Source organism: Mycobacterium sp. 852002-40037_SCH5390672 (assembly GCF_001665875.1).
Lineage (GTDB): Bacteria > Actinomycetota > Actinomycetes > Mycobacteriales > Mycobacteriaceae > Mycobacterium.
On the sequence record NZ_LZTA01000069.1, the window covers coordinates 57,672 to 169,589 of the forward strand.

The following is a 111,918-nucleotide window of genomic DNA, read 5'->3' on the forward strand; positions in this document are numbered from 1 at the left end:
CGCGACTGGCCAACCCGTCCACCCGGTCGATGACATCGATGACCAGGTGGAACCGGTCCAGATCGTTGAGCATCACCATGTCGAAGGGCGTGGTCGTGGTCCCGCGCTCCTTGAAGCCGCGCACGTGCAGGTGGGCGTGGTTGGTGCGGCTGTAGGTGAGCCGATGGATCAGCCAGGGATAGCCGTGGTAGGCGAAAATGACCGGCTTGTCCCGGGTGAACAGCGCGTCGAACTCGCGGTCCGGCAGGCCATGCGGGTGCTCGGAGTCCGGCTGCAGCCGCATCAGGTCGACGATATTGACCACCCGCACACCCAGCTCAGGCAGTTCGGAGCGCAGGATGTCGGCCGCGGCCAGCGTCTCCAGCGTGGGGATGTCGCCGGCGCAGGCCAGCACCACGTCGGGGTCGTCGGTGGCCGTACTCGCCCACGGCCAGATGCCCAGGCCGCGGGTGCAGTGCGCGATGGCGTCGTTCATGTCGAGGTAGGCCAGTGCGGGCTGCTTACCGGCGACGATGACGTTGATGTAGTCGCGGCTGCGCAGGCAGTGATCGGCCACCGAAAGCAGTGTGTTGCCGTCGGGCGGCAGGTAGACCCGGGTCAGCTCCGGCCGCTTGTTGGCGACGAGGTCGATGAAGCCCGGGTCCTGGTGTGACGCGCCGTTGTGGTCTTGGCGCCAGACGTGCGAACTGAGCAAGTAGTTCAGCGACGCGATGGGCCGCCGCCACGGCAATTCCCGGCTGGTGGCAAGCCATTTCGCGTGCTGGTTGAGCATCGAGTCGACGATGTGCACGAACGCCTCGTAGCAGTTGAACAGCCCGTGCCGCCCGGTCAGCAGGTAGCCCTCCAGCCAGCCCTGGCACAGGTGCTCGGAGAGCACCTCCATCACGCGTCCGTCGGGCGCGAGGTGCTCGTCGTCGGGTTCGACCTCCGAAAGCCACACCTTGTCCGTCGATCCGAAGACGGCGTCGAGCCGGTTGGACGCGGTCTCATCGGGTCCCATCAGCCGGAACCGGTCCCGGTTGCGGGCGATCACGTCGCGCAGAAACGTGCCCAGCACCCGGGTGGCCTCGTGCGTGGTAGCCGCCGGCCGCTCGAGGGCCACGGCGTAGTCACGAAAGTCCGGCAGGTCCAGATCGTGCAGCAACAGCCCGCCGTTGGCATGCGGATTGGCGCTCATCCGGCGATCGCCGGTGGGCGCCAACGCCCGCAATTCGTCACGTAGCCTGCCGTTTTCGTCGAAAAGCTGCTCCGGTGCGTAGCTGCGCAGCCATTCCTCGAGCTGGGCGCGGTGTTCGGGATTGTCGTGCGTCTCGGACAGCGGCACCTGATGCGAGCGCCAGGTGCCCTCGACCTTCTTGCCGTCCACCACCTTGGGCCCGGTCCACCCCTTGGGTGTGCGCAGCACGATCATCGGCCACACCGGCCGCTCGGTCCGACCGCCGCCGCGGGCTGCGCTCTGGATGGCCGCGATGTCGTCGAACGCGTCGTCGAGGGCGGCCGCCAGTTGCTGATGCACGGCGGCCGGGTCGTCGCCGGCAACCGTGATCGGCCGGTAGCCGTAGCCGCGCAGCAGAGATTCCAGCTCGTCGTGCGGGATGCGGGCCAGCACCGTCGGGTTTGCGATCTTGTAGCCGTTGAGCGCCAGGATGGGCAGCACCGCGCCGTCGGTCACCGGGTTGAGGAACTTGTTGGAGTGCCAGCTGGCGGCCAGCGGCCCGGTTTCGGCCTCGCCGTCGCCGACGACGCAGGCCACCACCAGGTACGGATTGTCCATGGCCGCGCCGTAGGCGTGCACCAGCGCGTAACCGAGCTCACCGCCCTCGTGAATGGATCCCGGCGTCTGGGCCGCGACGTGGCTGGGGATGCCGCCGGGGAAGGAGAACTGCCGGAACAGCTTGCGCAGCCCTTCGGTGTCCTCCTCGATGCCGGTGTACACCTCGCTGTAGGTGCCCTCGAGGTACGCGTTGGCGACCAGGCCGGGGCCGCCGTGGCCCGGCCCGGTCACGTAGATGACGTCGGCGTCGCGGTTGCGGATGATCCGGTTCAGGTGCGCGTAGACGAGGTTGAGCCCGGGCGTGGTGCCCCAATGCCCCAGCAACCGCGGTTTGACGTGCTCGGTGGACAGCGGTTCGTTGAGCAGCGGGTTGTCGAGGAGATAGATCTGGCCGACCGACAAATAGTTGGCGGCACGCCAGTACTTGTCGATCAGAGCCAGTTCGTCGTCGGAGAGCGGAGATTGCGCGGGCGCGGAGGTTCGGGTTTCTAGGCTCACTCGGCCGATTGTCCGCGCCTTCGGCGAACAATGCTCGTGCGCAATTACCCTTCGCCGCGGGCGCGCGCCTCGTACGCCTGGCGCTTCGCGACGTCGACGTCGTCGGTGAAGACGTGATCGCCGCCCAGTATCCGGTTGAGCCCCTCGGCGATTCGGCGCGGCCAGAACTTCTGGGACACCACCATCGCGCCCGCCGCCCTGGTGATCCGCACCCGCGGCTTGGGGTGGGCGACCAGGTTGACGATCGCGTCGGCGATCTCGGGGGGCTCGGCGTTGCGGAACCCCTTCATGCCGGGAGTCCCGGCAACCAGCTCGGTGTTGACGAACGTCGGCAACACGGCGGAAAACTTCACCCCGGCCGACCGGTACTCCAACCGGGCCGCGTCGGTGAACGCGACCACCGCGTGCTTGCTGGCGCAGTAGGTGGCCAAGCCGACGATGTAGAGCTCACCGGCCAGTGAGGCGACGTTGATGACGTGTCCCTGGCCGCGGGGGACCATGCGCTGCGCGGCCAGCTTGCTGCCCAGCATCACGCCGTAGACGTTGATGTCCAGGATCCGCCGGGTGACCGCGTCCGGTTCGTCGACGATCCGCCCGACGGGCATGATGCCGGCGTTGTTGATCAGCACGTCGATCGGGCCGAGCTGCCTCTCCGCCTCGTCCAGGAAGTCGGAGAACGAGTGCGGGTCGGTGACGTCGAGCTTTCCGTAGACCTCAAGTCCCAGGTCCGCACCGGATTCCTTCACCCGCACTTCGTCGACGTCACCGATGGCGACCTTGGCGCCCAGATTGTGCAGCGCGGTGGCGGTGGCCAACCCGATGCCCCGGGCGCCACCGGTGATCACGATGACCTTGCCGCGGACCCTGAGGCCGATCGAGGCCGTGTCTGCCATTTCCGGTCCCCTCCAGATTCTTGACGGGTGTCAACTCGGACAACTCGCTAAGCACAGCACTCGAAGTCGCCCCACGCAAGAAACCTCGGTGACCGGCGCTCGGTCACCGGCCGGTTCAGCCCAGGGCAAACCAGACCAGGCTGGCCCCGCCGGCGACGGCACAGTAAATGGCGAACGGGGTCAGCGTGCGGGTTTGGAAGTATCGCGTCAGGAAGCGCACGGCGAGGTAGGCACAGACGAATGAGGCGACGCTGCCGGCCAGCACCTGGCCACCGATTCCGGCACCGAGCGGCCCGAAAAGTTCCGGGATCTTGTACACGCCCGCGGCCAAGATGATCGGCGTCGCGAGCAAGAAGGAAAACCGGGCGGCGTCCTCGTGCGACAAGCCCCGCCACAGGCCGGCCACGATGGTGATCCCCGAGCGGCTGATGCCAGGGAGCAGGGCCAGGATCTGCGCCGCACCGATCACCACGCCGCGGGGCAGCGGAAGCTGGGCGAGCCGATGATCCGACGCCTCGTCGCCGTGTTCGGGTTCCCCCCCGGGCGCCGCGGGCTGAGCCGGTGCGGGCGCGACGCGTCGGCGGAGCACTTCGCCCGCGTAGAGCGCGATCCCGTTGAGCAATAGGAAGGCCGCGGCGGGGACGGGCTTGCCGAGTGTGGTGCGGAACAGCTGTTCGGCCGCCAGCCCGGTCAGACCCACCGGGATGGTTCCCGCCACGATCAGCCACGCCAGGCGTTCGTCGGGCGTCTGGATCCGGCGATGGCGCAGCGAGGTGAAGAACCCGCTCAGGATGCGCACCCAGTCACGCCAGAAGAACACCAGCAGGGCCGCGGCGGTGGCCACATGCAGACCCACGATGAACGCGAGGTAGGGCGATTTGGGGGCCGAGACGTTGAGGTCCTGGGCCCATCGCCCGCCGACCAGCGCCGGCACCAGCACCGCGTGCCCCAGGCTGGAGACCGGGAACAGCTCGGTGACGCCCTGGAACGCGCCGACCACCACCGCCTCGACGTAGCTCAGGTGCGCGGTCATCGTGGCTGCCTCCATGAGACGACGGGTAGGGCCTGGCGGGTCGGCCTGTGACGATAGCCGACGCCGCGCCGGCGTAAAGCTTCGACCGAGCCTTGCGCCAGAGTCGATCGTCCTAGCACCGAATCAGGTTGCCCACCTGGAACTTTGGCCACCTGCACGGTGAACGGCGTACGGAACGCCCGCCGCGCAACGGCCTGACCAGGCAGGTACGGTGTCCAGATGGCCGACGGTTTGCTCGATGCCGTGCGCGTCCTCGACCTGTCGAGCGGCGTCGCCGACGCGGTCGCCCGGCTGTTCGCCGACCTGGGTGCCGACGTCCTCAAGGTGGAGCAGCCGGGAGGTTGCCTGGGACGCGATGCGCTGCCCACGCTGCGCGGGGCCAGCATTCCGTTCGCGGTGCACAACGCGAATAAGCGCAGTGCGGTGCTCGACCCGTTCGACGACGAGGACTGTGCCCGCTTCCTGGACCTGGCCGCCGACGCCGACATCGTCGTGGACACCGGCGCCGACGAGCGTGGCGCCATGTTCGGGACCTCCGGCGAGGAGCTGGCGGCCCGCTACCCGCACCTGGTGGTGCTGTCGATCACCGACTTCGGTGCGACGGGTTCTCGGTCGTCCTGGCGCGCCACCGATCCGGTGTTGTACGCGATGTGTGGCGCGCTGGCGCGGTCCGGCCCCACCACCGGCACCCCGGTGTTGCCGCCGGACGGTATCGCTTCGGCGACCGCCGCCGTTCAGGCGGCGTGGGCCGCGCTCGCGGCGTACTACAACCGATTACGCTGCGGCACTGGCGATTACATCGACTTCTCCTGGTTCGACGCCGTCGTGATGGCGCTCGATCCGGCCTTCGGCGCGCACGGGCAGGCCGCCGCCGGTGTCCGCCGCGGCGGGCGGTGGCGGGGCCGGCCGAAGAACCAGGACGCATACCCGATCTATACGTGCCAGGACGGGTACGTCCGGTTGTGCGTGATGGCACCGCGCCAGTGGCGCGGCCTGCGGCACTGGCTGGGGGAGCCGGAGGACTTCCAGGACCCGAAATACGACGCGATCGGCGAGCGTTTCGCGGCTTGGCCGCAGATCAGCGGGCTGATCCGGGAGCTGTTCGCCGGACAGACGATGAAGGATCTGGTGACCGCCGGACAGGCGAACGGGGTCCCGATCGCCGCGGTGCTGACGCCCGCCCGGATCCTGGGGTCCGAACACTTCCAGGCGGTGGGCGCCATCACCGAAGCCGAACTGGTCCCCGGCGTGCGCACCAGCGTGCCGACCGGATATTTCGTCGTCGACGGTGAGCGCGCGGGTTTTCGGACGCCGGTGCCGCCCGCGGGATACGACGAGCCGTATTGGCGTGGCAATCCGTCGGTGGTGCCGTCGTCATCGGGCCGGCTCGGCGACTATCCCTTTGCGGGGCTGCGGATTCTCGACCTGGGCATCATCGTCGCCGGTGGTGAGCTGAGCCGGTTGTTCGGCGACCTGGGTGCCGATGTCATCAAAGTCGAAAGTGTCGACTATCCGGACGGATTGCGGCAGGCCCGGATCGGCGACGCCATGAGCGAATCCTTCGCTTGGACGCACCGCAACAACCGGGGACTGGGACTGGATCTGCGCAGCGCCGAGGGCAAGAAGATCTTCGGCCGCCTGGTGGCCGAGGCCGACGCGGTCTTCGCCAACTTCAAGCCGGGAACCCTTACCGCACTGGGCTTTTCCTATGATGAGCTACGCGCCATCAACCCGCGCATTGTGCTGGCCGAAAGCAGCGCGTTCGGCGACACGGGGCCGTGGAGCGCGCGGTTGGGTTACGGCCCGCTGGTCCGCGCCACCACCGGGGTCACCCGACTCTGGACGTCAGACGGTGCGCAGGACGAAGCCGACACCGGCAGGCACGGGTTTTACGACGCGACGACCGTCTTCCCCGACCACGTGGTGGGGCGGATCACGGCGATCGGGGCGCTGGCTGCGCTGATCCATCGCGACCGGGTCGGCCGAGGAGCCCACGTCCACATTTCGCAGGCCGAGGTCGTGGTCAATCAGCTCGACACGCTGTATGTCACCGAGGCGGCGCTGGCCGCGGGCGTCGCGCAGATTCGCCAGGACACCAGCCTGCATGCGGTCTATCCCTGCGCGGGTGACGACGAATGGTGCGTCATCTCCATCCGGTCGGACGACGAATGGCGCCGTGCCACTTCGGTTTTCGACCACATAGGATGGGCTGATGACCCGCGCTTCGCGACCGGCGAAGGGCGGCTGGCCAATCGCGGCGAGCTGGTCGAACTGGTCTCCGCCTGGACCCGGACGCGCACCCCGCTGCGGGCCGCCGAACTGCTGCAGTCGGCCGGAGTTCCGGCCGGGCCGATGAACCGTCCGCCCGACGTCCTCGAGGACCCGCAGCTGATCGCGCGAAATGTGTACAGCCCCATGGTGCATCCGCTGATCGAGAATCCGTTGCCGGCCGAGACAGGGCCGGCGCCGTTTCGCCACATCCCGGCGGCGCGGCAGGCCCCGGCACCCCTGCCGGGTCAGGACACCATCGAGATCTGCCGAAGCCTGCTGGGAATGAACCCCGTTGAGATCCAGCGGCTGATCAACGACGGCGTCCTGTCCGTGCCGGCCGACAACGCCTAGCGGTCGAACCGACAGCACCGGCGAGGGCCGCCGATCAGGTCAGATTCATAGCCACGCTAAATTCGTTCCCATGACCGTCGACCCCAGCACCCCGGTGTTGATCGGCTATGGCCAGGTCAACCATCGCGACGAAATCGACCCCGAGACCCGCTCGGTCGAGCCGATGGACCTGATGGTGGCCGCGGTCGAGCACGCCGCCGACGCCGCGGTGATCGACGCCGTCGATTCCATCCGCATCGTGAACATCCTCTCGGCCCAGTACCGCGACCCGGGCCTGTTGCTGGGCCAGCGAATCGGAGCCAGTGACTTCACCACGCTGTACAGCCCCGTGGGCGGCAACGTGCCGCAGTCGCTGGTCAACCAGGCCTGCCTGGACATCCAGCGGGGCCGCGCCAGGATGGTGCTGCTGGCCGGCGCCGAAACCTGGCGCACCAGGCGGGGACTGCGGGCCAAGGGCGGCAAGCTGCTGTGGACCGAGCAGGACCAGTCCGTCCCGATGGCCGAAGTCAGCGGCGACGACGTCGCGATGGCCGGTGAGGCCGAGATCAGGATCTCCCTGGACCGGCCCGCCTACGTCTACCCGATGTTCGAGGAGGCGCTTCGGGTCGCGAACGGCGAGTCGATCGATGATCACCTCGAGCGCATCGGAGCGCTGTGGGCACGATTCAACGCCGTGGCAGTGGACAATCCGCACGCCTGGATTCGCAAACCGTCGAGCGCCGACGACATCGGCCGAGCGGGCCCGCGGAACCGGATGATCAGCTGGCCGTACACCAAGCTGATGAACTCCAACAACATGGTCGACCAGGGCGCAGCGCTGGTCCTGACCTCGGTTGGGGAGGCAACCCGGCTGAAGATCCCGGCGCAGCGGTGGGTTTTCCCGCACGCGGGCACCGACGCCCACGACACGCCATCCATCGCCGAGCGTCACGAGCTGCACCGCTCGACGGCGATCCGGATCGCCGGTGCGCGGGTGCTGGAACTGGCCGGTTTGGGCATCGACGACATCGACTACGTCGACCTGTACTCCTGCTTTCCCTCCGCGGTTCAGGTGGCGGCGGCCGAGCTCGGGTTGAGCGTCGACGATCCCGCCCGCCCGCTGACGGTGACCGGCGGTCTGACGTTCGCGGGCGGACCGTGGAGCAACTACGTGATGCATTCGATTGCGACCATGGCGGAGTTGCTGGTGGCCAATCCGGGCCGTCGCGGCCTGATCACTGCCAACGGCGGCTACCTGACCAAACACAGCTTCGGGGTCTACAGTACGGAGCCGCCTGCCGAATTCCGTTGGGAGGACACGCAATCGGAGGTCGATCGGGAGCCGACCAGCGCCGCTGTGGTGGAGTGGGAAGGCGTCGGCACCGTTGAAGCCTGGACGACGCCGTTCGACCGCGAGGGGCAACCCGAGAAGGCGTTTCTGGCCGTGCGCACACCCGACGGGTCGCGCGCCCTGGCGGTGGTCACCGATCGCGGCGAGGCGCAGGCATCGGTGCGTGAAGATATCGGGGGCGCCAAGGTTGCCGTCGCCGCGGACGGCAGCGCGACGCTGCAGTAGCCCTTGCCGACGGCATCACGCCAGGTCACCGAACCGTTACCGGAGTAACGGTCGCGTAGCCCATGCCTACTTGCCTATTGTTGAATGCTGAGGGTTGGGGGAGGTGAGCCCAGGTGCACATCCTGGTTACCGACGCCACCGGCGCACTCGGGCGGTTGGTCGCTGGGCAGCTCATCGCTGCCGGGCACACCGTCACCGGCATTGCTGAGCTTCCGCATCCGTGCCTGGACCGCAAAGTCGACCTGGTTTGCGCGCCGCTGAGCGACCGGGTGCTACGGGAGCTGACCGACGACGCCGACGCGGTGATCCACCTGGCCCCCATCGACCCGTCCGCTCCGGGCAGCGCGGACATGGACGGCCTTGCACGGGTGACCGACGCGGCCGCCCGCACCGGTTCCCGGTTGCTGTTCGTGTCGCAGGCCGCGGGCTCGCCAGAGCTGTACCGACCGGCTGAGGACCTGGTGTCCTCGAGCTGGGGCCCCACCGTGGTCGTCCGGATCGCACCACCGGTCGGTCGCCAACTCGACTGGATGGTGTGTCGCACCGTCGCCACCCTGATGCGCGCCAAGGTCTCGGCTCAGCCCATCCGGGTGCTGCATTTCGACGACCTGATGCGATTTTTGGTTTTGGCGCTCAACACCGACCGCACCGGCATCGTGGACCTCGCCAGCCCGGACACCGTCAATCTGATCACCGCGTGGCGGGTGTTGCGCGCCGCGGATCCGCGGTCGCGGCTACATCGGGTGCGCAGCTGGTCGGAGCTGATTCCGGAAATGAATCTTTCGGCGGCACAAGAAGACTGGTCGTTCCAGTTCGGCTGGCACGCGCTTGACGCGGTCGCCGACACCGCGCGCGGACTCGTTGGCCGTCGACTCGACGCCGCAGGCGCCATCAATCACAGTGGGCGGCTCGCGCTCCCGGTCGAGGTGCTGGCGCACGCCCGGCGGCCGGCCGCGGCGCACAGCGCGGCGCCAGAGGGCATCGAAGGCGAATTCGACGACCAGATCGATCCGCGGTTTCCGGTCTTCAGCGGCTCCGCCCTCAACGACGCGCTGCCCGGACCCCTCACCCCGATAACGCTGGACATCCAACTGAGCGGACTGCGCGCCGCGAGCCGGGTGATGGGCCAGGCGCTCGCGCTCGGCGGCGCGGTCGACCAGGAATGGGGCAGCAGGGCCATAGCGGTGTTCGGCCATCGTCCCTACATAGGGGTGTCGGTCAACATGGTCGCCGCCGCCCAGCTACCCGGTTGGGACCAGGAGGCGGTCGCCCGCAACGCCCTGGTCGGCCAGCCCCACGTGGGGGATCCGCTGCCGTTCGGTGAGCCGGCCCTGACGGGCGGAGCGCTCGGCTCGCTCGCCAAGGCGGTTGCCATGGGACGGTCGGTGGCTCTGCTGCGCCATCTGCGGGCCGACACGCGGGCCTACGGCGCCGCCGCGAACGCGGAGCACCTCGATGCCGGGCAACTGGCGTTGCTGCCCGAGGCCGCACTGGAAGTTCGGCTCCGGCTCTTGCGCGACCGCATTCATCAAGGCTGGATCCTCAACGCGCTGTGGCTGATCGACGCCGGTGTCAGCGCCGCGGCGCCGGTGTGGAGCCGGGCCGCCCCCAGTGTGACCGGGGTGGGCATGATCGCCGACAGCGACTTCGTCGCCGTCCAGATCGCCGAGTTGGCGGCCGCGCTACGGGCCGACCCGCCACTACGTGCGCTGGCCGAGGAGGGCAACCTCGCCAGCATTCGCGCGTTGTCGCCAAAGACCGCGGCCGCGGTGGATGCCGCCGTCGCGCGGATCGGGCACCGAGGCCCGGGGGAGGCCGAGCTGGCCAGCACGACATTCGCCGACGATCCGACGATGCTGCTGATCGCCGCCGCCTCCGCAGACCCCGCACCGCCGGTGGCGCTGGACGAACGGCTGGCCGCCAACGCGCGCGGTTCGCGGGAGCTGGCCCACGACACCACCATGCGGTTCACCCATGAGCTCCGGATGACGTTGCGCACCTTGGGTTCTCTGCGAGTCGAGGCAGACCTGATCGACGACGTCGACGACATGTACTACTTGACCTGCAACGAACTGGTTACCCTCCCGGGCGATGCCCGGCTGCGGATCAAACGCCGGCGCACCGAACGGGAGCGGTTGCAGGTGCAGTGCCCACCCGCGGTCATTGACGGGACGTGGACTCCAATCCGGCGCAGCGCTGACGACTCGGACGCCGAGCGCACCGCCGGCTGACGCTCAGGCGAGCAGCTCGGCCAGCGGTGACTGTGGATCGCCCAGCTTGTCGGCGTCCACCGGGGCCCGAGACCGGATTAGTGCTTTGACGTCGTCGAGCACGTCCCAGACATTGACGTTCATTCCGGCCAGCACCCGGTCATCACCGTCGAGCCAGAACGCCACGAATTCGCGGCCGGCGACGTCGCCGCGAAACACCACCCGTTCGAAGCTCGGGGCGTGACCGACGTATTCCATGCCGAGGTCGTATTGGTCGGTGAAGAAGTACGGCAGTTCGGCGTATTCCCCTGGTGTGCCCAGCATCCCGGCCACGGCGACCGCGGGCTGTTTGAGGGCATTGGCCCAGTGCTCGGTTCGGATTCGGGCGCCGAAGAGCGGGTGTTGTGCGGCGGCGATGTCGCCGACGGCGTAGATGTCGGGGGCGCTGGTGCGCAACGAGGCATCGACCAGTACCCCGCCGTCACCCATGGACAGCCCGGCCTGTTCGGCCAGTTCGGTGTTCGGCTGAGCACCGACGGCCACCAGTACGGCGTCGGCGGCGATCGTCGCCCCGTTGTGGGTTCGTAAACCGGTGGCCGATCCGTGCGCTCCGTCGGCCCGGGTGACCTCGTCGACCTGTGTCTCGAGCCGCAGATCCACCCCGTGCTCGCGATGCAAGGTGGCAAACACTTCGCCGACGGTTTCTCCCAGCGCGGCCACCAGCGGTTGTTTGGCGGTTTCCACAACGGTGACCTCGACGCCACGCTGACGGGCGCCGGCGGCTACCTCCAGCCCGATCCACCCGGCGCCCACGACGGCCAGCGAAGCACCTTGGTTCAGAACGGAATTCAAGACCACCGCGTCTTCATAGCTGCGTAGATAGTGGACGCCGCCGGCGTCCGACCCTGGAATCGGCGGATGCCGCGCGGCCGAACCCGTCGCGAGCAGCAGCTTGTCGTAACTGACAGTGGTGCCGTCGAGAAGGCCCACGGTGTGGCCGGCGGCGTCCAGGGTGGACACCCGGGTGCTGAGCCTTATGTCGACGTTGTTGTCGCGGTACCAACCGGAATTCTGCACGGTGAAATCGTTCAACGACTTTTTCCCGGCCAGATACTCCTTCGACAGTGGCGGCCGTTCATAGGGCAGATGCTCCTCGTCGGCGAACACCATGATGTGCCCATCGAAGTTGTTGTCGCGCAATGCTTCTACGGCTTTGGCTGCCGCGAGTCCGCCACCGATGATGACGAAGCTGGTCGAGCTGGCCATGATGGGTGCTCCGTTCGGTCGAAGGATTCCACCCTACTCGCGGGCGCTCAACTCAAAAGTTCGCGCAGTGCCAGCGCATTGCGGACCGCGTGGCCGCCCAGGTCGTTGTTGAAATACATCCATACGTCTCGTCCGTCGGCGTCCCACTGGGCGATTCGATCGGCCCAGCGCCGCAGGTCGTCGTCGGAGTAGGAGCCGGCATAGTTGGCCTCCGGGTCCGGGCCGTGCATCCGGATGTACACCACGTCGGTCGTGGCGCGGGGGATGCACTCCAGCCCGAGACCACTCATCACTACGTAGGCGGCGCGGTGGCGTTCCAATAATTCGAAGACGGCGGGGTCATTCCACGATGGGTGACGTAGTTCGACGGCGACGCGGATCGACTCGGGCACCAGCGCCAAGAAAGAATCCAGGCGCGCGTCGTCGCGCTGCTGCTCGGGGTGCAATTGCGCCAACAGCACCCCGTGGCGGTCACCCAGGAGACGCCAACAACGTTCGAACCGTTCGATCCACGGCTCGGGGGAGGCCAGCCGGCGGTAGTGCGTCAACCCGCGGTGCGCCTTGACTGACATGGTGAAGCCTTCCGGCAGCTGCCGGCGCCAGCCCGTGAAGGTCGAATCCTGCGGCCACCGATAAAAACTCGCGTTCAGCTCGACGGTGTCGAACACCTCGACGTAGCGGGCGAGCCGGCGTCCCGACGGCGTTCCCGTCGGATACAGCACATTGACCCAGTGGTTGTACGACCACCCCGAGGTACCGATGCGTATGGTCACCGCCCGCTCAGCCGATCACCCGCTGACGCAGATCGTCGTCCAGCGACGCCCTGACCAAGGAGGCGGCCAGCCTCGCATTATCGTGCGGCGCAAGTGATCCCAGCTTCGCCGGTTCGGCGGGCAAGCCCAGCCTCTTGGCGGCGCCGATGGTGCGGTCATCGAAGTACGGTCGCACCCACGTCCACACGTCTTGAACTTCGCGCAGGTAGATGTCGGCGCCCGTGTCACCGATTCCCTTGAATTGCTTGAGCATTCGTTTTGCCGCCGCCGTGTCATGCCGACTGCGATCGGCCAGTCGGCGCAGATCGCCGGAGTAGTCGTCACGAACGCGATCAGCCATATCGGCGAGCCGGGTCGCCGAACTCTCGTCGTAGCGCACATAGTGCGCGCGCCCGAACGCCTCGATCATGGCTTGGCGGTCCGCCGCCTGCACGGCTTTCGGCGTCCGCAGGCCGGCTTTGAACAGTTCACGCGCGGCCGCCATGGCGATGTCCGCGTCGATCGGCTTGCTCGCAAGCATGCACAGCACCAGCAACTGGAACAGCGGCATCGGCTTGTCGCTCATCTTGATGCGCGCCTGCGCCGCGTAGGTGGTACCGGCAACCTCGAGCAGTCGTCGTACCCGCTTGTCCATACGCACCCGCGTACCCGCGCCCTGCGCGAGCAAACCGCAGGCTATTTGGGTGGCAGGGTGCGTGCGTAACCGACTCCGCGGGTCACCCAGCCCTGCAACTGGCGTTTGGTGTGCACGCCGGCGGCCTCTACCCGCAGCCAGCCACGGGCTTCCCGGCCGGCCATCACCATCGGGCTGACATGGGCACGCTCGGTGAGCTTGTCGGTGTCCTCCCGTGGCACCCGCACTATCAGCCCGCCCTGACCACTGACGGCCACCGACATGTTGCCGTTGATCAGAAACGCCAGACCGCCGAACATCTGCTTCTCTTCGACGCCGGGCTCGGAGCCAAGGAGTTCCCGGATCCGGTGGGCCAGGTCCTCGTCATAGGCCATGCGCCGACCCTAATGCCGCGGGCCGACACGTGTGGCGGTGTCAGTCCAGATCGACGCGGACGGTCAGCAGGTCGCTGCCCATCAGGCGCACCACGGCGCTGTTCATTCGAGGGAGCTTGCCCAGCCGCTGCGCGGCGTCATCGTCGGGCAGCAGGTGGGCCGTCCCGTTACGCCAGCGTCCGCCCACCCGCACCCGGACAGCAGGATTGGCTTGGATGTTACGGACATAGTCCGAGTGCTCGCCGTGTTCGGAGACCATCCAGAACTGGTTGTCCACGACGCGCCCGCCCACCGCGGTGCGCCGCGGCTGCCCACTCTTGCGCCCAATGGTTTCGAGCATGGTCATCGGCAGCTGACGACCCACCGGATTGACCAGCAGCCGCTGAACACGATGAACCACTTCTCGTTTCAGATTCCCGAAGTCAGTCATACGGTGGATTCTGCCGCAAACGAGAACAGCCGCCACAGTGCGGCGGCTGTCTCGTACTCGTTATGCGGTTCTACGTCGCGTAGGCCACGAATTGACCACCGGGTAGGAAAACGCCCCACTGGTTTACATTCGGGTTAAATACCACCGGGTAATCGCCCGGTTGGCCCGGCGGCGTCCAGCGAGCCGGATATCCGTAACCGACCGGGTCGTTGAAGTGGCCCGGCGGCGGGAATCCGCGCTGCCCCGGCGGAAGCGGGGTGCCCGGACCGTTGCAGTTCACGCCCGGCCCCCCGACGCAACCGGGAACCGGAGGATTCGGCCCATGTGGATCGGCTTGCGCAAACCCGGCTCCAATCCCAACCGCACCGGACGTCAAAGCACCCGCAATCGCAGCGCTAGCAGCAATTCTGTTCAACCTCATGATGAACTCCTTATCCAGCCATTCGCCGCCAATGGCGGCGTCACAGCAGTGATTTGTTGTTCGTCACCCGCGTCCTTTGACGTCGGGTAGAGGTCATACCCCCCTCGGCTGGCTTTCCCTCTGCGCAACTACGTACCCGGCCCCGGGGGCGGGCAAAACCTCGTAGCCCCCCCGGGCACCGCATAGCTACCGACTGAACATGGGTTCAACGGTGCGCGCCGTCAGTTGATTTCGTGGCGTCAGGCCGCCACCGTGGCGGCCTCGGCCGCCGGTTCCAGGGCCTGGGCCACGATCTCGGCGACGTCGGTCATTGGCCGCACGTCCAGTGCGTCAAGCACCTCGGCCGGCACGTCATCCAGGTCGGGCTCGTTGCGCGCGGGGATGAATACCGTTGACAACCCGGCACGTTGGGCCGCCAACAGCTTCTGCTTGACGCCGCCGATGGGCAGCACCCGCCCGTTCAGCGTGACCTCGCCGGTCATGCCGACGTCGGAACGGACCTGGCGTCCGGTGGCCATCGACACCAGCGCGGTCACCATGGTGACACCGGCCGACGGGCCATCCTTGGGCACCGCACCCGCGGGCACGTGCACGTGGATGCGCCGGTCCAGCGCCTTGGGGTCGACACCCAGCAGGTGAGCGTGCGACCGCACGTAGGACAGCGCGATCTGCGCCGACTCCTTCATGACGTCACCCAGCTGGCCGGTCAGCTGTAGACCCGGCTCACCGTCGGTCGCGCCGGCCTCGATGTACAGCACGTCGCCACCCAGTCCGGTAACCGCCAGCCCGGTGGCCACGCCCGGCACCGCCGTGCGCTCGGCAGACTCCGGCATGAACCGCGGGCGGCCCAGGAAGTCAACCAGGTCCGGTTCGTCGATCCTCAGCGACGACGGATCCTCAACCAGCTTGGTGGTGGCCTTGCGCAACGCCTTGGCCAACAGCCGTTCGAACTGCCGAACTCCCGGCTCGCGGGTGTAGTCGGCGGCGATCTTGCGCAACGCGGCGTCGGTCACCGCGACCTCGTCCTCGGTCAGCGCCGCCCGGTCCCGCTGCCGGGGCAGCAGGTAGTCCCGAGCGATGGCGACCTTGTCGTCCTCGGTGTAGCCGTCGATCTGCACCAACTCCATCCGGTCCAGCAGGGCCGACGGGATGTTTTCGATGACGTTGGCGGTGGCCAAGAACAGCACGTCGGACAGATCCAGGTCCAGATCCAGGTAGTGGTCGCGGAAGGTGTGGTTCTGGGCCGGGTCGAGCACCTCGAGCAGCGCCGCGCTCGGGTCGCCGCGATAGTCGGAACCGACCTTGTCGATTTCGTCCAGCAGCACAACGGGATTCATCGATCCCGCCTCACCGATGGCGCGCACGATCCGGCCCGGCAACGCGCCCACATAGGTGCGACGGTGCCCGCGGATCTCGGCCTCGTCGCGCACGCCGCCCAGGGCGACGCGGACGAACTTGCGGCCCAGCGCCCTGGCCACGCTTTCACCCAGCGACGTCTTGCCGACACCGGGGGGACCGGCCAGCACCATCACCGCGCCGGAACCGCGGCCGCCGATCACCTGCAGCCCACGCTGGGCCCGGCGGGCCCGCACGGCCAGGTACTCGACGATGCGGTCCTTGACGTCGTCCAGCCCGTGATGATCGGCGTCCAGGACCTCGCGCGCGGCCTTCAGGTCGGTGGAGTCCTCGGTCCTGACGTTCCAGGGCAGGTCGAGCACGGTGTCCAGCCAGGTGCGAATCCAGCCGCTTTCCGGGCTCTGGTCGCTGGAGCGTTCCAGCTTGCCGACCTCGCGCAGCGCGGCCTCGCGCACCCTGTCCGGCAGCTCGGCAGCCTCGACGCGGGCCCGGTAATCATCCGAGCCGTCCGGTTCACCCTCGCCCAGTTCCTTGCGGATGGCCGCCAGCTGTTGGCGCAGCAGGAACTCCTTCTGCGTCTTCTCCATGCCTTCGCGCACGTCTTCGGCGATCTTGTCGCTCACCTCGACTTCGGCGAGGTGCTCACTGGTCCAATCGATCAGCACGCGCAACCGCTCGGCGACCTCGACGGTCTCCAGCAGTTGCCGCTTCTGCGCGTTGGTCAGGTAGGAGGCGTACCCGGAGGTGTCCGCCAGCGCCGACGGATCGGTCAGCCTGTTGACGTAATCGATGATCTCCCAGGCTTCCCGGCGTTGCAGCATGGCCAGCAACAGCTTCTTGTACTCCGCCGTCAGCGCCTTGATTTCGTCGGAAGTCTCGGTCTCGGGGACCTCGGTCACCTCGACCCACAGCGCCGCGCCGGGTCCCGAGGTTCCCGCCCCGATCTGGGCCCTGCGCTCACCGCGCACCACAGCGGCGGTGCCACCGCCAGCGATGCGTCCGACCTGCAGGATTTTCGCGATCACGCCGTGGGATGGATAGCGGTCCTCGAGGCGGGGGGCGATCAGCAACTGTCCCGATTCGCTCGCCTGAGCGGCGTCGATCGCCGCGCGCGCGGCGTCGTCCAGCGCGATCGGCACCACCATTCCGGGCAGCACGATGGTGTCAGTGACAAACAGCACCGGCACCGACTTGGCTTCAGCCATCAGATCCTCCAAAAGTTGAGTCTGATGCGCTTAACCCAGCCGGGCGCGGGTTTGTTCCCGTGGACCCCGGCCGTCACGAGGGTGCGGCCAGCCTCACATCGGACCCACGAGTGTGCGGCCGGCGTCACACCGGCGGCACGGGACCCAGCCGCGTGAGTTGCGTGACGTGCTGGGGCGACAGCTCTTCCAGGCAGGTGACGCCGAGCAGCGCCATGGTCCGCACGATGCCGCTCCGCAGGATGTCGATCGCGCGACATACCCCGGCCTCGCCGCCGGCCATCAGGCCGTACAAGTAGGCCCGCCCCACCAGCGTGCAGCGGGCGCCCAGCGCGATCGCGGCGACGATGTCGGCGCCCGACATGATGCCGGTGTCCACCAGGATCTCGGTGTGTTTCCCTAGCTCACGTGCGACGGTGGGCAGGAGGTGAAAGGGCACCGGGGCCCGGTCAAGTTGGCGCCCGCCATGATTGGACAACACGATGCCGTCGACGCCGCGGTCGACGACGGCGCGCGCGTCCTCGAGTGTCTGAATCCCTTTCACGACCAGCTTTCCGGGCCATTGCGCCTTGATCCACTCCAGATCATCGAAGGTGAGGCTGGGGTCGAACATCGTGCTCAGATACTCGGCGACGGTGCCCGGCCAGCGATCCAGCGAGGCGAACGCCAGTGGCTCCGTGGTCAGCAGGTCGAACCACCATTTCGGGTGCGGCACGGCATCGAGCACGGTGCGCAGCGTCAGCGTCGGCGGGATCGTCATGCCGTTGCGGTTATCCCGTAGCCGGGCACCGGAGACCGGAACGTCGACGGTCGCCAACAGGGTGTCGAAACCCGCGTCGGCGGCCCGCTGCACCAGCGCCATCGAACGCTCGCGATCGCGCCACATGTAGAGCTGGAACCACTTTCGGCCCTGGGGGACGGCGGTGACCAGATCTTCGATCGAGCAGGTGCCCAGCGTGGATAGGGAAAAGGGGATCCCCGCCGTGGCCGCCGCCCGCGCGCCGGCGATCTCGCCCTCGGTGTGCATCAATCGGGTGAAACCGGTGGGCGCAATCCCGAACGGCAGGACGACGGGCTGCCCCAGCACATCGCAGCCGGCGGTGACGTTGCTGACGTCACGCAGGATTGTTGGATGAAATTCGATGTCGCGGAACGCTTGTCGCGCCCGTCCGATGGACAGCTCGTCTTCGGCGGCGCCGTCGGTGTAGTCGAACGCCGCTTTGGGGGTGCGGCGTTTGGCGATGGATCGCAGATCCTCGATGGTGTAGGCGGCGTCGAGGCGGCGCTTGGTCGAGTTGAACCGCGGTCGCCTGAATTGCATCAGCGGTGCGAGATCGCGCACTTTGGGCACTCGTCGTTGGATTGCCTCCCGTCGTTTGAATTCCATGTGTGCAACCGTAGTCACATGGAATCGGCCGGCGACCCCTTCGATCTCAAACGTTTTGTGGACGCGCAGGAGCCGGTGTACGGCGATGTCGTCGACGAGCTTCGCGGCGGACGAAAACGCAGTCACTGGATGTGGTTCGTCTTCCCGCAGCTGCGCGGCCTGGGCGGCAGTGCCATGGCGGCCCGGTTCGGCATCGCCTCGCTCGACGAAGCGGGCGCGTACCTGCGCCATGAGCTGCTGGGGCCACGGTTGCACGAGTGCGCCCGGCTGGTCACCGCGGTGCAGGGCCGATCGATCGGACAGATCTTCGGCTCGCCGGACGACCTCAAGCTGTGCTCGTCGATGACGCTGTTCGCCCGCGCCACCGAGGACAACCACGACTTCCTCGCGGTGCTCGACAAGTATTACGACGGCCGCCAGGACGGGCTGACCTTGCAGCGGTTGGCGGGTTCCTAGACGAGGGGGGCGACCCGCCTCACCCGGCTACGCCGCGCTCGCGATCGCCCCTAGACCGGACGGGGGCGACCCGCTTCACCCGGCTACGCCGCGCTCGCGATCGCCCCGAGGCCGGACGGGGGCGACCCGCTTCACCCGGCTACGCCGCGCTCGCGATCGCCCCTAGACCCGATGGGGGCGACCCGCTTCACCCGGCTACGCCGCGCTCGCGATCGCCCCTAGACCCGATGGGGGCGACCCGCTTCACCCGGCTACGCCGCGCTCGCGATCGCCCCTAGGCCGGCCGCAGGATCCGCCAGCCCCTTGCCTCGACGGCAACGGTGTCGACGACCTCCTGCGGCGGCGCCGCCGATCCACCGATCACCTGTGCGCGCGGCGTGCCCAATTCCGGCAGCGACACGCGTAGCGGCTCGTCGTCGATGTTGAGCACCACCAGCAGGGCATCGTCGCCGTTGCGCGTCTCGTACACGTAGTGCCGGTTTTCCAGCAGCCGTGCGGTGGTGAATGCCCCATGCAGCCAGGGGTAGCGGCGACGAAGCCCGACCAGATACTGGTGCAACCGCCAGATCTCGACGCCGAAGTCATCGAGTTGCAGTGGGGGAGAGCCGAACTCGGGCCGCACCGCGTCGTCTCCGCCGTAGCGTTCTTCCTTGACGCCCCGCAACCCCAGTTCGTCGCCGGCATACACGCTGGGCACGCCGCCGACCGTCAGTAGCAGCACCAGTGCGTGGGCGACGTGTTCGGGGTTCTCCAGCCTGCTGGCAATGCGGGTGACGTCGTGGTTGCCGATGAACGTCAGCGGCGAGAAGCCGGTCAGAAACTCGTTGTGGCGCTGCAGCGCCCAATCCAGTTCGAAGAAGTTACCGTCGTTGAGGCCGCTCCAGATCGCCTTCCACAGCTCGTATTGCGTAGCCGAGTCGAAGGTGGCGGCCTGCACGACCGCGGTGTAGTCGCCGTGGATGAGTTCGCCGACGAACCAGGCATCCGGATAGCGCTCACGCACCCTGGGCAGGGTCGAGGCCCAGAAGTGTTGTGGCACGGCATAAGCCGCGTCAAGGCGCCAGCCGTCGGCTCCGCGCGCCAACCAGTGCGCCATCACGTCGACGGCGTAGTCGGCCACTTCGGGGTTGTCGTGGTTGAGCGTGATCAGCCCGTCGTGGCCTTCGAAGGTGTGGAAGCGACCGGGGCGTCCACGAAACCAGTGAGCGGCCGCGTCGTTATCGGCCGCCTCACGGTAGCGCGCGAAATCCTCGCCCACGTGGTTGAAAACCCCGTCGAGCAGTACGCGCAGTCCGCGGCGATGTGCCTCGGCGAGGAGGTAATCGAAGTCGGCGTCATCACCCAGCCGGGGATCGATGCGGTAGTGGTCGGTGGTGTCGTAACCGTGTGTGCGCGAGGCGAAGACGGGACCCAGCGCAATGCCCGATGCCCCGAGTTCGATGGCATGGTCGAGCCAGTCGACGAGCCGCCGCAACCGGTGCTCCTCCGGTTGCGGCGGCTCGTTTGACTGCGATACGGGGAATGCTCCCACGAACCCCAGGGGGTAGACCTGCCACCAGATCGCGTGCTGGACCCAGGTGGGCCCCGTCACGGCACTGGTCACGGCGGCGATCAGCCGACGCCGGCCAGCGTCTGGGAGGCGATGATCGCTTGTGCCACGCCGGAAACGATCGCTGCGGCCTTCAGCGCCTCCTGGATGGTTTCCCGGCTGACACCGGCTTCGCGCAGCGTGTGCTCATGAGCGGCCACGCAGTCCGGGCAGCCGTTGATCGACGAGACCGCGAAGGACCACAGCTCGAAGTTCACCTTCTCCACGCCGGGATTGGCGATGATGTTCATCCGCAACCCTGCGCGCAGATCGTCATACTTGCCGTCCAGGAAGCCACGGCCGCGGTAGAACACGTTGTTCATGCCCATGATCGACGCGGCTCCCAGCGCCGCGTTATATGCCTCGGCGGATAGGATGTTGGCCGCCTCGACCCCAATCTCGGTGAGCACCTGCGTGTTCCGGGTCGCAGCGGCGCTGGCCAGCAGGGTGCCCCACAGCTGCTCCTCGTTGAGCTCGGTAGTGCGGGTAATCGAGCCCAGGTTGAGCTTGAGGTCCTTGGCATACTCCGGCAGCGCTTCTTTGAGGTTTTCTACGCTCATCTCGCCTCCTCATCAGACCTTATGCGATCAGGGCCGAATCAGGCCGACTGCTTGAGCAGCTCGGTGGCGTCCAGCGTCGGGTCACCCTTGCGCCAGTTGCACGCGCACAGCTCATCGGATTGCAGTGCGTCCAGGACGCGCAGCACTTCTTCGACGTTGCGGCCCACGGAACCCGCGGTCACCGAGACGAATTGGATCTCGTTGTTCGGGTCGACGATGAATGTCGCCCGGTCAGCGACACCGTCGGCGTTGAGTACACCGGTGCCCAGGCTCAGTTCGCGCTTGATGTCCGAGAGCATCGGGAAGGGCAGCTTCTTCAGGTCCTCGTGCTGCGCACGCCAGTTGAAGTGCACGAACTCGCTGTCGATCGAGACGCCCAGCACCTGCGCGTCGCGGTCGGAGAATTCGTCGTTGAGTTTGCCGAACGCGGCAATCTCGGTGGGGCATACGAAGGTGAAGTCCTTCGGCCAGAAGAACACCACGCGCCACTTGCCGGCGTGGTCCTCGTTGGTGATGGTGGTGAAGTAGTCCTCAGGCTGCTTGGCGTCGACCTTGGACAGATCGCCCGCGATCAACGCAGTCAGCTCGTAGGCGGGGAACTGGTCGCCGATGGTCAGCAGAGGCATGTTGCTCCTTATCTGGATTAACTCAAGATTAGCGTTCCTTCACCATGTTGCCGCGTAGCCTTGTTGAAGTAAAGGTGATATTTCCCACTAGAGTTATAGGTATGTCCGATAAGAGTTATCAGCCCACGATTGCCGGCCTGCGTGCGTTTGTCGCGGTCGCCGAGAGGCGTCAATTCAGCAGTGCCGCAACGGCTCTCGGCTTAAGCCAGTCGACGTTGTCGCAGGCCCTGGCGGCGCTGGAGGCCGGGCTGGGCACCCAGCTGGTCGAGCGCTCTACCCGGCGCGTCTTCTTGACCCCGGAGGGCACGCAGCTGCTGGCGCGTGCCCAGGCCGTCGTGGAGGCGGCGGACGCCTTCAGCGCCGCGGCCGCCGGCTCGTCGGACCCGCTGCGGACCGGCATGCGACTGGGGCTGATACCCACGGTGGCGCCCTATGTGCTGCCGACCGTGCTGGCCGGGGTCGCCGAGCAACTTCCGGGCCTGACGCTGCGGGTAACCGAAGACCAGACCGAGCGACTGTTGGCGGTCCTGCGCGAAGGCGCATTGGATGCGGCCCTGATCGCCCTGCCCGCCGAGGGCGCCGGCGTTACCGCGATCCCGATCTACGACGAGGATTTCGTGCTCGCGCTACCACCCGGGCATCCGCTGGCGGGCAAGCGCCGGGTTCCCGCCACGGCACTGGCCGATCTGCCGCTGCTGTTGCTGGACGAGGGGCACTGTCTGCGCGATCAAGCACTCGAGGTCTGCCACAAGGCCGGTGTACGCGCGGAGCTGGCCAACACCCGGGCGGCGTCACTGGCGACCGCGGTGCAATGCGTGACCGGCGGTCTGGGGGTGACGCTCATTCCACAGAGCGCGGTGCCCGTCGAGGCGTCCAGAAGCCGGCTGGGCCTTGCGGAGTTCGCCGCGCCGCGGCCGGGACGGCGGATCGGTTTGGTTTTCCGCTCCTCGAGCGGTCGCGACGAGTCCTACCGCCAGCTGGCCGGGGTCATCGGCACATTGATCAGCAGCCAGCACCAGGTACGGCTGGTGAAGTAGGCCTGGCCGACGGTCCGCCCCAGGTAGGTTCTGCCTATGGAAAAAGTGATCGCCGTGCTCATGCGTGCCGATGCGGACGACGACTGGTGCGCCCGGCAGCGGGGTCACGTCGCTGACGCGCTGCTGCAACTGGGCGTCGCCGGGCTGCAACTGAACGTTCGTGACAGCGCCGTGCGTCACTCGCTGATGACATTGACGACCTTGGACCCGCCGGTCGCGGCGGTGGTGAGCATGTGGACCCAGCAGTGCTACGGCGACCAAATGACGACGGCACTCAAATTCCTCGACCAGGAATGTGAACAGCTTGCCGCGTACCTGGTGACCGAGTCCGTCCCACTGAGTGCACCTGCCGTCGAGTCCGGGACTCGCACACCGGGTTTGGCCAACATCGCGCTGCTGCGCCGGCCCGCCGAGATGGACCGGGCCACCTGGCTGACGCGTTGGCAACGCGACCACACGTCGGTAGCCATCCAAACGCAGTCGACGTTCGGCTACACCCAGAACTGGGTGGTGCGGACCCTGACCCCGGATGCGCCGGGAATCGCGGGCATCGTCGAGGAGTTGTTCCCTCAAGAGGCCATTACCGACCTCCACGCTTTCTTCGGAGCCGCCGACGACAGCGACTTACAGGACCGCCTGGGGCGAATGGTCGCCAGCACCAGCGCCTTTGGCGCCAACGAGAACATCGACACGGTGCCGACGAGTCGGTATGTCTTCGCCACACCGTTCAACGTTTGAGGGACGCACATGACAACACTGAGCGACGCGGTGGCATTGGCTGCGACGGAAAGCGGTCTGGCGGTGGTGTCCACCGTTCGTGCTGACGGAACCGTGCAGGCGTCACTGGTCAACGTGGGGCTGCTGACGCACCCGGCGGCTGGCCAACAAGTTCTCGGCTTCACCACCTACGGCAGGGTCAAGCTGGCCAACCTGCGGGCCCGGCCGCAGCTGGCCGTGACGTTCCGCAACGGTTGGCAGTGGGCGACCGTCGAGGGCCGCGCCGAACTCGTCGGCCCGGAAGACTCCCAGCCCTGGCTGACGCAGGCCGACCAGTTGCGGTTGTTGCTTCGCGACGTGTTCACCGCCGCGGGCGGGACTCACGACAACTGGGATGAGTACGACCGGGTGATGGCTTCCGAAGGGCGCGCCGTGGTGCTGATCGCCCCAACCCGCGTCTACAGCAACGGCTAGCCTCGTTAGGCTGCTGGCGTGACGCTGCAGATCGATGACGAAAACCGGGTACGCACCCTCACGCTCAACCGGCCCGAGGCGCTCAACGCGTTCAACGAAGCCCTATACGACGCCACGGCGGAGGCGCTGCTGGCCGCCGCCGAGGATCCCGAGGTTGCGGTCGTGCTGCTGACCGGGGCGGGGCGTGGCTTCAGCGCCGGTACCGACCTGGCCGAGATGCAGGCTCGTATCACCGATCCCGGCTTCACCCCGGGTAAGCATGGCTTCATCGGACTGATCAATGCGCTCAGCGCGTTTCCCAAGCCCCTGATCTGCGCGGTGAACGGCGTCGGCGTGGGAATCGGCGCCACCATCCTCGGCTACGCCGATCTGGCGTTCATGTCGTCGACCGCCCGCCTGAAATGCCCGTTCACCAGCCTGGGGGTGGCTCCCGAAGCGGCATCGTCATACCTGCTGCCCCAACTGGTGGGCCGGCAGAACGCAGCTTGGCTGCTGATGTCGTCGGAGTGGGTCGGTGCCGACGAGGCGTTGCGGATGGGCCTGGTCTGGCGGGTCTGCGAACCGGACGAGCTGTTGACGCAGGCCCGCGGGCATGCCGAAATCCTTGCCTCCCGGCCGATTTCGAGCTTGATGGCCGTCAAGCACACGATGACCGAACCCGTCCGCCCCGAAATCGTGGCGGCCACTGCCCGGGAAAACGCGCACTTCGCCGAACTCATGGGCGCACAAGCCAACGCGGCGGCCCTGGCCGACTTCAACAAACGCTAAGCGGTAGCTAGACCGACGGAGCTGTTTCCAACTTCGCCGAGTCGGCGAGAATGGCCCGCAGCGTGCGCCGGCACCGACCGCAGTCACCGCCTGCACCACAGGCGGCGGCGATCTCCTTGGAGGTCGATGCGCCTTGGGCGACGACGTCGCACACGGTCTGGTTGGTAGCCCCAACACAGAGGCACACGTACATCAGCGCACCTCCTGCACGTCCGCGTCCCCTTCGTCGAAAGCTCGGTCAAGCGTCTGCGATTCGTCCCCGACTCCGGCGTTCCCAGTCCTCGGGCACCATGGTGATGAGGCCGAATACCCATGCCGCGTATTAGTGGAGTCTAACCTAAGTCCGTTAGCCCAGTCTAACCTAACCAAGGGGTGACTTACTTCACTCCGGGGTCCACTGAGCGCAGCCAAACCTTGCTGGAACATTCCCAGCGGCCGTGGCAAAGTGCTGCTACAGCCCAGTTTCTGCGCTTCAACCAGCGCACCCGCTGCGGCCGCACACGACAGCCGCTCACACCATAGGAGTGACAATGCAAGGGGATCCGGAAGTTTTGCGTCTGCTCAACGAGCAGTTGACCAGCGAGCTCACCGCGATCAACCAATACTTCCTGCACTCCAAAATGCAGGACAACTGGGGTTTCACCGAGTTAGCTGGGCACACTCGCGCCGAGTCCTTCGACGAGATGCGACACGCCGAGGCGATCACCGACCGCATCCTGCTGCTGGACGGGTTGCCGAACTACCAGCGCCTCTTCTCGCTGCGCATCGGCCAGACGCTGCGCGAGCAGTTCGAGGCCGACCTCGCCATCGAATACGAGGTGATGGATCGGCTCAAGCCTGCGATCATCCTGTGCCGGGAGAAGCAGGATTCCACCACCGCGAACCTTTTCGAGAGCATCGTGGCCGACGAGGAAACCCACATCGACTACCTCGAGACCCAGCTCGAGTTGATGGACAAGCTGGGCGTGGAGCTGTACTCGGCCCAGTGCGTGTCGCGGCCACCCAGCTGACCCGACCGGCGCCGAAGTAGGTAACGTCGGCGAAGGTATGACGAGCTCGAGGGCAGTGGCCCAAACAAGGCCGGCTTCCGGTGCCGCATCCGGCGGCGAGCTGATCAGCCCGCAACGACGCAATCTGATCTTCATCGCGATCGTGCTCGGCATGCTGCTCGCGGCGCTGGATCAGACCATCGTCGCGACCGCACTGCCGACCATCGTCGCCAACCTGGGCGACGCGGGCCATCAGTCCTGGGTCGTCACCAGCTACCTGCTCGCGTCGACCATTGTCACCGCGCTGGTCGGCAAGCTCGGCGACGTGTTCGGCCGCAAACGCGTATTCCAAACCGCCGTAATCTTTTTCGTCGTCGGCTCGATATTGTGCGGACTGGCCCAGTCGATGGCCATGCTGGTGGGAGCGCGCGCCCTGCAAGGGATCGGCGGTGGCGCGATCACCGTCACGGCCAGTGCGCTGATCGGTGAGGTCGTTCCGCTGCGGGAACGGGGCCGATATCAGGGCATCCTCGGGGCGGTCTTCGGCGTCACCACCGTCATCGGTCCGCTGCTGGGTGGCTATTTCACCGACTACCTGACCTGGCGCTGGGCCTTCTGGGTCAACGTGCCGATCTCGGTGGTGGTCATCTTCGTTGCCGCAGCGGCGATTCCCGCACTGACCGCGTCCGCCAAGCCGGCCATCGACTACGCCGGGATAACGTTCGTGGGTCTTGGTGCCGCGGGCCTGACGCTGGCCACCAGTTGGGGCGGCACGCTCTACCCGTGGGGATCGCCGACGATCATCGGCCTGTTCGTCGGCGCCGTGGTGGCGCTGGGCGCGTTTGTGGTGGTGGAACGTCGCGCCACCGAACCGATCCTGCCGATTCGTTTATTCGGCAGCCCGGTGTTCACCGTGTGCTGCGTGCTGTCCTTCGTCGTGGGCTTCGCCATGCTGGGCGCAATGACCTTCCTGCCGACCTATATGCAGTACGTCAACGGTGTTTCGGCAACCACTTCGGGTCTGCGCACCCTGCCCATGGTGCTCGGAATGCTGGTCACCTCGACCGGCAGCGGCACGATCGTCGGCCGGACCGGCCGCTACAAGATCTTTCCGGTGGCCGGTACCGCGCTGATGGCGCTGGCCTTCTTGCTGATGTCGCGGATGGAGCCGTCCACCTCCGCCCTGATCCAGTCGCTGTACCTGGTGATCCTGGGCGCCGGCATCGGATTATCCATGCAGGTGCTGATTCTCATCGTGCAGAACACGTCCAACTTCGAAGACCTCGGTGTCGCCACATCGGGCGTGACGTTCTTCCGGACCATCGGAAGTTCGTTCGGCGCGGCCATTTTCGGCTCGTTGTTCGTGAACTTCCTCAACCGCCGAATCGGTCCGGCCCTCGCGGCCAGCGGCGCGCCGCCCAGCGCGGTCAGTTCGCCCGGCGCGCTGCATCGGCAACCTCATGACGTGGCCGCCCCCATTGTGGCGGCCTATGCCGAGTCGCTCACCCAGGTGTTCCTTTGGGCGGCGCCGGTCGCCCTGGTCGGATTCGTACTGGCACTGTTCCTGCGCGAGATCCCGCTGCGGGATATTCACGACAGCACAGTCGATCTCGGCGATGCGTTTGGAATGCCGACGACCGAGACGCCCGACCAGATGCTGGAGAACGCGATCGCGCGGATGTTGCGCGGCGAAACCGGTATGCGGCTGCGCAGCATCGCGATGCGACCCGATTGCCGGCTCGACGTCGCCGGGCTGTGGGGAGTCTTGCGGATCAACCGCTACACACAGATGTACGGGACCGCCCGGCTCACCGACATGGCCGACTATCTACGGGTACCGTTCGAGGTTCTCGAGCCCACCTTCGTGCGCCTGGTGTCCACCGGTTACGCGCAGCGCGACGGTGAGCAGATGTGGCTCACCCCGGCCGGGGCACAACAAGTCGGATACGTGCACTCGCTGCTGTTGGCCTGGCTCGTCGACAAGCTCGCCCGGTCACCGGGCTTCGAGGGCCGTCCGGACCGCCGCGCGGTGGAGGCCGCGCTGGAACGCGTCGCGCATCGAGTTCTGGCCCAACGTGATTGGCATGACGAGCAGCCAACCATGGCGATCCCGTCGGCGGCCCGCTAGCCGGTGCCGATACTCATTCGCCGGCATCGCCAACCCGGGTGATGACGCGGGCGTACCATCACGCCATGAGCCGAATCGGAACATTTGCTGACGACGACCTGGCCGGCTGGTTTGCGAAATCTCCGGACATCGGCGGCGCCCTGGGCGGTTTCAGCCAGGCGGTCTACTCGAAGAACCGACTGCCCTTGCGCACCCGCGAACTGGCCCGCGCCGTGATCGCCCACCACAACGAATGCGTCGTGTGCGTCAACACCCGCGATGAAGACGGACCCGCCGCAGGTGTCGACGAGGAGTTGTACGACCACGTCCACGAGTGGCGCACCTGGCCGGGTTACAGCGAACAGGAGCGCCTGGCCGCCGAGTTCGCCGATCGCTTCGCTACCGAGCACACCGCACTGCGCGACGACGAAAACTTCTGGAGCCGGTGCGCCGAACACTTCTCCGATGAGTTGCTGGCCGACCTGGCCCTGTCCTGCGCGCTGTGGGTCGGCATGGGTCGAGTGCTGCGGACGCTGGACATCGGCCAAGCCTGCAAACTCACCATTCCCAGCCGCGCCTAGTTTTTCCCACCCCGGGCAACCGGCGATGACGCGCGTCCCGGGCACAAATGGTGGCGCGGTGATGTTGCGGTAGGAGTGAGAGGACGCAGAGGGAGGCGCCAGTGAAGATTCGCTTCGGCGTCGGCCTGGGTGCGGATACCGCGCCGGAGCAACTGGCCGGCATCGTCGATCACCTCGAGGCCAACGGGGTCGACTCGCTGTGGTTTTCCGAACTGGTGTATTCCCCGGCGGTCGATCCGGTGGTCGGCATGGCATATGCACTGGCGCGGACGACCCGGTTGAAGGTGGGCACGTCGGTGGCCGTGCTCCCGGGCCGGCATCCGGTGTTGGTGGCAAAGCAGTTGGCGTCCTTGGCGGCCGTCGCGCCCAAGCGCGTCCTTCCCGTCTTCGGTTTGCGCTCGGCGATACCGGCCGAACGCGAGGTGTTCGTGGTCCCCGACGGCGAGCGCGCGGCTGTGTTCGACGAGTCGCTGCGGCTGCTGCGCGCGGCACTGGTCGAGGAGTCGGCCACGTTCACCGGGCGGTATTTCAGCGTCACCGATGTGGCCGTAGCCCCGAGACCGACGCCGCCACTGGACATCTGGGTGGGTGGTTCGGCGCCGGCGGCGTTTCGGCGGATCGGCACGCTGGGCGACGGCTGGCTGGGCAGTTTCCTCACCCCGGCGGAGGCGCGGGCGGGGCGCGAAGCGATCGAGCGGGCCGCGACGCGAGCCGGCCGCAGCATTGAGCCGGACCACTTCGGCATCTCATTGGCCGTGGGGGAAGGGGCCGACGGCGAATTGCCCTCCGAGTTGGCCGCGGCGGTGCGCCGGCGTCGGCCGGACCGTGACCCCGGCGAGCTGATCGCCGCCGGGTGGGATCAGCTGCACCGACAACTGGATGCCTACATCGAGGCGGGATTGACGAAGTTCGTCATCCGGCCGGTGGGTACAGCACCGGTGGACACCTTCCTCGATCGATTCGTCACCGAACTCGTAGGCCGGCAGAACTGAGGGTACGGGTGACGCCGTTTGCCGTACGGGGGCAGCTCGAGGTCAGGAGAATGGCTGCCATGACCGGCACACCGCCTGCCGCCGCGGCGATTACCCAGCTGGAGGCAGAGGGCGTCGACACGGTCATCGGCACCGTGGTGAATCCCGCCGGGCTCACCCTGGCCAAGACCGTTCCGATCCGGCGCACCGACACGTTCGCCGATCCCGGTCTAGGGGCCGGCCCGTCCTGGCACGCGTTCGCCATCGATCAGACCGGCATCGCCTTCACCGGGGATGTGGGCGTCGTGGGGGACCAACGTCTTCGTATCGATCTGTCCGCGTTGCGCATCGTCGGTGACGGTCTGGCGTGGGCACCCGCCGCATTTTTCTCTCAGGACGGCACACCGGTGCCCGCCTGCAGCCGGGGAACGCTGGGGCGGATCGAGACCGCGCTCACCGAAGCCGGCATCGACGCCGCGATCGGGCACGAAATCGAATTCCTTCTGGTGGGCCCGTACGGGGGCCGGCTGCCGTCGACGTTGTGGGCGCAGTACGGCCTGGCCGGCGTGCTGGAGCACGAAGCCTTCGTGCGCGATGTGATCGGGTCGGCGACGGGAGCCGGCATCGCGATCGAGCAGTTCCACCCCGAGTACGGCGCCAACCAGTTCGAGATCTCGCTGTCACCGCAACCCCCGGTGGCCGCCGCCGATCAGCTGATACTGATGCGGCTCATCATCGGCCGCACCGCGCGTCGTCACGGACTACGCATCAGCTTGTCGCCCGCACCCTTTGCCGACGGCGTCGGATCCGGCGCGCACCAACACTTTTCGCTGGCGACGCCAGAAGGTCCGCTGTTCTCCGACGGCGCCGGGACCCAGGGCATGACGGCGGACGGGGCGAGCGCGGTAGCGGGCGTGGTTCACGGGCTACCGGAAGCCCAAGGCATACTGTGCGGGTCGATCGTCTCCGGTTTGCGGATGCGACCCGGCAATTGGGCGGGCGCCTATGCGTGCTGGGGCACCGAAAATCGCGAGGCGGCAGTGCGATTCGTCACCGGCGGGCCCGCAAATCCGCGCGGCGGCAATGTCGAAGTGAAAATCGTTGACCCTTCCGCGAACCCGTACCTGGCATCGGCGGCCATCCTCGGCCTGGCCCTGGACGGAATCAAGTGCCAGGCAAAGCTGCCGCCGGAGATCACGATCGACCCGGCGGTGCTGTCCGATTCCGACCGTGAGCGCGACGGTGTCGTGCGCCTGACCGATTCACAGGCTGAAGTGATTGCGGCACTCGACGCTTCGGAGGCGATGCGCCGCCTCCTGGGTGATCCGACGGTCGACATGGTGGTCGCGGTTCGCCGCCTGGAGCAGGAGCGCTACGGCGACCTGGCGCCCGAGCAGCTGGCGGACAAATTCCGCATGGCCTGGAGTCTGTGACGGGCTGGTTATGGTCTCCGACACTCGCGTCCTGGCCCGGCACATCGGTGAAGTGGCGCTGATCGATCAGCATGTCCACGGTTGCTGGTTGACGCCCGGAGACCGGCATCGATTCGAGAACGCCCTCAATGAGGCCAACAGCGACCCCATAACCCATTCGGGTTTCGACTCGCAACTCGGGTTCGCCGTGCGCGCTCATTGTGCCCCCGTCCTCGGGCTGCCCAAACACGCTGGCCCACAAGACTATTGGGAGCGCCGTGGCCAGTTCAACGAGGACGAATTGGCGCGACTGTTCCTGACGGCCGCGGGCGTGAGCGACTGGCTGGTGGACACCGGGATCGGAGGTGGCGGGATCGCCGGAGTCGCGGATATGGGTCGGTTGTCCGGCGCTCATGCGCGCGAGGTCGTTCGCCTCGAGGAGGTGGCCGAGCAGGCCGCGCAGGCGCCCGGTGACTATGCGACGGCTTTCGCGGAGATCCTGCACCGGCGGTCGGGCGGCGCCGTCGGCACCAAATCGATTCTGGCGTACCGGGGCGGGTTCGACGGCGACCTGAGCGAACCGTCGACGGCGGAGGTCGCCGAGGCCGCGAGCCGCTGGCGCGAGCGCGGCGGTGCCCGGTTGCGGGATCGCGTCCTGCTGCGTTTCGGTTTGTACCAGGCGCTGCGGCTGGGCAAGCCACTGCAGTTCCACGTCGGATTCGGCGACCGCGATTGTGATCTGCACAAGGCGAATCCGCTGCTGCTGCTCGATTTTCTACGCAAAGCGGCAGACGTCCCGATCGTGTTGTTGCACTGCTATCCCTACGAGCGTGAGGCCGGTTATCTGGCCCAAGCGTTCAACAACGTCTATGTCGACGGCGGTTTGAGCGTCAACCACTTGGGGGCGCGGTCACCGGCCTTCCTTGCGCGATTGCTGGAGATGGCGCCTTTTTCCAAGATCCTCTATTCATCCGATGGGTTCGGTCCGGCTGAACTGCACTTCCTCGGCGCGGTGTTGTGGCGCAGGGGTATTCACGGCGTATTGCGCGAATTTGTCGACAACGGCGACTGGAGCGAGCTGGAAGCCATCCGGGTGGTCGATCTGATCGCACGCGAGAACGCCACGCGCATCTACAAGCTCGGATGAACCGGCTCAGCGGACAATTTTCACAAATTCGGCTGTGGCTAATCGTCGGGGCGCATAGGCTTCGATCGACGAATCGGGCAGCGTCACCAAACTGAGAGAACAAGGAGGTTTGGGCAGATGTTGTCCCGTGCTGCGTTCGTCATCGCGGCCATCGTCACCGCCGCCTGCGCCTTGATGCCTTCGGCCTACTCGTCAAAGGGTTGCTACACCGCCAGTTCTGGTGACTGCGTGCCGTATCCGCAAAAGGGTGGCTCACAGCCGCAGGGAGCCACGGCCCAGTGCTCGGATGGAAGTTGGTCTTTCAGCGAGCACCCGCATGCCAGTGGGACCTGCCACGGTCACGGCGGCGTCCAGCAGTACTTGTAGCCAAGACCTGTTGCAGTTTGTGCCGAGGGATCGCCGGAATGGTCTAAGAGGGGTGGCCATTCCGGGATTCCACGGCACCACGTCGAACCACTGGGTGACGTTGCGCAGCAAAGCAATCCGTGAGCGCTAGGTCCAGAGCACTAATGGTTCATGGTTCACTCCGAATCGACGACCCGGTGGGTTTTCTCACGTCGTTGAGAGGGAGTACAGATCTCGGGTCGTTCTGGCGCCGCGCACACTGAGCCGTGCCCTAGCCGGCGCGGATCAAGCGGCCGTGCGATATCAATGAGCCGACCTGTTTGAGCCGCTTACTGCGTACGCTGACGTCGTAGGCCTGGATATGGTCGACGGCGGCCAGGCGCTCGGCAAGATAGCTATAGAGGTGTCCGGCGTCGCGGCAGATCACCACGACCATCAGGTTGGTGGGACCGCTGACCGCGGCGACTGAGGCGACCTCAGCGTGCTGCGCGATCTGCTCGGCCACCGACGCGAGGTGGCGCGGCATGGTCGATATCCAGATCATCGCGTTCAGCATGAATCCGAGCCGCTCCGGCAGTACGTCGAGGTCGTAGGCGATGGTGTCGGAAGCCTGCAGCGCGGCCAGCCGGCGCTTGACGCGTGCCGGTGACCACCCGGTGAGCCCGGCCAATGCGCTGTCGGAGACGCGGCCGTCGTCGGCCAGCGCATCCAGCAGCGGCTGATCATCGGCCGTCGGCGCGCCGGGCCGATCGGGACGCGAATCCGTGGGCGGTTGCAGCGCGGTGATCTGGTCCCGATCCAGGACGTGTCCGTGGCCGGTCCAGTGCGCACCGGCCAATGAGCCGAATACATTGAGTACCAGGTTGATCCGCATGTCGAGCACCACCGATGTGCGGGGTAGACGGTGCAGCAGCCCGCCGCCGGCCTCGCCGATCGGGGCGCGGATGACACACACCAGTTCGGTGCCGCCCGACAATACGTTGGCGTGGGTGACCTCGGGCCGGCGGACCAGCGCCTCGGCCAGCCGGGGGAGGTCGCCGGGTTTGGCGTGCACGCGGACGGTCCATTGAGATTCGCCGTACACGCGCGGGTTCACCACGCCGATCACGCGGAGCACACCGTCGCGGCGCAGGGCGCGGTAGCGACGCGCGACAGTTTGCTCACCGACGCCGATGACCTCGGCGATACGCCGGAACGACGCCCGCGGTGCGAGCTGCAGCGCGTGCAGAATATGACCATCTAGCGCTTCCATCCTGCGGAAAAAGCTACAGCCATCCCGGCCAGCTGTCCTGTTTTTGACGCCTAGAGGGGATTTCCTGGCCTAAATCATCGACACGACGGACGCTGGACACATCGTTTTCAGCATTGGAGGCAGACCGTGCGACTGACCGGCAACACTGTCCTTGTCACCGGTGGCGGCACCGGAATCGGACGGGCCCTGGCGATCGCGTTGCACCGACGCGGCAACCGAGTGGTGATCACCGGCCGCAGAGCCGCCGCGTTACGAGCCGTGGCCGAGGCGTATCCCGGTATCGAGTGGCATCCTTTGGACGTCGCCGAGACCGAGTCAGTTCGGCAGTTCGTCGCGACGGTCGGGCGCCGTTGGCCCGATGTCAACGTGCTGATCAACAACGCGGGCGTGATGGCTCTCGAAAGCCCCTACGCGCCCGACCCGGCGATATCGACAGCTGTCGTCGCGACCAATCTGCTCGGCCCCATCGTGCTGACATCACTGCTGCTGCCGACCCTGTGCAACCACCCCGACGCCGCCATCGTCAACATCACCTCGGCACTGGCCTTCGTGCCGCTGGCGATCGCCCCGACCTACAGCGCCACCAAGGCGGCCCTGCACTCTTATACCGAGTCGCTACGTATCTTGTTGCAGGAAAGCGGCATTCATGTCATCGAGATCCCGCCACCGCGGATACGCACGGAGATGGACGGTCCCGGCAGCGCCGATTCGGTCGACGTCGATGAATTCGTCGCCGAGATCATGTCGACGCTGTCGGCCCAGCCGCACGTAACCGAAGTCGTGGTCGAGGCCGCCCGCGCGTTGCGCTACGCCGAACGCGAGGGCGACTACGACGGGGTGCTGGCCGCACTCAACACCGATATCAAAGCAGAGGATGTGCTGTGAAACTGGGAATTGGTCTGCCGAACCATGTCGTCGGCGTCCCCGGCGCTGCCGTCGCCCAATGGGCGCGCCGCGCCGAACGGCGCGGGTTCGAATCGATCACGACGATCGACCGGCTGATCTACCCCAGCCTCGACTCGCTGATCGCGCTGGCCGCCGCGGCCGGGGCCACCAACGACCTGACCCTGGTGACCAATGTGCTACTGGCCCCGGTGTATCCAGTCGCTCCGCTCGCCAAGTACCTCGCCAGCCTGGCCCAGATATCCGGCGGGCGACTGGTCGTCGGTCTGGGCGTGGGCAACCGGCGCGATGACTACGCCAGCACCGGCGCGGATTTCGATAGGCGGGGCCGGGTCCTCGACGAGCAGGTGGAGCGCATGCGCCGGCTGTGGGCGGGCGAGCCGATTGTCGATGACACGGCGTTATGCGCTGCGACCGTGCAAATTCCGCTGCTGTTCGGCGGACGGTCCGCGGCCACGGTGCGCCGGGTGATCACCACCGGCGACGGTTGGGCGGCCGGTGCCGTGCGCCACTATGACGAACAGGCGAAGTTGGCCGAGCGCATCCGCACCGGCTGGCAGGCCGCGGGCCGGCCCGGGCGCCCCTACCTCCAGGCATCGGTGAACTTTGGGCTCGGGTCGACCCAGGCCGTCGCGGCGGGAAGGGACCATCTGGCGCGCTACTACGGGTTCATTCCGGAATATGCGCAAGTGAACGTCGCCGACATGGTCAGCTCGGCAAACGACGCGCGCGACACCGTCCGCCGATATCGGGCGCTGGGCTTCGACCGGCTGCTGTTCCATCCGACCGGCGCGGCGGTCGAGCAAGTCGACCGCCTCGCCGATGCGATCCTCTAGCAAGCCCCGTCCACTCTCCCTCGAAAGGGAACTGTCAGACCAGAGCTGACGCGTCGAACACCCAGCTGGTGTCCCCGCTCGCCAAGCCCTCGAAGTGGTTAGGGGGAGCGAAGGTCACCAGACTGTTGAAGTCCCAATAGTCTTTCCACACAGTCACTTTGCCGTCAACGACCTTGTGAACCGTCACGAATCGCAGCACGCCCTGCTCGCCGGTGGCGAACGTCCATGTCTCGGAGTGCTCGTAGAGCACGTCGGAGCCGTTGGACACCAGCACGCCGGTGTGGTTCTCGTAGCCGGCCAACTGCTCGAGACCCATTCTCAGGCGTTTGACGATGTCATCCGGACCGCGCGCCGACAACGCAGGGACCGGCATGTCGACATAGAGGCAATCGTCGGACAGGAAGGTCTTGACCGCTTCCCAATCTCGCCGCGAAAGGGCCTGCCACAGCCCACGTACGACATCCTCGACCGCGATCATAGACACCTCTGTCATAGCGGCAAATAAACTCTGTTGCCGCCCCGGTGTCAATAAGTAGGGTCATATTCGCGCACGCGAGGCGCCAGGGTCACCGGCAACGACGACCATCCCCGCAGCACCCGGGTTTCGCGCCGGCTTCCCGCACCCGCCGCGCGCACCTCGGGGAAGCGGTCGAAGAATGTGCGCAGTCCGACTTCGCCCTCGGCACGGGCAAGGGCCGCACCCAGGCAGAAGTGCCGGCCGCCGGAGAAGGCGAGATGCCTTCCGGCGTTTTCCCTTTCGATGTCGAAGCGGTGCGGGTCGGGGAACACGGCGGGATCCCGGTTGGCAGCGGCCAGATACACCAGCACCAAGTCGTCACGTTCGAGCCGGCGACCCGCGATCTCGACATCGTTGAGCGCTATCCGCGCGGTCAGCTGCACCGGCGATTCCAGCCGCAGGACCTCTTCAACGGCGTTGGGCCACAATTCAGGGCGTCGTCGCAGGGTGTCGAGATGCTCGGGGGCGTCCAACAGCATGCGAATTCCGTTGCCGAGCAGATTCACCGTGGTCTCGAAACCGGCGGCCAACACCAGTCCGGCGATCGCCTGAAGCTCCTTCTCGTTGAGATATGTTTCTGCAGAACCGCTTTCGGCGGTCTGGATCAGCTGACTCATCAGATTGTCGCTGGGGTCCAGGCGCAACTGCTGCAAGTGCTCGGCGAGCCAAGCGCTGAAGCAGGCAATCCCGTCCTGCACACTGCGGTACTGCCGCCATGGCAGTCCGATGTCAAGGCTCGGCGCGGCCAGTTCGCCGAATTCCAGGACGCGCGATCGCTCCGACTCAGGCACACCGAGGATGTCGCTGATGATCGACACCGGAAGTTGCGCGCAGTATCGCCCGACGATGTCCACGACCCCCGACTCGCCGGCCAGCCCATCCAACAGCTCGGCCGCGGTCCGCTCGACGCGATCACGGAGCGCGGCAACGGCCCTGGGCGTGAACACCGCCGACACCGTCTTGCGATAGCGGGTGTGGTCGGGCGGTTCGACGGCCAGCAGCGAGGGTGCACGCAGGGGATGCAGAAGATCGTCGCGGGTGCGCCGCTCCAGCCACCGCAACGGCGCCGGCAGATTCGATCCGAAGATCAGGACCCGGAAATCATCGGACCGCAGTAACTCATGGGCGAGTGCGTGATCGGCCGTCAAGTAGGCGACGCGGCCTTTCACCAGCTTGCCCCGGGCCCGGACTTCGTCGTAGTAGCGGACCGGGTTGGCGGCCACCGCCGGATCGGCGATCAGCCTGGCCTGGACATCACCCCGCCGGGCGCCCAGCGCCGCGGCGCCCCGGATGAAGCCATGCATCGCGAACCAGTGCAACCGTTCCTTCACTGGCACTCCCTCGATCAGGTGTCGTTTCGAGCCTAGGCGCCGACCACCTGGAGAGTCAGCACTGCGCGACGATTTTGAAGTCGGTGGTCGCCACTTTGTTGGGGTTGCTGCTGTTGATGCCGTAGGCGCTGCCCGTGATGGTGTACGCATCGTTGGTGAGATCGACGTGCGCGTTTCCCACCCCGCCTTGCCAGAAGCTGCCGCTGAAGCCGTCGACATTGCGAATCTTCACCCACTGGGGCATCACCCGGTAACCGCTGAGCAGCACCACCGCTTCGACTCCGCCATCGCGGTCCGGGATGTTGATGGTCCGATACATCTGGTCTTGCCGGCACGCCGGGGGCCGCGTCGTGTGAGTGGCGCCGTCGATGGTCAGACGGGCGGCCCGACGAGGTGTCGTCTGCACCGCGCTGCACCCCGCGACGCTGACGACGACCGTCGCCAGGACCAAAGCGACTGTGAGCAACCGGTGTTGCACCAGCCGACCTCCTTACTGCCGCTTCGGCATCAGCGCGGGTAGAGACTTGACGATGCTGCGTCGCACGAACTCGGGGCTCAGGCCCTTGAACAAGTCAATCAAGCGAATGCTCTTGGGTACATACCAATGCAACCGCTTTTGGTTGTGGTAGGCCTGCCACGCCGTCTCCGCCACGCTGCTTGCCGGCATCAACCGGAGCATGCCCTTCTTGGGCGCGGTGGCCCGCAATTGCTCAGCCGTCATGGGCGCGCCGCCGTCGTCGGAGTGGTTGGTCGTCGTCGTGAGGATCGCGGTGTCGATCAGACCGGGCAGCACATCGGCGACGCGCACGCCGTGCCGCTGCCACTCCACACTCAGTGCCTCGGTCAGACCTTTGACCGCGTGCTTGGTCGACGAGTAGACGGCCAGGCGGGGCATGCCATAGGTCCCCGAGGACGACGACGTCGAGAACATCAGACTGCCCGGGGTCTTCTTGAGGTAGGGCAGTGCAGCGTATGCGCCGGTCAGTACCGCCTTGAAGTTCACGTCGACGACGCGCATCGCGGCGTCATAGGGCACATCCTCGAACCAGCCGGATTCGCCGATGCCGGCGTTGTTCCACATCATGTCGAGTCCGCCACCGCTATTGCCGGCGCAGAAATCGGCCAGGGCACCCTCAAGGGCCGCCTTGTCCGTCACATCGACGGCGCGGGTCCACAGCCGATCACCACCGAGTTCTTCGTTCAGTGTCGCCAGGCCTTCGTCGTTGCGGTCAATCGCGCCAACGCGCCAGCCCTTGGCGTGGAAGAGCTTTGCTCCCTCGCGGCCCATGCCGCTGCCCGCACCGGTGATCAAGATCGATTTCACCAGCGTCAGCCCGCCTCGACCACGTCTTTGATGCGGTTGAGCGTCTTGGTCATGTCGCGGACGTTGCGGCGTTTGCGCAGAAAGCCGCCGAACAACCAGTACACGCCGAGCCATGGGGCGGGGTTGAGCCGAAACGATTCGGTGACGTCGGTCCCGCCGCCGCCGCTCGGCGCCAAGCGGTAATGCCAGTTGTTGACCGCCCTGTCACCGAGGAGCACCGTAAAACCGAACTCGCGACCCGGTTCGCACGCGGTGACCTTGCACGTCGTCCAATAGACCGGCCCCATCTCATTGCGCCGAACATGACCACGGAATTTTGCACCCAGGGCCGGGCCCGTCGCATCGCCCAGCCACTCGGCTTCAAAAACTTCCGGCGAAAACTTTCCGGTGTTGCGGACATCTGCGATGAGATCCCAGATCTTGGCCGCGGGCGCCGCCATATGAACAGTCGCCGAACCTTCCATGGGCTGATCCAAACACAGCCGGGCGCCGGGTCATAGACCGCAGGTGCGTTTTCATCAGTGCGGGACGGCCGCCTGGATCAGCCCGTTGATGATCTGCTTGATGCCCTGAGCGGGGTGCGAGTACCAACCGATCGGAAGGCCAGATTGCGCGCCGCACTTTGGCCAGGCCTCCACGCCCTCTTCGGCGAAAACCCGGTTGGCCACGGCGATTTGCTGCTCTCTGGATGCGGCCGCGGGGTTGCCGACACCGCCGTAGCGCGCCCAGGTGCCCGGTTTGAATTGCAGTCCACCGTATTCGCCGTTCCCGGTGTTGGCGTGCCAGTTACCACCGGATTCGCACTGGGCGATCGCGTCCCAGTTGGGAGCGGTGTCCGCGCTCACCACACCAGTGGACGAAGCCATCGATGCTGCAACGAACCCGCCGACCACTACGGACTTGACGAGAAGCTTGCAGAGACATTTCATGTCCAGCATTTCGGCTCGTGTAGCCAAAGCGTTACCTATTCGAAAATGGTGCGAGATATGCCATCTATCTGCGGAAATCGCCTTATCGGCAGGCCGAATGGGACCGTTAGAAATTCGTGAGGAAAAGTTAAATTATTGCTGGCAGTATGACTGCGTCGCTGATGACAAGGCTTGCTGGTAAAGGTTGTCGAGCTGACGATCCCGGATGACGCCGCTTCTCGCGGCGTCGAGCTGCGCGGCACATTCCGGCGAGTGCAGCACGCCCCAGTTGGCCGATATCTGAGTCAGCATCGTCTGATTGAGCGCGTCGATCGTCGAACGCGACGCCGACAGATCCGGCGCGTCGGCCGGGGCACTCACCGGATTCAATTTCCAGTCGGCGAACCGGGTGTATTCGATGGCCTCCGTGGCACTGATTTGGTCATCGAAAACCCGAGCGACGTAGTCGCGGTCGATGTGTTCGGCGACGGCCTCATCGCCCAGCTTGGCCAGCTCTTGCTGGACGCGGGCCGGGTCTTCAATGGCGCCATGCTTATTCCATTTATAGGCGGCGACCGGCTCGGCAACCTGCAGCCGTTGCGCGGCGGCGTCGAGCAGGGGCGCTAAAGGACTCGCCGTGTCGGCGCGAGCCGGCGCTACCAGGAGCAGGCCGGCGACCACGACACCACAGCGCACAGCCACGGCCCGGCGGGGCGGGTGCAGGCTGCTGTGCATGACGACAATTCTTGCCTGGTTGTGGTCGCGCATCGGCCAAGACGCTCGGACGAGACGCCATCACAGTGATCGTTCGCCGCGAAACGGCAGGCTGGTCACCCCTTAACGCACTACTGCGCCTGACGGAGTCGTCAGGCGCAGTAGTGACCGAGCGGGCGAGGGTTATCCGCCGCCGCCCGGGGAAGCGCCCAGAGTGCCCTGCAAGTCGGGCTTCATGGCGTTGAGCTGGGCTCCCCAGTACTCCCAGCTGTGCGTGCCGTTGGCGTTGAAATTGAACGTGGCGTTGTGACCACCGGCCGCGTTGTACGCGTCCTGGAACTTCAGGTTGCTGCTGCGCACGAAGTTCTCCAGGAACTCGGCCGGCATGTTCGCCCCACCGAGCTCGGACGGCGTGCCGTTACCGCAGTACACCCAGAGCCGGGTGTTGTTGCCGACCAGCTTCGGGATCTGGATGCTCGGGTCGTTGCGCTGCCACGCCGGGTCGCTCGAGGGCCCCCACATGTCGTTGGCCTTGTAGCCACCCGCGTCGCCCATCGCCAAACCGATCAGGCTCGGCCCCATGCCCTGGGACGGGTCCATCAGGGCCGACAGCGAGCCGGCGTAGATGAACTGCGCCGGGTGATAGGCGGCCAGGATCATGGCCGAGGAACCGGCCATCGAGATGCCGACCGCGGCGCTTCCGTTGGGCTTCACACTCTTGTTGGACTGCAGGTACTGCGGCAGCTCGCTGGTCAGGAAGGTCTCCCACTTGTAGGTCGAGCAGCCGGCCTTGCCGCAGGCCTGGTTGTACCAGTCGCTGTAGAAGCTGGATTGCCCACCGACCGGCATGACGACCGACAAGCCCGACTGGTAGTACCACTCGAACGCCGGTGTGTTGATGTCCCAGCCGTTGTAGTCGTCTTGAGCCCGCAGGCCGTCCAGTAGATACACCGCGGGAGAGCCGTTGCCGCCGCTCTGGAACTGGACCTTGATGTTGCGGCCCATGCCGGCGGACGGCACCTGCAGGTACTCGACTGGCAGGCCCGGCCGCGAAAACGCATTCGCGTTGGGCGCGCCGCCGGCAAGACCGATCAGGCCCGGCAGGGTGGCTGCCGCCGCTGTGCCGACCAAAAGCCGGCGCCCCCAGGCCCGGACCTTCTCGCTCAGATCTGTCATACCTGCCCCTTGTCGATGTGGTCAGTGTGATCGTGGTCTCACAGGAATTTACCGTGTAAGTCCGTGAAATGTCGATTGGGACGCGAACGCGTCTCGTTTCTGCATCGCATTTCGCTTCAGAATTTCGCCACCCGATACAACCGGGCGGCGACAAGCCCCACATACCCGCTCTACAGCCGGTCAACCCGTCGTGATGGGAAGCACCAGGCAGCAGGGCTTTCAGGTGAGGCCTGCGCCGCGAGCCCCCGCGACCCGCCGCCGTTACGAAAAGCGCCCGAAATGAACCCACACCGGATTTCGGCGGGATCGCCGCCCGGGCCGCCACGCGTCGCGTGTCGACCGATTGACGGCACCATCGGCGCAACGCGACACCGGCAATTATCGTCGTGGCCGATAAAACGATGTGGTTTTCCCCGCCGAGGGAACCATCGCCCGAATCGGCCGTAACTCATGGCGGTCGATCGCCCGCGGGACCGGCGCCGGGCGGACTGGCGGGGCAGACCGGCCCGCAGCCTCGCCGCAATTCCCCGCGCCGCCCATTTCATCTGGCGATTCCGAGGGCGATGGCGAACCGGGGCAGCCGGACTTGCGCCGACCGCGTAGGCTCTCTCGAAGCAAGCCGATGAAGACCGCGCTATCCCGCGTCTGTTCCGGCTCTCACGAATCACCGCGCCTGCGGCTTAATGGTGCGCGTCGGTGCGGCTGAGGGCGTCGGACGCGGGACCGATTGGGGCATACATTTGGATACGGTTCTTGGCCTATCAGTGACGCCGACCGCCGTCGGTTGGGTCCTCGCTGAAGGACACGGCGCAGACGGCACCATTCTGGATCACCAGGAGCTGGCGCTGCGCGCAGGCCACGGCGTGCGCGCCGTGGGTACCGCAGAGCAAGTAGTAGATGAGGTGTTGCGGGTCGACACCGCGGCGGCCGCCGGCGATCGGCGCCTGCGTGTCATCGGAGTGACCTGGACCGACGAAGCATCCGCGCAGGCGGCGCTGGTGTTGGAAGCGTTGACCGACGCGGGGTTCGACAATGTCGTGCCGGTGCGGTTCCTCGAGGCCATCGAGACGTTGGCCCAGGCCATCGCGCCCGTCATCGGATACGAGCAGACGGCGGTCTGCATCCTCGACAATGACTCGACGATCGTCGTCATGGTCGACACGCACGACGGGGAGACCCAGACGGCGACCAAGCACGTGCGCGGCGGCTTCGACGGTCTGACCCGCTGGCTGACCGGTATGTTCGACCGCAGCGGATGGCAGCCGGGCGGCGTCCTCGTGGTAGGCGCCCACACTGACATCGAGGGGCTCTCGTGGCAACTCGAAAAAACTTTGCCGGTACCGGTTTTCGTGCAATCGATGGCCCAGGTGACCATCGCGCGCGGTGCCGCGCTGTCCGCGGCTCGCAGCACCGAGTTCACCGACGAGCAGCTGGTGAAGCAGATCAGCAAGCCCATTCCGGCACCCGCACGGCAGCGGCAGTTGTCCCACACCGGAGCCGTGACCGCGTTGGCGGCCGGCGTGATCACCTTCGTCGGTTCGGTGTCGCTCGCGGTGGGGATTCACGTTGGCCCGGCCAGCGCGATCGCCGCGCCAAGGCACACTACGCACCCGCCCACGCCCCAAATCGCCGAGGCGGTCACGGCCGTCGCGCCGCTTCCGGCGGCCCCGCAGACCAAGCCGCCGGCCCCGCAGGCCAAACCGTTTGCCGGGGAACCGGTTTCGGAGCCCAGCGGTCCGGATGAGTTACCGGGTGCCGGTGGCGAAGGACAGTCGGACGGCGGCAGCCGACAGCCCTACTTGACCCGGGTGCTCGAACACATACCCGGTGACGCCGGCGATGCCGCGGTGGATTCAGCCCCGCGTGCGACGACTGAACCGCAGCCCTGATTCTCCCGGGCGCCACCAGTCGGTAGCACTCAACTGCCTTGGGCCCGAACCGCGGAGAAACACAACCTCACGTCATCTGCGACGTGGACCGAACCCATCAACAACGAATAGGGCTTGATGCCGTAGTCGGACTGACGAATGGTGGATTCCACTGACATCCGCCACGAGTCCCCGAGATCTTCTGTGTGCACGTCGATTACGTGTTCTCTCGACGTTCCCCGGATGTCGAGCGAGCCGGTCAGGCGATACCCGTCGCCGGTCTTCTCGATGGCATCTGCGGTATAGCGAATCTCGGGGGATCGACTGGCAGACAACGACTTCAACGCGTTGGACCGCACCAGCGCTCTTTCTGCCCCCGATAGTCCTTTGACACCGCCGTCCCCGCGCAGCACCTCGAAGGAATCGGTCTCGACCGCAAGGCCTGCGCTGACGGGTTGGGAGTCGGCCCAACTTACGGTCGCGCGCCAGCGCGTCATCGCGATGGTGAGACGATGGCCCATCCGTGCCGCCCTGCCGGCAACACCGGTGTGCAGCAACAACTCACCGTCTGCCGGGCCGATCGTCCACAACGAGCATTTGTCGGAGGTCACGAATCGACTGTGTCACATGGTCAAAATGGTGCGGTAGTGCGCCCGACCCTCTTGCAGGGCCGCATAGCCCTCCGCGGCTTGCGACAGGGGTAGTTCCTCGATCCACGCGCGCACGCCGGACAAGACCGCGAAATGCATTGTGTCCTCGACGTCCTTCGCGGTCCCGGAGGGGTGGCCCACGATGCTGATGCCGGGCGTTATCAGCTGCACCGGGCTGATCGGTAACGGCTCGGGCGTGACCCCGATGGTGACCAGCTCGCCCTGGGGGAGGATGCCGCCGACCGTGGCGGCCATCGCCTTCGAATTGCCCGCGGTGGCCAGGACGACGGTCGCGCCGCCCAAGTCCTTCAGCGCTTCGGCCGGGTCATTGGCAGTGGAGTCGATGTAGTGATGGGCGCCCAGTTTTCGGGCATCGTCGGCTTTGCCGCTTCCGCGGTTGATCGCGACGGTCTCGAAACCCATCGCCCGCGCGAACTGGACCCCGAGGTGACCCAAACCGCCGACGCCGAGTATCGCCACCCGGTCGCCGGGCAGTGCCTTGGTGTGGCGCAATGCGTTGTAGGTGGTCACGCCGGCGCATCCCATCGGGGCGGCTTCGGCGTCGGAGAGCTCGGCCGGTATCCGGGCCAGCGCGCTGGCCGGCACGGTCACCGACTCCGCGTATCCGCCGGGATACTGCCAACTCGGCACCTTGCCGTTCTCGCAATGAATGAACTGACCCTTGCGGCATTGATCGCAGCGGTAGCAACAGCCGCCGAACCAGCCGACCGCGACGCGATCGCCGATAGCGAAATCCTGGACGCGGTCACCGATTTCGGCGACCTTGCCGGCGATTTCATGCCCGGGAGTCAGCGGCCACGACATGCCGGGAAAGCCGCCGTTGACGAAGTGCGCGTCGGTGCCGCAGATGCCGCACGCGGCGACCGTCAGCCGTACCTGATCGCGGCCCGGCGGTGTGGTTTCGGCGTCGACCAGCTCCAAAGCTGCACCTGCGGACGGGACATGGACGGCTCGATGAGTGGGCATGCCTTAGCTTGTCACCCCTGCGCGTGATGCGCGACAGGACATTTCTGTGCACCGTTGGTGTGGTAGTCGACCTGCCAGTGCTTGATTCCGTTGAGCCAGCCCGACCGCAGCCTTTCGGGCTTGCCGACCGATTCCAGATCGGGCATGGCATCGGCGATCGCATTGAACATCAGGTCGATGGTCATCCGCGCCAGGTTGGCTCCGATGCAGTAGTGCGCGCCGGTGCCACCAAATCCCACGTGGGGGTTTGGGTCACGCAGGATGTTGAAGGTGAACGGGTCGTCGAACACTTCCTCATCGAAATTGGCTGAGCGGTAGACCATTACGACGCGCTGACCTTTTTTGATTTGGACACCGGATAGCTCGTAGTCTTCCAGGGCGGTCCGCTGGAACGACGTGACCGGGGTGGCCCACCGGACGATCTCGTCGGCCGTGGTGACGGGACGCTCCCGCTTGTACAGCTCCCACTGGTCAGGGAAGTCGGTGAAAGCCATCATGCCCTGCGTGATGGAATTGCGGGTGGTCTCGTTGCCGGCCACGGCCAGCAGGATGACGAAGAAACCGAACTCGTCGTCGGAGAGCTTGTGCCCGTCGACGTCGGCTTCGATCAACTTCGTGACGATGTCTTCCCCAGGATTCTGCGCCCGGTCGGCGGCCATCTGCATGGCGTAGGTGATCAGTTCGACCGAGGCCCCCATCGCGTCGTTGCGAGCGAATTCCGGATCCTGGTCGCCCACCATTTCATTCGACCAGTGGAAGAGCTTCATCCGGTCCTCCTGGGGCACTCCCAGCAGTCCGGCAATGGCCTGCAGCGGAAGCTCGCAGGAAACCTGCTGAACGAAGTCGCCAGAACCCTCGGCGGCGGCTTTCTCGACGATATGCCGGGCGCGCTCGTTCAGGTCGTCGCGCAACCGCTCGACGGCGCGAGGGGTGAACCCACGAGAGATGATTTTGCGAAGGTGCGTGTGCTGCGGGGCGTCCATGTTGAGCAGCACGAACTTGCCGGTGTCGCGCTGCTCGCGCACCGTGCCCTCTTTGTAGCGGGGCAGGGCGGTGTTCTGCAGGCTGGAGAACACGTCACTGCGCCGCGAAATCTCTTTGACGTCCTTGTGCTTGGACACGACCCAGAAACCACCGTCATCGAATCCACCCACCCCGTCCGGCTGTTCGTTCCACCAGATCGGCACGGTCCGGCGCAGCTCGGCCAGCTCTTCCACCGGCAGTCGCTCGGCGTGGATGTCCGGGTCGGTGAAGTCGAAGCCGGGAGGCAGATTGGGGACCGGCTTGGCAGTTGGCTCGACGGTTGGCATGGCCCGCTCCTCGATGACGAAGTGGTCTAGTCGTCCTTGTGCAAGGAAACCACTGCCGCACCTTGGTTGGGAAGCATTGCCCCAAGATCTGCGGGACCGAATTGGAACGTGTTCCTCACCGGGGGTTCGCACCGCGCAGCGGGTCCACGCCGGTGATCGCGCGACACTCTTGTGGCTGACGGGACGACAGATATGCTTTGGTGCAGGTCACTGGCGACGACAGGCGGGGTAGAACATGATTCGGCAACTGCTCAGCGCCGCTTCGATAGCGGGCATCACGATCGGCTTGGCACCGTGCGCGGCCGCCGGCTACGACGGCGACGTGCCGGGGATGAACTATCAGGCTTCGCTGGGTGCGCCGTGCGACAACTACGAGCGCTTCATCTTCGGACGAGGGCCCAGCGGGCAGGCCGAGGCTTGTCACTTCCCGCCGCCCAATCAGTTCCCCGCCGCCACCATCGGGTATTGGGTGGCGTCTTACCCGCTCTACGGCGTCCAGCAGACCGGCGCGAAATGCCCGGGCTCGCAGGCGGCGGCGCAGACTCCGGACGGACTTCCGATGTTGTGCCTGGGAGCTCAGGGATGGCAGCCCGGATGGTTCACCGGGGCAGGATTTTTCCCGCCCGCCGGATGATCGGTGCAGCCATGAACCGTAGTGAGCCCGGCGAACTACCGGTGCCCCGCTGGCTGCGTTTCGTGCTGGCCTCGGACCGCGCCGGATCGGCGTGGTATATCGGCACAGGCTTTTTCTTTGCGCCGGTGCTCGCCGTGCTCTCGCCCTGGCCCACAGTCACGGCCCTGCTGTGGGGTGTCATCGCACTCGCCGGGTTTTGGCTGGGACTGTTGGGCATTGCGATGGCCATCGGGCTGGCCCGAATAATGCGCTCCGGGGCCGAGATTCCCGAAGACTACTGGCGCTCGTTGGTGCACTACTAGGGTGCAACGCCGGCGAGAAATGATGCCTGGTCCCGTCTAGAGTCGGAGCAACCGTCCTGCAACAAAAGGAGACTCTAGATGGCCTTCAATCCCAAGGATGCAGTCGACGCGGCGAGGGACATCGCGACCAACGCCGTCGAGAAAGCCTCCGACATCGTCGAACACGCCAGCGACATCATCCGTGGTGACCTCGCCGGCGGTGCCAGCGGCATCGTTCAGAATTCGATCGACATCGGCACGTACGCGGTGGACCGGACGAAGGAAGTATTCACCGGGCGCGACGAAGTCGACGAAGTCGACGACGTCTAGGCGCGACGCCTCCGCCTTAAACGGAGGCAGCCTCGTTGAGCTCGTCGAGCCGGTTGGTGGCTTCCAGGTACTCCTGCACCCAGCGCTCGATGACCGTTGAGGTCTTCTCCACCTTGGTGAACTGCCCGACCACCTGCCCGACAGGGTTGAATGCCACGTCGACGGATTCGTTGGGGTACCTGTTGGTGGCGCGTACGGCCATGCCGGACACCATGTACTGCAACGGCATTCCGAGCGGCTTCGGGTTGTCCGGCGCCTCCCATGCCTCGGTCCAGTCGTTGCGCAGCATGCGGGCCGGCTTGCCGGTGAACGAGCGGCTTCGGACGGTGTCGCGGCTGCCGGCCTTGACGTAGGCCTCCTGCTGCACCGGGGTGTTCGAGGACTCTTCGACCATCAACCACTGCGATCCGGTCCACGCGCCTTGCGCGCCGAGCGCCAGTGCGGCCGCGATCTGCTCACCGCTGCCGATGCCGCCCGCGGCCAGCACCGGCACCGGGGCGACCTCCTTGACGACCTGCGGCCACAGCACGATCGAGCCCACCTCGCCGCAGTGGCCGCCGGCCTCGCCACCCTGGGCGATGATGATGTCGACGCCCGCGTCGGCGTGCTTGCGAGCCTGCGAGGGGGAGCCGCACAGCGCGGCCACCTTGAGCCCGGCGTCGTGGATGTGCTTGATCATCTCGGCCGGCGGGGTGCCGAGCGCGTTGGCGATCATCTTCACTTTCGGGTGCTTGAGCGCCACCTCGACCTGAGGCGTGGCCGTTGCCTCGGTCCAGCCGAGGAGCTGCAGGCTGTCGCCGTCGCTGTCCTCGACCGGCACACCGTGATCGGCGAGGATTTTCTTTCCGAAGTCGAGGTGCTCCTGCGGCACCATCTTGCGCAGCGTGTCGGCGAGCTCCTCCGCGGACAGGTGGGAGTCCATGCCTTCGTACTTGTTCGGGATCACGATGTCGACGCCGTACGGGTGGTCGCCGATGTTCTCGTCAATCCAGTTGAGTTCGATCTCCAGCTGCTCGGGCGTGAAGCCGACCGCTCCGAGCACGCCGAACCCCCCGGCCTTGCTGACCGCCACGACGACATCGCGGCAGTGGGTGAAGGCGAAAATCGGGAACTCGATACCGAGTTCGTCGCAGATAGGGGTGTGCATTACAACTCCTGGGAGCTCGCCGAATTGGAACGTGTTCTAGTTTAGTACGTAGTGCACTGACGTGGCCAGCGGGTCCTGACCTGCGCGTTGTTACTACGATCCGTCGTGCAAGTCAGATCGCGGCGCTGTTCGCCACCCACAGGATGAGAAACGCGAGCATGCAGGCGGCACAGAGCAGATGGTCACGGCAGACCGATCGCGCCAGGCGCGTCTGCTCGGGCGGACTGTCCTCGCGATGCCCGAGTTGTACCGCATCGGGAACCGTGTGCGTCAACGCCAACATGGCCGGAAGGCCGGCAAGCGCGGCCGAGGTCACCAGTAACCAGCCGGGGTCGTGTCCCCGTGCGGCCTGCAGCACAAGCGTTCCCAACAAGGTGAGCATGACGAGCGAGATCAAACGGCTCATTGGCCGCGACGTGGTCGTTGCGCGGTGGTAGTACGCCGCGATGGAAGCAAGGACGGCCTCGGGCAGTTCGGCCGTGGAGTTTCGGTAGCGAAAGACTTGGACGTCGAAGATCAAGTCCATCCACAAGACGGCGAACAGGAACCCGCCGCAGGCCGTGAGCAACGAGGCCATGACACTCACCCACCTCTGATCATCCTGGGCACCGCGCCGCAGCGCGTTGGCGCCGCTTGGACTCATTGTTCTCGGCGACGCAAGAGGAGGCGGGCCCGTCGATAACCTCGACCTCTCGCGCCGCGGCTTGGGGGCTGAAATCACTTGTGCCACTTTTGTTTCAGTGGTTTCAGCCGAGCGTTTCCTGTCGGTAGACGGGGATAGTATTCGAACATGCGTTCGATAGACGATCCGGAGGAAATCGCGGCGGATTACGCCGCGCTGCGCCGGACCGTCTCACGCATCGGACGGCACTCCTACGCCGCCTTGACCACCCCGGAGCACTTCACCTACCTCGAGCAACTCGAGTGCGACATGCGCCGGCTGCAGACTCCCGGCCACGCGTTGATCAATCGGATCGATCAGCAGGCCACCTCGGCCGAGATCGGCGGCAAGCTGGCCCACGTGCTGGCCGACCGTCTGCTCATCACCCGCGCCGAGGCGGGCCGGCGCATCCACGAGGCCCGCGACCTGGGCCCGCGCCAGGCACTGACCGGCGAGCCATTGCCTCCGCGCTATACCGCCACCGCCGCGGCCCAAGGCGCCGGACGCATCGGTGCGGCCCACGTGGCGGTCATCCGCGGTTTCTTCGACGCCCTCCCGTGCTGGGTCGACGCCCCCACCCGCGAAGCCGCCGAAACCGACCTGGCCCGCTGGGCCACCCAGCACCGCCCGGAAAACCTGCGCAAAGCCGCCGAGCGGCTGGCCTGCTACCTCAACCCCGGCGGGCAATTCCACGACCAGGACCGCGCCCGGCACCGCGGACTGACATTGGGCACCCAAGGCGCCGACGGCATGTCAGCGCTGCGCGGCTGGCTGACACCGGAAGCCCGAGCCACCCTGGAAGCCGTGCTGGCCAAGCTGGCCGCCCCGGGCATGTGCAACCCCGACCACGACAGGCCGGTCGTGGACGGCGCCCCGTCGGAAGAGGCGATGCACCGCGACACCCGCAGTGCCGCCCAGCGCAACCACGACGGTCTCAACGCCGCCCTGCGCGCCATCTTGGCCTCGGGAAACCTCGGTCAGCACAACGGCTTACCGGCATCCATCATCGTCACCACCACGCTCACCGAGCTCGAAGCCGCCGCCGGCAAGGGCTTGACCGGCGGCGGCACCCTGCTACCGATGTCCGACGTGATCCGCCTGGCCCGCCACGCACACCATTACTTGGCGATCTTCGACAAGGGCAAAGCGCTGGCGCTCTATCACACCAAGCGCCTGGCCTCACCGGGCCAGCGACTCGTCCTCTACGCCCAAGGACCGCGGCTGCACCGCGCCAGGCTGTGACGTCGCCGGCTACTACTGCGAGGTCCACCACGTAAAAGACTGGGTCCACACCCACCGCACCGACATTGACCAACTCACCCTGGCCTGCGGCCCCGACCACCGACTCCTCGAGAAAGGCTGGACCACCCGAAAACGCGTCAACGGCGACACCGAATGGATCCCGCCACCACACCTCGACCGCGGCCAACCCCGGACCAACACCTTCCACCACCCGGAGAAGCTATTGGCTGGTGAGGACGGCGACGACGAAGCCGACGATCCGTCGCGTCGAATGTCTTGATCGCGTGACGAGCAACCGGGTAGCGTAGTGCTGCCAATTACGAAACGATGCGTAGCGTAATTGACTTCCACACCACCGAGAGGATCGGCTTGATGCGCAGCCGCTACGCCGGCGATCCCTTCACCACATCCACACCCGAGATCGCTGCCGCGCTAGAGGATGTCAGCGTTCCCACGCTGTTGCTCTCGCTCGTCCACATCACCGGCGACCCGCGGTTCATCCGCGACTTCAAGCAGATGGGCGTCTTCCTCAACGAGGTCCAGGGGTTCATGTCGGAGGAGGACAAGGCGCGGGCCCGTGCCGAGGCCCTGTCGGTGATCACCGAGTACCGCGACCGCGGTTGCCCCGAACCACGGCCGCTGAACCCCGAACTCATCAGGGAAATGATGGACTGGGCGGCGTGTGAACACGTTCCCGACGACTACTTGTCGCTGGTTTCCGAAGAGCTCGACCTCGACGGCGTCGACCCACGGCGGCCCGCCGCGTTGCCCGCCGAGCGCACCACCCAGCTTCCGGTCCTGGTCATCGGATGCGGCGAATCGGGCGTCCTGGCCGGCGTCCGCCTCAAGCAGGCCAACATTCCATTCACCATTGTCGAGAAGAATGCGGGCCCGGGCGGAACATGGTGGGAGAACAGGTATCCCGGCGCCCGAGTGGATGTGGCAAACCATTTCTATTGCTACAGCTTCGAACCCAACAACGACTGGACGCATTTCTTTGCCGAGCAATACGAGCTGCAGGACTATTTCACCAAGGTCATCGACAAACACGACCTGGCGGAGCATGTGCGCTGGCGGACCGAGGTTCTCGCGGCCGAATGGAACGACGACGACGGCACGTGGAACGTCTCGCTGCGCTCGGCCGACGGCCAGACGTCCACCGTGCGCGCCCGTGCGCTCATCACCGCGGTGGGGCAACTGAACCGTCCGAACATTCCCGGCTTCCAGGGAGCGGACACCTTCGAAGGACCGTCGTTTCACTCGGCAGCCTGGGATCACTCGGTGGACCTAGCAGGCAAGCGGGTCGCGCTAGTCGGCGCCGGCGCCAGCGGCTTCCAGATCGCCCCCGCGATCGCCGAGGACGTCGGGCACCTCACCGTGTTTCAGCGGACGGCGCAGTGGATGTTCCCCAACCCGATGTATCACGACGAGGTAGGAGACGGTGTGCGCTGGGCGATGCGTCACCTTCCGTTCTACGGAAGGTGGTATCGCTTCCTGGTGCTCTGGCCGGGCGCGGACAAAGGCCTGGACGCGGCCGAAGGCGACCCGGACTACGCCGACCAGGATCACGCGGTCAGTGACATCAATGCCGCCGCACACATGATGTTCTCCCAATGGATCACCAGCCAGGTCAGCGAAGATTCCGCGTTGTTGGCCAAGGTGATGCCCGACTATCCCGCTTGCGGCAAACGCACCCTGCAGGACAATGGCAGTTGGCTACGAACACTGCAGCGCGACAACGTCGAATTGGTGCGCACGTCCATCGACAAGATCACACCGCACGGCATCGTCACCGACGACGGCGTGACTCATGATGTCGATGTCATCGTGTACGCCACCGGGTTTCGGCACACAGACGTGCTGTGGCCGCTGAAGGTCACCGGGCGAAACGGCACCGACCTACATGAGATGTGGGGGAGTCGGCCACACGCGTATCTCGGGATCACCGTCCCGGAGTTCCCGAACTTCTTCATCGTCTACGGGCCGGGAACTCACCTCGCCCACGGCGGCAGCCTCATCTTCCAGTCCGAACTGCAGATGCGCTACGTCGACCAGTGCCTGGCGCGACTGGCCGAAACCGACGTGCATTCCGTCGAACCGAAACCCGAAGCCGCCACCGATTGGCATCGGCGGACGCAGGCCCAAATCAAAAAGATGGTGTGGTCTCATCCGGCAGTCAAGCACTCGTATTTCAAGAACGCCGACGGGGAGATTCACACCGTGAGCCCATGGCGTCTCAACGAATACTGGTCGGCGGTCCGCGAGCCCGATTGGTCACAATTTGTCGTGCGAACGAAAGATTCAGCGCGACAGGGAAAGTGAGCACGTCTATATGCGCACCGTAGTCGTCGACGGGCCCCGAAGCATCCGGGTCGAGACCCACCCAGATCCCGCTCTTCCCGGCCCCGACGGCGCGATCGTCGAGGTGACCGCCGCCGGCATCTGCGGATCCGATCTGCACTTCTATGAGGCCGACTTTCCGATGCCCGACCCGATTGCGCTCGGCCACGAAGCCATCGGCACCGTCGTAGAAGCCGGGCCGCAGGTGCGCAACGTCAAGGTCGGCGATCAGGTCATGGTGTCCTCGGTCACCGGCTGCGGCGCGTGCGCGGGTTGCGCCACCCGCGATCCGGTGATGTGTCACTCCGGATTTCAGATCTTCGGGGGCGGTGTGCTCGGCGGTGCGCAGGCCGATCTGCTCGCGGTGCCCGCCGCGGATTTCCAGCTGCTGAAGATGCCCGAGGGCATCAGCACCGAGCAGGCGCTGTTGCTCACCGACAACCTGGCGACCGGCTGGGCCGCGGCACAGCGGGCTGATATTCCCTTCGGCGGCACGGTTGCGGTCATCGGCCTGGGCGCGGTTGGTTTGTGCTCGCTACGCAGCGCCCTGTTTCAGGGTGCGGCAACGGTTTTCGCGGTTGATCAGGTTGATGGCCGGTTGGAGCGCGCCGCCCAGTGGGGCACGACGCCCCTCAAAGCACCCGCGCTCGAGGCGATCCTCGCCGCCACCGGTGGCCGGGGTGCCGACGCGGTGATCGACGCCGTCGCCACGGACGCCTCCCTGACCGACGCGCTCAACGCCGTACGGCCTGGCGGCACCGTGTCCGTTGTGGGTGTGCACGACATGAATCCGTTTCCCCTCAACGCACTGGGCTGCCTCATTCGCAGCATCACGCTGCGGATGACCACCGCGCCGGTGCAGCGCACCTGGCCGGAATTGATCCCGCTGCTGCAGTCGGGCCGCCTCGACGTCGACGGCATCTTCACCACCACAATGCCATTGGACGAAGCGGCCAAAGGCTACGCGACCGCCGAGTCACGATCGGGCGACGACGTGAAGATCCTGCTGAAGCCTTAGGTCTTCACCGGGTCGCCGTGATGTATTGGGACCGCATGAAACTGTCGATCTTCACGTCGACGTCCGGCGGGGTCATGCCGTAACCGGCCTGTAGATCGAGCGTGTTGCGGACGGGTTCGACGGCCCACCCGTGGGCCGCGAGCCACTCCGCGGGGTCCGACTGGGGTTCATAGGTCAGGGCCGAAAAATCCACATTGCCGGACACATTGACGCCTGGGTGGTCCGTCTCCAGGGCGCTGAGCTGGTCGTGGTCCAGTCGCGATCCCAGCGCACCGATGGCGATCCGGCTGCCCGGCGCGCTGAGCCCGCTGATCCGGGTGAAGAGCGCGTGTTGCGCCTCGTCGGTCAGGTAGGGCAGTAGCCCCTCCACCGACCACGCGCTCGGACTCTCCACATCAAACCCGGCCGCTTCCAGCGGCCTCGACCAGTCGGTGCGCAGATCCGCGGCGACCTCGATCCGCACGGCCTTCGGGGTCGCGCCCTGGTCTCCGAGAACCTGGGCCTTGAATTCGAGGACTTTGGGCAGATCGACCTCGAAAACCCTTGTGCCTTGCGACCATTCGAGCCTATACGCCCGCGAATCCAGCCCGGCGGCGACGATTACCGACTGCCGGATGCCCGCCGCGCCGGCAGCGTCGAAGAAGTCGTCGAAGAACCGGGTCTGGACGCCGTACAGGCGCGGGAAGGCCATCTCGTCGTCGGAGGTACCCGGGTTGGCAAGCACTCCTGCCAAATATGGGTCCCGCGACGCGGCGATGAAGACTTTCGCGTATTCATCCCGCACCAACGGCTGCGGGCTCACGGCATGCAGCGCACGCCATCCCGCCACCAGCAGCGCGGTATAACCCACGCCGCTGACGATGTCCCAGTTGTCGTCGTCGGAACGGAGCGACCCGAATTCGGGTGTCGTGCTCATGGTTGCCCCTCACAGTCGGCATCGGCCATGACTTTCCTACGGTACCTGCCGAGGTGACCTCAGAGCTCCAAGAAGACCGTCACCGGACCCTCGTTCACCAACTCAACCTGCATGTTCGCGCCGAACACCCCGGTCTGCACCTCAGCCCCAAGCCGCCGCAACGCCTCGGCGAATTCCGCCACCAGGGGCTCGGCGACCGCACCTGGAGCGGCCGCATTCCACGACGGGCGACGGCCCTTGACGGTGTCGGCGTACAGGGTGAACTGACTGACGACCAGGATGGGCGCGTTGGCGTCGGCCGCGGAGCGCTCGTCGGCGAGAATCCTTAGGTTCCAGAGCTTCTCAGCGAGCCGCCGCGCCTTGTCGCCATCGTCGCTGTGGGTGACGCCGACGAATGCCAACAGGCCCTGGCCATCCGGGCGGATTGCACCGACCACCGCGCCCTCGACCGAGACCGTCGCCGACGAGACCCGTTGCACCAACACCCGCATGGGCCTCGATGGTGCCAGACCGGCCTCGCGGAGGTTGGGTACGCTCGATGAGTGTCTGTACTCGTGGCGTTTTCCGTTACCCCGATGGGGGTGGGCGAGGGTGTCGGCGAGATCGTCGCCGAAGCGGTTCGAGTGGTTCGCGATTCGGGGCTGCCCAACAAGACGGATTCGATGTTCACCGTCATCGAGGGCGAAACCTGGGAAGAAGTCATGGCCGTGGTGCAGCGGGCGGTCGAAGCCGTGGCCGCCCGGGCACCCAGGGTCAGCACGGTGATCAAGGCGGATTGGCGCACGGGGACCAGCGACGCGATGACGCAGAAGGTCGCCACGGTCGAGCGTTACCTTTCCGAGGGTTAGCCCCGCACCGCCAGCTGGAACGCCTTGTCGGCCGCGTCGCCGTGCACGGCGAACACGAGCTCGGTTGGTGCTGCCGAACGGCGTCGACCATCAGCCGCGCCGCCTCGTCGAGCGGGAACCCGCCGACTCCGGTGCCGAAGGCGACCAGCCCGAGCGAGCGGCAGCCGAGCTCGTCGGCTTTTCGCAGCGTCGAGATCGTGGCGGCCACGATGATGTCGGCCGAGGTCGGTCCGCCGAGCTCCATCGTCGCGGCGTGGATGACGTAACGCGCCGGCATGTCGCCGGCCGTGGTCTCGACCGCTTCGCCGAGCCCGATCGGCGCCTTCCCGTTCGATTCGCGCTGCACGTCGGGGCCGCCCGCGCGCGAGATCGCCGCGGCGACACCGCCACCGTGGCGCAGTTGCGTATTGGCCGCGTTGGTGATCGCGTCGACTTCGAGCTTCGTCACGTCGGCCTGAATCACCTCTAACTCGATCATCGGGCCATTGTCCTCTGAATGAACGTCCTCTGACCCCATGCGTAGGCTCGTGGCGGTGAGCGCACGCGCAGGAATCGTTGTCACCGGAACTGAGGTCCTGACCGGACGGGTCCAAGACGCGAACGGCCCCTGGATCGCCGATCGCCTCCTGGAGCTGGGCGTCGAGCTGGCACACATCACGATCTGCGGCGACCGACCGGCCGACATCGAAGCGCAGCTTCGGTTCCTCGCCGATCAGGGAGTGGACCTGATTGTCACCAGCGGCGGCCTGGGACCGACGGCCGACGATATGACGGTCGAGGTGGTAGCGCGGTTCTGCGAACGCGAGTTGGTGTTGGACGCCGAGGTCGAGGAGAAGATCGCCAACATCCTCAAGAAACTGATGGGGCGCAATCCCGCGTTCCAATCCGCGTTGGATCCCGGCACTTTCGAGTCGCTACGAGCCGCCAATCGCAAGCAGGCCATGGTGCCTACCGGGGCGCAGGTGCTCGACCCGGTCGGGACCGCGCCCGGCGTCGTCGTACCCGGCACGCCGACGGTGATCGTGCTACCGGGTCCGCCGCGCGAGCTTCAGCCCATGTGGCACACGGCTATCGAGACGCCGGCTGCACAGCGTGCGATCGCCGGCCGGACCATCTATCGGCAGGAGATGCTGCGCATGTTCGGGCTGCCCGAGTCGGGGCTGGCCGAAACGCTGCGCGACGCCGAGGACGCCGTATCGGGCTTCGAAAAACTCGAAATCACCACCTGCCTGCGGCGGGGCGAGATCGAAATGGTCACCCGTTACGAGCCGGAGGCCGCCGACGCATACGCCGAGCTGACCAAGCTGCTGCGAGAGAGGCACGGCCATCAGCTCTACTCCGAGGATGGATCGCGCGTCGACGATCTGGTCGCGCAGCTTCTGGCCGGCCACCGGATTGCGACGGCGGAGTCATGCACCGCGGGACTGCTGGCAGCGCGGCTGACCGACCGTCCCGGGTCGTCCGATTATGTGGCCGGCGGTGTCGTGTCCTATTCGAACGAGGCGAAGGCGCAGTTGCTCGGCGTCGACCCGGCGCTCATCGACGCCCACGGCGCGGTGTCCGAGCCGGTGGCCGAGGCGATGGCCGCGGGTGCGCTGCAGCGCTTCGAGGCCGACACCGCGGTCGCGATCACCGGAATCGCCGGCCCGGGTGGTGGTACTGAAGAAAAGCCGGTGGGCACAGTCTGTTTCAGCGTGAAGGTGGCCGACGGCCGAACCGATACCCGCACACTGCGGCTTCCCGGCAACCGCTCGGATATCCGGGAGCGTTCGACCACGGTAGCCATGCACCTGCTGCGGCGTCTACTGGACAACACCGAATAGCGTCACGTCACTTCGCTTGCAAGAAAGACACTTTCGGTTGTGCCGAACCGGATTCCGGTGGCGTCCTTCCCGATCAGCGTCAGCACCGCGACCGCGATCAGCACCGGCACGATCGTCGCTGCCAACGCGAACGGGTAGCCGTGTGATTCGGCGAGGCGTTCCTGGATGGGCAAGTTGAACGCGGCCAACAGGTTTCCGAGTTGGTAGGTCACGCCGGGATAGAGGCCGCGGATGGCATCCGGGGACATCTCGGTGAGGTGGGCGGGAATCACACCCCACGCGCCCTGCACGAAGAGCTGCATCAAAAACGAACCCAGGCAAAGCATCGCCGCGCTGCGCGAGTACGCGAACAACGGGACGATTGGCAGCGCCAGAATCGCACAGAAGACCACGGTGTAGCGGCGGCCGAACCGCTGCGACAGGGTGCCGAAGACGAGTCCCCCGATGATGGCACCGACGTTGTAGACCACCACGATCCACTTGACCGTCGTGCTGGACAGACTGGCGCCCTGGTTGCCGTGCGCCCCCAGGAAGGTGGGGTAGACGTCCTGCGTGCCGTGGCTCATCCAGTTGAATGCCGTCATCAGCAACACCAGGTAGATGAACCGTCGGATGATCGCCCCGTTGCGCAGCACGTCGCGGATTCGGGTGCTGGTGAGCTTCATCTGGTCCTGCGCTGCTTCCCAAACCTCGGACTCCTGCACCCGGTAGCGGATGACCAGGCTGATCAGGCCGGGAACGATGCTCAGACCGAACAACCACCGCCACGACAGGTCCAGCCAATCGATCACCACCAGCGAGGCGACGCTGGCCAGCAGGTAGCCGAATGCATAACCCTCCTGCAGCAGCCCCGAGAAGAATCCGCGTCGCTCCACCGGAACCTTCTCCATGGCGAGCGCGGCACCCAGGCCCCACTCACCGCCCATGCCGATGCCGTACAGCAGTCGCAGGATGACCAGCACGGTGAAGTTGGGCGCGAACGCGCACAGGAAGCCCACCACGGAATAGAACATGACGTCGACCATCAGCGGCAGTCGCCTGCCGACACGGTCGGCCCAGAGCCCGAAGAGCAGCGCGCCGACGGGCCGCATGATCAGGGTGGCGGTGGTGACGAACGCGACCTCGGCCTTGCTGTGGTGGAACGTCTTGGCGATGTCGGCGTACACGAGCACCACGATGAAGTAATCGAAGGCGTCCATCGTCCAGCCCAGTAGCGCCGCAATGAAGGAATTTCGCTGATCGGCGGTCAACCGTTGTGTGGTCACGTCAGCATCGTGGCCTACCCGGCGCGCTGGCGCGACTTGTTTCACCGCGCGCGCTCCGAGAGTAAGTTCCCGGTACATGCGAATCATCGACGCCGATGGGCACGTGGCCGAGAATTCTTCGCTGGCAATCGAAGCGATCAAGCGGTGGCCGCAGCACGTCAAGCCCAGCGCGGACGGGCGGCCGGGGTTGACGCTCGAGGGCCGCAACTACCCCGAGGACAAGGGCCCCGGTGCGGGCTGCCCACCCGAACATGGGATCAGTAAGGCGCCCGACATCAATTGCCGGTCGCCCGAGGGCGTGCTGGGGGACGCGGATCGCGATCACATCGACACGATGGTGCTGTACCCGAGCATGGGGCTGTGCGCGCCCAGCCTCGAGGACCCGGAGTTCGCCGCAGGATTCTCCCGCCTGTACAACCAGTGGATCGCGGACTACTGCTCCTCGTCGGGTGGCCGGTTGCGCGGCGTCGCGGTGACTCCGATTGAGCACGGTCGGGCGGCCCTCGACGTCATGACCGAGGCCAAAGAGCTTGGGCTGGTTGCGACTTTGGTGCCGCCGGCACTCAAGAGCCGCAACCTCGACCACCCCGACCTCGACCCGTTCTACGCCGCCGCCGTCGAGCTCGGCATGCCGTTGGGCGTGCACGGCGCCCCGGGGATTCACCTGCCCAAGATCGGAGTGGACCGCTTCACGAATTACATTCAGGTGCACTGCATCAGTTTTCCGTTCGACCAGATGACGGCGATGACAGCGATGGTCTCCGGCGGTGTCTTCGAGCGCCACCCAGAGTTGCGGGTCGCCTTCCTCGAAGCGGGCGCGGGCTGGGTCCCGTTTTTCATCGATCGGCTGCACGAGCATTACGAGAAGCGCGGCGACTGGGTGGAGCACGGGTGGCGTCGCGATCCGCACGACTATCTGGCCGCGGGCAACATCTGGGTGACGTGCGAGCCGGAGGAACCGATCCTGCCCGGCGTGATCGACGTGCTGGGCGACGATTTCATCATGTTCGCCAGCGACTATCCGCACTGGGACGGTGAATGGCCGGAGAGCACCAAGCACCTGCGCACGCGAACCGACCTCCGGGAGGACTCGCGGGAAAAGATCGGCGGCTTGAACGCGCAGCGCTTCTACAACCTGAACTGAGCGCGCCGAGTTCCCGCTTACTTCCCGGCCGGTCGGGTGGCAGGATTTCTGAGCATGGGCCCATTTCTGTTGCGCGCCGCATTGACCGGACTGGCGTTGTGGATCGTCACCCTCTTCGTGCACGGCCTGAGCTTCGTGGGCGGCGACACGAAGCTGGAACGGGTCGGCATCATTTTCGTCGTCGCTGTGATCTTCGGTTTGGTCAACGCGTTCATCAAGCCGATCGTGCAGATCTTGTCGATCCCGCTATACATCGTGACCCTCGGCCTGTTCCATGTCGTCGTCAATGCGCTGATGCTGTGGATCACCGCGCGGATCACCGAGCACACCACCCATTGGGGACTGCAGATAGACCATTTTTGGTGGACCGCCATCTGGGCCGCGATCGTGCTGTCGATCGTTAGTTGGTTGCTGTCCTTGGTGATTCGGCGCACCCGCGCCTGACGTCAGCGATCGTCGCCGGCCAGATGCGCCAGCTTCACCACGTCGCGTGCGCAACCCCACGACAACGTCACGCCGTTGCCGCCGTGCCCGTAATTGTGGATGCAGCGCGCCTGCCCCAGCGGCTCGACTTCCACACGCACCGACGGACGGTCGGGACGCAGCCCGGTGATCACCTCGATCACCTCGGCGTCGTGCAGGCGCGGCTCGACGGTGCGGCAGCGCTGCAGGATGCGCTCGGTCACGTCGGGATCCGCCGCGGTGTCCCAGCGCCCGGGAATGCTGATGCCGCCGCAAACCACCCGTTGCGGATGGGGGAAGTAGCAGGTCCATTCCGGGCCGCTGTTGATTTCCACAAACAGTTGCCGCAGACCGGGATTGGTGAGCACTACATGCTGGCCGAATAGCGGCCGCACGGTGTCGTCACCGGCCAGCGATCCCGCGGCCAGGCCGGCACAGTTGACGACGATCGCGGCGGTGTCGGCGACCTCGTCGAGGGACTGCACGGGATGCTCCTCGATTTCGCAGCCGGCCGCCGCCAGCCGCCGGGTCAGGTAGTCGAGGTAGTGCGGCATGTCGATCATCGGCGCGGTCGCGCGAAACCCGGTGCCGGAGCCCTCGGGGACATCGGCCGGGTCGGCCGGCCGCAGGTCGGGGATCAGCGCCGCCGCCGACGACGACATCGCCTCGCTTGCGGTCAGCCCACCGACGGCCAGCGCGGGCGCCAGCTGCACCCCGGAGTCGGGATCGCCGGCAAGGTCGGTGAACACTCGCAGCGAGTGCTCGGTCCAACCCAGCGTCTCTGCCGCGCGCTCGGCCGGTCGAGGGGGAAGCCAGACCGCGCCGGCCACCGCGGAGGTCGTCTGCTTCAGCGTCGCGGCCGCCCATACCCGTACCGGCCAGCCCGCCTCGGCCAGGCAGATGGCCGATGTCAATCCGCTGACGCCGGCACCAACCACGACAATCTGCTGTGTAGATGCCACGGCGCCACGCTAGCGAAAAGCGGCCGGCCGCGGGTCGCGACGGGTTCAGCGTCGGGCGCTCTTACGACCGATCAGGAATGCGCGGCTTGCGGGGCCGGCGAGGTCGCCGGAGCGGCCGGCGCCTGTGGGGCGGGAGATGCTGCCGGCGCCTGCGGAGCCGGGGAGGCTGCCGGCGCCTGCGGAGCCGGGGAGGCTGCCGGCGCCTGTGGGGCTGGCGAGGCCGGGTGCGCCTGCTGTCCGCCCAGCAGGCTGTTGAGGATGCCGAGGGTGCCCTGCACACCCGCGGGCGGTGCGCTCGACGGCGGAACGGCGTCCGGCGTCAGCTGCCAGGGCTGGCATCCCGAAGTCTTGAACGCTTTGTCGCCCGGATCGATCTGCACTACCTGTGGCTTCTTGGACATGGCGTTGTCGATGAGGGCGCCGTCGGGGTTGCCGGTCCGCTTCCAATAGCAGGTGCCGTTGTCGGCGGGGCCGCCGGAGCTGTAGATGCCCGGCACGATGTCAGTCCCCACCGCGTAGATGCCGTCCTTGTCGATGGACGTCTTCGGTCCCGCCGGCGCGGGCGAAGCCCCCGGCGACGCTTCGGGGGATGGCGACGCTGCCGGTGCCGGTGCCGGTGACGCCGCCGGCGCTGGCGACGCCGATGCCCCCGGTGCCGGACCCGGCGCCGGGCCCCGTGTCTCGTCCGGATCGGCGCTGGCGACGACCGTCGACGCGGCCCAGCCCGCGACCATCAGACTCGCAGCAGCCAACCTTGCCGCAGTAGGTACTCCACCCATAGACATCGAGGGTACCGGGGTCAAGAAGCTAATTCATATCGATGTGAAATCAGCCGAGCAGCAAAGAACGCCTAGACGAGCCGCCGCACGCGGCCCGCGTAACCGAGCGCGTGCTCGTAGGTCTCGAGGTTGTCGCGTGAAATCTTCGCGTGTACCGGGCGTTCGAGAAAGAAGCGCAGCACCGGGTTGTAGGCGTGATACGTCTCGTGAAATGTCAGGACGGTCGTGCCGTCCGGCTGCTCTTCGAGCTGGTGATACCCCTCGGCTCGCGACCACAGCGGGGCACCGACGGCCACGTAGCGCGACAGCTTGTTGAGTTCGGCCTCGGTGACGGTTTCCCAGGATCGCGCCCTGCCGCCGGTCAGCAGGTATTTGGGCACTTCGAAGGTGCAGGTGCGAACCAGACCCTCACCGGCTTCGTTGCCCTCGTTGAGGATTTCCATGCTGCCGGTGGGCCACTTGAGCACCCGCGGCCGCGGGGCGTTCGGCGGCGCCGGCGGATGCAGTACCCGCCAGACTTTCCGCGGCGGAGCTTCGATGTGGAATCGCACGGTGTAGGACTGCATCAGCTATCTCCAACAGGCCGTTCCCAGGCGTCCCAATAAGTGACGCTCTCCGCGGGTGGCCGCTTGGCCGGCCGGAAGTCCGTCCCGATCGTGTACGCGACGGGGAACAGCGCCGCCTGGGTGACGGTGGGCGGAATGCCGAGCAGCTCGGCCACCTCCTGCTCCTTGAACAGATGCATCGTCGTCCACACCGATCCCAGTCCACGCGAGCGGAGCGCCAGCAGAAAGCTCCAGCCCGCCGGGATGATCGATGCCCAAGCCGCAGCGGCGATGCCCGGTTCCGCGGTGTCGATGCGCTGGTCGAGACAGGGAATGACGTGCACGGGTACGTCCGCCAGCGTCTCGGTCAGGCTCATCGCGCTCTGGTACACGCGCTGCGTCTGTGCGTCGCTGGCATTGTCGGCGGCGTATGCCAGGTACTGCGCGCCGATGCTGCGGTAGATCTCGGCGATCGCGGCGCGCTTGTCGGCATCGGTGATCACCAGCCAGCGCCAGTTCTGCGTGTTGCTCGCGGTGGGCGCCTGCATCGCCAGCTGGATGCACTCCAGGATCACCTCGCGACCCACCGGGCGGGTCAGGTCGAGGCGCTTGCGCACCGACCGCGTGGTGCTCAGCAGTTCGTCGACGGTGGCGATGTCCATTGATTCCTTCCCGATGCGTGATCAGAGGGCGGCGGCAGCGCGTTCGGCGTACTCGATGCAAAGACGTTGGCGCCGTGTGCATTCCGGGTAGCTGGCGTATGCGTCGAAGTCGTTGATCATGGCGGCTTCGCCGCCGGGACCATCCGGCACGTCGAGACGGGCCATCACCGAACTCCTGCCCGCGGAAATGCGGTACCGAGCTGAGCAAACCAGACTCGCCGCTCGGCTGTCTAGGGCGTGGAGTCGCGATTGAGGATGCGCTTGGCAAGACCACCTGGCGAGCCGAACGATCGCTGCCGAGACCGGTGTCAGCGTGACGATCTCGTGGACCGGGTGCGTGTGCACCACCTGGTAGCGATCCCGCTCCGGAACACCGAACGCTTCGTTGATGGGGCCGCGGCAAGCGCGCAAAAGACCTGACAGCTCACACCCGGCGCACCACCGATTCCAGGAACGGCTCTGCCACGGCCAGAAAACCCTCGGGGTCCGACGAGAAGACCACGTGCCCGGTATCGAGGACCTCGAAGCGGGAGCCACGGATCGCTTCATGGGTGGCGCGTCCCGCGCGCAGCGGTATCACGATGTCCTTCTTGCCCCACACGATGAGAGTAGGCGCGGACAGCTCCGCCGCGCGGTCACGCAGATCGTGCCCGGGCGTGGCGAAGCTGCGCCAGAGACCGGTACCGACCCGGATGCCCTCTTTCGTCTTCGCCGCGGCGATCGCGCTCGCGGCGACGTCGCGGTCGCTATCCGTTTGAGCCTTCATGTAGCTGCGAACGAAGAGGGGAGCGGTCCACCGGAATACCGCCGGTATGCCCAACACCGCACACATCTTGCGGGACACCACGTTCCAGGGAACGAACCCGCCCGAGTTCACCAGGACCAAACCGGCGACGGCATCGGGACGATTGATCGCGAGCCGAGCAGCGGCGAATCCACCGACAGAGTTGCCAATCAGCACGACCCGCGACAGTCCCAAATCGTCCACGACGTCTTCGAGCACATCGGCGAAGAGCGGCGCGCTGGGCTCGACGTCGGGGCCAACCGGGTCGGAATCCCCGTGCCCCGGCCAGTCCAGCGCGATCGTTCGGTAGCGCCGTGCCACTGTGTCGATGATCGGGTCGAAGTCATGCCGGTCGTGCAGATTCGCGTGAAGCAGTAACACCGGTGGGCCACTGCCGATCTCGGCATAGGCAACGCGCCCTGCCCGAGTCTGGATGGTCGGCATGAGAACTCCCTCCACTCGCATGACCGACTGGTCGGTCATTCCGGTACGCTATAACCAATCGACAGCCGTGGCAAGGGGACGAGGAATAGCGATGATGCAGCACATCTGCGAACAGAGCGCGGATATTCTCGCGCGCCCCAGCCAGCGCAAGGCCGGGCCGCGATGAGGCCGCCCGAGCCCGGCCGCACCGCGCTGCTGGACGCGGGACAGCGCCTGCTGTCGACCGCCGACCTGGCCAGGATCTCGGTCAACGCGATCGTCGCCGAGGCCGGCATGGCGAAAGGCAGCTTCTACCAGCACTGGCCCAGCCGCAGCGAATATGTGCGCGCCCTGCATGCGCGGTTCCACGACCAGCTGGAAGAAACGATTACCGCCGCGATGGCTGATTTGCCGCCCGGACTCGATCGGCTGCGAGCCGGAGTGAACACCTATCTGGACGGGTGCCTGGCCGAGCCGGCAACTAAAGCGCTGCTGGTTCAATCGCGCACCGAGGCCAGGCTGAGCGATCTGGTGGCTGCACGTAACGAGACTGCGGCCGCCTTGATCATCCCCGATCTCAAGGCACTCGGATGGGTGCCGCCGGAACCGATCGCGGCGCTGCTGGTCGCCGCGGTCGCCGAGGTCGCGCTGGTCGAGCTGGCCGCCGGTACCCGCGACAAGCAGTTGCGCCGGGGGCTGCTTCGACTGGCCACCCGAACCCCTGCCGGTTAGGCAAGCGGCGCCAAACCTGAGCGCACCAGCTCCAGGCTCGCGGTCACGTCTTCGCCAAGGTCACCCGAACAACCTCTGCGGCCCCAATTCTCCACCGCCGCAACGAGGGCCGCGGCGATCGCGGAACCCGCAACCTCGGCTGCCAGGTCGATGTTCGCCAGCTCCGCATTCCGCGCCCGGACGAAGTCGGTGAGCACGCGGGCAAACGAGGACTGCACGACCCGCAGGTGGCCGGCAATGCGCTCGGCGCCGATCAACTCCGCGCGAGCGGTCGCGGCTTGGCGCACCACTTCGAGATCGTGCGGGAATGCGGCAACGCTGGCCAGCACCGCATCGAACAGAGATTCCGAGGGCGGGCGTTGGGCAAGCGCTTCGGCCAGCCATTCCAACTGGGTTTCGTAGTCCTGAAAGAGCACCGCCTCCTTGGTCGGAAAATGCCGAAAGAAGGTGCGTTCGGTGACACCGGCCTCGCGCGCCAGCTCGGTGACGGTGACGTTCGCAAAGCCCTTGTGGGCGAAGCTCTTCAACGCCGCTCGGCGCAGCGCTTCATGCGTCGAGCGGCGTCGTTGTTCATGACGGTTGCCCGGGGCGGTCATCTCAGCGGTGATCGTATCCCAGCCGAGTGGGTCACGACTGACATCTTCCTATCGTGTCAGTACTGACATATCCTTGGCACGCGACTACCCGACGGAGACGAGGCCCGCGACCATGCGCAATACCGATTACGACGCAATCGTGGTGGGCGCCGGGCACAACGGGCTGACCGCCGCGGCGATCCTGCAACGCGCGGGGCTGCGCACCGTGTGTTTGGAGGCCAACACCTACGCGGGCGGCATGGCGGCCACGGTCGAGTTGATCGACGGCTTCCGGTACGAGATCGCCGGTTCGGTGCAGTTTCCCATGGCAAGCCAACTGACCAAGGACCTCGGGCTGGACACGCTGCCGGCCGTGGAGCCCGACGTCATGTCGACCAACATTGGCGAACACGGTGAAGAGCCGATGATCTTCTACCGGGACCCGATGCGGCTGATGACGCACCTCAGCGAGAAACACGGGCTGGAGGCGGTCACCGGCATGGCCGAACTGATCGGCTGGAGTCAGGGACCGGCGAAGGCGCTGGGCCGCTTCGAGGTCCGCCAGCCACCCAAGACTCTCGACGAGATGTATGCCTGTGCGACCAACGACGACGAACGCCGGGCGATTCACGAAATGCTGTTCGGCTCGGCCATGGACGTGATCGACCGCTACCTGCCCGACAAACACAAGCACGCGGTCATGCGCGGGATGCTGGCATTCCTCGCCGTCAACTCGACCTACCGCGGCCCGTACACGCCCGGCAGCGCAACCTGTTTGGCGTTTGCCTTAGCGGTGCCCGACAACAGCACCGCGATGATGACCAAGCTGAAGGGCGGCATCGGTGCCCTCACCGAACACCTGCGTGAGCTTTTCATCGCCCACGGTGGCGAGATCCGGTTCCGCACCAAGACCGAAGAGATCCTCGTCGACCGAGGGCACGCGACTGGCGTGCGACTGCGAGACGGATCGACGATCTCGGCGCCGATCGTGGTGTCCAACCTGTCACCCGACATTACACTCACCGAGCTGATCGCACCCGAACACGTTGCCGCCCAGCTGGTCTCGCGCGTCTCCGGCCGTGACCACAGAGCCTCGTTCGTGCAGATCCACTTCGCCCTGGACGGGCTGCCCGAATTCGCCCCGCCCTATGAGTTCCTCAACGAGGAAGGCATGCAACAGTCGGTCGGAATCTTCGGGTCACCCGAGGAGCAACAGCTGCACTGGGAAAACTGCCGCCGGGGCATCGTTCCGGACAACCCGTCGATGGGAATGCAGATCCCCTCAGTGCACGACCCCAGCATGGCGCCGCCCGGCAAGCACGCGGCGAGCGCGTTCGCCTACGCCTTCCCGGTCGAAGTCAGCCGCGACCAGCATGGCCACCTCAAAAACGAAATGGCGCAACGGGTTATCGACAAGATCACCCGCCTGGCGCCCAACTTCAAGGACATCGTGATACGCCACATCACGTTCGCGCCCTACCACATGAACTCCATGTTCGGCGCACCCTCGGGCGACTTCTGCCACGGGCTGTTACACCCCGATCTGATGGGGCCCAACCGGCCGGGCCCGAAAGGCTTCCTGGACATGCCGATCGGAATCGACGGTCTCTACCTTGGCGGCGCCGGATGCCACGGCGGACCGGGCATCACCTTCACTCCTGGTTACAACGCCGCGTACCAGGTGCTCGACGACGCGTCGTGAATCGGCCGAATCAGCCGCCGAACATCCCGGTGAGCTGCGCCTGCGCGGTCGCGGCGCCGGCGATCGTCTGCTCGGCCTGAACGCCGGCCAGGCCGCCGGGCAGCTGGTAGTCGTTGGGCAGCTGATAGAGGGTGAACCGGTAATGATGTGTGCCGGTTCCCGCCGGGGGACAGGGACCCTTGTACGCCGGCTGGCCCGCCGTGTTCGGCAAGGCGGTCGCCCCGGCCGGAGTTTGACCGTCGGCGGTGCTCCCGGAACCCGGGGCGATGCCGATGACGACCCAGTGAACGTACAGCCCGTTGACGGCGTCGGGGTCGTCGACGACCAGGGCCGCGCCCAAGGGCGCCGACCACGCCAGCGGCGGTGCGATGTCGGCGCCTTTGCAGGTGTACTGCACCGGAATCGGCGCACCCTCGGTGAAAGCCGGGCTGCTGATCGTCAACGGTCGGTCCGCGGGCGCGTTCGGCGCCGTGCGGCCGAGGGTGGTGATCTTCGGCGTCGAGGACGTCGTCAGGTGGCTATTACCTTGGCCGCCGCAGCCGACCAGCGCCGGCGCGATCGCCAGCGCACCGATCATCGCCGTGATTCGGTGAAACGTCCCCGCCGGCATCGATTCCATGAATAACAGTCTGACTCGCATGCCCACAGTCGGGAAGGACCCGATTTCACCCGCGCACGCTGAAGTTACTTGCCGCGCTTCTCGACTTCGAGGACCCGCTTGCGCAGTCCCTCGGTGGCCGTGTCCATCAGGCTCTTGGCCCCCTTCTTGACCAGGAATCCGGGCACGGGCGCCACCAGGTCGACGGTGAGCTCGAAGCGGACCCGGGTGGAATCACCTTCGGGTGTCAGCGTGTACCGGCCCTCTTGAGCGCGTTGCTGTTTGGCGCTGACCAGGGTCCAGCCCACACCGTCGTCGTGAACGGTGTATTCGAGTTCCTGTTCGTCACTGACGCCGACGAGTTTGACGACCTGTCGGGACCTGGTCGGATGATTCTGGTCGTCGCGCTCGAGCACTTCGACCTCCTTGTGGGCCGACGACCACTCGGTCAACGACTCGATGTCGAACAGCACATCCATGATTTCGTCGGGCGTCGCTTCGATGACGACTTCGCGCGAATCGGTGATAGCCATGTCGGGGAGATAGCCCGAGCAGTGCGGCTCGAAACCAGATGCATGGCGCGTCAGGGACTTGATTGAGCACCGACCTCAGAGAGGCGGGGGAGGACGACGTCGCGCCATCCCGGTCCCATCCGCTCGAAGGCCTGAGCCATGCGGTTGTCATCGAGCTCAAATCCGCTGTATTCCAAGAACACTCGGGTTCCGCCGCCTTCGGCTTCCAGCCGCCAGGTCAGTGTCGGGTTCGGTCAGCAATCGCCACACCTTGGCCGGTGGAGCGGCCACGAATTGATCCACCCGGATCGTCGCGAACCGTGACGTTTCAGTCATTCCAGCTCCTCTGCTACCTCGGCGAGGTTGGCCAGGCGGGCACGCCAGAACTTCTCGAACGGATGCAGCCACTCACCGAGCTCCGCCAATGGCTCGGCGGTCAGTCGGTAGATGCGATGACGCCCGTGCGGCCGGTCGGCCACCAGCCCCGCGTCACGCAGCACCTTGAGGTGCTCGGCGATCGCGGGCCGGCTGAGCTCGAACCGTGCGCTGAGTTCCCCCGCCGAGAGCGGTTGGTCAAAGAGGATCTCCAGCAGTTCGCGTCGCACCGGGCTGGCCAAGGCGAGGAAGATGCGATCGACGCCAGGCACGGTCAGCACCATATGTCGGACATTCCCGACATGTCAACTATTTCCGACGTGATACTCGGCGGAAATGCACGGTCGCCGGAACCCGCGGCGGCTAGCTTCCTGGGTGTGCATTTCGCCTGGGAACGCCTGACTGACCGTGTGCATCGCTGCCGGCTCCCGTTCTGCGATGTGTCCGTCGGTCTGGTGTGCGGCCGCGCCGGGGCGCTGCTCGTCGACACCGGGACCACCCTCACCGAGGCGGCCGCGATCGATACCGACGTCAGGCTGCTTGCCGGGCGCCCGGTGAGGCATATCGTGTTGACGCACAAGCACTTTGATCACGTATTGGGCTCGTCGATGTTCAGCGGGGCGCAGGTTCACTGTGCGCCCGAGGTGGTCGACTACCTTGCATCGGCTACCGACCACCTTCGCCAAGACGCGCTGCGTCATGGTGCCGACGCCACCGAGGTGGACGCGGCGATCGACGCACTGCGCCCCCCGCACAGCGGCGGTTACGACGCCGTCGTCGACCTGGGGGATCGGACGGTGACGATCGCCTACCTCGGCCGTGGCCATACAGCGTCGGACCTGGTCGTAATCGTGCCCGGGACGGAGGATGGCGAGCGGGTCGTGGTGTTCACCGGTGACTTGGTGGAGGAGTCCGCAGACCCCGCGATCGACGCCGACTCCGATGTCGCGGCCTGGCCCGCGACCCTGGACCGCCTCCTGGCGGTCGGGGGCCCCCAGGCGATCTACGTCCCGGGCCATGGCAGGGCCGTCGACGCGGAGTTCGTCCGTCGCCAGCGGGACTGGTTGGCCCGTCGTGCAGCGGCGCCGTGATCGGTACTGTGTCGAAAGGTATTGTCTCCCAACGCGTTGGGGCCGCACGACGGAGCGGCGCCCCGCCAAACGCTCACCATGACCGGCCAACGGTCCGCGCCGATCACCGACCCGGCGCCGGAAACTGTCGCAAGTACAGGGTGTGGCAACAGTTTTGGCTCAAGTCGCTCGACCCCTGATTGAACTGCCGTTGACGGGGATAGACTCACGCTCAGTGGAATCGTGCAAAGAGGAGCGTGAAGACATGGCGATCATTGATAAGGACACGCAGGTCCGGCCGTCGTTTGGCGAAGAGATCGCTGCCACGCAGCAATACTTCGACGATCCGCGCTTTGCCCGCATCACGCGCCTCTTCACCGCCCGCCAGGTAGCAGAGCAGCGCGGCACCATCCCCACCGACTACACCGTCGCCCGCAACGCGGCGGCCGCTTTCTACGAGCGACTGCGCGAGCTGTTCGCCGACAAGAAGAGCATCACCACGTTCGGCCCGTACTCACCGGGTCAGGCGGTCGCGATGAAGCGGATGGGTATCGAGGGGATCTACTTGGGCGGTTGGGCGACGTCGGCCAAGGGCTCCACCACCGAAGACCCCGGTCCCGACCTCGCCAGCTACCCGCTGAGTCAGGTGCCCGACGACGCCGCGGTTCTGGTGCGCGCGCTGCTGACCGCCGACCGCAACCAGCAGTATCAGCGCCTGCGCATGAGTGAGCAACAGCGGGCCACCGCCACCGAATACGACTACCGGCCGTTCATCATCGCCGACGCGGACACCGGCCACGGGGGTGACCCGCACGTGCGCAACCTGATCCGGCGATTCGTCGAGGTCGGTGTGCCGGGATATCACATCGAGGACCAGCGTCCCGGCACCAAGAAGTGTGGTCACCAGGGCGGGAAAGTCCTGGTGCCATCCGACGAGCAGATCAAACGCCTCAACGCGGCGCGCTTCCAGCTCGACATCATGAAGGTGCCCGGCATCATCGTCGCCCGCACCGATGCGGAGGCGGCCAACCTGCTCGACAGCCGGGCCGACGAGCGCGACCAGCCGTTCCTGCTCGGCGCCACCAACCTCAACATCCCTTCGTACAAGTCGTGCTTCCTGGCGATGGTGCGCCGCTTCTACGAGCTGGGTGTCAAAGACCTCAACGGTCACCTTCTCTATGCGCTACCCGAAGGGGAGTACGCCGAGGCCGGGGCCTGGCTCGAGCGCCAAGGCATCCAGGGCGTGATCTCCGACGCCGTCAATGCCTGGCGCGAGAACGGGAAACAGTCGATCGATGACCTGTTCGACCAGGTCGAGTCGCGCTTCGTGGCGGCCTGGGAGGACGACGCCGGGTTGATGACCTACGGCGAGGCCGTGGCTGACGTGCTCGAATTCGATGCGAGCGAGGGCGAGCCCGCCGACATGAGCGCCGACGAGTGGCGGGCCTTCGCGGTGCGAGCGTCGCTGTACTCCGCGAAGACCAAGGCGAAGGAGTTGGGCGTCGACCCGGGTTGGGACTGCGAGCTGGCGAAGACCCCCGAGGGCTACTACCAGATCCGCGGCGGCATCCCGTACGCCATCGCGAAGTCACTGGCGGCCGCGCCGTTCGCCGACATCCTGTGGATGGAGACGAAGACCGCCGACCTGGCCGACGCCAAACAGTTCGCCGACGCCATCCACGCCGAGTTCCCCGACCAGATGTTGGCCTACAACCTGTCACCGTCGTTCAACTGGGACACCACCGGCATGACCGACGAGCAGATGAAGCAGTTCCCCGAGGAGCTGGGCAAGATGGGCTTCGTCTTCAACTTCATCACCTACGGCGGGCACCAGATCGACGGCGTGGCGGCCGAGGAGTTCGCCACCTCGTTGCAACAGGACGGCATGCTGGCGCTGGCCCGCTTGCAGCGCAAGATGCGCCTGGTCGAATCCCCTTACCGCACACCGCAAACGCTGGTCGGCGGGCCGCGCAGCGATGCGGCGCTGACCGCTTCCTCGGGTCGCACCGCAACCACCAAGGCGATGGGCGAGGGCTCGACCCAACACCAGCACCTCGTGCAGACCGAGGTGCCGAAGAAGCTGCTCGAGGAGTGGCTGGCGATGTGGAGCGAGAATTACAGCCTCGGTGAGAAACTCCGGGTGCAGCTGCGGCCCCGCCGGGCCGGCTCGGACGTGCTGGAACTCGGCATCTACGGCAACGACGACGAGCAGCTGGCCAACGTCGTGGTCGACCCAATCAAGGACCGGCACGGCCGCAGCATCCTTCAGGTGCGCGACCAGAACACCTTCGCCGAGAAGCTACGGCAGAAGCGGCTGATGACCCTGATCCACCTGTGGCTGGTGCATCGCTTCAAGGCCGACGCGGTGATCTACGTGACGCCGACCGAGGACAACCAATATCAGACCTCGAAGATGAAGTCGCATGGCATCTTCAGCGAGGTGTATCAAGAGGTCGGCGAGATCATCGTCGCCGAGGTGAACCGGCCCCGAATCGCCGAGCTGCTGCAGCCCGACCGGGTCGCGCTGCGCAAGCTGATTACCAAGGAAGATTAGCCAGCGGCTTGACCGCGGCCGCCTCATCGACCGATGCGGCGGCCGCTGAGTGATCGCGTCGTTCCACCGCCGACCTGCACCGGTGCGTCGTCAGCGTCCCGGGTGGCCACCCCGTCATACGCGTGTCCCCACTATCTAGGTTCGCCGGCCCCGTCGATGCCGAAAATTTACCTTGCGCACAGTTGCATAAGTGTAGGATTTAGCTTGTAACAAACGTGCGTTCAGATTTAACAAACGCGCCGGAACAGAGAGGAGCGCCTGATGAGGACCCCAATCAAGAAGGCGATCGCGGTGTTCGGTGGTGCGGCAGCGGTTGTTGTGACGGTCGGATTCGGCGCCGCAGGCATTAGCCCGATGGGCAGTGCCTCGACGCCGACGACGCACCCGCCATCCAGCGTCACGACGATGCAGCCCGGCACAGCCGCGCCCGGCGTGCACCTCGCCACGCTCACCGGCTGCATTCCGGGAGCGAACTGCTAGCAACCCACTGTTTGCGATGGCCCATCACACCGGCGTGATGGGCCATCTTCGTCCGGTGCAATCTCGGGGCCAGGATCTGTTTGCGCAGCCACGCCCCGGGGTAAGAAAAAGTGGGCGGCGCGAAGTGGCGCGAGTGGAGATTGGGGGATCCGATGAGATCTGGACCGAGGACGACGGTCGCACTGTTCGGCGGTGCGGCGATGCTCGTGCTGTCGGTCGCCTGCGGCGGCGGTCATAAAGGCGGTCCCAGCAGCACCACCACAACGACGACCACGCCGTCGTCCAGCGTCGCGCCCTCCACTGCACCCGGTGGCGGCGGCGGTGAGCCGGGCGGCCCGACCGGCGGTGGCGGTCCCGGTGGCGGTGGCGGCGGTGTGCCCGGCGGCCCGACCGGTGGCGGCGGTCCCGGTGGCGGTGGCGGCGGTGTGCCCGGCGGCCCGACCGGTGGCGGCGGTCCCGGCGGAGGCGGCGGCAGCATTCCGGGCGTCGGCGGTGGCGGCGGCGGACCGGGCGGTGGCGGCGGTTGCGTCGGCAACGTCTGCGGCGGCTACTGATCACCGAGTCACGTTGAGCTAGCACTAAAACGCAACCACAAAGACTTGCTCCCTAGCCGGTGGGGCCGGGATCACCTGGCCCCATCGGCTAAACCCTGGTCGGGACCTAGGGCCGAACCCGCAATCCGAGTTATGGTTCTCCGCAACTCGGATGCAAGGGGACTTCAATGTCGAAGCTCAGGTTCGGATACTTCATCGCCCCATTCCACCGGGCGGGCACCAATCCGACGCTGGCCTTGCAACGCGATCTACGGTTCGTCGAGCACCTCGATGCCCTGGGCTTCGACGAAGTCTGGTTGGGCGAACACCACTCGGCCGGCAGCGAAATCATCAGTTCCCCAGAGATTTTCATCGCGGCCGCGGCCGAGCGGGCGAAGCGAATCCGGTTCGGCACCGGGGTCATTTCGCTGTCGTATCACAACCCGCTGTGGGTCGCCGACCGGCTGATGCTGCTGGATCACCTGACGCACGGCCGCATCATCGGCGGCGTGGGACCCGGCTCGCTGCCCAGCGACTCGTCGATGATCGGACTCACCCCCACCGACACCCGAGAGCTGCTGGAAACCAATCTCGACATCGTCGTCCGGCTGCTGGCGGGGGAGACGGTCAGCGCCAAGACAGCGACGCATCAGCTGTTCGACGCCAAGCTGCAGCTTGCCCCCTACTCCGACGGCGGGATCCCGCTGTCCGTCGCTGCGGTCGCGTCGCCGACGGGCGCGCGGCTGGCCGGCAAGCACGGCATCGGCCTGCTGTCCATCGGGGCGACGCTGACCGTCGAGGGTTTCAACGCGCTGTCCTACCACTGGGGCATCGTCGAGGAGCGTGCGGCGACTTTCGGCACGCAGGTCGACCGGAAGAACTGGAGCCTGGTCGGTTTGTTCCATCTCGCCGAGACCGAGCAGCAGGCCCGCGAAGAGGTCAAGTTCGGCATCGAGCCGTGGTTCCGGTACTTCCAGAAGGTGGCCGCGTTCCCGCAGATGACGATGCCGGGGGAGCAGCTCGACGAAATGATCGACGTCATCAACGAGAACGGGGCGGGCGTGATCGGCACGCCCGAGCGGGCGCGCGAGCAGGTGCAGCGGCTGTGGGATCAGTCCGGCGGGTTCGGCTGCATGCTGCAGATGGGTCACGAATGGGCCAACCCGGCCGCCACCAGACGGTCCGCCGAATTGTTCGCCGCCGAAGTGATGCCGCACTTCCAGGGACAGGCGCAGCCGACGCTGGATGCTGCCCAGCGCGCCGGCCAGGCCCGCGAGAACCTCGCGCAGTCGCAGTTGGACGCCGTCGCGCACATGACGAAGAAATATCAGGACGAGGTCGACGCGAAATAGCGGATGCCGAACCATCGCGCGAGTTAGCCGTATCGGTAATCGTCACCGTCGACGCGGACATCGCCTGATCAGCTACCTGCGCGATCTCACACTCGAGCGCTAACCGCTACCCAGCTCATTGCTAGTGACGAGGCGCAATCTCAAGTATGACCACCACCGCGTCCCAGATCCACAGGTTGGATGCAGCCGGCAGACGACATCGGCAATCACGAACAATGCGAATACTGTTCGCCGGGGCCGCGGCCATCGCAATGCTCATGCTGTTCGACGCCGCGCGAGCCGATGCAACGCAGACCGGACAGTCTTCGGGGCCGGTGCGCCTCCTGGACCAGGCCGCCGACTTGCCGTTGCCGGCTAACGGTCCCTTCGGTCCGCAATTTCCGCAGACCCCACCCGACGTGATCGGCAACGGTGGCTTTTCCGCAGATGATGGCGACGACGAAGCCCAACTGCAAGAACAGCTGGCTCAGCAGGAGATGCAACAAGCCCAGCAGCAGGCCGAACAACAGAACGAACAGGCCCAACAGCAGGCTCAGCAAGCTGAGCAACAGGGTCAATGGGTCGAGCAAAACCCCGGCCCCTAGTCATGTATCGCGGGGCGGCGCCTATAGCGGAGCGAAACCCCGTAGCCCGGCAAACACGTATGCCCCGAGGAAAAAGCTATCGGTCGCGCGATTCGCGCTCGGCCGCCTTCACCAGCCGGCCCGCGAAGAACCGGACCGCTCCACCCATGGCGGCGCGCATCAGCGGACCCGTCCCGCGAACGCCTTCGGTGAATGAGCCGGTCCAGCGGATATCGGTCCCGCCCGCGGCATTCGGCGTGAGGACCACCTCGCCGGCGTAGTCCTTGGCCGGGGTGGGCGGGCCCACCAGCTTGTAGGCGTGGCGGCGGTCCTGCTCGTACTCGACGGTTTCTTCCTGCACGTAGACGGGCCACATGCCCACCTTGCGGATGGCCCCGATGCCACCCGGCGCGGGGTTGCCCTGACGCGCCCAACTCGAGTGCACGACGATCGGCTTGGCCCATTGCGACCAGTTGGCGCCGTCAGCGACCAGCCGGAACAGCGTCGCGGCGGGCGCACTGCTGGTGCGGGTGACTTCGAAGGAATAGTTCCGGCCCGGCATGACGACTCCTGGTGGTAGCAAACGGACGGCCCTGGACGCCGCTCGCCGGTAGGCTACCGCCCGCGCCGGTCGTCGGCCGGATCGGGTTGATCGTCGCGGTTCACCGGTTGATCGAACGTCTGCCCGAAGGAGCGAATGCGCCCGCGGCGGTGCCGAGGTTCCGCTGCGTCCCGGCATCCTCGAGGCACTGGCGGCACCGGCGATTTCGCCGGGCCGGGGCGTGCGCGATAAGGTGATGCACCTGGATGTGGCGTATTCACTCGGTTTCTGTAAGCCGGTCCCGCGCTTCGCGTTCGGCTCGTCGGACAAAGCCTTCGGCACCCCGGGCTTCGGGGGATCCTTCGGATGCGCCGGCCCGGATACCGGTATCGGGTTCGCCTACATGATGACCCGGCTCGGGTTTCACCTCTGGAGCGATCCGCGTGAGCTGGCGTTGCGGCAGGCTTTGTTTCGCGACGTGCTCGGGGTGCGACCGCAGAGTTGACGCAACGCCGGCGGTGCCTGGTGGCATCCTGGCCATGTGGGTTTGGTATTCCGGTTGGCGGAGCTGCTGATCGTGATCCTGCCGCTGACGGGTGCGATCGTCGCCGCCGTGCGCGCCTTCGGCGCCTACCGACGACGCACGGACGAGCAGTCGCAGGATTTCGACCGGACACAATTACCCGACGCGCCCGCCACCGATGGCGCCGGTAGGAGTTCAGCGGCCCGGTGGCGCTCCATCCGCCGCGTCCTCGATGAACATGGCCGCACGGATGCGCGCTGGCTCGAGTACGAACTCGACGTCGCCAAACTGCTGGATTTCCCGCTGATGACGGACATGCGCGACGCCAACACGATCGCGTTCCACAAAGCCAAGCTGCGGGCCGATTTCCTGCGCCCCGCCAAGGCCGAGGATCTGCTCGACGACCGGGAAGGCGCCGCGCGGTACATGGCCGCCGTCGAGGACTACGTCACGGCATTCAACGCCGCCGAGGCCGAAGCGATTCGCAGGCGCCGCAACGATTTCTCCCGGGCGGATCAGCAGCGAATTACTCGGGCGCAGAGCCTGTTACGCGTCGCGGCCGACCCCTCGGCGGCCGCACACGAACGTCAACGTGCCTACGACGTGGCCCGCAACGAACTCGACGGCCTGCTGGTGTTGCCCACCACGACACAGGCGAACCTCGAGCGCGGCATCTCCGGCGAGCTGGAGCGGTAGAGGACTGACCGCGAGCTCTACGGGCAGGTGTATCCGCCGTCGATCACGACGTCCGAACCCGTCATATAGCTGGAAGCCTCGCTCGCCAGATAGACGTAGAGGCCGGTGAGTTCTTCGGGGCGCCCGATGCGGCGGAGCGGTATTTTCGGCTCCCACTGGCGGTGATACTCGGTATACGGCTCGACGAGCTCGGTGAGGATATAGCCCGGGCTGACGCTGTTGACCCGAATGTTGTGGGGCGCGAATTCGACTGCCATGGCCTTGGTCAGCTGGATGACCGCCGCCTTGGAGGCGCAGTAGTGGCCCACCTGCTGCGGGACGTTGATGATGGTGCCCGACATCGAGGCGGTGTTGATGATGACGCCGCCGCGTCCCTGCCGAACCATCGCCCGGGCCGCCGCCTGCGCGGTCAGGAAGACTCCGGTCACATTGGTGTCTTGGATGCGCTGAAATTCCTCCGGCGACATCTCCAGCATCGGGATGACCGCGATGATGCCGGCGTTGCAGACCGCGACGTCGATGCCGCCCAGCTCCGCGGTCATCTGATCCACCATGCCGGTCACCTGGTCGGGTTGAGTCACGTCGCATCGGATCGGCACGATCTTGCCTTGGGAATCATTGCCGTCCGCCGCGAGCTCGGCGGCGATGTCTTGCAAGGCTTCGAAATTCCGCGCCGCGATGGCCACATGGGCGCCGGCTTGCACGTAGGCCTGTGCCACTTTCCTGCCGATACCGCTGGACGCCCCGGTCACCAACGCCCTCTTGCCGGCCAGGCTGAACAAGTCCAACACGTTCATTCGATATCCCCATTCATACGAGCGACCCAAAACCGGAACACGTTCTAGTGTGTCCGCTATGGGCAAATTCACGAGGTCAGAAATCAATAACGCCGTCGAGAACTACACGAAGGTCGTCGAAGGGTGCAGCGCTTCGGGCGACTGGCGGCCGTTCGCGGATCTCTTCACCGAGGACGTCGTCTACACCGAGCATCACTACGGCGTCTTCCACGGGCGCGAGGCGGTCCGCGACTGGATCGTCGCGGTGATGGCGCCGTTCCCGCACATGCGTTTTCCCAGCGACTGGAGTGCTCACGACGAGGACAACGACGCCGTCGTCGTCATGATCAAGAACCTGCTCGACCACCCGACGGATCCGAACGGTGAACCGTTCTGGTTCCCGAACTGGACCCGGCTGGTCTACGCCGGCGGCGGGCTGTTCTCGAGCGAAGAGGACATCTACAACCCCGACCGTGACGCTCCCGGCGTCGTTGCGGCGTGGATGCAGGCCGGCGGCCAGCTGGCCACGACCGAGATCCTGCAGCCCAACGCCTAGCCCGTAGTGCCTGTGTCTGGGCTGGATAGTGCTTGCGCGCAAAGCGCTGTCACCGGCGCTGACGCTCCTGACTCACGTCATCCTCTCCAACGGCCGCCTGCGCCGCCGGGCCCGGACCATGCCCAGCGCCTGGTCCCAGGCGAGCAAGCTCGTGGCTTTCACGTTGGCGGGCGTCACGCTGTCGCGGGTCAGCAATGCCGCCGCCGCGGCCTTCGTGGTCGCCGACGCCTTCGAGATGTGACCCGAGTCGAACGGGGGTTGCGGGTCGTATTCGAGCGCGAGTTGGATTGCCTTTGCGCGGGATTCGCCACCGATCTGTGCGGCCAGCCACAACGCGAGGTCGAGCCCGGCGGACACGCCCGCACTGGTGACGATGTCGTCCTGATGCACAATCCGTTCGTCGGCCACGGGAACCGCCCCGAATGCCTTGAGCGCGTGGATGGTCAGCCAGTGCGATGTCGCCCGTCGGCCGTCGAGCAGCCCGGCGGCCCCAAAATCACCGACCCCGAGCACACCGACGTCGTCCAGTTCGCGGTGTGGTGGGCCCGGCGCAGCCAGTCGAGCAGCGCGTCGTCACGGGCATGAACCGGAGTCGACGGACCCCCGGGAACGAGAATGACGTCGGGGGAGGGTGTTTCGGCCAGCGAGTGGGTGGCACCGATGACCAGTACACCGGAGTCTGCGGTGATCGGTCCGACCTCGTGCCACACGAAGCGCACCTCGGCGCCCGCCAAGTTGCGCAGCACCTCGTACGGACCGATCATGTCCAGTGCGGTGAATCCCGGATAGGCCACGATGGCGATTTGGGTCATCAGTGTCGTCCTTTCGGTGTCAGGCAAAGGCATTGCGGTATTGGTCGGGCGAAATACCCACGCGGCGAAGGAAATTGCGGCGCATGGTTTCCGCCGTGCCGAAGCCGCACCGGGCGGCGATCGCCACGACGGTGTCGTCGGTCTCCTCCAACTGCCGGCGCGCGGCTTCGGTGCGGATGCGTTCCACGTATTGGCCGGGCGCCTCGCCGATTTCGGCGGTGAACACCCGGGTGAAATGGCGTGGGCTCATGGCGGCCCGGCGTGCCAGATCATCGACGCTGTGCGGGCCGCCCGGCTCGGCCTCGATCCGCTCTTGCACCTCGCGGATCGAGTCCCGTCTGGCCCGCGGCATCCACACCGGCGCCGCGAACTGCGTCTGCCCGCCCGGGCGGCGCAGATACAGCACGAGCCAGCGGGCGACCGTCTGCGCGACCTCGGTGCCGTGATCGTCCTCGATCAGCGCGAGCGCGAGGTCGATGCCCGCCGTCACGCCCGCGGCGGTCCACACGGTGTCCGAGCTCCGCACGAAGATCGGGTCGGCATCGACCTCGATGGCCGGGAATTCGGCCGCCAACCGGTCGGCGAAGGCCCAGTGTGTGGTCACCCGCTGCCCGTCGAGCAGACCCGCCTCGGCCGCGAGGAACGCGCCGGTGCACACCGTCACGATGCGTCGGGCATGTGCGGCGACGGTCTTGATCCAGGCGACGAGTTCAGCGTCGGATCGCGCAGCATCGACACCGGCGCCGCCGGGCAGCACGACCGTGTCGATCGGGTCGCCCGGGTCCGGCAACGGGGTCGCTACGAAGGCCAGCCCGGTGGCCGTCTGGACCGGTTGGCCACCGACGGAGGCCATCGCGACGTCGTAGCCGCCGCCCGTCAACAGCGATGCACCGGTGAAGACGTCATACGGGCCCACCACATCGAGCGCCTGCACGCCGGGAAAGCCGACGATCACCACCTTGCGAGGCATGGATTCAGTGTTGGGCACGCCGGGGTGCGTCGTCTACGCCATGTATCCCACTAATTAGGACATGGGGACCTGCCCCACGATCGCCGCGGCGGCCTTGGCAGACTGTTGCCCATGGCACAGATAACGTTGCGTGGAAACCCGATCAACACCGTCGGCGAGCTGCCTGCCGTCGGATCCAAAGCCCCGGCCTTCAGTCTGACCGGCGGCGATCTAGCCGCGGTCAGCAGCGAGCAATTCGGCGGTAAGCCCGTGGTGCTCAACATCTTTCCCTCCATCGACACGCCGGTATGCGCGACCAGTGTGCGGACCTTCAACGAGCGCGCCGCCGGGGGCGGGGCGACCGTGGTGAACGTGTCGAAGGACCTGCCGTTCGCGCAGGCGCGATTCTGTGGCGCCGAAGGCATCGAGAACGTCAAGACCGCGTCGGCGTTCCGGGACAGCTTTGGTGAGGACTACGGCGTCACCCTCATCGACGGTCCGATGGCCGGACTGCTCGCCCGGGCCATCGTGGTGATCGGTGCCGACGGCAATGTCGCCTACACCGAGCTGGTGCCCGAGATCGCCCAGGAGCCGAACTACGACGCGGCGCTGGCGGCTGCGGGCTGACGCCTGCCCGCTGGGGTCGGACCTCGTCGAGCTAGGCCTCGCCGATTCGCTCGGAAGTGGCCGCCAGCACCTCGCGGCAGCCGCTCCACGCCTGTTTGATGATGTCGGCGGCCGGGGGCAGATCCTGGATGCGCCCGGCTACCTGACCGGTGTTTGCGACGCTGGCGTCCAGGTCGCCGTCGAAATAGAGCCGCTGCACGCGTTGTAGGGCCGCGGCGCCCGCTTCGGCAGACGTCGCGGTGTCGAGCCGGTCGGCGGCGGGCGTGCGGATGACGCGCATCATTCGCGCGCCGTCGAGGGGCAGCAGCACCGTGCCGGTCTCGTCGGCGCCGACGACCGCCTGCTTGAGGTTGCCGTGCACCGGCGAGTCCGCAGAGGCGAGCAGCCTGGTGCCCATCTGGACCGCCTCGGCGCCGAGAACAAACGCTGCCGCCATGGACCGCGCGTCGCAGATCCCGCCGGCCGCCACGATCGGGACGTCGACATTGGCCGCCACCAACGGCAGCAGCACCATGGTCGACGCGCCGAACCGGTTCTTGAACCCACCTCCTTCGATGCCTTCCACCACCAGCCCGTCCACACCGGCATCGACGGCCTTCTTGGCCACGGCCAGGGTGCCCACCACGTGGAACACCGTGATACCGGCGTCGTGCAGACGCTCGGTGAATACCGACGGGCTGCCGGCCGAGGTGGTCACGAACCGAATGTCGTTGGCGACAAGCAAATCCACCATCGCCGGGTCACGGTTGAACAGCAGCGCGATGTTGGCGCCGACGGCGCCGCCGGTCAGCTCGCGCACTCGCCGCAGGTCGGCTCGACCCTGATCCGAGGTGGTCTCGATGATTCCCAGCGCACCGGCATTCGACACCGCCGCGGCCAGCTGGGCGCCGGCTATATAGGTCATCGGCGCCTGGATGATCGGGATGTCGATGTGCGCAAGAGCGCAGACCCGGTTGGCCGCGGGACCCGGGTTTGCGGTAGTCATCGGTCCCGCGGATCGACAAGGTCGCGGAAACTTTCCGACCGGTGCACGGATGCACCCAGACTGCGCACTCGCTCGGTCAACGCCCTGTCGGATGTCACGACGCGAATGTCGTGTGGCGCAGCATCGGCCGCGACCAGCCGGACGATCTCGTCGTCGGCCGAATTCGCGGCCGCCCTGGGTGCGTGCGCAACCTCGACTACCGATGACGTGATGGCCGTCGACGGCGGTCGCTCAAAAACCACGGTCACGGTTTCTCCTTGACCCGACGCCCATCGATCCAGCCTCTCCACCAGTGTGACCATGGCGCCGTTGCGGTCCTTCCACCAGCCGTCGGGACGACTTCCGATCACATTCATGCCGTCGACGATCCAGCGCACAACCCACACCGTAAACGACGAGGCGCGACAAGTGATTTTCATTCTTAAAGCGATCGGTGGTTGATACGGTCACCCTCATGACCTCGATCGCGGGCACAGAACACCGGGTTGTCGCGCTGGCCCGCGGTATGCGCGACCTGGTGGCGGCCGAAGCCGCCGAATCCGAACGGATGCGCACCCTCACTCCGGCGATCGTCGATGCGATGTGGTCCAGCGGGCTGATGTCGGCGTTCAACCCGGCGGTGGCCGGTGGTGTCGAGCCGTCGTTCGCCGAGATGATCGAAACCTGGATCGAAATGTCTTGGCAAGATGGTTCATTCGGTTGGGTGGGGATCGCCAATCTGCCGTCGTCCTTCGCCGCGGCGGCGTACCTGCCCGACGAGGGCTTCGCCGAAGTGTTCACCGCGCACGACAACCGGGTCACCATGGGCGGCCAATTCTTTCCCAACGGACAGGGCGCCGCGGTCGACGGCGGTTACCGGGTGACGGGCGCATGGAACTTCGGTTCGGGCATCGGTCACTCGCAATACGTTGCGGCCGGTTTCCTGCCGATGGACAACGGCGAGATGCGCTGGATCAGTGAGGGTTTCCCCGAGATGCGGATTGCCGTGATCCCGCGCGAGGAGATCAGTTTCAACGACGGCTGGTACGTGCAAGGCCTCAAGGGAACCGGTTCCTACGACTACAGCGCTCAGGAGGTGTTCGTACCCGAGCGCCGCACGTTTGAACTGTTCGTGCGGCAGCCCTACCGCGGGACATCTCCGGCCACCCGGATGGGACTGATGCCCGTCACCGCAGCCGGCCACGCGTCGTGGGCACTGGGCGTGGCCAAAAGCATGCTCGACGATGTCCAGGAGCTGGCCGCGACGAAATTCCGGATGAGTGACATGGCATCGCTGGCCAGCCGCCCCACCTTCCAGAAGGGCCTGGCACATCACCGCGCGGCCTGGCGCGCGGCTCGGCTGTTGGTGCTCGACGCGTTCACGTGCGCCGAGGCCGCCGTGGCGGCGGGGGAGGACCTGACACCGGCGCTTCGCGCCGACATGCGGGTGGCCGCGGTCTACGCCACCGACACGGCCCGAAGCTGCGCCGAATGGGCGCATCTGGTCGCCGGGACCAGCGCGATCCGTGAGGGTAGCCGGTTGGAACGCGCCTTCCGCGACATCTACACCGGAACACAGCACGCCTTCATCAGCGAGAAGGTCGCCATCGACGCCGCACAGATCTGGCTCGGCATCATCGAGGACCAGCCCGGCTTGTAGATCGCGACGGCTCGGGTTTCGCTTAAGGGCTTGCGAACGTTGACGGATCTACTGACGGGCACCCGGGTCCTCGTTACCATCAGCGCATGCGCGGCTCAAAAATCCTGATCACCGGTCCGACCGGCCAGATTGCCACCCCCATCGCCCGGGCGCTCGCCGCCGACAACGAGGTCTGGGGCATCGCCCGTTTCACCGACCCCGCGGCGCGAGAACGCCTCGAGGAGGCGGGAATCCGTTGCGAGAAGGTGAATCTGGCCGCTGGCGACTTCACCGGTCTGCCAACTGATTTCGACTATGTGCTCAACCTTGCGGTGGCCAAGAGCGGAAGCTGGGACAAGGATCTGGCGGCCAACGCGGAGTCGGTCGGCCTGTTGATGGCCCACTGCCGGGACGCGAAGGCCTTCCTGCACTGCTCGTCGGCCGCCGTTTACGACCCTCCGGACGATGACCCGCGCAGCGAGCGTTCCGCCCTCGGCGACAACCACAAGCCACTCTTTCCCACGTACTCCATTTCCAAAATCGCCGGGGAAGTGGTCGCGCGGTCGGTGGCGCGCGTCCTCGGCCTACCCACCACGATCGCGCGGCTCAACGTTCCCTACGGCGACAACGGCGGGTGGCCGTTCTACCACATGGAGATGATGCTGGGCGGTATCCCGATCCCCGTCCCACCCGGTGAACCGGCGCGCTACAACCCGATTCACGAAGACGACATCATCGCGACCATCCCCAAGCTGCTCGAGGTCGCATCGGTGCCGGCGACCACGGTCAACTGGTGCGGCGACCAGACCGTCAGCCTGCAGGAGTGGTGCGACTACCTCGGGTCGCTCGTCGGCACAGAGCCCATCTTCGAGGCGAGCGAGCAAGCGCTGCGAGGCAATCCGACCACCGTCGACCGGATGCACGAGCTCATCGGCGCCACCTCGGTCGACTGGCGCGACGGAATTCGCCGCATGGCAGCCAAGTTCCACCCGGACCTCGTGGGCGTCTAACCCCGGTTGCGGCACAGACTTATTCGTCGACCTAGTCAAGCTCGGGCTTTGACGATGCGAGCCGCCGCCTCCACCGCGGCGGCGCGGCGGCGTGCGATGACTTCCGCGTCGGTGGTCGCCTCGTCGGGGTCGGGCCAATGCGCCCAGGAAAGCCCGATTCCGAACAGCAATACCAACAGTTGGCGAGGGTCCCACCACGGATCGACGTGACCGTCGAGCCGGGCCTGTTCCAGCGCGGCGATGGCCGTATCGGGCGGAGATCCGCCGTCGAACTCCGGCTTGTCGAGGGGAAAGCCCTCTAGCCGCGCCCAGGTGATCATCCTCAGATGCTCCGGCCGGTTCTGGGCGAGATCGAATACGTCGCCGACGAACTCGGGTACGGCATCGGGGCGCAACAACACGGCACGGAAGAACTCCGCGCCGTCGGTGGCGACGACATCGCGAAACAGGGTTTCTTTGTCGCCGAAATGGGCGTACAGGCGTTCTTTGCTTGCACTGGCGGCTCGCGCGATGCGGTCGATCCGGGCTCCTGCCAGTCCGTATTGCGCGAATTCCGCGCGAGCAGCAGCGAGAATTTCGCCGCGCAGCTCCGTGGTCGTCCTCACAGGTCCATCATAGGCGGACGAACTGGTTCGTTTGTTATGGTGGGTAGGAGCACACTGGGAAGGGAGAAGAAGACATGGTGATGGGGATGGCCAAAAGTTTCGATCGGGCTGCTATTGCGACGATGCCGCGGGGTGGACCCGATGCGTCGTGGCTAGATCGCCAATTCGAGACCACTGCGCTCGAGTACCTCGATCGCGACGACGTCGCCGACGAGGTCAAGCAGAAGGTCATCGGGATGCTGGATCGGATCGGCACCCTGACCAACCAGCACGAGAATTGCGCGCGAATCGCCCTGGACGTTCTGGCCGACATACCGACCCCGCGCATCTTGGAGTTGGGCGCGGGTCACGGGAAGCTGTCCGCCAAGATCCTCGAGCTGCACCCCACGGCTACGGTCACGGTCTCCGATGTGGACCCCACCTCGGTGGCCAAGTTCAACGCGAGTGAGCTTGGAGCTCATCCCCGGGCGCAGGCCAAGGTGATCGACGCAACCGCGATCGACGCCCCGGACCACAGTTATGACCTGGTGGTGTTCGCGATGGCGTTTCACCACCTGCCGCCGGCGATCGCCTCTCGCGCCATCGCCGAGGCCACTCGGGTGGGGAAGCGGTTCTTGGTCATCGACCTCAAGAGGCGAACGCCGTTGGCCACCTTGCTGTTTCCGCTGGTGGCGCTGCCGGTGAACCTCGTGCTGTTACCGTGGTCCTGGATACAACCGAGTTTGCACGACGGGTTCATCAGTGCACTGCGGGCATACAGTACATCGGCGCTCGAGGCCCTTGGCCACGCCGCGGGCCCGGGGGTACGGTTCGAGGTCCTGCCGTCGCCAAGGCGACTCGGGATGCCCTCGAACGCTGTTTTGTTCTCGCGGACGGACGGAACCGCCAACCATGAGTGACGGGCCTGATCTCGTTGGCATCATGGAACCTAGCGAGCGCGTCCGGTCGCTGCGCCGGGTCCTTGATGCGGTGACCGACAGGTTGCACCCCGTCGTGAATCTGTCCCGGCCCTACGTCGATGGCCTGGAGAACCTCCCGCCCGACGGGCGATTCCTATTGGTGGGCAACCATACTCAGTTCGGTTCCGAAGTCTTTCTGATTCCTGACGCGGTGCGGCGCAGCATTGGAACCCGGGTGCGGCCACTGGCCGACCGGAATTTCGGACGACTGCGCGGATTGCCCGCCGATCTGATGGCGGCGTTCGGTGGGGTGATCGGCGCACCCGAGAGTGCCCGCGAACTGATGCGCCACGACGAAACCATCCTGGTGTTTCCCGGTGGCGGAGGCGAGATCGCGAAATTCAAAGGCGAGGAGTACATGCTGCGCTGGCAAGGGCGTTCCGGATTCGCCCGTCTCGCCGTGGAGAATGGGTACCCGATCGTGCCGGTCGGCCTGGTCGGGGGTGACGACGTCTACCGCAGTTGGACCACGCGCGACAGCGCATACGCGAAATTCAGTGCGGCACTGAGCCGTAGACTGAGTGGCCGGACCGACATGGCGATGCCGTTGTTGCGGGGGATCGGACCCACACTCATCCCGCGGCCGCAGCGGATGTATCTGCGGTTCGGCGCCCCGATCGACACCACGACACCGCTAGGTGTCACGGACGAACAGTGGGTGGACATCGTCAAAGAGCGGACCCGACGGCAGTTGGAACACATGCTGGCCGACCTGATCCGGCTGCGTGGAAATGATCCCTACCGCGGGCTCAGCCCACTGGCGTGGCACAGCGCCACGACGGCCTGAAGGTCCCAAACACGGCGAGCGGGGCGCGGCCTTGGGCGATCTGCGGTCGGCGTGGCAGCATCACACGGGTGACCGGCACACCCGACGCGGCCGCGCAGCGCCTGCGCACCCTCGTCCTGTTGCGCCGCGTCCGGGACCGGATCGATCGGGACTACACGCGACCGTTGGACGTCGAAGCGCTCGCGCGCGGAGTGCACCTGTCCGCCGGCCACCTCAGTCGCGAATTCAGGTGCGCCTACGGCGAATCGCCGTACTCCTACCTGATGACGCGACGCATCGAGCGTGCGATGGCGCTGCTGCGCCGGGGCGACCTGAGCGTCACCGAGGTGTGCTTCGCGGTCGGTTGCTCGTCATTGGGCACCTTCAGCAGCCGGTTCACCGAACTGGTCGGTGTACCGCCCAGCACATACCGCAGCCGGTCGGCCGATGCGCTGGCGGGCATGCCACCATGCGTGGCCAAGCAGGTGATGAGACCGATCAGGAATCGAGAAGCGTCTGCCGTCGGACCGCACCTAGCCTGACCGCATGAACATCACCATTCATTCGAGCTTCCTTCCCCACCAGGACCCGGAGTCGTCGCTTGCCTTCTATCGCGACGTCCTCGGGTTCGAAGTTCGACTCGACGTCGGCAAGGGCACGATGCGCTGGATCACGGTCGGTCCGCCGAACCAGCCGGACACATCCATCGTCTTGAACCCACCGGCCGCCAACCCGGGCATCACCGACAATGAGCGCCGCACCATCGCCGAGATGATGGCCAAGGGCAGCTACGCCACACTGCTGCTGGCCACCAAGGACCTCGACGGCACCTTCGAACGGCTGCAGGCCAACGAAGTTGACATCGTCCAGGAGCCCACCGACCAGCCCTACGGCATTCGCGACTGCGCCGTGCGCGATCCCGCGGGAAACCTCATTCGCATCCAAGAACTGCGCTGAGCCCTCCGCGTGCGGATGCTTGACCAGCCGTGTGCACAATGCTAAGCAAGTGCTCAGCACTGAGCGCATTGGGCGCTGGGGGCGCCACGACAGGCATACGAAAGGGTTCAGATGACGGTGCAGGCGGTATTGGACGACATTCGCAAGCGCCCCGGCTCGGGGGACGTCATTCCGATCATCAACCCCGCGACCGAGGAGACGATCACCGAATTCACCGACTGCGGGCAAGAAGCGGTCAATGACGCCGCGGCGCGGGCGAAGGCGACCTTCGAGTCGGGTGTCTGGTCCGAGCTTCCGGGCCGCGAGCGGGCCAAGATCTTGTGGCGGATCGGGGACCTGATCGACGAACACGCCGAAGAATTCGCCCAGCTCGACTCGCTCAACACCGGCATGCCGTTGATGCAGGCCCAATTGCAGATGTCGACCTGTTCGGAGTTCTTCCGCTACTACGCCGGGTGGTGTTCGAAGATCAACGGCGTCGCCTACGACGTGAAAACCGACGGCATCGCGACCGACAACTACGTGAACATGCACGCCTATACGCTCAAAGAGCCCTACAGCGTGGTGGGCCTGATCTTCCCGTGGAACGGCCCGATCTTCAATGCCAGCGCGAAGCTTGCGCCGGCCCTGGCGGCGGGCGGCAGCCTGCTCGTCAAGCCCGCCGAGGAGACGCCGCTGTCGGCGCTGCTGTTGGACCGGCTCATCCACGAGGCGGGCGTGCCCGAGGGGGTCGTCAACCTGCTGACCGGTTACGGCCACACCGCGGGTGCCGCGATCACCGCGCACCCCGATGTCCAGAAGGTCGCCTTCACCGGCTCGACAGAGGTCGGCAAGGAGATCGTGCGGGCCTCGGCTGACAACCTGAAGAAGGTCACGCTCGAACTCGGCGGGAAATCGCCGGTGCTGATCTTCGACGACGCGAACCTGGACAACGCCATCATGATGGCGTCGCTGGGCATCTTCGTGCACTCCGGCCAGGGCTGCGTGTGCGGGTCGCGCATCTTCGCCCAGCGCGGCGTCTACGACCGGGTCGTGGAAGGCATTGCGATGATGGCGAATTCGTTCAAGCTCGGCGCCCCCAGCGAGGAGGGCTGCGTCAGCGGGCCGCTGATCAGCCAGAAGCAGCTGACCCGCGTCATGGGCTTCATCGACGAAGGCAAGAAGGACGGCGTCGAAGTGGTCACCGGCGGTCATCGCCTGGACCGCAAGGGCTACTTCGTCCACCCGACGGTGCTCACCAACGTCGACACGAGCATGCGGCTGTACCAGCAGGAGATCTTCGGACCGGTGGTCACCATCCTGCCGTTCGACGACGAAGACGAGGCCGTGGCCCTGGCCAACGACACCACCTACGGCCTGGCGGCCACCGCGTGGACGGAGAACCTCGGTCGGGCCCACCGGATCATGCGGCGACTGCAGGCCGGCAGCGTGCAGGTCAACTGTCAGCTGGTCTTCGACCACGATGTGCCGTTCGGCGGCTACAAGCAGTCCGGCTGGGGTCACGAGTTCGGTAAAGAGGGCCTCGAGATCTACCTTAAGACGAAGTCGGTCTGGGCTCAGCTCTAGGACGGCTTTGCCGTAAGGTGCTGACCATTCCTGAGGTCAAGCTGTCGCATGGCGTATTGCACTACCGGGATATCGGTTCCGGCCCGTGCATCCTGCTGATCCACGGCTTGTTCGTCGACAGTCGAGTGTGGGATTGGCTGGTTCCGCTGCTGGCCCCGCGGGCACGTTGCGTCATGCCGGACCTTCCGCTGGGCGCGCACCGAATACCGATGGACGGCGACGCCGACCTGTCGCCGCCCGGACTGGCGCGGCTCGTCGCCGAGTTGATCCAGACGCTAGGGTTGCGCGAGGTCACGCTGCTGGGCAACGACACTGGCGGTGCCCTGTGCCAGATCCTGTGTGCGAACCACCCCGAACTCGTCGACCGCTTGGTGCTGACCAATTGCGATGCGTTCGAACGCTTTCCGCCGGACGCAGTCCGCGCGATCGAGCGCGCCGGCGCGCGTATCCCGGGATCCATCGCGGCTCTCGACCGTATTCTGCGAGTGCGTCTGCTGCGGCGCGCGGCGCTCGCGGCTGTACCGGTGACGATGCGGCCGCTTCCGGATGCGTTGCTGGCCAGCTGGTTTGAAGCATTGCATGACCGACGCATCCGCGCCGACCTGCGCGCGGTGCTCGAAGGAATCTCGCCGAAACATACGCTGTCTGCGGCCGAGCGGTTGAAGACCTTCGAGCGCCCCGCGTTGATCGCTTGGGGGACCCGCGACCGATTCTTCCCGCTGAGCGACGCCCGCCGACTCGCCGGCACGTTGCCCCACGCACGATTGGAAACGATCGACGACGCGCGCACGTACGTCCAAGTCGATCAGCCGCAGCGTATGGCCGAACTCATAACGAGCTGACCCAAACACGAACGTTCCGAGCCTGCAAGCGATTCGGAACGTTCGTCGCATCTTGCCGTCAAGATCCCTTGTTGTAGCGAGTCAGGAACCCGACGGACGCCACGGCGGCGGCGGTGCCGATCGCACCCCACAACACCAACTGGAAAGCCATCGCGCCGAAGAACCAGCCGAAGGTCATTCCGATGTACAGCATCCAGATCAGCCGGAAAAAGCTCCATACCGCGAGCAGACCGGTGCTGATCCCGATGTACAGGCTGCGCTGGCGATCGACACGGTTGATCTGCTCTTGAATGCTGGTCGGCACGATGTTCATCTGCTGTCTTCCTTTCATCGGGCACCACCTCCTTGGCGGCGTCATGCGGTAAGTACAGATGCGTCCGGCGGCTACCGATCCCAATCGCGCGTCCACTGTTGGCAAAACCGACCCGCACGTTCCGGGCCGGCGACGTCGCGCGCGCTCTACCCTGCAGAAGGGGGCTGCGCAGAAGGGTTGGCTCGATGAATATGGTGCCGCGCATGGCGCTGTGCTGGATCGCCGCGATGACTGTGCTGACTGCGGCTGCATTGCCGGCCGGACCCGCTGGCGCCGACCCGCCGCCCACCCAGGTGATCACAGTGATGGCCGTGGGACCCAAGGGCGAACCGATGAACGGCTACCACGTGGCGTCCGGGCCGGACAACGTCGGCCAGGTCAGCGACTGCTCCCAACCGTCGCCGTCGGCGGTTGCCGACGACGTCTACCACTGTTCGCCGAGCGCGGCCGGAGCCGGCACCTGCTGGCCGTCCACACCGGGATCGCTTCTGTGCGTTGATAACCCGTGGGACATGCAGATGCATCGGGTGATGTTCGGCGGTCAGCTTCCACCCGTGCACGCGACCCCTAACCCGGACCCGTTCGCGCTCACCCTCGACGACGGCACCCGCTGCCTGCTGCGCAACGGCGGCGCGTGGGGTGGGCGTGCCGATGGGTACGTCGGCGTCTATGGATGCGGCGGCGCCGGCAGTGACCTCGCCGTGCTGTGGCTGCCCAGCCAGGGTGCCGGAGCCTGCATCGACCGCACCTCGCCGGCGTGGACCGTCAAGGTCGGTCGCCTCGGCGCACCGGACGCTGTCTTGCCGCCGCCCGCGACCCGCACGGTGACCGCGGCCTGGCTCGCGGGGGGCAGGGCTGGTGAGTAGGGCGGCACCGGTACTGCTATAACGCAACGTATGTCTGGTCCAGCGCACACGATTACCCATGTTTCCGACACGGCTCGATGGACGGCGTTGCACCGGGCAACCGAATCGGCCCGTCCGGATGCGCTGTTCAGCGATCCGCTCGCGGAACGTCTCGCGGGCGATCATGGCCGCGCGATCGTCGACAACGTGCCCCGCAGCACCCGCAACGGTTGGTGGCTGGTCGCACGGACCAAAGTCATCGATGACGCCATTGCCGACGCGATCGCCCAAGGCTGTGACCGGGTGTTGAATCTGGCCGCCGGCCTGGACACCCGACCGTATCGGTTGGACCTTCCGTCCGATTTCACCTGGGTCGAGGCGGATCTGCCGAAGTTGCTCGCGGAGAAGACGCAGGCGCTTTCCGATCAGGTCCCGCGCTGCCGGTTGACCCGTGCCGCGGTGGACCTGGCCGACGCGGCGGCTCGGGAAGCCTTCCTGAACGAGGCGCTGGACGGCGCGACCAAGGCGCTGGTGCTGACCGAAGGCCTGTTGATGTACCTGCACGACAGCGATGTGAGCGCGCTGTCCGCGGCAATCCAGCGCCCCGAGGTCACGTGGTGGATGCTCGACTTCGCCGGACCCGGTCTGAAAAAGATGATGAACAAGAAAATGGCCGGCATGCTGCAAAACGCGCCGTTCAAATTCGCACCCGAGAACGGCTTGGCCTACTTCGAAAACCTCGGCTGGCGCACCGTCGACGTCGAAGCGCTCTATCTGGCCGCCCGCCGGCTGCATCGCCTACCGACGCTGATGCGCCCATTTGCCTGGCTGCCGCAGCCGGACCCCCGCCGCCCCGGCAACAGGGCCTGGAGCGCGACCGCCCTGCTGACGCACTGAGGCCCCTACCAGACCCGTATCCAGTCGATGAGCATATCGGCGGGGTAGGTGCCCGGGCCGGGGTCGCCGCCGCCCGACCCGGCCACCGCCAGGTTGAACACCGGGTACACCGCGTAGCCCGCTCCGTTGAACGGCCAATCCGGCAGTGAGCTGGCCGGCACGTCGAAGTACGGTTGGGCGCCCTCGGCATAGTCCTTCCAGAACCGAATGCCGGCCTCATCCCACTGGCAGCGCCACGTGTGCCACGCGCTGTCCACCGCGATGTTGTGGGTCTTCCATTCGCCGCCGTTGGCCTTCGCATGGACGGTGGTGGCCGAGGGCCAGTTGCCGTTGCCGTACCACTCCATGACGTCGATCTCGCCCTGGTCCTCATTGCCCATCCAGTAGGCGGGCCACGCCCCGGGGGTCAGGCAGTCCAGTTTGATCCGGGCTTCCCAGGTGTGGCCGACGCCTCCTCGCCACAGGCTCTGCACCTTGCCGCTGTAGTAGGTCGGGCCGTCCTTGGCGGCGCGCAGCACCAGGTTGGACTTGCCGTCAACGAATACGTTGCGGCGATCATCGCGGTACTGCCCGATGTTCTCGGGACGTTCCCAATAGGTCGGGTCCTTGATCGTCTCGCGGGCTTTGGCCACCGCCCATTTCGATGCATCGGGGGCGGACCCGGCCGGACCGTCAAATTCGTCCGAGAAGACGTAGGTCCCGGATTGGCCGCTGGGCGCGGCGGGCGGAGGTATCCGACCGGCAGGCTCGTCCTGCCGGGGCGGGTAGGCCCAGGCATGCGGGGCCGGCAGCGCTGCTGCCAGCACGCCGATCCCGGTTGTCAAAATCATGCGGCGGCGATCCATCTCCGGCATAAGCAATGGACCCTAGCAGCCAACCGTGCACAAGGTTGAAACGGGAATTCTGTCGGTGCCTGTCGCTATGGTTCTCATCGCGGTCGGACCAGCACGGACGACAGCACGGCAGTGGCAACGGATTACGCTCGCGAATTCACGGCCAATTCTCATCTTGACAGGTGGTTTGGTCTCAGGATTCGAAGGGCATTCTGGAATCACGATCCGATAACCACACTGTTGTAGCTTTTGCGGGTGGTACTGAGAGGAGTGACGATCGTGGCGAATACCCCAGAAGGCACGGTTATTTTCCTTCAGTCCCATCCGGCATGGGCCGCCGCTCAGCGTCGCGAACGCGAACGTAATGAAGCAATGCGTCGTCATCCTTCATTTCGCGCGCGCCAGCGTGCCGCCGCCTCTGGTAACCGGGTCGTTCCGTTGGTCCGCAACTTCAAGCTGTACTCGAGCGGCAACACTCCGGCCTGAATTCGCCGCAAAATTGGCGTCATCCGGGTGCTGAAACAGCCAACCCGGGCGCAATGAAAGAAGCGGCCGCCTCGCCCCATACTCTCAAGTCCCGGTTGAGGTATTTACTCGCATCCCTAATTCTACTACGGTGCGTAGTAGCCGTTAGTGGGGAGAAACCAATGTCCCGGGATGCGGTAACAACGCACCGTCCGCTAACCGCGGCGATGATGGTCTTTGCTGCCGCGTTTGCGCTCCACGGGATCGATCATTTCCGGCGCGGGATGTCGGCATCGCCGCCATTGGTCATGGTTGGTGGAACGATCCAGGGATTGTTCGTGATTCTCGCGGTCGCGCTGGTTTTGCGTCATCACCCGTGGGCTTCCGGGACCGCATTCATCGTCGGATTCGGCAGCGCGGCTCTGTTTGTCTACGCACATGTGCTGCCCACATTTCTCCGGGACTTTCAAGACAGCTTCACGTCGGGGCCGCGGATCAACGTCACCTGGTTCTCGTGGCTCACCGCCGTCGGCGAGATCGGGGCGGGGCTAATCCTGGGCTATGTCGGTCTACATGCGCGGCGCGCGCAGGCCGTCGATCCCGTCGACACCCCTGCGCCGCGAGATCGGTGAGGGCCCGCACGGCAGGCATCTGTGACCGCGCCACCGCGAGTCAGACGCGGGATTGCGTCTCCTCTCAGCTGAGTTCGCCTGCGTTCTGCGGTCAGGGGTGCAGGCCGGAGAGCACCATGGCAGCGAAGACATCGCCAATCTCGGCCAACGAATTGCGCCCACCGGGGACATACCAACGGTGGATCCAGTTATGCATGCCCAAGATGCCGAGCATCACCAGCCGCGGGTCCAGATCTGAGCGGAAGACCCCGTTCGCGACACCCTCTTCGATGATCGCCAGCAGCGTTTTGCCGTAGGCGTCGGCGTTGGCGGTGATGCCCTGCGCTTCGGGAATGGTTGCGATGTGCTGACTTTCACCGGACAACAGGAAGAGCTCTGGACTGGTGGCGAGGTCCTCGACGTAGGCGCTCAGGGCGCGACGTAACTTCTCCTCGGGCGGCGCGTCCGAGTCAAGCGCCTCGCGGCAATGTCGGGTCATCTCGAAGGCCGGCCGCTCGATCAGTGCGACCAGCAGTTCCTCTTTGGTTCCGACGTAGTAGTACAGCGAAGCACGGTTGATGCCCACCTCGACGGCGACGTCTTCGAGTCGCGCGCGGGCGAATCCCTCGCGACGGAATACTTCCGCGGCGCCTTTCAGGATGCTCCGCCAGCGGTCGTTGGACGCCCGGCGGTCCGCGGTTCGCCGCTCGTGACGGCGTCGAGCGTTGTCGCTCTGCGGACGTACGGCTGGAATCGTCGGCCCCCTGACGCGCGAATTTGTTTCACCGTCAAAATACGCCACGGAATGATTGACCCGGAGGTTAATTCGGACATCAACGCTACCGCTGACGCTGAGGACCACCGAACGCGTTCGGGTGTCCTGCCGGCCATTGCCCGCTGCGCGAAATGCTCGAGCGGATTCGCTAGCCAGCGGTTCTAAGGCATGCCTATTGGGCTGGAACGAGGGCTCCGTCGGCCACCAAGGTGCGGTCGATCAGAGCTTGCCAGCGACGAAGTCGGCGGCCTGGTTGGCCATGCCGGCGTCGATGTAGGCCCCGGCGAGATGCTGTGGCCAGTTTTCCTTCCAGGTGTTCGGATCCGCCGGATTGCAGATGGGGTCGGCACCATGGCACAAGTCGATGGTCCGGTCGTTGTAGGTCGGGTTGAAGTTGGTGATCGGGCCCACCCATTGGCTTCCGTTTCCGAACAGTGCGACGGCAGCGATGTGTTGATCGACGCCCGGCGGCAGCGGGCTGTCGAAGCCGAACGCCCCGATCGGCGCCGCCAGCACGACGTCGGTGACCGCCGCGCCCAGCGAGTAGCCGCCCAGCACCAGCCGGGTGTCGGGGCAGTTGTTGACCATGTCCTGGACGTGGTGGCTCATATCGTTGGCGCCCTGGGCGACCTCGGTGTCGGCGGGATACTGCACGGCATATACCCCGATGGTCCTGTCCACCTTGGATCGCAGCGCGCTGATGAACGCATTACCCAGCATGCCCGGCCCGGCTGATTCGTTACGCCCCCGGGCGAACACGACCTGTACCGGCGGGCAGTTCGCCGCGGCGGCCGGCGGCGCCGTCCCCGGCATCCCGGGCGGCAGCACTGCGGCGGGCAGCAACAGGGCGGCCGCGGCGATGACCGCGGCGAGGCCGACACCAGCAAATTTGCGGATAAGCAAGTCGCGCACGTCCATGATGGTAAAGCGAACCCGCTCCGGCCGCTGGGCAGCCGGCGAACAGATCTCCGGTGATCGCTCTGCGCGAACATCGACCACGGTGTCGGCGGTGCCCATCGAGACGATAGGTTCAGCTGATGAGTCATGTCGACGCGAGTGCGCCCGAGCGCTTGTTCGCGCTGGCCGAACAGGTACAAGGCTTCATGCCGGCCGACGAGGGGCGCGCGCTGTACGACGCCGCGCTGCGGTATCTCGGCGGCGGCCTTGGCGTCGAGATCGGTACGTACTGCGGCAAATCAACCCTTCTGCTGGGGGCGGCAGCGCAACAAACCGCCAGCGTGCTTTACACCATCGACCACCACCACGGTTCCGAAGAGCACCAGGCCGGGTGGGAATACCACGACGCGTCGATGGTGGATGAGGTCACGGGTTTGTTCGACACACTGCCGACGTTTCGCCGGGCGCTCGACACCGCCCGGTTGGACGAACACGTGGTCGCGATCGTCGGCAAGTCGCCACTGGTGGCGCGGGCGTGGCGTGCGCCGCTGCAGTTCTTGTTCATCGACGGCGGCCACAGCGAAGCCGCCGCGGCCCAGGACTTCGACGGCTGGGCCAAGTGGGTCGTTCCCGGCGGGGCGCTGGTCATCCACGACGTGTTTCCCGACCCGAAAGACGGCGGGCGGCCACCGTATTACATCTACTGTCGCGCACTCGATTCCGGACAGTTCCGGGAGATATCGGCCACGGGTTCGTTGCGGCTGCTCGAACGGGTCAGCGGTCAGCCGGGGGAGCAGGTCTAGCCGGGATACGGGTCACCGGCCCGGGCCGGCGGCAACGCATTCGCAGTCGAAGTCGGTCTGCAGGCCCACCGGCAGCTCGTCGCCGCGGAAGATCCCCGCGCCGGCGGTGGTGTTCGACAGGGCGTCTGCCGCCAAGATCATCGCCGCCCCCGTCCAGGTGGTGCGCTCCTCGGGCCACCGCTTCCCGTCCGCGAAAACCAGCCCCGTCCAATATGATCCGTCGTCTTCGCGGAGATGCTGCATCGCGGCGAACTGCCGATGAGCAGCTGAGCGCTGCCCGATCGCATCCAGCGCCATCACCAGCTCGCAGGTTTCGGCACCGGTCACCCACGGGCGATCGCCGACGCACCGAATGCCCAGGCCGTCGACCACGAAGGCATCCCAACGCTGCCTGATGCGCGCGGCCGCCGCCGGACCACGCAAGGCGCTACCGAGGATGGGGTAGTACCAGTCCATCGAGTAGCGGTCCTTCTCGGTGAACGCGTCGGGATGCGCGGAGATGGCGTGTCCCAGGCGGCCCAGGGCCAATTCCCACTCCGGCTGCGGATCTCCGACCACAGCGGCCAGGGCAAGCGCGCAGCGGATGCTGTGGAAGATGCTCGAGCACCCGGTCAGCAGGGCTTCCGGCAACACACCGGCTTGGCTTCGAGCCCAACCGATCTCGCCATAGCCGACCTGCATATCGATGACGAAGTCAATGGCTTTGTGCACCACCGGCCACATCTGGGCCGCGAATGACTCGTCGCCGGTGACCAGAACGTGGTGCCACACGCCGGTGCCGATGTAGGCACAGAAGTTGCTGTCGCTGTTGGCGTCTTCGACGACTCCCGCCCGGAATTGAATGGGCCACGAGCCATCGGGGCGTTGGGTGCGCCGGCTCCAGTCGAAGGCCGCCCGGGCCGGCTCCAGCAGTCCAGCGGTGGTCAGCGCCATCGCGCACTCGATGTGGTCCCACGGATCGGTGTGTCCGCCCTCGAACCAGGGGATGGCGCCGGTTGGTTCCTGTGTGGCGGCGATGGAAAGCGCGGTCTGCCGGCATTGCTCGGGGGTCAACACACCCGGAACTGCTGGCGGATTAGACCGATGCAACTGAATATCCTTCAGTCGCCTGGCGTTTCGCCTGCTGCGGTTTGACGAAGTACATCGCCACGCTTTTGCCCACCAGCGGGTTGAGCAGCGACTCGGCCAGCTGAGTGATCTTCGGCCGCTGCATCAGGTCCCAGACCAGGAGCTTGTGGTAGGCGTTCACCGCTCGGTGGTCGCTATTCTGCACGCCCACAGCGCATTTGAGCCACCAAAATGGCGAGTGCAATGCATGGGCATGATGGGTATGGGTCAATTCCATTCCGCCACCGGCGATCTTGCCGCGCAATTCACTGGCCCGGTAAATGCGTACGTGGCCACCCTCGTTGCTGTGGTATTCGTCGGACAACAACCAGCACACCTGCTCGGGCAGCCACCGCGGCACGCTGACCGCCAGGGTGCCACCGACTTTGAGCACCCTGATGAGCTCGGCTATCGCCGCGTCGTCGTGGGGAATGTGCTCGAGGATTTCCGACGCGATGACGCAGTCGAACGTCTCATCGGCGTAGGGCAACTTCAGCGCGTCCCCGACCACCACCTTCGCCGACGCGCCGCCGGGCGCCTCGCCGGTCTCGGCCATCGCACGCAGAATGGTGTCCACCGAGCGTAATTCGGCCTCGTCGCGGTCGAAGGCTATGACGTCGGCGCCGCGGCGATACGCTTCGAACGCATGCCGGCCGGCTCCGCAACCCACGTCGATGACGTTGCTCGACGGCCCGATCCCGAGCCGGTCGAAATCGACTGTCAGCATGGCACTCCGCTCTGCGCGTTGCGTGCGATCGCCCGCTCGTAGACCCGAACGGTCTGGGCGGCCACGGCTTCCCAGCTGAAGACGTTGACGGCGCGGTTTCGTCCCGCCTTGCCCAGGCTACGGCGCTTCTCCGGCGAGTCCAGGAGTTCACCGAGCGCGTGGGTCAGGGCGTCCACGTCGGCGGGCGGCACCAGTTCGGCGCAAGCACCGTCCGTCCCAAGGACTTCCGGCAGCGCGCCAACCCGGCTGGCGACGATCGGGGTGCCGCTGGCCATGGCTTCCACGGCGGGCAGCGAAAACCCCTCGTAGAGCGACGGGATGCAGGCGACCTCCGCGGAGGCGAACAAGGCGGCCAACTCGGTGTCGGACAGCCCGCTGGTGATGTGCACGATGTCGGAGATCCCGAGTTCGGCGATGAGCTTGTGGGTCGGGCCATTCGGCTCCACCTTGGCGACCAACCGCAACTCGAGGTCCCGGACGGTGCGCAGTCGGGCGACCGCCTGCAGCAGGGTGCGGACGCCCTTCAGCGGGGTATCGGCGCTGGCGATCGCGATGATGCGGCCGGGCTCGCGTGGGCCGGAACCCGGTTTGAACAGCTCGGTGTTCACCCCCAGCGGCACGACATGAAGTTGCTCCGGTGCGACGCCGAAGTCGGCGACGATGTCGGAGGCCGACGATGACGAGACCGTCAAAAGGTCGGGGATGTGGCGCGCGACCTCTTGCTGCATGTCCAAGAACCCATACCAGCGGCGCACCAACGGCTTTCGCCACCATCGCGCAGCGGCCAGATCCAGCACTCGATCGCGGGTGATGGGGTGGTGGACGGTGGCCACGACGGGAAGTCCCGCCTCGGCGATGCGCAGCAGTCCGGCGCCCAGGCTCTGATTGTCGTGGACGACGTCGAAATCGGCTGTCCGCTGGGCAAGTAACCGGGCGGCCCGCATCGTGAAGGTCCGCGGTTCGGGAAAGCCGGCGGTCCATGTTGTGAACAGTTCCACGACGTCAATCGAGTCGCGAATTTCGCTCGGCCGCGGTACCCGGAAAGGGTCGGGTTCCCGATAGAGGTCAAGGCTGGGCACTTCGGTAAGCCGGACCCGCGGATCGAGGAGGTCGGGATACGGCTGTCCGGAAAACACTTCGACGTCGTGACCGAGTTCCACCAGACCGTGGCTGAGATGGCGCACGTAGACGCCCTGTCCGCCGCAATGGGTCTTACTACGGTAGGACAGCAGGGCAATTCGCATACTCAACTCTTCTTTGCTGGAAAATGACCGCGGAATGGCGCCGAATACATCGCGGTCAACGGACTCCCGAACTCCGTGACAGCAAACTGGACATGTGTCCAGACTATAGTTCGATCACCTAATCGAGCGCAACGAGCCGGAGTTCCACCGTGCCGCGTGCAGGCGGCCCCCGGGATGTCCGACACTCAAAGATCATGCCACTGGTCGGTGGCCGCCATCTTTCCGACCGGTCGGTTCGGAACGCGCGGTGCCGGAATTGGTCGGCGGTGACCGGCGACGATCCGTCGAAAGAAGGCTCGAACTTTTTGTTACCATCGCGCGGTGCGGGATTCGGCTGGACCGAGTGGACGCGGCGATCACCGATCGCCTTCGAGGCGTGACCTCCTCAAATATGCCGGCACCTATGTCCTAGCGCCGGCCCTGCTGAGCCTGGCCGCACTGGCCGGCGCCCCCGGCGTGCCGAAGGCGTCAGCGGCCGGCATGAAGCTGATCGATTTCGCCGAGCGCAAGATCTCGCCGGATGAGATCAAGTCGGCCGGCTACGACGGCGTGGTGAATTACGTATCGCAGTCGCGGCCGGGCGCCAACTTCGAAGCCAAACCGCTGACCCGGGACTACGCCGACGCACTACGGGCGGCGGGCCTGCATATCGTCAGCAACTTCCAGTACGGCAAGCCCGGTTGGCCTGACCCGTCGGATCTCACCCGCGGTTATGACGGCGGCGTGGCGGACGCTCATACGGCCATGCAGTTGCACTCCGCGGCGGGAGGCCCGAACTCGGCGCCCATCTTCTTCAGCGTCGACGATGACATCGACGCCAACGCGTGGAATAGCCTTGCGGTCCAATGGTTTCGAGGTATCAACTCGGTGCTGGGCGTGGGCCGTACCGGCATCTACGGGCATGCCCAGGCGTGTGGGTGGGCGATCAGGGACGGCGTCATCGGGCCGTCCACCACTGCCGGCCACCTTTGGGCGTGGCAGACGAAATCGTGGTCGCACGGCGAGCGCGAGCCCATGGCGGTGCTCTACCAGGAGGTCGTCAACAGCCCGTCCAACCCGGGGCCGCTGTTGGGCGGCATCAATGTGGATGTGGACCAGGTCCTTGCTGCCGATTTCGGGCAGTGGGATCTGGATCGATGAGTTCCGCGGCACCAAAAACGGCACCCCGCGAGCGGCTGGCTCGCGAGGTGCCGCTTGTCGGTGATCGGTCTTACTTGAGGTCGAACCGGTCGTTGTTCATGACCTTCACCCATGCCGCGACGAAGTCCTCCACGAACTTGCCGTGGGCGTCGTCCTGGGCGTAGACCTCGACCAACCCGCGCAGCACCGAGTTCGAGCCGAACACAAGGTCATTCGCGGTCGCGGTCCACTTCAGCGCGCCGGAGGTCCGCTCGTGCCCTTCGTAGACGTTCTCCGAGGTCTCCGACGCCTTCCACTCGGTGCCCATGTCGAGCAGGTTGACGAAGAAGTCGTTCGTCAACGCGCCCGGCCTGTCGGTGAATACGCCGTGCTTGCTGCCACCGTGGTTGGCGCCCAGGGCACGCAGTCCGCCGACCAGCACCGTGAGCTCCGGACCCGTCACACCCAATAGGTAGGCCCGATCCATCAGGAGCTGCTCGAGCGGGGCCTTCTCGCCGGGCCGCGCATAGTTGCGGAACCCGTCGGCCCGCGGTTCGAGCACCGCGAACGACTCCACGTCGGTGCTCTCCTGCGACGCGTCGGTGCGCCCGGGTGCGAAGTGCACCGAGATCTCGTAGCCCGCGTCCTTGGCCGCCTTCTCGACCGCCGCGGAACCGGCCAGCACGATCAGGTCGGCGATCGAGATCTTCTTACCTCCGGAGGCCGAGGCGTTGAAGCCCTGCTGGATCTGCTCCAGCACGGGCAGCACCTTGTCCAGCTCGGAGGGCTCGTTGACCTCCCAGCTCCTCTGCGGCTCGAGCCGGAGCCGGCCGCCGTTCGGACCGCCGCGCTTGTCGGTGTTGCGGTAGCTGATCGCGGCCGACCAGGCGGTCTTGACCAGCTGGGGGACGGAGAGACCGGACGCGAGCACCTTGCTCTTCAAGTCCGCAACGTCGTTGTCATCGACGAGCGGGTGGTCGACGGCGGGCACCGGGTCCTGCCACAGCTGCGGTTCGGGAATCCAGGGCCCCAGGAAACGGGTCACAGGTCCCATGTCGCGATGCAGCAGCTTGTACCAAGCCTTGGCGAAGGCGTCGGCCAGCTCTTCGGGGTGGTCCAGCCAGCGCCGGGTGATATCACGGTAGATCGGGCTTTCCCGCAACGAGATGTCGGTGACCAGCATCGTCGGCGCGCGTCCCGGCCCGCCGAACGGGTCGGGGATCGTTCCCGCGCCCGCGCCATCCTTGGCGGTGAACTGCCAGGCCCCGGCGGGGCTCTTGGTCAGCTCCCACTCGTAGCCATACAGCGTCTCCAGGAAGGAGTTGTCCCACTTGGTCGGCGTGGGTGTCCAGACGACCTCCAGGCCGCTGGTGATGGCGTCCTTGCCCACGCCGCTGCCATATGAACTCTTCCAGCCCAGTCCCTGCTGTTCGATCGGGGCCGCCTCCGGCTCGGGGCCGACCAGGTCGGCGTCACCGGCACCGTGGGTCTTGCCGAAGCTGTGGCCGCCGACGATAAGCGCGGCGGTCTCCTCGTCGTTCATCGCCATCCGGCCGAACGTCTCCCGGATGTCGATCGCGGCCGCGACCGGGTCCGGCTTGCCTTCGGGGCCTTCCGGATTCACGTAGATCAGACCCATGGTGGTGGCACCGTAGGGCTGCGCGAGATCGCGTTTACCCGAGTAGCGCTTGTCGGTGCCCAACCATTCTTCCTCTTCACCGAAGAGGATTTCCTCTGGCTCCCAGACGTCTTCACGGCCGAAAGCGAAGCCAAACGTCTTGAATCCCATCGACTCCAGGGCCGTGTTCCCGGCGAAGAGCAGCAGGTCGGCCCAGGAGATCTTGTTGCCGTACTTCTTCTTCAGCGGCCACAGCAGCCTGCGCGCCTTGTCCAGGCTCGCGTTGTCGGGCCAGCTGTTGAGCGGAGCGAAACGCTGCATGCCCTGGCCGCCACCACCGCGACCGTCAAAGATGCGGTAGGTACCCGCGGCGTGCCAGCTCATCCGGATGAACAGCCCCCCGTAGTGGCCGTAGTCGGCGGGCCACCAGTCCTGCGAGGTCGTGAGCAGCGTGACCATGTCGGCCTTGAGCGCCTCGACATCGAGCTTGGCGAACTCCTCGGCGTAGTCGAAGTCCTCGCCGAGCGGGTTGGACTGGGCGACGTGCGGGTGCAGCCTGGACACGTCGACCTGGTTGGGCCACCAGTCCTGGTTTGTCCGTGGAGCATTCGACTTCGGCTGCGGTGAAGGGATTGCTGGGTTTTCGCTTTCGCTATTGCTAGCCGACCCGGCATCAGGGTGGGGTGGGCGGCTGGCGGATGTATCAGATGACACAGCATTCCTTTCGAGGGTGGGTGAATCGGGCTGCGATCACAGGCTGTGATCTAAGAACCTGCCGTCGAGCAATCGGCGCACAGGCCCCAGTAGATGACTTCGGCCTCGTCGAGAACGAAGCCATCGAGAACGTTGTCGTCGTCCGAGGGCGTCAGGCAGGGAGCATCACCGACGGCGCAGTCGATGTCGGCGATGATCCCGCACGAGCGGCAGACGACGTGGTGATGGTTGTCGCCGACGCGCGATTCGTAGCGCGCGACCATGCCCAACGGCTGGATGCGTCGAACCAGACCCACGGTGGTCAGCGCATTGAGCACGTCGTACACGGCTTGGCGAGAAACATCGGGCAGGCCCAACCGTACCGCCGAGAAGATCGTCTCGGTGTCGGCATGCGGATTGGCGTCCACGACTTCGAGCACGGCAACCCTGGGCCGGGTCACCCGCAGATCGGCCATCCGCAACCTGTCCGCGTAACCGGCCGTCGATGACACGCCACCAATATGACGCACTTATCTGGAACGAGTCAAGACTTTATTGTGAAATGGGGCACAACGGTGGGTGATGAATGAGCCGGATCACGCAGGCGTCAGGTCGGCTTGAGTGCGCTGCCTTTGCGCCACTGGTCCCAGCTGAGCGTCCAGTCGCCGTTCTGCGCCAACGTCAGCGGCGGTCCGCCGCTGTTGCGGACCTCGACCACGTCGCCCGGTACCGAAAAGTCGTAGAACCATTTCGCGTTGTCGGCATTGAGGTTCAAGCAGCCATGCGACGTGTCGCGATGCCCCTGGGCCCATACCGTCGCGTCGAGCTCGTGCAGGTATATGCCGTCGCTGCTGATCTTGGTGGCCCAATTGATGGTCTCGCGATATCCGAGCCTGGAGTTCTTGGGCAGCCCGAAAGTCGAGGAGTCCATGATGACGGGATTGCCCTTGTCCAGGACGGTGTAGACGCCTGACGGGGTCCATAGGGAGATGGTCTTGCCGCCCACGTCTTCGGTGCCACCCATTCCCATGCTGGTGGGCATCGTGCGCACCAGGGCTCCGTTGTCGAAGACGCTGACCTGTTTCGTTGCGTCGTCGGCGATCGATACGTGTGCATCGCCGACACGAAAGGACACTTTGGTGTCGTCTTGCCCGAATAGGCCGTCGCCCAAGGCTATTCCGTAGATTTTCGCCTCGGCGGTGACGGTCGTGCCCGGCGCATAGTAGTGCTCGGGCCGCCAATGTGCATTCTGGTCGTCGACCCAGAACCAGGATCCCTCGACTTTCGGGTTGGTGGTCACCGAAAGCTGCCGCTCGGCGGCCGCCCGATCGGTGATCTTCTCGTCGAAGTGCGCCACGATCACCGTTCCGACGCCGTAGGTGCCGCCGTCGCGCAACGCCGCCTCCGCCGTGGTGGTGAACGACACCTTGGTCTGGTTGGACGGCTTCAGCGTGGAGAACGACGAAACCTGCTTGCCCGCAACGCCACTGACGCCACTGCTGGTGATCGTCAGGGTGTAGGTGCGCCCGTAGCCCAGCGGGACCGTCGGCTTCCATACCGTGTTGTCCGGGGTCATGACGCCCTCGATCGGTTTACCGCTCTCGTTGACCATGTCGACACCCGTCAGGGTCCCGTTCTCGGCTTTGACCATGACCGGGGCGACCGGGTCGACGTCATGCGCGTCGGGGCCGGGAGTGATCGTTATCCGGGCCGGTTCAGCCGTTTTCGCGGGTGCACCGCTTTGACTGCAGCCGGCGTTCGAGCAATGCGAGCTCGACGCGACGTATATCGCGCCCACCGCGGCGACGATCACCAACACCGCAAGCAAGAGTCGCCGAGGCCGGCTGACCCGCAGGATCCGGCCGACGAGCTGATCGCTGTTCCTGGACATCATGAAGCTTCCGAATCCCTGCTTTCTGGTTCTCGCAGGCCGGAAAGTTCTGCCCAGCGAAGTCGATGTTGTAGATGAGGTATCCCGCGACGTGCGGTTTCTAAACCGACGGGAGGCCCGGCTTCGTCACCCCGGCCCGTCCCCGGGCATCCGCGAGAGATCATGGCCTCATGGCCGATGAGGAACTCGATAGCCTGTATGACGCGCCGCCGAAGGAATTCACCGCGGAACGCGCCAGATTGGCCGCCGCGGCAAAGCAGCGCGGCGATACCGCCGCCGCGAACCGGATTTCCGCCGCCAACAAACCGACGACGGCAGCATGGATCGTCAATCGGCTGGCACTGCGGCACACCGATACCCGACAACGGCTCGCAGACCTCGGTGAGCGGTTGCGCGCCGCGCACGCGGCGATGGACGGCGGACGCATCCGGGACTTGTCGGCCGAGCAACGCAAACTCATCGACGAGCTCATCCGCGAGGCGCTCGACGCGGCCGACCTGAGGCAGCCGACGGCAACCGTCCGCGAAGACCTGATCACCACGCTCCAAGCCGCCATCGCCGACCCGCAAGTCGGGGCACGGCTGGGTCGGTTGACCCGGCCGGAGCAGTGGTCGGGTTTCGGCACCCTCGGCGATGCGGCGCCGGAACCCGCCGTTACCCCGAGCGAACCGACGAAGCCCCAGAGCAAACCCACGCGGAAACGGCCCGCGGCGCAGTCGGCGCCCGCGAAGGCGCAAAGCCAGCGCCGAGAGAAACTCAGCGCGGCCGTTACCACCGCGCAGCGCGCCAAAGCCGAGGCCGACGACGTGTTGTCGCAGCGCCAAGTCGAACGCGATGCCGCCCGGCAACGCCGCGACGATGCGGCACGGGCGCTGCGGGCGGCCGAGCGGGAACTCAGCAGCGCCGACAAGGACTACGACAAGGCACGGGAACTGAGCCGAGCCGCCGCGGATTCGGTGCGGGAGGCAAAAGCCCGGTTGAAGCGGGCGTGACCTCGCGGGCGCGTTTCCCCGAGCCGGGCCGGGGTATCAGCAAGGCCGTGACTTCTTTGTGGATGACAGAAAGAACCGAGCAGCCGTGGACTGCAAGCCAGCTTGACCCAGGCTCGGGGTCCGCCGATGTCATCGTCGTGGGCGCCGGCATCACCGGCCTGATGACGGCGGTCCTGCTGGCCCGTGCCGGCAAGGACGTGCTGGTGCTGGAGGCGCGCACGGTCGGGGCCTGCGCGACCGGAAACACCACCGCCAAAATCAGTCTGCTGCAAGGCAGTCAGCTCTCCAAGGTGCTACCACGGCATGGACGTGACACGGCGCGCGCGTACGTGGACGGCAACCGCGAAGGCCAGGAGTGGGTGCTGGGTTACTGCGAGGCGAACGGCGTGGCTGTGCAGCGCGAGGATGCCTACACCTATGCCCAGTCCGTGCGGGGCGTTCCGTCGGCGCGCGCCGAGCTCGCGGCCTGTCAGGCGGCGGGCCTGCCGGCGGTGTGGGACGACAACGCCGACGTGCCGTTTGCCTATCACGGCGGTGTGCGGCTCGCCGACCAGGCGCAGTTCGACCCGATGCCATTCCTCGACTCGTTGGTGGTCGAGCTGCTCGGCCGCGGTGGACGGCTGGTCGAGCACACCCGGGTGCGGCGGGTCTCCTCGCGCGGCAAAAAGGTGCGCGTGCACGTCAACGACGCCGCGCAGCGAGACGTCGAACTTCAGGCCGGCCAGCTGGTGCTTGCCACCGGGATCCCGATCCTGGATCGCGGCGGTTATTTCGCGCGGGTGAAGCCCAGCAGGTCCTACTGCCTGGCCTTCAAGGTTCCGGGCAACATCACCCGCCCGATGATGATCTCCACCGACTCGCCGACCCGTTCGGTGCGGTACGCCCCTGTCGCGGATGGGGAGAGGCTGATCGTGGGCGGGGCCGGCCATACCGTAGGCCGCGAGAAGAGTCCGTCCCAGGCGCTGGACGAGTTGTCGACGTGGACGCGCAAGCACTACCCGGGTGCTGTGCAGACCCACTTCTGGTCGGCGCAGGACTACACGCCCATTGACCATCTGCCGTACGTGGGCCCCCTCTTGCCGAACAGCGAAAGCATCTTTGTCGCAACGGGTTTCAATAAGTGGGGCATGACCAACGGGGCGGCCGCGGCGCTGGCGCTGTCAAGCCGCATGCTGGGCGGACGGATGGATTGGGCCCGCGCGTTCGCCAGCTGGAGCCCGCACGAGCTGTCGGGCCTGACGACTGCTCTGCAGGCCAACCTCGAGGTCGGCTTCAACCTGACGAAGGGTTGGATCACCCCCGCGATACGGACCCACCGCCGCAGCCCCGTCGACGATGAAGGTGGCGTGGTGAGCGGTCCGCCGTGGCATCTCGAGGCACGCTGCCGTGTCGACGGGACCGAGCACCGCGTCTCGCCCGTGTGCCCGCATCTGGGCGGGATCGTGAACTGGAACGACGCGGACAAGGCGTGGGAGTGTCCGCTGCACGGGTCGCGGTTCGCGCCCGACGGCACCTTGCTGGAAGGACCGGCGACTCGCGATCTGACCGCGTAGACCTGGGCCGGATTCATCCCACCTTGTGAAAGACAAGCCAGCGCAACTCGATCGGGCAGTCGTCACGTTTGACGTCGAATACATCGAGGCCGCTGGCCCATCCTTCGAACCATGCCGTGGGCGGCCAGGCGTCCGAAGGTAATCGCGCCTTCTCGTACTCGTAGGCGGAGTCGTCGGCCATCGGCTCGAGAGGCAGGCCGGCCGCCGCGGCGGTCACCTCGTCGCGGGTGAAGATCATGCTGTTGCACTGCTGACTGAATTGCACCGCGACGTCTTCCGGAACGTAGCCGTCGCGCGCCAGGAAGGTGTTGAAAACCAAACGCCCACCTTGTGCCAGGCAATCGGTGGCCAGTTCGAACATGCCGCGCAACTCGTGCGTCGTCCGGAAGTCGGACACCACCTCCGAGAGCACCATGAGCTGATACTGCTCGCGCACGCCCTCCATGGCCGTGAAGACGTCGCTTTGAATGACGTTCACGCGCAAGGATTCACCGGCGGCTTCGGCAACAATCACCTCCGCGAACTTCGCGGTCATCTCGACGGCGTCGACCGGATGTCCACGCCGGGCCAGGGCCAGTGCATTGCGTCCGGTTCCCGCGCCGACGTCCAACACCCGATAGACCGACGGATCGGCCGCCTCTGCCGCCAGGGCCAGCACGCGTGCGTCCGGCTCGGTGCCGAACAGCGGTGCTGGGCGGACCGCTACCCACTGCTCGTAGTCGGCCTCGACGGTGCGCCAATCGGCTTGGACCCGGAAATTGACGTCCGCCCCGAATGGAGCGTGATACGAGATGAGGACGTCCGAACGAGGAGAGGCCTTGAAGGCCTTCGCCAACTCGACTTCCAGGGCGGCCCGCAACTGTGCGGAGTGTTCGGGGGTGTACCACACGCCCAGGGTGGCGCAGACGTTGCCGCACAACTGGACGTACTCGTCGATCAGGCCAGGCACCGCCGGCACCCTGATATGGCCCTCGGCCGACAATCGCCGATACATCCGGCGGATCATCGCTTCGCGCAACATCAACGGGTCGAACGAGCTATCCGGCAGATCCTGCACCAGAACCTTTTACACGACCGGCGGCCTTTACACCACCGCTCGGATGACCTGGCGGTCCGGCTACGCTCCGCGGGCGGCGCCGTCGAGAAGGTCGGCCGCCGCGCCGATGCTTTCGTCGGATTTGGTCATTTGGATGGCGACCTCCCTGGCTCGGCTGAGGTAATGCGCAGAACGCACCGAGCGCAGGTCGGCTACCAGCGAGTCCAGGGTCGAGGCCGAGAACGCCCGCCCCACGCCGACGCCCAGCCTGCTGACCGCCTCGGCCCAGATCGGTTGATCGAGCCAGAGCCAGAGAATCAACATGGGCACACCCGCGCGCATGCCCGCGGCGGTGGTACCGGCGCCACCGTGGTGCACGATCACGCGGCAGGTCGGAAATACGGCGGCGTGATTCACCGACTCCACGATCTTCACGTGGTCGGCGGGCGGAATACGGGTGAAATCGTTTGGGCCGCTGCAAATCAACGCCCGCTCGCCTATCTGCGTGCAGGCAGCGCTGATCACGGCGACCGTCTCGGCCGGGGAGGTGACGGGCGTGCTGCCAAATCCGAAGTAGATCGGCGGCGTCCCGTCGGCAATCCAGGACAACACCTCGTCGTCGGCATCGGCCGGCATTCCGAGGGTCAGCGAACCGACGAAGGGCCGTCGGTATCCCGACCCGGCCCATTGTTTTGCCAGTTCGGGCGCCCACAGCTCGTCGTAGGTCTGAATCTCGAGCGCTGGTTGCGTCGACGGCCCGGCGTTGTCGGGCAGACCGAGCGATCGACGCTGCGCACCTTCGGCCGCGCTGGTGACGTCCGACTGCAGCCGGCCAAGCTCCAAGGTGTCGGCGGGAAAGAAGTGCAGCGCGGCCAGCGGTATGCCGAAATGTTCCGCGACGTTGGCGGCGAGCCGCTGCTCGTTCATGCCGGCCACCAGCAGGTCGGCACCCGCCGCCAGCGAGACCAGCGTCTCGCTCTTACCGGTCCACACCTTGGTGACCCGCTCGACGACTTGCGGCAACGCGCCCATCGGGTTTTGCACATTGCGGACGAAATTGGTCGCCACGTTGATCTGCTCGCGGGTGTCGGGTCCGTAGGCGATCGCCGCCAGCCCCGCCCACTCGGCCAAGTCGAGCTTGTCGGGCGGCACCGCGATCACGACGTCGTGTCCTCGGCAGTGCAGCTCGCGGGCAACGGCAACGCAGGGTTCGACGTCGCCGCGGCTGCCGTAGGCGGCCAGCACAATTTTCATCAACAGACCTCACTCGCGGGGATGCCACAAATCCAAGCAGACCCGACGCCGCCAGACTCGGTGGACGTGCGATCGCCCCCTTGACCACAGCTTTTGCGGGCGCCCACCCGGCGAACATCGGCCCGAGGCGGTGAACGTATCCTGCCGCATCCCGTTGAGAGACCGCTGAGCGCGATTTGCGCAATACGAGCAGAACCCTTGCGAGTTTCCCCGTCATGTACAGGTAACCTATCGTTAACCCACGGCAACAATTTCGCTGTATTCGTTGACGTGGGGGCACCTGCAAACGCGTGAGGCCGGTCCGCTAGCACTGGGGACGGTCTTATTCGGGCGTCTTCGTTCGCGGCACTGGCAGCACCCGGAGGGATTGCGATTTGTTTGCTGCTCGGTTGGCTATCCCCATACGACGCGCATCGGTGCCGTCAGTGCCCACGCGGCCTTGAAAGCGATCGGAGGAGAACGACATGGACTTCGCAGTACTACCGCCGGAGGTTAACTCCGCGCGGATGTACGCCGGTCCGGGGTCGGCACCGATGCTGGCCGCAGCGATGGCCTGGGATGAATTGGCCGCCGCGCTGCAATCGACAGCGAACTCGTATCAGGCCGAGATCACGGCCCTGACCTCCGGTCCGTGGGTTGGTCCGTCGTCGGCGTCCATGGTCGCGGCGATCACCCCCTACCTGGAGTGGATGCGGACCACCGGCGCCCAGGCCGAAGAAGCCGCCAACCAGGCCAGAACCGCGGCCTTCGCCTACGAGACGGCATTCGCCGAGACGGTGCCGCCCCCGGTCATCACGGCCAACCGCACCCAACTGGCGGCCCTGGTCGCGACCAACGTCCTCGGGCAGAACACGCCGGCGATCGCCACGACCGAGACCGAGTATGCCGAGATGTGGGCGCGAGACACCGCGGCGATGTTCGGCTACGCGGGTTCTACGGCTGCGGCGACACGGCTGACGCCGTTCGCCCAACCGGATCAGACCACCACCTCCGACGCCGCGCAATCGGACGCGGTGACCCAGGCCACCGGCACCGCGGCCGGCAGCACGCGCAATGCCGTGGCGCAGCAATCGTTCTCCGCGGTGCCCAACTTGTTGAACAGCGCGGCGCTGGCGCCGAATGCGGCGCCCCTCGCCCCGACGTCGGCGACGGACCTGCTGGGCCTGGAGAGCGACCTCATCGCCATCTTCCTCGACGCGCCGGCCAGCGTCGCCGGACTCGGCATCGACGCGCCGGGCACGTTAGTCGCTCTCCCATTCGACGTGGCCGGCGCGCTGACCGGTTTCCACACCGACGACATTGTCAGCGGCTGGGCCGGGGTGCAGTCCTGGCCAGGAATGGGCGCGGTGCCGCCATCGCCGTTCCCGGTCATCACGAACCCGGCGGGCGGATTCGGATCGTTGATGTCGGCGGGTCTGGGCCAGGCGAACACCGTCGGCGGCCTCTCAGTGCCGCCGGGCTGGACGGCGGCCGCGCCGGCAATTCGCCCGGCCGCCTTGGTCCTTCCGACCACCACCGCCGGCGCCGCGGCGGAAGCCGCAGCCGCGGCCGCTCCCAGCGGCACCGGCAGTTTGTTCGGCCAGATGGCCGCTGCGAGCATGGCCGGGCGCGCAATGGCCGGTACCGGTGGCGCCCTCGGTCGCGAGCGGGCCCGGGCCGCCGATACCGTCAAGGCGACGCGCGAGCCGACGAAGGAGCAGGCGAACGAGCCGGCACCGCCGCAGGTTGCGCCGGGGGGACCGATCACGAGCATCGCCGCCGAACTGCGTGAACTGGCATCGCTGCGCGACGCGGGGATTTTGACGCAGCAGGAATTCGAAGAGCAGAAAAAGCGCCTGCTCCCAAGCTGATCCAGGCGCAGATGCTGTGCGTACGCCAGCTGGTCCGCGCCAGCACAACGGTTCACGGATTATTCGGCCGCGCGGCGCACCGCGGTGCTACCGTTTGCTGGCCATTCGACACCTCGACGGGATCCCGGTAGCCCTCATGTTCATGTTCCGGCTCGCCTCCGCGGCCCGTATCGCCGCGACGGGCGCTGTGATCGGTCTGGCCGGTGTGCCGCTGGTCTCGTGCGGCTCCGCCCCACCGGCGACCACGGCGGCTACCACTTCGTTGACCAAAGTCGTTGCCGCACAGGATAGTCCGTCTCCTGCGCGTGGGGCC

114 protein-coding genes and 7 pseudogenes (2 of these 121 running past the window's edge) are annotated in these 111,918 nt (G+C 66.2%); 58 read left to right on the forward strand and 63 right to left on the reverse strand.

Translation table 11 applies throughout. From position 1 onward, the window contains the following. The 3 genes from A5782_RS10970 to A5782_RS10980 all read right to left on the reverse strand — a co-directional run. A protein-coding gene (locus tag A5782_RS10970; RefSeq protein ID WP_067099309.1) for a phosphoketolase crosses the window boundary here: on the reverse strand, positions 1-2,272 show its 5' portion. It extends 134 nt beyond the left edge of the window; the window shows 2,272 of its 2,406 coding nt (coding positions 1-2,272); the start codon lies at positions 2,270-2,272; its stop codon lies off the left edge, out of view. Positions 2,273-2,316: 44 nt separating this feature from the next. Next, complete coding sequence (locus A5782_RS10975; protein WP_067099311.1) at positions 2,317-3,165, reverse strand: SDR family oxidoreductase; 849 nt, start codon at positions 3,163-3,165, stop codon at positions 2,317-2,319. 115 nt (positions 3,166-3,280) lie between these two features. Continuing rightward, positions 3,281-4,198, reverse strand: coding sequence for an undecaprenyl-diphosphate phosphatase (locus tag A5782_RS10980; RefSeq protein ID WP_067099682.1), 918 nt, complete (start codon positions 4,196-4,198; stop codon positions 3,281-3,283). Positions 4,199-4,417: 219 nt separating this feature from the next. On the opposite strand from A5782_RS10980, the gene A5782_RS10985 reads away from it, so the two are divergent. The 3 genes from A5782_RS10985 (at position 4,418) to A5782_RS10995 (ending at position 10,606) form a co-directional block, all read left to right on the forward strand. Continuing rightward, positions 4,418-6,820 (forward strand): CoA transferase, encoded by a 2,403-nt coding sequence (locus A5782_RS10985; RefSeq protein ID WP_067099314.1) that lies wholly within the window; start codon positions 4,418-4,420, stop codon positions 6,818-6,820. A 70-nt stretch (positions 6,821-6,890) separates the two neighbouring features. Beyond that, positions 6,891-8,375, forward strand: coding sequence for an acetyl-CoA acetyltransferase (locus tag A5782_RS10990; RefSeq protein ID WP_067099317.1), 1,485 nt, complete (start codon positions 6,891-6,893; stop codon positions 8,373-8,375). Positions 8,376-8,488: 113 nt separating this feature from the next. After that, a complete protein-coding gene (locus tag A5782_RS10995) occupies positions 8,489-10,606 on the forward strand; it encodes an NAD-dependent epimerase/dehydratase family protein (protein ID WP_067099319.1) in 2,118 nt (705 codons plus the stop codon). Between the two features lie 3 nt (positions 10,607-10,609). Here A5782_RS10995 and A5782_RS11000 read toward each other — a convergent pair whose 3' ends face one another. The 7 genes from A5782_RS11000 to A5782_RS11030 form a co-directional block, all read right to left on the reverse strand. Next, complete coding sequence (locus A5782_RS11000) at positions 10,610-11,851, reverse strand: NAD(P)/FAD-dependent oxidoreductase (protein ID WP_067099321.1); 1,242 nt, start codon at positions 11,849-11,851, stop codon at positions 10,610-10,612. 47 nt (positions 11,852-11,898) lie between these two features. Then, positions 11,899-12,624 carry a DUF72 domain-containing protein gene (locus tag A5782_RS11005; protein ID WP_067099323.1) on the reverse strand — a complete coding sequence of 242 codons (726 nt, stop codon included), beginning with the start codon at positions 12,622-12,624 and terminating at the stop codon, positions 11,899-11,901. 7 nt (positions 12,625-12,631) lie between these two features. Continuing rightward, positions 12,632-13,258, reverse strand: a complete 627-nt coding sequence (locus A5782_RS11010) for an endonuclease (protein WP_067099326.1) — start codon at positions 13,256-13,258, stop codon at positions 12,632-12,634. Between the two features lie 41 nt (positions 13,259-13,299). Next, positions 13,300-13,632: a TfoX/Sxy family protein gene (locus tag A5782_RS11015; RefSeq protein WP_067099328.1), complete on the reverse strand. Its 333-nt coding sequence runs from the start codon at positions 13,630-13,632 to the stop codon at positions 13,300-13,302. Between the two features lie 40 nt (positions 13,633-13,672). Next, complete coding sequence (locus A5782_RS11020) at positions 13,673-14,062, reverse strand: nitroreductase family deazaflavin-dependent oxidoreductase (protein WP_067099331.1); 390 nt, start codon at positions 14,060-14,062, stop codon at positions 13,673-13,675. A gap of 660 nt (positions 14,063-14,722) precedes the next feature. After that, entirely contained in the window at positions 14,723-17,044 is a 2,322-nt protein-coding gene (gene lon / locus A5782_RS11025; RefSeq protein ID WP_197694192.1) for an endopeptidase La, read from the reverse strand. Positions 17,045-17,168: 124 nt separating this feature from the next. Beyond that, positions 17,169-18,428 carry an alpha-hydroxy acid oxidase gene (locus tag A5782_RS11030; RefSeq protein WP_067099335.1) on the reverse strand — a complete coding sequence of 420 codons (1,260 nt, stop codon included), beginning with the start codon at positions 18,426-18,428 and terminating at the stop codon, positions 17,169-17,171. An 18-nt stretch (positions 18,429-18,446) separates the two neighbouring features. Here A5782_RS11030 and A5782_RS11035 point away from each other — a divergent pair, with 18 nt between their 5' ends. After that, positions 18,447-18,884: a DUF1810 domain-containing protein gene (locus tag A5782_RS11035; RefSeq protein ID WP_067099337.1), complete on the forward strand. Its 438-nt coding sequence runs from the start codon at positions 18,447-18,449 to the stop codon at positions 18,882-18,884. Positions 18,885-19,158: 274 nt separating this feature from the next. On the opposite strand, the gene A5782_RS11040 is transcribed toward A5782_RS11035, so the two are convergent. Genes A5782_RS11040 through A5782_RS11050 form a run of 3 tightly spaced genes read right to left on the reverse strand, consistent with a single transcriptional unit; the run spans position 19,159 to position 21,658 of the window. After that, entirely contained in the window at positions 19,159-20,487 is a 1,329-nt protein-coding gene (locus A5782_RS11040; RefSeq protein ID WP_067099340.1) for an alpha-amylase family protein, read from the reverse strand. An 8-nt stretch (positions 20,488-20,495) separates the two neighbouring features. Beyond that, positions 20,496-21,032, reverse strand: a complete 537-nt coding sequence (locus A5782_RS11045; protein ID WP_067099342.1) for an alkyl hydroperoxide reductase — start codon at positions 21,030-21,032, stop codon at positions 20,496-20,498. Between the two features lie 38 nt (positions 21,033-21,070). Then, positions 21,071-21,658 (reverse strand): peroxiredoxin, encoded by a 588-nt coding sequence (locus A5782_RS11050; protein WP_067099345.1) that lies wholly within the window; start codon positions 21,656-21,658, stop codon positions 21,071-21,073. Positions 21,659-21,759: 101 nt separating this feature from the next. On the opposite strand from A5782_RS11050, the gene A5782_RS11055 reads away from it, so the two are divergent. Genes A5782_RS11055 through A5782_RS11070 form a run of 4 tightly spaced genes read left to right on the forward strand, consistent with a single transcriptional unit; the run spans position 21,760 to position 24,654 of the window. Beyond that, positions 21,760-22,695, forward strand: a complete 936-nt coding sequence (locus A5782_RS11055; RefSeq protein WP_067099348.1) for a hydrogen peroxide-inducible genes activator — start codon at positions 21,760-21,762, stop codon at positions 22,693-22,695. 36 nt (positions 22,696-22,731) lie between these two features. Beyond that, a complete protein-coding gene (locus tag A5782_RS11060; protein WP_067099350.1) occupies positions 22,732-23,433 on the forward strand; it encodes an EthD domain-containing protein in 702 nt (233 codons plus the stop codon). 9 nt (positions 23,434-23,442) lie between these two features. Further along, positions 23,443-23,886 carry a PPOX class F420-dependent oxidoreductase gene (locus A5782_RS11065; protein WP_067099352.1) on the forward strand — a complete coding sequence of 148 codons (444 nt, stop codon included), beginning with the start codon at positions 23,443-23,445 and terminating at the stop codon, positions 23,884-23,886. A gap of 18 nt (positions 23,887-23,904) precedes the next feature. Beyond that, positions 23,905-24,654: an enoyl-CoA hydratase/isomerase family protein gene (locus A5782_RS11070; RefSeq protein WP_067099355.1), complete on the forward strand. Its 750-nt coding sequence runs from the start codon at positions 23,905-23,907 to the stop codon at positions 24,652-24,654. A gap of 7 nt (positions 24,655-24,661) precedes the next feature. On the opposite strand, the gene A5782_RS25410 is transcribed toward A5782_RS11070, so the two are convergent. Continuing rightward, a complete protein-coding gene (locus A5782_RS25410; RefSeq protein WP_082942873.1) occupies positions 24,662-24,847 on the reverse strand; it encodes a bacterioferritin-associated ferredoxin in 186 nt (61 codons plus the stop codon). A gap of 337 nt (positions 24,848-25,184) precedes the next feature. Here A5782_RS25410 and bfr point away from each other — a divergent pair, with 337 nt between their 5' ends. The 7 genes from bfr (at position 25,185) to A5782_RS25415 (ending at position 32,227) form a co-directional block, all read left to right on the forward strand. Then, entirely contained in the window at positions 25,185-25,664 is a 480-nt protein-coding gene (gene bfr / locus A5782_RS11075; RefSeq protein WP_067099357.1) for a bacterioferritin, read from the forward strand. Between the two features lie 37 nt (positions 25,665-25,701). Then, positions 25,702-27,771, forward strand: coding sequence for an MDR family MFS transporter (locus A5782_RS11080; RefSeq protein WP_082942874.1), 2,070 nt, complete (start codon positions 25,702-25,704; stop codon positions 27,769-27,771). Between the two features lie 65 nt (positions 27,772-27,836). Continuing rightward, positions 27,837-28,331, forward strand: a complete 495-nt coding sequence (locus tag A5782_RS11085; RefSeq protein ID WP_067099684.1) for a carboxymuconolactone decarboxylase family protein — start codon at positions 27,837-27,839, stop codon at positions 28,329-28,331. 101 nt (positions 28,332-28,432) lie between these two features. Next, on the forward strand, positions 28,433-29,323 hold the full coding sequence (locus A5782_RS11090; protein WP_067099361.1) for a TIGR03854 family LLM class F420-dependent oxidoreductase: 891 nt from the start codon (positions 28,433-28,435) through the stop codon (positions 29,321-29,323). 59 nt (positions 29,324-29,382) lie between these two features. Continuing rightward, positions 29,383-30,735 carry a glutamine synthetase family protein gene (locus A5782_RS11095; protein WP_067099686.1) on the forward strand — a complete coding sequence of 451 codons (1,353 nt, stop codon included), beginning with the start codon at positions 29,383-29,385 and terminating at the stop codon, positions 30,733-30,735. Positions 30,736-30,745: 10 nt separating this feature from the next. Continuing rightward, on the forward strand, positions 30,746-31,861 hold the full coding sequence (locus tag A5782_RS11100) for an amidohydrolase family protein (RefSeq protein WP_067099363.1): 1,116 nt from the start codon (positions 30,746-30,748) through the stop codon (positions 31,859-31,861). Between the two features lie 117 nt (positions 31,862-31,978). Then, positions 31,979-32,227 (forward strand): DUF3761 domain-containing protein, encoded by a 249-nt coding sequence (locus A5782_RS25415; RefSeq protein ID WP_082942875.1) that lies wholly within the window; start codon positions 31,979-31,981, stop codon positions 32,225-32,227. Between the two features lie 250 nt (positions 32,228-32,477). Here A5782_RS25415 and A5782_RS11105 read toward each other — a convergent pair whose 3' ends face one another. Further along, positions 32,478-33,458 carry an Lrp/AsnC family transcriptional regulator gene (locus A5782_RS11105; RefSeq protein WP_067099365.1) on the reverse strand — a complete coding sequence of 327 codons (981 nt, stop codon included), beginning with the start codon at positions 33,456-33,458 and terminating at the stop codon, positions 32,478-32,480. 126 nt (positions 33,459-33,584) lie between these two features. On the opposite strand from A5782_RS11105, the gene A5782_RS11110 reads away from it, so the two are divergent. Continuing rightward, positions 33,585-34,343 carry an SDR family oxidoreductase gene (locus A5782_RS11110; RefSeq protein WP_067099367.1) on the forward strand — a complete coding sequence of 253 codons (759 nt, stop codon included), beginning with the start codon at positions 33,585-33,587 and terminating at the stop codon, positions 34,341-34,343. After that, complete coding sequence (locus A5782_RS11115; RefSeq protein WP_067099369.1) at positions 34,340-35,197, forward strand: LLM class flavin-dependent oxidoreductase; 858 nt, start codon at positions 34,340-34,342, stop codon at positions 35,195-35,197. The genes A5782_RS11110 and A5782_RS11115 overlap by 4 nt, the downstream gene beginning before the upstream one ends. Before the next feature lie 34 nt (positions 35,198-35,231). On the opposite strand, the gene A5782_RS11120 is transcribed toward A5782_RS11115, so the two are convergent. The 8 genes from A5782_RS11120 to ag85B all read right to left on the reverse strand — a co-directional run bounded on the left by A5782_RS11120 (position 35,232) and on the right by ag85B (position 41,167). Beyond that, positions 35,232-35,675 carry a limonene-1,2-epoxide hydrolase family protein gene (locus tag A5782_RS11120; protein ID WP_067099688.1) on the reverse strand — a complete coding sequence of 148 codons (444 nt, stop codon included), beginning with the start codon at positions 35,673-35,675 and terminating at the stop codon, positions 35,232-35,234. A 47-nt stretch (positions 35,676-35,722) separates the two neighbouring features. Then, on the reverse strand, positions 35,723-37,045 hold the full coding sequence (locus A5782_RS11125) for a cytochrome P450 (protein WP_067099371.1): 1,323 nt from the start codon (positions 37,043-37,045) through the stop codon (positions 35,723-35,725). A gap of 55 nt (positions 37,046-37,100) precedes the next feature. Then, positions 37,101-37,523: a lipoprotein LpqH gene (locus tag A5782_RS11130; protein WP_067099373.1), complete on the reverse strand. Its 423-nt coding sequence runs from the start codon at positions 37,521-37,523 to the stop codon at positions 37,101-37,103. A gap of 12 nt (positions 37,524-37,535) precedes the next feature. After that, on the reverse strand, positions 37,536-38,369 hold the full coding sequence (locus tag A5782_RS11135; protein WP_067099375.1) for an SDR family oxidoreductase: 834 nt from the start codon (positions 38,367-38,369) through the stop codon (positions 37,536-37,538). Between the two features lie 5 nt (positions 38,370-38,374). Continuing rightward, entirely contained in the window at positions 38,375-38,851 is a 477-nt protein-coding gene (locus tag A5782_RS11140; RefSeq protein ID WP_197694200.1) for an SRPBCC family protein, read from the reverse strand. A 36-nt stretch (positions 38,852-38,887) separates the two neighbouring features. After that, positions 38,888-39,325 carry a resuscitation-promoting factor RpfC gene (rpfC, locus tag A5782_RS11145; protein ID WP_067099379.1) on the reverse strand — a complete coding sequence of 146 codons (438 nt, stop codon included), beginning with the start codon at positions 39,323-39,325 and terminating at the stop codon, positions 38,888-38,890. Between the two features lie 105 nt (positions 39,326-39,430). Continuing rightward, complete coding sequence (locus A5782_RS11150) at positions 39,431-40,012, reverse strand: chorismate mutase (protein WP_082942893.1); 582 nt, start codon at positions 40,010-40,012, stop codon at positions 39,431-39,433. A 162-nt stretch (positions 40,013-40,174) separates the two neighbouring features. Beyond that, the gene (gene ag85B / locus A5782_RS11155) at positions 40,175-41,167 is read right to left on the reverse strand and encodes a diacylglycerol acyltransferase/mycolyltransferase Ag85B (protein ID WP_067099382.1); all 993 of its coding nucleotides are present in this window, start codon (positions 41,165-41,167) and stop codon (positions 40,175-40,177) included. A gap of 740 nt (positions 41,168-41,907) precedes the next feature. On the opposite strand from ag85B, the gene A5782_RS11160 reads away from it, so the two are divergent. Beyond that, on the forward strand, positions 41,908-43,056 hold the full coding sequence (locus A5782_RS11160) for a hypothetical protein (RefSeq protein ID WP_067099692.1): 1,149 nt from the start codon (positions 41,908-41,910) through the stop codon (positions 43,054-43,056). A 29-nt stretch (positions 43,057-43,085) separates the two neighbouring features. Here the strand turns inward: A5782_RS11160 and A5782_RS11165 are convergent, their stop codons facing one another. From A5782_RS11165 to A5782_RS11175, 3 genes are read right to left on the reverse strand one after another with little or no spacing between them, the layout of a single operon-like run. After that, on the reverse strand, positions 43,086-43,646 hold the full coding sequence (locus tag A5782_RS11165; RefSeq protein WP_067099384.1) for a YceI family protein: 561 nt from the start codon (positions 43,644-43,646) through the stop codon (positions 43,086-43,088). A gap of 12 nt (positions 43,647-43,658) precedes the next feature. Beyond that, positions 43,659-44,672, reverse strand: coding sequence for an alcohol dehydrogenase catalytic domain-containing protein (locus tag A5782_RS11170; protein WP_067099387.1), 1,014 nt, complete (start codon positions 44,670-44,672; stop codon positions 43,659-43,661). Positions 44,673-44,683: 11 nt separating this feature from the next. Then, entirely contained in the window at positions 44,684-45,982 is a 1,299-nt protein-coding gene (locus A5782_RS11175) for a cytochrome P450 (RefSeq protein ID WP_067099390.1), read from the reverse strand. A gap of 235 nt (positions 45,983-46,217) precedes the next feature. On the opposite strand from A5782_RS11175, the gene A5782_RS11180 reads away from it, so the two are divergent. From A5782_RS11180 to A5782_RS11190, 3 genes are all read left to right on the forward strand, one after another. Then, on the forward strand, positions 46,218-46,616 hold the full coding sequence (locus A5782_RS11180; RefSeq protein ID WP_067099393.1) for a hypothetical protein: 399 nt from the start codon (positions 46,218-46,220) through the stop codon (positions 46,614-46,616). An 11-nt stretch (positions 46,617-46,627) separates the two neighbouring features. After that, the gene (locus A5782_RS11185) at positions 46,628-46,918 is read left to right on the forward strand and encodes a hypothetical protein (RefSeq protein WP_067099395.1); all 291 of its coding nucleotides are present in this window, start codon (positions 46,628-46,630) and stop codon (positions 46,916-46,918) included. A 78-nt stretch (positions 46,919-46,996) separates the two neighbouring features. Beyond that, complete coding sequence (locus A5782_RS11190) at positions 46,997-47,227, forward strand: hypothetical protein (RefSeq protein WP_067099398.1); 231 nt, start codon at positions 46,997-46,999, stop codon at positions 47,225-47,227. Positions 47,228-47,243: 16 nt separating this feature from the next. Here the strand turns inward: A5782_RS11190 and A5782_RS11195 are convergent, their stop codons facing one another. Further along, positions 47,244-48,374 carry a nitronate monooxygenase gene (locus A5782_RS11195; protein WP_067099401.1) on the reverse strand — a complete coding sequence of 377 codons (1,131 nt, stop codon included), beginning with the start codon at positions 48,372-48,374 and terminating at the stop codon, positions 47,244-47,246. Between the two features lie 112 nt (positions 48,375-48,486). Next, positions 48,487-48,951, reverse strand: coding sequence for a hypothetical protein (locus A5782_RS11200; RefSeq protein ID WP_067099694.1), 465 nt, complete (start codon positions 48,949-48,951; stop codon positions 48,487-48,489). 213 nt (positions 48,952-49,164) lie between these two features. On the opposite strand from A5782_RS11200, the pseudogene A5782_RS11205 reads away from it, so the two are divergent. The 3 genes and pseudogenes from A5782_RS11205 to A5782_RS11215 all read left to right on the forward strand — a co-directional run bounded on the left by A5782_RS11205 (position 49,165) and on the right by A5782_RS11215 (position 53,729). Continuing rightward, positions 49,165-50,557, forward strand: a pseudogene (locus tag A5782_RS11205) (HNH endonuclease signature motif containing protein). Between the two features lie 92 nt (positions 50,558-50,649). Then, positions 50,650-52,599, forward strand: a complete 1,950-nt coding sequence (locus A5782_RS11210) for an NAD(P)/FAD-dependent oxidoreductase (protein ID WP_067099404.1) — start codon at positions 50,650-50,652, stop codon at positions 52,597-52,599. A gap of 10 nt (positions 52,600-52,609) precedes the next feature. Next, positions 52,610-53,729 (forward strand): annotated as a pseudogene (locus A5782_RS11215) (alcohol dehydrogenase catalytic domain-containing protein). Here the strand turns inward: A5782_RS11215 and A5782_RS11220 are convergent. Together A5782_RS11220 and dtd are read right to left on the reverse strand one after the other, a co-directional pair. Beyond that, the gene (locus A5782_RS11220) at positions 53,640-54,551 is read right to left on the reverse strand and encodes a class I SAM-dependent methyltransferase (RefSeq protein ID WP_067099411.1); all 912 of its coding nucleotides are present in this window, start codon (positions 54,549-54,551) and stop codon (positions 53,640-53,642) included. The pseudogene A5782_RS11215 and the gene A5782_RS11220 sit on opposite strands and share 90 nt — an antisense overlap. A 59-nt stretch (positions 54,552-54,610) precedes the next feature. Then, positions 54,611-55,042 (reverse strand): D-aminoacyl-tRNA deacylase, encoded by a 432-nt coding sequence (gene dtd / locus A5782_RS11225; protein ID WP_067099414.1) that lies wholly within the window; start codon positions 55,040-55,042, stop codon positions 54,611-54,613. A 51-nt stretch (positions 55,043-55,093) separates the two neighbouring features. Here dtd and A5782_RS11230 point away from each other — a divergent pair, with 51 nt between their 5' ends. Continuing rightward, positions 55,094-55,399 carry an MTH1187 family thiamine-binding protein gene (locus A5782_RS11230; protein ID WP_067099417.1) on the forward strand — a complete coding sequence of 102 codons (306 nt, stop codon included), beginning with the start codon at positions 55,094-55,096 and terminating at the stop codon, positions 55,397-55,399. On the opposite strand, the pseudogene A5782_RS25420 reads toward A5782_RS11230, so the two are convergent. Beyond that, a pseudogene (locus A5782_RS25420) lies at positions 55,396-55,877 on the reverse strand (macro domain-containing protein). The gene A5782_RS11230 and the pseudogene A5782_RS25420 sit on opposite strands and share 4 nt — an antisense overlap. Positions 55,878-55,926: 49 nt before the next feature. On the opposite strand from A5782_RS25420, the gene A5782_RS11240 reads away from it, so the two are divergent. After that, complete coding sequence (locus A5782_RS11240) at positions 55,927-57,222, forward strand: competence/damage-inducible protein A (protein ID WP_067099423.1); 1,296 nt, start codon at positions 55,927-55,929, stop codon at positions 57,220-57,222. Between the two features lie 2 nt (positions 57,223-57,224). On the opposite strand, the gene A5782_RS11245 is transcribed toward A5782_RS11240, so the two are convergent. Further along, positions 57,225-58,487 carry a sialate:H+ symport family MFS transporter gene (locus A5782_RS11245; RefSeq protein WP_197694193.1) on the reverse strand — a complete coding sequence of 421 codons (1,263 nt, stop codon included), beginning with the start codon at positions 58,485-58,487 and terminating at the stop codon, positions 57,225-57,227. A 76-nt stretch (positions 58,488-58,563) separates the two neighbouring features. Here A5782_RS11245 and A5782_RS11250 point away from each other — a divergent pair, with 76 nt between their 5' ends. Next, on the forward strand, positions 58,564-59,631 hold the full coding sequence (locus A5782_RS11250) for an amidohydrolase family protein (RefSeq protein ID WP_067099424.1): 1,068 nt from the start codon (positions 58,564-58,566) through the stop codon (positions 59,629-59,631). Between the two features lie 54 nt (positions 59,632-59,685). Then, entirely contained in the window at positions 59,686-60,075 is a 390-nt protein-coding gene (locus tag A5782_RS11255) for a phage holin family protein (RefSeq protein ID WP_067099428.1), read from the forward strand. 2 nt (positions 60,076-60,077) lie between these two features. Here the strand turns inward: A5782_RS11255 and A5782_RS11260 are convergent, their stop codons facing one another. The 6 genes and pseudogenes from A5782_RS11260 to A5782_RS11280 all read right to left on the reverse strand — a co-directional run bounded on the left by A5782_RS11260 (position 60,078) and on the right by A5782_RS11280 (position 64,308). Next, the gene (locus A5782_RS11260; RefSeq protein WP_067099430.1) at positions 60,078-61,055 is read right to left on the reverse strand and encodes an FAD-dependent oxidoreductase; all 978 of its coding nucleotides are present in this window, start codon (positions 61,053-61,055) and stop codon (positions 60,078-60,080) included. Between the two features lie 212 nt (positions 61,056-61,267). After that, a pseudogene (locus A5782_RS26470) lies at positions 61,268-61,807 on the reverse strand (hypothetical protein); the annotation flags it as partial. 98 nt (positions 61,808-61,905) lie between these two features. After that, the gene (locus tag A5782_RS11270; RefSeq protein WP_067099433.1) at positions 61,906-62,400 is read right to left on the reverse strand and encodes an SRPBCC family protein; all 495 of its coding nucleotides are present in this window, start codon (positions 62,398-62,400) and stop codon (positions 61,906-61,908) included. Beyond that, complete coding sequence (locus A5782_RS11275; RefSeq protein WP_067099435.1) at positions 62,400-63,041, reverse strand: nitroreductase family protein; 642 nt, start codon at positions 63,039-63,041, stop codon at positions 62,400-62,402. Before A5782_RS11275 ends, A5782_RS11270 begins: the two co-directional genes overlap by 1 nt. Before the next feature lie 21 nt (positions 63,042-63,062). Then, positions 63,063-63,206 carry a hypothetical protein gene (locus A5782_RS26110; RefSeq protein WP_156623884.1) on the reverse strand — a complete coding sequence of 48 codons (144 nt, stop codon included), beginning with the start codon at positions 63,204-63,206 and terminating at the stop codon, positions 63,063-63,065. A 259-nt stretch (positions 63,207-63,465) separates the two neighbouring features. Then, entirely contained in the window at positions 63,466-64,308 is an 843-nt protein-coding gene (locus A5782_RS11280) for an alpha/beta fold hydrolase (RefSeq protein WP_231986645.1), read from the reverse strand. A 123-nt stretch (positions 64,309-64,431) separates the two neighbouring features. Between A5782_RS11280 and A5782_RS11285 the strand changes: the two genes are divergently transcribed. Beyond that, positions 64,432-64,980 carry a TetR/AcrR family transcriptional regulator gene (locus tag A5782_RS11285; RefSeq protein ID WP_067099437.1) on the forward strand — a complete coding sequence of 183 codons (549 nt, stop codon included), beginning with the start codon at positions 64,432-64,434 and terminating at the stop codon, positions 64,978-64,980. Here A5782_RS11285 and A5782_RS11290 read toward each other — a convergent pair. Further along, the gene (locus A5782_RS11290) at positions 64,977-65,576 is read right to left on the reverse strand and encodes a TetR/AcrR family transcriptional regulator (RefSeq protein WP_067099440.1); all 600 of its coding nucleotides are present in this window, start codon (positions 65,574-65,576) and stop codon (positions 64,977-64,979) included. The two genes, A5782_RS11285 and A5782_RS11290, sit on opposite strands and share 4 nt — an antisense overlap. 112 nt (positions 65,577-65,688) lie before the next feature. On the opposite strand from A5782_RS11290, the gene A5782_RS11295 reads away from it, so the two are divergent. Next, positions 65,689-67,257, forward strand: coding sequence for an NAD(P)/FAD-dependent oxidoreductase (locus A5782_RS11295; RefSeq protein WP_067099443.1), 1,569 nt, complete (start codon positions 65,689-65,691; stop codon positions 67,255-67,257). A 10-nt stretch (positions 67,258-67,267) separates the two neighbouring features. Here A5782_RS11295 and A5782_RS11300 read toward each other — a convergent pair whose 3' ends face one another. The 4 genes and pseudogenes from A5782_RS11300 to A5782_RS11310 all read right to left on the reverse strand — a co-directional run bounded on the left by A5782_RS11300 (position 67,268) and on the right by A5782_RS11310 (position 69,026). Continuing rightward, entirely contained in the window at positions 67,268-67,876 is a 609-nt protein-coding gene (locus tag A5782_RS11300; protein ID WP_067099445.1) for a YbhB/YbcL family Raf kinase inhibitor-like protein, read from the reverse strand. A gap of 65 nt (positions 67,877-67,941) precedes the next feature. Continuing rightward, entirely contained in the window at positions 67,942-68,388 is a 447-nt protein-coding gene (locus A5782_RS11305; protein ID WP_067099447.1) for an SRPBCC family protein, read from the reverse strand. Positions 68,389-68,438: 50 nt separating this feature from the next. Beyond that, positions 68,439-68,703 (reverse strand): annotated as a pseudogene (locus tag A5782_RS25430) (hypothetical protein). Continuing rightward, positions 68,700-69,026, reverse strand: coding sequence for a helix-turn-helix transcriptional regulator (locus A5782_RS11310; protein WP_067099449.1), 327 nt, complete (start codon positions 69,024-69,026; stop codon positions 68,700-68,702). The pseudogene A5782_RS25430 and the gene A5782_RS11310 overlap by 4 nt, the downstream one beginning before the upstream one ends. A 93-nt stretch (positions 69,027-69,119) precedes the next feature. Here A5782_RS11310 and A5782_RS11315 point away from each other — a divergent pair, with 93 nt between their 5' ends. The 6 genes from A5782_RS11315 (at position 69,120) to A5782_RS11340 (ending at position 75,315) form a co-directional block, all read left to right on the forward strand. Beyond that, positions 69,120-69,833 (forward strand): MBL fold metallo-hydrolase, encoded by a 714-nt coding sequence (locus A5782_RS11315; protein WP_067099703.1) that lies wholly within the window; start codon positions 69,120-69,122, stop codon positions 69,831-69,833. 244 nt (positions 69,834-70,077) lie between these two features. Then, positions 70,078-72,366 (forward strand): isocitrate lyase ICL2, encoded by a 2,289-nt coding sequence (aceA, locus tag A5782_RS11320; RefSeq protein WP_067099705.1) that lies wholly within the window; start codon positions 70,078-70,080, stop codon positions 72,364-72,366. A 261-nt stretch (positions 72,367-72,627) separates the two neighbouring features. Next, positions 72,628-72,846: a hypothetical protein gene (locus A5782_RS26120; protein WP_156623885.1), complete on the forward strand. Its 219-nt coding sequence runs from the start codon at positions 72,628-72,630 to the stop codon at positions 72,844-72,846. 152 nt (positions 72,847-72,998) lie between these two features. After that, complete coding sequence (locus A5782_RS26125) at positions 72,999-73,400, forward strand: hypothetical protein (RefSeq protein WP_067099453.1); 402 nt, start codon at positions 72,999-73,001, stop codon at positions 73,398-73,400. 167 nt (positions 73,401-73,567) lie between these two features. After that, the gene (locus tag A5782_RS11335) at positions 73,568-74,731 is read left to right on the forward strand and encodes an LLM class flavin-dependent oxidoreductase (RefSeq protein WP_067099455.1); all 1,164 of its coding nucleotides are present in this window, start codon (positions 73,568-73,570) and stop codon (positions 74,729-74,731) included. A 146-nt stretch (positions 74,732-74,877) separates the two neighbouring features. Continuing rightward, entirely contained in the window at positions 74,878-75,315 is a 438-nt protein-coding gene (locus A5782_RS11340; RefSeq protein ID WP_156623886.1) for a hypothetical protein, read from the forward strand. Between the two features lie 76 nt (positions 75,316-75,391). Here A5782_RS11340 and A5782_RS11345 read toward each other — a convergent pair whose 3' ends face one another. Then, positions 75,392-75,856 carry an SRPBCC family protein gene (locus A5782_RS11345; RefSeq protein WP_067099459.1) on the reverse strand — a complete coding sequence of 155 codons (465 nt, stop codon included), beginning with the start codon at positions 75,854-75,856 and terminating at the stop codon, positions 75,392-75,394. Positions 75,857-75,995: 139 nt separating this feature from the next. On the opposite strand from A5782_RS11345, the pseudogene A5782_RS11350 reads away from it, so the two are divergent. Both A5782_RS11350 and A5782_RS11355 read left to right on the forward strand, forming a co-directional pair. Beyond that, a pseudogene (locus A5782_RS11350) lies at positions 75,996-76,340 on the forward strand (EstA family serine hydrolase); the annotation flags it as partial. A gap of 36 nt (positions 76,341-76,376) precedes the next feature. Beyond that, positions 76,377-77,054, forward strand: coding sequence for a hypothetical protein (locus A5782_RS11355; RefSeq protein ID WP_067099463.1), 678 nt, complete (start codon positions 76,377-76,379; stop codon positions 77,052-77,054). 17 nt (positions 77,055-77,071) lie between these two features. Here A5782_RS11355 and A5782_RS11360 read toward each other — a convergent pair whose 3' ends face one another. Beyond that, positions 77,072-77,851 carry an SDR family oxidoreductase gene (locus A5782_RS11360; protein WP_067099465.1) on the reverse strand — a complete coding sequence of 260 codons (780 nt, stop codon included), beginning with the start codon at positions 77,849-77,851 and terminating at the stop codon, positions 77,072-77,074. 58 nt (positions 77,852-77,909) lie between these two features. Here A5782_RS11360 and A5782_RS11365 point away from each other — a divergent pair, with 58 nt between their 5' ends. Next, positions 77,910-78,386 (forward strand): nuclear transport factor 2 family protein, encoded by a 477-nt coding sequence (locus A5782_RS11365; protein WP_067099467.1) that lies wholly within the window; start codon positions 77,910-77,912, stop codon positions 78,384-78,386. 72 nt (positions 78,387-78,458) lie between these two features. Here A5782_RS11365 and A5782_RS26785 read toward each other — a convergent pair. From A5782_RS26785 to A5782_RS11380, 3 genes and pseudogenes are all read right to left on the reverse strand, one after another. After that, positions 78,459-78,863: pseudogene (locus A5782_RS26785) on the reverse strand (DJ-1/PfpI family protein); the annotation flags it as partial. Continuing rightward, entirely contained in the window at positions 78,830-79,198 is a 369-nt protein-coding gene (locus A5782_RS26790; RefSeq protein WP_067099471.1) for a DJ-1/PfpI family protein, read from the reverse strand. The gene A5782_RS26790 and the pseudogene A5782_RS26785, both read right to left, overlap by 34 nt. A gap of 19 nt (positions 79,199-79,217) precedes the next feature. Continuing rightward, on the reverse strand, positions 79,218-80,168 hold the full coding sequence (locus A5782_RS11380) for a GlxA family transcriptional regulator (RefSeq protein WP_067099473.1): 951 nt from the start codon (positions 80,166-80,168) through the stop codon (positions 79,218-79,220). 111 nt (positions 80,169-80,279) lie between these two features. On the opposite strand from A5782_RS11380, the gene tpx reads away from it, so the two are divergent. Next, a complete protein-coding gene (gene tpx / locus A5782_RS11385; protein ID WP_067099475.1) occupies positions 80,280-80,774 on the forward strand; it encodes a thiol peroxidase in 495 nt (164 codons plus the stop codon). 31 nt (positions 80,775-80,805) lie between these two features. Here the strand turns inward: tpx and A5782_RS11390 are convergent, their stop codons facing one another. Beyond that, positions 80,806-81,759, reverse strand: a complete 954-nt coding sequence (locus A5782_RS11390; RefSeq protein WP_067099477.1) for a nitronate monooxygenase family protein — start codon at positions 81,757-81,759, stop codon at positions 80,806-80,808. After that, the gene (locus A5782_RS11395) at positions 81,756-82,136 is read right to left on the reverse strand and encodes an NYN domain-containing protein (RefSeq protein ID WP_067099707.1); all 381 of its coding nucleotides are present in this window, start codon (positions 82,134-82,136) and stop codon (positions 81,756-81,758) included. Before A5782_RS11395 ends, A5782_RS11390 begins: the two co-directional genes overlap by 4 nt. Before the next feature lie 77 nt (positions 82,137-82,213). On the opposite strand from A5782_RS11395, the gene A5782_RS11400 reads away from it, so the two are divergent. After that, positions 82,214-83,398: an acyl-CoA dehydrogenase family protein gene (locus A5782_RS11400; RefSeq protein ID WP_067099479.1), complete on the forward strand. Its 1,185-nt coding sequence runs from the start codon at positions 82,214-82,216 to the stop codon at positions 83,396-83,398. Positions 83,399-83,484: 86 nt separating this feature from the next. After that, entirely contained in the window at positions 83,485-84,387 is a 903-nt protein-coding gene (locus A5782_RS11405) for an NAD(P)-dependent oxidoreductase (protein ID WP_067099481.1), read from the forward strand. 35 nt (positions 84,388-84,422) lie between these two features. Here A5782_RS11405 and A5782_RS11410 read toward each other — a convergent pair whose 3' ends face one another. After that, entirely contained in the window at positions 84,423-84,992 is a 570-nt protein-coding gene (locus tag A5782_RS11410; protein WP_067099483.1) for a TetR/AcrR family transcriptional regulator, read from the reverse strand. Positions 84,993-85,072: 80 nt separating this feature from the next. On the opposite strand from A5782_RS11410, the gene A5782_RS11415 reads away from it, so the two are divergent. The 6 genes from A5782_RS11415 to A5782_RS11440 all read left to right on the forward strand — a co-directional run bounded on the left by A5782_RS11415 (position 85,073) and on the right by A5782_RS11440 (position 90,082). Beyond that, positions 85,073-85,891 carry a class I SAM-dependent methyltransferase gene (locus A5782_RS11415; RefSeq protein WP_067099708.1) on the forward strand — a complete coding sequence of 273 codons (819 nt, stop codon included), beginning with the start codon at positions 85,073-85,075 and terminating at the stop codon, positions 85,889-85,891. Then, entirely contained in the window at positions 85,884-86,738 is an 855-nt protein-coding gene (locus tag A5782_RS11420) for a lysophospholipid acyltransferase family protein (protein WP_067099485.1), read from the forward strand. Before A5782_RS11415 ends, A5782_RS11420 begins: the two co-directional genes overlap by 8 nt. 68 nt (positions 86,739-86,806) lie before the next feature. Then, a complete protein-coding gene (locus tag A5782_RS11425) occupies positions 86,807-87,259 on the forward strand; it encodes a helix-turn-helix transcriptional regulator (RefSeq protein ID WP_067099710.1) in 453 nt (150 codons plus the stop codon). Between the two features lie 4 nt (positions 87,260-87,263). Then, positions 87,264-87,674: a VOC family protein gene (locus tag A5782_RS11430; RefSeq protein WP_067099487.1), complete on the forward strand. Its 411-nt coding sequence runs from the start codon at positions 87,264-87,266 to the stop codon at positions 87,672-87,674. A gap of 111 nt (positions 87,675-87,785) precedes the next feature. Beyond that, entirely contained in the window at positions 87,786-89,240 is a 1,455-nt protein-coding gene (locus A5782_RS11435; protein ID WP_067099489.1) for an aldehyde dehydrogenase, read from the forward strand. A 17-nt stretch (positions 89,241-89,257) separates the two neighbouring features. Further along, positions 89,258-90,082, forward strand: a complete 825-nt coding sequence (locus tag A5782_RS11440; protein ID WP_197694195.1) for an alpha/beta fold hydrolase — start codon at positions 89,258-89,260, stop codon at positions 90,080-90,082. Positions 90,083-90,140: 58 nt separating this feature from the next. On the opposite strand, the gene A5782_RS11445 is transcribed toward A5782_RS11440, so the two are convergent. Next, positions 90,141-90,395 (reverse strand): hypothetical protein, encoded by a 255-nt coding sequence (locus tag A5782_RS11445; RefSeq protein ID WP_067099491.1) that lies wholly within the window; start codon positions 90,393-90,395, stop codon positions 90,141-90,143. Between the two features lie 185 nt (positions 90,396-90,580). Here A5782_RS11445 and A5782_RS11450 point away from each other — a divergent pair, with 185 nt between their 5' ends. Together A5782_RS11450 and A5782_RS11455 are read left to right on the forward strand one after the other, a co-directional pair. Beyond that, complete coding sequence (locus tag A5782_RS11450; RefSeq protein WP_067099493.1) at positions 90,581-91,261, forward strand: hypothetical protein; 681 nt, start codon at positions 90,581-90,583, stop codon at positions 91,259-91,261. Positions 91,262-91,291: 30 nt separating this feature from the next. Beyond that, entirely contained in the window at positions 91,292-92,137 is an 846-nt protein-coding gene (locus A5782_RS11455) for an SAM-dependent methyltransferase (RefSeq protein ID WP_067099495.1), read from the forward strand. 5 nt (positions 92,138-92,142) lie between these two features. Here A5782_RS11455 and A5782_RS11460 read toward each other — a convergent pair whose 3' ends face one another. After that, positions 92,143-92,991, reverse strand: coding sequence for a family 16 glycosylhydrolase (locus A5782_RS11460; RefSeq protein WP_067099497.1), 849 nt, complete (start codon positions 92,989-92,991; stop codon positions 92,143-92,145). 249 nt (positions 92,992-93,240) lie between these two features. Here A5782_RS11460 and A5782_RS26140 point away from each other — a divergent pair, with 249 nt between their 5' ends. Next, positions 93,241-93,456, forward strand: a complete 216-nt coding sequence (locus tag A5782_RS26140) for a hypothetical protein (RefSeq protein ID WP_156623888.1) — start codon at positions 93,241-93,243, stop codon at positions 93,454-93,456. Positions 93,457-93,773: 317 nt separating this feature from the next. Next, a complete protein-coding gene (locus A5782_RS11465) occupies positions 93,774-94,067 on the forward strand; it encodes a hypothetical protein (RefSeq protein WP_231986646.1) in 294 nt (97 codons plus the stop codon). A gap of 91 nt (positions 94,068-94,158) precedes the next feature. Here the strand turns inward: A5782_RS11465 and A5782_RS11470 are convergent, their stop codons facing one another. Together A5782_RS11470 and A5782_RS11475 are read right to left on the reverse strand one after the other, a co-directional pair. Further along, positions 94,159-94,848: a TetR/AcrR family transcriptional regulator gene (locus A5782_RS11470; RefSeq protein ID WP_231986647.1), complete on the reverse strand. Its 690-nt coding sequence runs from the start codon at positions 94,846-94,848 to the stop codon at positions 94,159-94,161. Positions 94,849-95,040: 192 nt separating this feature from the next. Next, positions 95,041-95,739 (reverse strand): cutinase family protein, encoded by a 699-nt coding sequence (locus A5782_RS11475; protein WP_082942895.1) that lies wholly within the window; start codon positions 95,737-95,739, stop codon positions 95,041-95,043. A 119-nt stretch (positions 95,740-95,858) separates the two neighbouring features. Between A5782_RS11475 and A5782_RS11480 the strand changes: the two genes are divergently transcribed. After that, the gene (locus A5782_RS11480) at positions 95,859-96,521 is read left to right on the forward strand and encodes a class I SAM-dependent methyltransferase (protein WP_067099499.1); all 663 of its coding nucleotides are present in this window, start codon (positions 95,859-95,861) and stop codon (positions 96,519-96,521) included. A gap of 12 nt (positions 96,522-96,533) precedes the next feature. Here the strand turns inward: A5782_RS11480 and A5782_RS11485 are convergent, their stop codons facing one another. From A5782_RS11485 to A5782_RS11495, 3 genes are read right to left on the reverse strand one after another with little or no spacing between them, the layout of a single operon-like run. After that, positions 96,534-97,610: a prenyltransferase gene (locus tag A5782_RS11485; protein WP_067099501.1), complete on the reverse strand. Its 1,077-nt coding sequence runs from the start codon at positions 97,608-97,610 to the stop codon at positions 96,534-96,536. Continuing rightward, positions 97,597-98,355 (reverse strand): class I SAM-dependent methyltransferase, encoded by a 759-nt coding sequence (locus A5782_RS11490; protein WP_067099503.1) that lies wholly within the window; start codon positions 98,353-98,355, stop codon positions 97,597-97,599. Before A5782_RS11490 ends, A5782_RS11485 begins: the two co-directional genes overlap by 14 nt. Further along, a complete protein-coding gene (locus A5782_RS11495) occupies positions 98,349-99,599 on the reverse strand; it encodes a glycosyltransferase family 4 protein (RefSeq protein WP_067099505.1) in 1,251 nt (416 codons plus the stop codon). The genes A5782_RS11490 and A5782_RS11495 overlap by 7 nt, the downstream gene beginning before the upstream one ends. 321 nt (positions 99,600-99,920) lie before the next feature. Here A5782_RS11495 and A5782_RS11500 point away from each other — a divergent pair, with 321 nt between their 5' ends. Beyond that, the gene (locus A5782_RS11500; protein WP_067099508.1) at positions 99,921-100,739 is read left to right on the forward strand and encodes a DUF1906 domain-containing protein; all 819 of its coding nucleotides are present in this window, start codon (positions 99,921-99,923) and stop codon (positions 100,737-100,739) included. 70 nt (positions 100,740-100,809) lie between these two features. On the opposite strand, the gene katG is transcribed toward A5782_RS11500, so the two are convergent. The 3 genes from katG to A5782_RS11515 all read right to left on the reverse strand — a co-directional run bounded on the left by katG (position 100,810) and on the right by A5782_RS11515 (position 104,923). Further along, positions 100,810-103,050 (reverse strand): catalase/peroxidase HPI, encoded by a 2,241-nt coding sequence (gene katG, locus A5782_RS11505; protein WP_067099510.1) that lies wholly within the window; start codon positions 103,048-103,050, stop codon positions 100,810-100,812. Between the two features lie 50 nt (positions 103,051-103,100). Then, the gene (locus tag A5782_RS11510) at positions 103,101-103,541 is read right to left on the reverse strand and encodes a Fur family transcriptional regulator (RefSeq protein ID WP_197694196.1); all 441 of its coding nucleotides are present in this window, start codon (positions 103,539-103,541) and stop codon (positions 103,101-103,103) included. 95 nt (positions 103,542-103,636) lie between these two features. Then, positions 103,637-104,923, reverse strand: a complete 1,287-nt coding sequence (locus A5782_RS11515; RefSeq protein WP_067099514.1) for an Ig-like domain-containing protein — start codon at positions 104,921-104,923, stop codon at positions 103,637-103,639. A 167-nt stretch (positions 104,924-105,090) separates the two neighbouring features. Between A5782_RS11515 and A5782_RS11520 the strand changes: the two genes are divergently transcribed. Continuing rightward, positions 105,091-105,912, forward strand: a complete 822-nt coding sequence (locus A5782_RS11520; protein ID WP_067099516.1) for a hypothetical protein — start codon at positions 105,091-105,093, stop codon at positions 105,910-105,912. Between the two features lie 62 nt (positions 105,913-105,974). Continuing rightward, positions 105,975-107,465 carry an FAD-dependent oxidoreductase gene (locus A5782_RS11525; RefSeq protein ID WP_067099719.1) on the forward strand — a complete coding sequence of 497 codons (1,491 nt, stop codon included), beginning with the start codon at positions 105,975-105,977 and terminating at the stop codon, positions 107,463-107,465. Positions 107,466-107,478: 13 nt separating this feature from the next. Here the strand turns inward: A5782_RS11525 and A5782_RS11530 are convergent, their stop codons facing one another. Both A5782_RS11530 and A5782_RS11535 read right to left on the reverse strand, forming a co-directional pair. Next, positions 107,479-108,522, reverse strand: coding sequence for a bifunctional 2-polyprenyl-6-hydroxyphenol methylase/3-demethylubiquinol 3-O-methyltransferase UbiG (locus tag A5782_RS11530; protein WP_067099518.1), 1,044 nt, complete (start codon positions 108,520-108,522; stop codon positions 107,479-107,481). Positions 108,523-108,582: 60 nt separating this feature from the next. After that, entirely contained in the window at positions 108,583-109,755 is a 1,173-nt protein-coding gene (locus A5782_RS11535; protein WP_067099520.1) for a glycosyltransferase, read from the reverse strand. Positions 109,756-110,219: 464 nt separating this feature from the next. Here A5782_RS11535 and A5782_RS11540 point away from each other — a divergent pair, with 464 nt between their 5' ends. Together A5782_RS11540 and A5782_RS11545 are read left to right on the forward strand one after the other, a co-directional pair. Next, positions 110,220-111,605: a PPE domain-containing protein gene (locus A5782_RS11540; RefSeq protein WP_067099523.1), complete on the forward strand. Its 1,386-nt coding sequence runs from the start codon at positions 110,220-110,222 to the stop codon at positions 111,603-111,605. Positions 111,606-111,741: 136 nt separating this feature from the next. Then, on the forward strand, positions 111,742-111,918 hold the beginning of the coding sequence (locus tag A5782_RS11545; RefSeq protein WP_067099525.1) for a C39 family peptidase. Its footprint extends 597 nt past the window's final position; 177 of the gene's 774 nt are visible here — the first part of the coding sequence; its start codon is at positions 111,742-111,744; the stop codon falls past the right edge of the window.

Excerpts from the sequence above, each read along its gene's own strand:
- A5782_RS10975 (WP_067099311.1), bottom strand. The coding sequence starts at position 3,165 with ATGGCAGACACGGCCTCGATCGGCCTCAGGGTCCGCGGCAAGGTCATC.
- A5782_RS10980 (WP_067099682.1), bottom strand. The coding sequence starts at position 4,198 with ATGACCGCGCACCTGAGCTACGTCGAGGCGGTGGTGGTCGGCGCGTTC.
- A5782_RS10985 (WP_067099314.1), top strand. The coding sequence starts at position 4,418 with ATGGCCGACGGTTTGCTCGATGCCGTGCGCGTCCTCGACCTGTCGAGC.
- A5782_RS10990 (WP_067099317.1), top strand. The coding sequence starts at position 6,891 with ATGACCGTCGACCCCAGCACCCCGGTGTTGATCGGCTATGGCCAGGTC.
- A5782_RS11000 (WP_067099321.1), bottom strand. The coding sequence starts at position 11,851 with ATGGCCAGCTCGACCAGCTTCGTCATCATCGGTGGCGGACTCGCGGCA.
- A5782_RS11010 (WP_067099326.1), bottom strand. The coding sequence starts at position 13,258 with ATGGACAAGCGGGTACGACGACTGCTCGAGGTTGCCGGTACCACCTAC.
- A5782_RS11015 (WP_067099328.1), bottom strand. The coding sequence starts at position 13,632 with ATGGCCTATGACGAGGACCTGGCCCACCGGATCCGGGAACTCCTTGGC.
- A5782_RS11020 (WP_067099331.1), bottom strand. The coding sequence starts at position 14,062 with ATGACTGACTTCGGGAATCTGAAACGAGAAGTGGTTCATCGTGTTCAG.
- lon (WP_197694192.1), bottom strand. The coding sequence starts at position 17,044 with ATGGCTGAAGCCAAGTCGGTGCCGGTGCTGTTTGTCACTGACACCATC.
- A5782_RS11030 (WP_067099335.1), bottom strand. The coding sequence starts at position 18,428 with ATGGAATTCAAACGACGGGAGGCAATCCAACGACGAGTGCCCAAAGTG.
- A5782_RS11035 (WP_067099337.1), top strand. The coding sequence starts at position 18,447 with ATGGAATCGGCCGGCGACCCCTTCGATCTCAAACGTTTTGTGGACGCG.
- A5782_RS11045 (WP_067099342.1), bottom strand. The coding sequence starts at position 21,032 with ATGAGCGTAGAAAACCTCAAAGAAGCGCTGCCGGAGTATGCCAAGGAC.
- A5782_RS11050 (WP_067099345.1), bottom strand. The coding sequence starts at position 21,658 with ATGCCTCTGCTGACCATCGGCGACCAGTTCCCCGCCTACGAGCTGACT.
- A5782_RS11055 (WP_067099348.1), top strand. The coding sequence starts at position 21,760 with ATGTCCGATAAGAGTTATCAGCCCACGATTGCCGGCCTGCGTGCGTTT.
- A5782_RS11060 (WP_067099350.1), top strand. The coding sequence starts at position 22,732 with ATGGAAAAAGTGATCGCCGTGCTCATGCGTGCCGATGCGGACGACGAC.
- A5782_RS11065 (WP_067099352.1), top strand. The coding sequence starts at position 23,443 with ATGACAACACTGAGCGACGCGGTGGCATTGGCTGCGACGGAAAGCGGT.
- A5782_RS25410 (WP_082942873.1), bottom strand. The coding sequence starts at position 24,847 with ATGTACGTGTGCCTCTGTGTTGGGGCTACCAACCAGACCGTGTGCGAC.
- bfr (WP_067099357.1), top strand. The coding sequence starts at position 25,185 with ATGCAAGGGGATCCGGAAGTTTTGCGTCTGCTCAACGAGCAGTTGACC.
- A5782_RS11080 (WP_082942874.1), top strand. The coding sequence starts at position 25,702 with ATGACGAGCTCGAGGGCAGTGGCCCAAACAAGGCCGGCTTCCGGTGCC.
- A5782_RS11085 (WP_067099684.1), top strand. The coding sequence starts at position 27,837 with ATGAGCCGAATCGGAACATTTGCTGACGACGACCTGGCCGGCTGGTTT.
- A5782_RS11095 (WP_067099686.1), top strand. The coding sequence starts at position 29,383 with ATGACCGGCACACCGCCTGCCGCCGCGGCGATTACCCAGCTGGAGGCA.
- A5782_RS11100 (WP_067099363.1), top strand. The coding sequence starts at position 30,746 with ATGGTCTCCGACACTCGCGTCCTGGCCCGGCACATCGGTGAAGTGGCG.
- A5782_RS25415 (WP_082942875.1), top strand. The coding sequence starts at position 31,979 with ATGTTGTCCCGTGCTGCGTTCGTCATCGCGGCCATCGTCACCGCCGCC.
- A5782_RS11105 (WP_067099365.1), bottom strand. The coding sequence starts at position 33,458 with ATGGAAGCGCTAGATGGTCATATTCTGCACGCGCTGCAGCTCGCACCG.
- A5782_RS11120 (WP_067099688.1), bottom strand. The coding sequence starts at position 35,675 with ATGATCGCGGTCGAGGATGTCGTACGTGGGCTGTGGCAGGCCCTTTCG.
- A5782_RS11150 (WP_082942893.1), bottom strand. The coding sequence starts at position 40,012 with ATGCACAGCAGCCTGCACCCGCCCCGCCGGGCCGTGGCTGTGCGCTGT.
- ag85B (WP_067099382.1), bottom strand. The coding sequence starts at position 41,167 with ATGACAGATCTGAGCGAGAAGGTCCGGGCCTGGGGGCGCCGGCTTTTG.
- A5782_RS11170 (WP_067099387.1), bottom strand. The coding sequence starts at position 44,672 with ATGCCCACTCATCGAGCCGTCCATGTCCCGTCCGCAGGTGCAGCTTTG.
- A5782_RS11175 (WP_067099390.1), bottom strand. The coding sequence starts at position 45,982 with ATGCCAACCGTCGAGCCAACTGCCAAGCCGGTCCCCAATCTGCCTCCC.
- A5782_RS11180 (WP_067099393.1), top strand. The coding sequence starts at position 46,218 with ATGATTCGGCAACTGCTCAGCGCCGCTTCGATAGCGGGCATCACGATC.
- A5782_RS11185 (WP_067099395.1), top strand. The coding sequence starts at position 46,628 with ATGAACCGTAGTGAGCCCGGCGAACTACCGGTGCCCCGCTGGCTGCGT.
- A5782_RS11190 (WP_067099398.1), top strand. The coding sequence starts at position 46,997 with ATGGCCTTCAATCCCAAGGATGCAGTCGACGCGGCGAGGGACATCGCG.
- A5782_RS11195 (WP_067099401.1), bottom strand. The coding sequence starts at position 48,374 with ATGCACACCCCTATCTGCGACGAACTCGGTATCGAGTTCCCGATTTTC.
- A5782_RS11200 (WP_067099694.1), bottom strand. The coding sequence starts at position 48,951 with ATGGCCTCGTTGCTCACGGCCTGCGGCGGGTTCCTGTTCGCCGTCTTG.
- A5782_RS11210 (WP_067099404.1), top strand. The coding sequence starts at position 50,650 with ATGCGCAGCCGCTACGCCGGCGATCCCTTCACCACATCCACACCCGAG.
- A5782_RS11220 (WP_067099411.1), bottom strand. The coding sequence starts at position 54,551 with ATGAGCACGACACCCGAATTCGGGTCGCTCCGTTCCGACGACGACAAC.
- dtd (WP_067099414.1), bottom strand. The coding sequence starts at position 55,042 with ATGCGGGTGTTGGTGCAACGGGTCTCGTCGGCGACGGTCTCGGTCGAG.
- A5782_RS11250 (WP_067099424.1), top strand. The coding sequence starts at position 58,564 with ATGCGAATCATCGACGCCGATGGGCACGTGGCCGAGAATTCTTCGCTG.
- A5782_RS11255 (WP_067099428.1), top strand. The coding sequence starts at position 59,686 with ATGGGCCCATTTCTGTTGCGCGCCGCATTGACCGGACTGGCGTTGTGG.
- A5782_RS11270 (WP_067099433.1), bottom strand. The coding sequence starts at position 62,400 with ATGCAGTCCTACACCGTGCGATTCCACATCGAAGCTCCGCCGCGGAAA.
- A5782_RS11275 (WP_067099435.1), bottom strand. The coding sequence starts at position 63,041 with ATGGACATCGCCACCGTCGACGAACTGCTGAGCACCACGCGGTCGGTG.
- A5782_RS26110 (WP_156623884.1), bottom strand. The coding sequence starts at position 63,206 with ATGGCCCGTCTCGACGTGCCGGATGGTCCCGGCGGCGAAGCCGCCATG.
- A5782_RS11280 (WP_231986645.1), bottom strand. The coding sequence starts at position 64,308 with ATGACCGACCAGTCGGTCATGCGAGTGGAGGGAGTTCTCATGCCGACC.
- A5782_RS11285 (WP_067099437.1), top strand. The coding sequence starts at position 64,432 with ATGAGGCCGCCCGAGCCCGGCCGCACCGCGCTGCTGGACGCGGGACAG.
- A5782_RS11290 (WP_067099440.1), bottom strand. The coding sequence starts at position 65,576 with ATGACCGCCCCGGGCAACCGTCATGAACAACGACGCCGCTCGACGCAT.
- A5782_RS11295 (WP_067099443.1), top strand. The coding sequence starts at position 65,689 with ATGCGCAATACCGATTACGACGCAATCGTGGTGGGCGCCGGGCACAAC.
- A5782_RS11300 (WP_067099445.1), bottom strand. The coding sequence starts at position 67,876 with ATGGAATCGATGCCGGCGGGGACGTTTCACCGAATCACGGCGATGATC.
- A5782_RS11305 (WP_067099447.1), bottom strand. The coding sequence starts at position 68,388 with ATGGCTATCACCGATTCGCGCGAAGTCGTCATCGAAGCGACGCCCGAC.
- A5782_RS11310 (WP_067099449.1), bottom strand. The coding sequence starts at position 69,026 with ATGGTGCTGACCGTGCCTGGCGTCGATCGCATCTTCCTCGCCTTGGCC.
- aceA (WP_067099705.1), top strand. The coding sequence starts at position 70,078 with ATGGCGATCATTGATAAGGACACGCAGGTCCGGCCGTCGTTTGGCGAA.
- A5782_RS26120 (WP_156623885.1), top strand. The coding sequence starts at position 72,628 with ATGAGGACCCCAATCAAGAAGGCGATCGCGGTGTTCGGTGGTGCGGCA.
- A5782_RS26125 (WP_067099453.1), top strand. The coding sequence starts at position 72,999 with ATGAGATCTGGACCGAGGACGACGGTCGCACTGTTCGGCGGTGCGGCG.
- A5782_RS11335 (WP_067099455.1), top strand. The coding sequence starts at position 73,568 with ATGTCGAAGCTCAGGTTCGGATACTTCATCGCCCCATTCCACCGGGCG.
- A5782_RS11340 (WP_156623886.1), top strand. The coding sequence starts at position 74,878 with ATGACCACCACCGCGTCCCAGATCCACAGGTTGGATGCAGCCGGCAGA.
- A5782_RS11345 (WP_067099459.1), bottom strand. The coding sequence starts at position 75,856 with ATGCCGGGCCGGAACTATTCCTTCGAAGTCACCCGCACCAGCAGTGCG.
- A5782_RS11360 (WP_067099465.1), bottom strand. The coding sequence starts at position 77,851 with ATGAACGTGTTGGACTTGTTCAGCCTGGCCGGCAAGAGGGCGTTGGTG.
- A5782_RS11365 (WP_067099467.1), top strand. The coding sequence starts at position 77,910 with ATGGGCAAATTCACGAGGTCAGAAATCAATAACGCCGTCGAGAACTAC.
- A5782_RS26790 (WP_067099471.1), bottom strand. The coding sequence starts at position 79,198 with ATGACCCAAATCGCCATCGTGGCCTATCCGGGATTCACCGCACTGGAC.
- A5782_RS11380 (WP_067099473.1), bottom strand. The coding sequence starts at position 80,168 with ATGCCTCGCAAGGTGGTGATCGTCGGCTTTCCCGGCGTGCAGGCGCTC.
- tpx (WP_067099475.1), top strand. The coding sequence starts at position 80,280 with ATGGCACAGATAACGTTGCGTGGAAACCCGATCAACACCGTCGGCGAG.
- A5782_RS11390 (WP_067099477.1), bottom strand. The coding sequence starts at position 81,759 with ATGACTACCGCAAACCCGGGTCCCGCGGCCAACCGGGTCTGCGCTCTT.
- A5782_RS11400 (WP_067099479.1), top strand. The coding sequence starts at position 82,214 with ATGACCTCGATCGCGGGCACAGAACACCGGGTTGTCGCGCTGGCCCGC.
- A5782_RS11405 (WP_067099481.1), top strand. The coding sequence starts at position 83,485 with ATGCGCGGCTCAAAAATCCTGATCACCGGTCCGACCGGCCAGATTGCC.
- A5782_RS11415 (WP_067099708.1), top strand. The coding sequence starts at position 85,073 with ATGGGGATGGCCAAAAGTTTCGATCGGGCTGCTATTGCGACGATGCCG.
- A5782_RS11420 (WP_067099485.1), top strand. The coding sequence starts at position 85,884 with ATGAGTGACGGGCCTGATCTCGTTGGCATCATGGAACCTAGCGAGCGC.
- A5782_RS11430 (WP_067099487.1), top strand. The coding sequence starts at position 87,264 with ATGAACATCACCATTCATTCGAGCTTCCTTCCCCACCAGGACCCGGAG.
- A5782_RS11435 (WP_067099489.1), top strand. The coding sequence starts at position 87,786 with ATGACGGTGCAGGCGGTATTGGACGACATTCGCAAGCGCCCCGGCTCG.
- A5782_RS11445 (WP_067099491.1), bottom strand. The coding sequence starts at position 90,395 with ATGAACATCGTGCCGACCAGCATTCAAGAGCAGATCAACCGTGTCGAT.
- A5782_RS11450 (WP_067099493.1), top strand. The coding sequence starts at position 90,581 with ATGAATATGGTGCCGCGCATGGCGCTGTGCTGGATCGCCGCGATGACT.
- A5782_RS11455 (WP_067099495.1), top strand. The coding sequence starts at position 91,292 with ATGTCTGGTCCAGCGCACACGATTACCCATGTTTCCGACACGGCTCGA.
- A5782_RS11460 (WP_067099497.1), bottom strand. The coding sequence starts at position 92,991 with ATGCCGGAGATGGATCGCCGCCGCATGATTTTGACAACCGGGATCGGC.
- A5782_RS11475 (WP_082942895.1), bottom strand. The coding sequence starts at position 95,739 with ATGGACGTGCGCGACTTGCTTATCCGCAAATTTGCTGGTGTCGGCCTC.
- A5782_RS11480 (WP_067099499.1), top strand. The coding sequence starts at position 95,859 with ATGAGTCATGTCGACGCGAGTGCGCCCGAGCGCTTGTTCGCGCTGGCC.
- A5782_RS11490 (WP_067099503.1), bottom strand. The coding sequence starts at position 98,355 with ATGCTGACAGTCGATTTCGACCGGCTCGGGATCGGGCCGTCGAGCAAC.
- A5782_RS11495 (WP_067099505.1), bottom strand. The coding sequence starts at position 99,599 with ATGCGAATTGCCCTGCTGTCCTACCGTAGTAAGACCCATTGCGGCGGA.
- A5782_RS11515 (WP_067099514.1), bottom strand. The coding sequence starts at position 104,923 with ATGATGTCCAGGAACAGCGATCAGCTCGTCGGCCGGATCCTGCGGGTC.
- A5782_RS11520 (WP_067099516.1), top strand. The coding sequence starts at position 105,091 with ATGGCCGATGAGGAACTCGATAGCCTGTATGACGCGCCGCCGAAGGAA.
- A5782_RS11525 (WP_067099719.1), top strand. The coding sequence starts at position 105,975 with ATGACAGAAAGAACCGAGCAGCCGTGGACTGCAAGCCAGCTTGACCCA.
- A5782_RS11535 (WP_067099520.1), bottom strand. The coding sequence starts at position 109,755 with ATGAAAATTGTGCTGGCCGCCTACGGCAGCCGCGGCGACGTCGAACCC.
- A5782_RS11540 (WP_067099523.1), top strand. The coding sequence starts at position 110,220 with ATGGACTTCGCAGTACTACCGCCGGAGGTTAACTCCGCGCGGATGTAC.